Source organism: Methanobacterium spitsbergense, assembly GCF_019931065.1.
GTDB lineage: Archaea > Methanobacteriota > Methanobacteria > Methanobacteriales > Methanobacteriaceae > Methanobacterium_B > Methanobacterium_B spitsbergense.
Map to the genome: position 1 here is coordinate 1 of NZ_JAIOUQ010000003.1, position 115,343 is coordinate 115,343.

A 115,343-nucleotide genomic window follows, 5' to 3' on the forward strand; every position below is an offset into this window, starting at 1 on the left:
TTCATAGAATGATATTTTCACACTCCAGCCAACGCCAAATAAATCGTAGCACATAGTATACCACTACCCAATAGACTTGCAAAATAATTAGAAATTAATGCATATTGGATAATGAAGTACACAAAAACACATCTATAAAAAATATATGTGTAGGTAACTGTTAGTTAAGCAGAGCTTATAAACTTTTTGTCATGGATCTAAAAAAATCTTTTAATATAATATATAAATATATTTCAGTAGCAATACTTTTAATATTTGATTGGATGGACAGGACATCTGAAAATTGTATCTACAAGTTACATTCTTTTTTGTTATACTCCTTAAAAAATAGATTTGATTAATAAAATAAATGAACCATTTAGAACCATTTAAAATCATTTAAAATATATATTTGGCCCTCACTCTAACTTGGAGCTTCTATGGAATTTGATCACCTATTTAAATCTTTCGTTTACGATTAAATGACAAAATATTTTTATACTCCAAATAAATTTAAAAAAGGTGATAAATCATGAAGTTTGGTATTGAATTTGTTCCGAATGAACCAATAAGCAAGATTGTAAAGCTTGTAAAACTAGCAGAAGACGTAGGATTTGAATACACATGGATTACAGACCACTACAACAACAAAAACGTGTACGAAACACTAGCATTAATTGCAGATGGTACTGAAACCATTAAAATGGGTCCTGGTGTAACCAACCCCTATGTAAGAAGCCCAGCAATAACATCAGCAGCTGTTGCAACTTTAGATGAATTATCCAATGGAAGGGCTACCTTAGGTATTGGCCCTGGTGACAAAGCAACCTTCGATGCATTAGGTATCGAATGGACAAAACCAGTCAGCACAATTAAAGATGCCATCGCAATGATGACAACCCTTATGGCTGGCGAAAAAACAGAAACCGGAGCTCAGCTCGGTGGAGTTAAAGCAGTCCAGGAAAAAATACCTATCTATATGGGTGCTCAGGGACCAATGATGCTCAAAACCGCTGGTGGATTCTCAGACGGTGCATTAATTAACGCATCAAACCCAAAAGACTTTGAAGCAGCTGTACCTCTCATAAAAGAAGGAGCAGAAGAAGCAGGCAAATCATTATCTGATGTAGATGTAGCAGCATACACATGTTGTTCCATAGACGACGACGCAGGCAAAGCACTGGGTGCAGCCAAAATAGTTGTCGCATTTATCGCAGCAGGATCACCACCACCTGTATTCGCAAGACACGGCCTACCAACCGACACCGGCGCTAAATTCGGTGCAATGCTCGCTAAAGGAGACTTCGGCGGAGCAATCGGAGCCGTAACCGACGAATTAATGGAAGCATTCTCAGTAGTGGGAACACCAGCAGAATTCGTTCCAAAGATCGAAGCTCTCGGAAAAATGGGTGTAACACAGTACGTCGCAGGTTCACCAATTGGACCAGACAAAGAGAAATCCATAAAATTACTCGGAGAAGTTATAGACAGCTTCTAAACTCTCCATCTTTTTTTCTTTTTTTAATTAATAATTCATAAAATAAAGTAATAATATAAATTATATTATACTATTTTTAACCCCATAATGACCAGATATTTCTCCAAACTTATTTGTAAGTTCGTTCTGGTATCGTCGTGAAGGTGCAAAAGATCCCATATAGAGATTTTTGGATTTAGACACAAGATGAGGATAATTTTCATTTAAAAATTTATTGTAAAGATTCTTACAATCTTCTGGTGCATCACCAAAAAGAGTTAATCCTGCAGGCACAACATAGTCTGCACCATAATCCTTTCAGTAACTACCATGTTTTCAACGTCTTCTTCAGAGTCTGAAATGAAAGGTAAAATAGGCATGTTAATAATTCCTGTCTTGAAACCTGCTTCACTGAATTTCTTCATTATTTTGAGTCGTTTAATTGGACTAGGTGCACCAGGTTCCAATATCTTGGCAATTTTTTCATTTAATGTTGAAAAGGAAAAAGATAAAATGATACCTGAATCCAATTTATTTTCAAGTCCAGTTGGCAAAATTGCAACATCTTTAATCCCTTGGAGGATTTTTATATCCATTAATACTAATGTGGATTTAGTGAGTAGATGAAGTGGGAATCTGTAACGTCTTATCAAACCCAATATTTCACTTGTTAATTTTAGTTCTGTTTTTAGGGCAGGATAGGGATCAGAAGATGATCCAAGGACTATAAAGCCCCTTTCATTTTTCTTATACAATTTTTTAATTGTTTTTTTAGTATGGGCACAGCATTAGACTTAGCTGACACAATGGTTCCATGGTCGCCCCCATATTTACTGCCCTGTGTAGCAGTAAATGCAACCCATTGAACAGCCTGCATATGGATTGAAAGTATAATCCCCTAAAAACCAATCATCACGTTTTTTATGTTTCGTTAAGTAGTGATTTTACACTTACTTCATTCACCAATTTATTCACCTATACCCTTATCAACAACTAATTTATATTATTATAATAACCAGAATATTATTTTAAAATTATCTATTATTAAGGAAAGTGAATAAATGGAAATTCAAAATTTAATGCAAGAAATCAGAGAAAATGCTCTTGATAAAATGGAGAAAAGATCCCCTAAGGATCTTGCTGCATGCTGGTCCGGGGAAGACATTCTGTACTCTGGAAAGGGTAACGCTATTTTTATAGTTCTACCCACCCAAGGATGTGCATGGGCACTTTCAGGATCTGGAGGCTGTACAATGTGCAGTTACGTTGCAGATTCTCCTCTTGAAAATGTAGATGCTGATGAATTGATAGACATATTTAAAAATTCAATTGGACGACAAGAGATAAAGGAAAAAACAGTAGTGAAAATATTCGTTTCCGGAAGTTTCCTTAATCCTGATGAAGTACCAATAAAGGCCAGAAATGAAATTTTAAAATTTCTTAAAAATGAGGAATATGTTGAAGAGGTAGTTGTTGAATCTAGACCAGAATTTATCACTGCAGAAGTACTAAAAGAATGTTGTGAATCTCTTGGAAATAAGATATTTGAGATTGGTATTGGTCTTGAAACATCCATTGATTATACCAGGGAAGAAAAGATCAACAAAGGTTTCTCTAGGGAAGATTTTGAATGGGCTGTTAAAACTATTAGAACAACAACTTTAGATTGTAATGTAAAAGCCAAGGCATATCTCTTTGTTAAACCCATATTAACATCAGAAAAAATTGCAATAGAAGAAGCAGTTAAATCCGCAGAATATGCAGAATCTGTTGGTGTAAGTAGGATATCATTTTGCCCAGCAACTATCCACAAAGATACTTTAATGGAACTTTTATGGAAGGGCGGATCCTACCAGCCACCGTGGATATGGAGTATAATGGAAATCATAAAACAAGTCAGGACATCCTTAAATATTCCCATAATTATGGATACTGCAGGTTTTGGAAGTAGAAGAGGCCCGTATAATTGTAAAAAATGCAATTCACGTTTAAAAAGTATGATCATTGAATCGAATCTCAATCAGAGTATTCCTGAAGATTTTGAATGTGAATGTAAGGATAAATGGCGAACTGAGATTGAATTTTGTGATATTACAAGATCAACCACCAATTTGGTTCGTAAAAAATAATTACCAATATATATTTTTTTTAATCAATCCAAATTTTTGAAATTATTTTAAATAAAAATTTGTTCAATATCAAAAGATTGAAATCCTTTAAAGACTATGGTATGCCAATGGAAAATAATGATCTTAAAGTAAATGAAACTTCATCAAATGGTTTAATGGAATTTCTAACCGAATTAGGTAAGGCTTTGACAGCTTCAGGAATTTCTGTGGTGGATATTACATCAATTCTAGAAAAAATTGCACAGGCATATAATGAAAAAGCTGAAATCCTTGTGTTTCCCACCATGCTACTTCTGAAAATTGGTGAACAGGAATCAGCACCATTAAATGCTGCTATTCAAAAACCTGGACTTTTACCATTAAATCAGGTTTCAGAAATTTACGACTTGATATACAAGGCAGAAGCAGGTAAAATTTCTCCAATTGAAGGTAAAAAATGTTTAAGAAAAATACTTTCTGAAAAACATAAATTTGGACCTTTAGGTATACTATTTGGATATATTTTATTTTCAATGGGCATTGGAATGCTACTCCAACCCACACCAGAACAATTAGTAGTTTCAGGAGTTCTTGGAGCAATAGTAGGAATTTTATTAATATTTAGTCGTGGCCGAAATAGATTTTTACTTATACTCCCTGTTGTTGCAGCTCTGATTGTTACTTCCCTCTCTATTTGGGGTGTTAAATCAGGATTGGTTACAGGTTCTGTTGCAATGCTATTGCCTGCACTAGCCTATTTCCTTCCAGGTGCTACTCTAACAACAGGAATGTTCGAACTGGCTTATGGTGAGATTATATCCGGTGCAAGCAGAGTAATATACGGAACTGCAATACTATTTCTGATACTTTTTGGAGTACTTGTTGGTATACAAATTACAGGAATTTCCCAACAAAATTTTTTGGTAACCAACCCCCTAAATGCATTAGGATGGTGGGCACCATATTTAGGAGTTTTTATATTTGCAATGGGAATGTATCTTTTCATGTCAATAAAAAATAAAGACTTGCCTTGGGTCATACTAATATTGTACATAGCATTTTTTGGCCAACAAGCTGGAAATTACCTTGTAGGTGGTGTATTTGGAGCTTTTTCAGGATCGCTTTTAATGACAATTAGTGGAACTATAATTGAAAGACTGGATCATAAAACACCAAGTATTGTTTCTATAATGCCAGCATTCTGGATACTTGTACCTGGTGCACTGGGATTTATGAGCCTAGCAACTTTAGTTAGTCAAAATTATTTCACAGCCATAACAGATGGGATAATGGTCGCAATGACCATCGTGGCTATTTCACTTGGGCTTTTGATAGGTGCTGTTATAACAGAACCATTGAAAGAAATGGAAATAATATAAATACATTACTATAATTTAGAATATGCCATAAAATCAAAAAAAGAATTAATAATTGTATTTAATAATAAATATGAATAACATTGAATTAAATTCAATCCTGAGGCAAATATTATGGAAAATTATAATGTTCCAATGACCACCAAACGTATTGAAACTTTGGTAGATGGTATATTTGCCATTGCAATGACATTATTAGTTTTAAGTCTTAATGTACCACAATTAATTTATCCTGCCACAGATATTGCTGTAATACATAGTCTTTCTGCAATGCTTCAACAATTTTTTATTTATTTCATGAGTTTTATCTTATTAGCATTATTCTGGAGAATAAATCACACACAGTTTTATTTTATAAAAAAAGCTAATCAAACCATTTTATGGATAAATATCATATGGTTAAGTTTAATTGCATTGGTGCCATTTTCAACAAACTTGGTGGGTAGTTACGGCTATCTAAAAGTTCCAATAATATTTTTTGATTTAAATTTATTTTTTATCGGTGTTTTATTTAGTTTGAACTGGTATTATGCCGATAAAAAAAATTTCCTTGATAAGAATGCTGATAAAAAGATGATTAAATCTCGCAAAAAAGCCAATTTAGCTCTCCCATCATTGGCATTGATTGCAATTGGTTTGTCATTTATAAGTCCTGAATGGAGTTCTTTGGTATATTTTGCACTTTTTTTCATAAATAGCCACAAATTTTTCAATTGATTATTATTGATAAAAATTTACATATATAGATTTTTAATATATTTCATTATTTCAGTTATTTTCCAGATTGAATTTAAATACCGGATATGCTTTGTAAAAACCTAATAAATACCCTCCACATTAAATAGTCAGAAAGTAAAGTAATAGATCGCCCATATGGTGACTTATAGGTTGATGTATTGGTAAAAACCATTTTATATTAAAAAAACAAGTGAAGACAATTTAATGGTACAGGCAGAGTTATGGTACAGTTATTTCGAATTATTGAAGAATGCTTAAACATTAATGGGATAATCAATTAATAATTCTATAATAAATAATAATTAAAAAAATCTATCTTATTATTAATTTAGATATTATAATCATAATGCAAATTATCATGTACAATAAATAAAAAAGAGACGATTTAATGGATGTAACACTATGATAGGTATAAGTGCTGATTTTGACCCAGTCCATAAGGGACATGTTAAACTCATTGATAAAGCTAGAGAACTTGCTGATAAGAAAAACGATGAAGTTGTTATTTATCTAAATAAGGGATACAGTGCAAATCATGCACCTTTTTTTGCAAATTATGAGGCAAGAAGTAAAATGGCGTTAGAAGCTGGCGCCGATAGAATTGTACCTATAGAAGGACTTCATCATAGATTAACACTGGCTTATACCGTCCCAATAAGAATAGCCATGATGATAGAAGAAGGCGTTATTGATTATGTAGATGCAGCAGATGTTTCAACTGCCAGAATTAAGAAGTACGCGTCAAACTTTGCTAAAAAGGGAATTTTCAGCGGAATACCAAGAAAGTTACCTAATAGAAATGTTATAAGATGGTTTGCTGTAAACGAATTTTTATACAATAAGTACAATCAGAAGCTCAAATTTCACATAATCCCCGAGTACAAAATCTCGGGAGATAAAATATCTGGAAGAATGATACGAAGAGAAATACTTGAAAATAATATGGAAATACCTGAAAGTATTGGAATACTGCTTCCAGATTCAACTATCCAGATACTTGAAGAAGAAATAAAAAAAGGAAATGTTCCTGGTGAAAGGAACCTTAAAGATCTTTCTAAACGCCTGAATACTTATTCTCGAGCTAATCTGAATAATATAGCACATATGAATGCTGATGCTGTGAATGCTATTGTTGCAGGCCGCAGTTATAAACGTGAAGACCAAATATGGGCTTCATTCAGAATGGCAGGTTATGGGCCTGTGCTTACCCGGTTAGCTGTTAGTGCTGCTGAAGAAGATGTAACCCGTAGAGAAGTGTTTAATTTAATTAAAAAGTATGAAAATAATGGAATAATTCCACAGGACATGAGTGTGGAACAAGTAATTGAAAGGGCTTGGTATGTATCTTCTAAATCAAGTGAAGGTAACTCTTCATCTGATGCTCATAAAATGTTCAGAAATGGAGATAGGGGTTCTGATAAAGCTTTATACTCCTTTGATGCCGGGATGCATCTTCGAAGTTTTGAAGCAGAATCTCTGAAAAGTGGATTAGAAACACTGTTTTATGTTGATAAAAATGAGAGGCTTTGTTGTGAAATGCGTACTGAAGATCGTAAAATAAAAAGTCCACTTAAATTACCTGCACAACAAGTAACTTATCTTCGTCTTTTAATAGATTCCCATTTCATACCGCTTAGGGGAGAAATTATTGAAAAAGAAGAAGGATGGAGAGTTAGGATATTCGTAGGAGATGAAGGTTTAATTAATGATAATATGACCAAAAATTAATCAACTTTGTAGGAATAAAATAGATATGGTAATGATTTACACCATAAAATTCTTTATTTATTCTCCAGAAGAGATTCTACTTTTATAATTATCCTGTTTATAATAACTTCTTTTAAGACCTTTAATATATCTAGATGCCCAAAGGTATGCTATTCCACATCCGAAAGCCCCTCCTATTACTATTCCCCACCATATTCCATATACGCCTAAACCCAAAGTAAATGCCATTAAATAGGCAAATACTGAAATGAATAAAACTTCTCTGATTACAGTAAGAATTAATGAGGTTAATCCTTTTCCCATTCCCTGGAATACCGAACTTGCAGAAATTCCTAGAGGAACTACAATTAAGAAAAGGCACATAACCTGTAGAAATGCTGCTATTGATGGTGCCATGAATGCGCTTTCAGGTGAATATGCAAAGATACTAGCTATACTTGAAGCGAATACATAGATTATCAGACCGGTTATTGATGCAATTCCAATTGCCAATTTAGATGAGTAGTTAAGAGCGATGGAAATATTATCATACTTTCGTGACCCATATGCTGCACCTGCAATTGTGATTGCAGCAGTTCCTATTCCAATAGCAGGTATCATGGCTATCATTACAACTCTCCAACCTGCAGTATAAACTGCTACAGCATCTGTTCCTCCGGTCATAACCAGCATTATATTAACAAAAATTCCTAATATGGACATTACAAAGAATTCAGCACTTGCAGGTAATCCAACACCCAGAATATCTTTTATAACATTCCAGCTTGCATGGAAATCTTTTCTGGATAACGATACATATGTATCCCGTTTTAAGAGCAACCAGTAAAGAATTAAAGCCGATGAAATCGTTGCAGATATTATAGTTGCAATTGCTGCACCTGAAACTCCTAATCCAAAGTAGTATATGAAAATTGGATCAAGAATTATGTTAATAATAGCAGTGGCAGCCATTGCATACATTGGTCTCTTAACATCCCCTTCTGCCCTGAGTATACCTGAAGCAACGCTTGAAAATATCAGGAAGATTAATCCCCCAAAGACAATTTGTCCATATTGTATTGCTAGGTTGAGTGATTCGCCAGCACCCATTGCCAGAAGTATATCCTTAAGAAAGATCAATACAAATACTGTTAACATAGATGAAAGGATCAGTGTAAGGATTAAGGAGTGTATTGCAGCATTATCCGAACCTTTTTTGTTATTTGCACCTATACATCGCGATATTAATGAATTTGCACCGGCACCAAGACCGTTTCCTAACCCTATTACCATCATAAATAGTGGTGTGATAAATCCTAATGCTGCCAGAGAGTTTGGTCCAAGTCCCGCAACCCATATGCTGTCTGCCAGATTGTAAGCCATCATAAGAAGCATTGAAATTATCATTGGGATAGAAAGAGCACGTATTGCCTTTTTTGGATCTCCTGTGATCATTGATACTCGTTTATCCACGCCCCCCAGGGATATTTCATTATTAGAATTATTCATTTTTTATTTTCTCCATTTCTATTTACTTTTTCCAAGCTATTGATAGCTAGGATTTTTAAAATTTCAAATAATCTACCGTATTCCTCTTCAGAGAACTTTGAACAAATAGAATTTTCCCATTCTTGTTCAATATTTGTTATCTTGGGAACGGTCCTCTTTCCCTTATCAGTTAAATAAATAAAGTATCTTCTGCGGTTTTTTAAATCCACTTTCCTGAAAAGATAGTTTTTATCTTCAAGTTTCCTTAAAGCACGAGCAACAGTTCCTTTATCAATGTGAAAATGTGCTGCTAACTCTTCTTGAGTGATACCCTCTTCATTTGAGAGCACCATTATAAATGGGAATTGACCGGGAGTAATATCCATATCTCCCACCCTATCGTTAAGGTACATCATTCTTGTTCTATGTATCATAGACACAATAAGTCCAAGTGGAATCTTGGAATTATTAATTTTAAGTAACTTTTCAGCTTTGTACATATTAAAATACTCCTATATTAATAAAAAATTCAATACTAGATTAGAAAAGATATCAATTTTATTACATTTTTTATAAAAGTTGCATATTCAAATAATGTATAAAAAAAGTTCATTTAGACATTACTAACGATTATTTTAAAAATTTAGTATCAATTAAACTCATATTATTAGATAGTATATTACATCATATAAATGTTGCCTATGCAACAATTGTTTATGCAACGATACATTTATTTTCATAAACAACATTTAAAATAAAAATTAAAGAGTCCAAATGCTTAATAATATAATTTAAGTCAGTAAATTATTATTCAACTTCCCTATGCTCAACTTCGGGACATGTCCAATCTCTGCAGAAACTCATTACCATCCTACCCTTATCTGTGGTAATATAAAGTCTCCAACAATCACCATTATAGGGTTTGAATTTGATGTCAACTATTTTTTTACCAACCAGTTTACCAAGAGCTTCATTACACTCCTTTGTACGTTCTTCCACCTTCATGGATAGTTCCCCTCTACTTACATTAACTTTTTCAAGAGCTAATATTGTTCTATGTTTTTTCTATAATTTATAAATTCTTAAAAAATTTAAATTTGAAATAGTAAATGGATATATCCCATTAAAATAAGCCTAATCTTCAGATAAGAGATTAAATACTTCGATATAATTATCAGGTCTATTTTCATGCCTTTTAATATTTTTACTCAAATTTCTGAAGAATTCTGCAGTTGCCTTACTCATAATAGGATTCTGTTTTTCCGAAAGCATTTCAACTACTTCGATCATTTCTTCTGAACGCCTTTCAGCATGAAATGCAGCAGATATTATCCTTGAAATAGATGAATCTGTAAAATCCTGTCCTTCTGTTTCTGAAATGTAATTAAGAACTTCCTTATCTATACCCATTTTATAAGCATGATAAATTGACTCAAAAAGTAATGCAGAAACGCCCTTGGTATAGGCACTTCTAAGAAGTTTTATTCCTGAAGCTTGACCATTTTCATCCCCAACAACTGTAATATTCATCCCATAATCTTCTAATTCTGCAAAAGCCTCTGCAAAAGCACCTGAAGCTATTACCTTCACATTAATTCCATTTTTCAAAACAGAACCAATTATAGCCGCATCAACTGTTTTTCCATTTTTTATCATTCCCAAAGTCTTCCTAACAGTTTTTGGAGAAACATTGTTCATATCTACATAGATACCCTTAGAATATTTCCCAACCATCTCAGCAACATCAATAGCATTTGAAGGTACAACTGAAGATATGAGAATATCCGACCTTTCTGCCAGCATTCTATACGAGTTGTATAACTTCACTTTAGTTTTTTTGGCCATTTCCTTTGTTCTGGTACCTCTACCTAAAATACAAGTATAAACATCGGCACCATTTTCCATAAGACCCTGAGATAAGGTTGATGCAACCTCTCCAAATCCAATAAATCCAACTTTCATAATAACCACTTTTAACCATTTAATTTTGTACAATTCCTAAATTTACAATCCCAAATATCCACTTAACAGATAAACACCTGCAATTGTGATTATAATTCCTGAAAAGATTCTTATTTCATTAGAATACTTCATTATACGATTAAAAGGTAATTTAGATGCCAAAAATGCCATTAGTAACAATGATATTGAAAATCCAACTGCAAATAACAACATATTTTCTATACTGTAAATCCAGTTACCTGTAGCTGCACTGTAAGCTGCTACAGCAACTATATATGGACCATAACAAGGTGACCAAGCAAGGGAAGTTAAAATTCCAATTAAGAATGATCCTGCAGTTTCATTTTTGGGATTAGGTTTGTATGAGTAATTGAAAATATTTCTGTTCACAATAAAATATATTCCCAATACAATTATAAGAATTGCAGCAATCAACCGGAAATAATAGATGTAATGGTTTATAGCAACAGTAAAAATTGCGGTTGAAACAGTTAAAACTGCAAAAACTATGTAAAAACCTATTATAAATGCAAGAATATCCTTAGTTTTACGGTTTAAAATTGAATGACCAACTACTATTGGTATCAATGGAAGAACACATGGAGAAACAACTGATACTAGTCCGGCTGAAAATGAGAATAAAAATCCAATATACATTTAATATTCACCTCAGATTACATTTAAAAGTTCTGTAGCTGATACAAATCCTGTCTGCCTTTTAATTTCATTTCCATTTGAATCTAATATAAGAAGTGTTGGATAACCGTACACTTTGTATTTGGAGGTGATATCGGGATACATATCCCCATTTATTTTTACAAGAACATATTTCTGATCAAATTTCTCTTTAACCTTCTGGTCTGTAAATGTTTCTTTATTAAGTTCTTTGCAGTAACCACACCAGTCAGCATAAAAATCAATGAAAACTAGTTTATTTGATTTTTGAGACTCTTTTAAAGCAGAATTTAGATCAGTATTCCACTGGAGATTTATTTGATCATTTTGATTTTGTAGCTGTTTAGAATTATTCTGTCCTTGAAAACTTGAAATTGTAAATATAATACCTACACATACCACAACAACTACAAATACAAGTAATATTTTTTTCAAATAGTCCATGATCTGCTTATATAATCATAGTATAACTATTTTGCTAAAAGTTGTTAACTTTCTAATTAATCTGTATCAAAATTTAAGAATTGTTAAAGTTAAGATTTATTGCTTAACATTAAAACAATATTATCTCCAAGATCAACACCTATATCCCTTGCTACTGGCCTGCATTTAGCATTTAGTAGGCAAAAGACGGGTTTCATCTTCAGATCCATTTCACCTAAACCTTCATAATTTCCCAATCCCTTGGCTATAACCATGTCAGATTCATGGAATAATTTCATAAACTCTGCAGACACATCCTGTTCTATCACTCCAATTGAATCTGTACCTGTTGTTGTGAGTTTGGCTAAATCATTTAAACCTATTTTTAGAGCATCCTCAATACATGCGTCATTTAATATAGGTTTTTCTTTAAGGGCAACTGTAACTTCAACATCATATTCTACTAGTTTTTCTATGAGAATCTTATCAAAAACAATTTCTCCTATGTTATCTGCAAGATAAAGAACGGTTTTACATTTATTTAATTCACTTTCAAGCTCTTTTGAATGGTCTAAAGTAGGATTTTTCCCCATAGTTTTAATTATCAAAGATTCCATGTCCGTATCCAATCCAAGAGCACCAAAATCAATGACATTACCTGCTATTGCAACTTTAATACAACTTTTTAGATCTTTTTCTTCCCCTAGAATTTTTTCCACTTTTGGAAGGAAATCCATTGCAATATCATTAGATATTTCCCTTTCTTTGCTGTAAGGATCTTTATTCCCAGTTTCTTGCTTTATGGTTCTGTGAACCTCAGTGCCTATAACATTGGATACAGCCCCAATATGGAAATTTTCTGAAACAATTTTCACCACTTTTTCGGTGACTTCCATCTTTAATGAATCATTGTTGGTTGCAAGATCTAATGCTTCTCTTGTCTGTCTTAAAAAACATGCTGCACATTCATAGTGAACTTTCATATTATCTCCAAATAGTTTAACATTTTAATAAATTCATTAGTTAATTCAATAAATAAAATGATCAGGTAGAATAATTTTTATATAATTTGTGGAACTGGTGCAAGACAAAGTATGAAAATTATTAACATGACAACAGCCAGGATCTTCCTGCTTACTGTCAACTTGGAAACATTATCTAGTGCACCAGGATGTCTTCTGTTTAATACCAATATCAACATCATAAGTAAGGCCATTGGTATCCATCCAAGTAAAAATGTAACAAATACACCAACTATAGATATTATTCTGTGAATTTTTTCAGTGAACAGCGACCTTACTATATGTCCTCCATCCAAAAAGGCCACAGGCATTAGGTTAAGAAGTGTAACTATTATTCCAACCCAACCTGCAAATGCAATTGGATGAAACTGCAGTTCATATCCTGAAGGTATATTCGGTGCTAAAAAGTACATTAATATACTCATAATAGGTGGTGGATAAAAAATCATAGACCCTGATATTACAGGAGTAATTTTCGACAGGTATATTCCAATTACAAGGACGGGGACTGCTATAATAATACCTGCAAGTGGCCCACTGAATCCCAAGTCAAAAAGGGAATTTTTATTAGGTATGGGGGATTTAACATTTATTACTGCACCAAATGTCCCTATAAAAGTCGGAGCAGGTACAAAATAGGGTAATGTGGATTGTACATTGTGTTTTCTAGCTGCATAATAATGAGCTGTTTCATGTACTCCGAGTATTCCTAATAATGCTACAGCAAATGCTATTCCATCCCATATGTTACCACCAGCAACATTATAACCTGCAAATATCGTGGTTGCTACTGTTGCAATGAATAGAATTATGTTTATATGGATACGGGATTCACTCTTCTCTTTTTTACTAGCAATTCCTATTGTGTATCTTCCTTCAACACTTTCAATGAACGGAATGTAACCTACTTTATTTAGATCCTTTATTAATTTCGAAAAGTTATTGTAATCATAATTTTTAACAGTAAAAAAAGATCCTTTTGGTGTTGTATGAAATCCAGTTATTTTGAAGTACCTTGATATATATTCCTCAATTAGATCATAGTCTTTCAAAGATTTACATCCCCAATTTATAAAATTTGATCTTCTTAGTTGAATGTTTAATTTAAACTAATAACTCATCCACCATAAATAACTTGTATAACTTCTATTAAGTCCCCTTCTTCAACCAGTTCTTCATCAATTACTATACAATTATTTTTTTTAACAACAACTGTTTCTGATGCAATATCAATATCATTGAGGAGATCTTTAATAGTATTATTCTCATTAATTTCAATTAACTCTTCTCTTTCACCAATAACCAACTTTATTTGCATGAATTTTCTCCTTTATTCAAAATATTCATAAATATCTAAATATATTTTTTAGAAGCTCTCTTTTATATTAAGAATAATCTTTTAATATAAATTATATTTAATAATAAATTTATTTTTGGAAAAATTTGATTGTATTAATCTACTTCAGATTCTTCCCATGATTCTAAAAAGCTGCATACTTTACAAAGGCGTGCTGCACTTGGTTCCCCACATTTTTCACATCCCCTCACTAAGGACTCTGTAGAAAATTCCTTTTTCAAAACAGGTTTCATCTTATCAAAACCTCTTAATGTAGAGTACATTATGGTTGGATGTTCATTTGATAGTTGTTTTAAGAAACTACCAACTTCTGCGCGGAATGATTCTCCGGCATATGGGCAGCCTGCAAAGTGTACTTCAAGTTCTTTTGCAATAACATATAATCCAATCTCTTTTTCGGGTATTTCTCGAAGCGGTTTAATTTTTATTGTAAACATCTCATTTTTTGTTTCTGATTTGGGGCCAATTCTTGTTAGATTATGTATGTTCCCTTCAAGGTAACTCATGACAATTGATTGGGTTTCATCGTCAAGATTGTGTCCTGTAGCTATTTTGGTAGCACCTTCTTCTCTTGCAACTCTATTAAATATCCAGCGTCTGAAAACCCCACAATATGTACATGCGTTCCTTCTACCATCTTTAAGAGTATTTTGTGCTATTATATCATCGAGAGTCTTTCCAAAATACTCCTTAAACGTCACAACTCTATGTTCTACACTCAATTTTCTTGCATTTCTAGCAGCAATTTCAACTCCTTCTTCTCTGTAACCATGTATTCCCTCATCTATTGTAACTGCTATAATATCTATAATATTTCTTTTCCGAAGAGAGTTAAGAACATCAAGAAGCATTACGCTATCCTTGCCGCCTGAAAGGCCTAATAATACTTTGTCACCTTTTTCAATAAGCTTATATTTGCGAATATCTTTAATAACTTTATTTTGGGTTGATTTAATAAAGCAGTCTTTACATAATTTCTGACCCGATTGTTTTTTTTTAATTATGATATTGGGATTACCGCATTTATCACATGAATTCATATTTGTTCTCCTAGATTGCACTGTTAAATCAAATTTACTCTAACTTTTGTAATGAAATAATTCTTTTTAATTCATCTAATTATAAATTCTCTTGAAAAGTGGAAAGTCTTGGATATAATTCTTACCAATTTTAGATGCAATTTCCGCTTTTTCAAGCTCTGAACCTAGGTAGGTTGCATGCTCCATTCTTGAAATTAAATTCCGTTTTAATATTTCATCATATACTGCCTTTGCTGTATTTCCCTTTATTGCAATTTGAGGTTCCATTTTTAGATAGTGAATTACTTTTATCTGTTCATCCTCAATCATGATCTTAAAACTGCCTGAAGGATCATGCTTAAATTTATAGTCTTCTACAGCTTGAACAATAGGAATATTAAATTCTTCTGAGATTATATCAGATTTACGCTTGTCTTTAAATAACACGAGATTTATCCCAAGGTCTTTTGGAATAGAATTCCTGTTTTTCGATAAAAACATCATTTTTGAAGAAATTGCAAGTTCTTTAACACTGCCCATAGTTTTTCCACTCTCTTCCGGTGTGAAAAGTACACTTGCACCGAGTTCCATTGCAATACCTGAAAGAAGTGCATTTACTCCAACAGAATCTGCATCTAATAGTTCAGTTACATTACCAACTCCAAAGAATACAGGCTCTCTATTTTTTTCTTTGAATTGTCTACAAGCTAGTATAGAATCCACAATACTTCTGCTGTTAATTGGATCAAGAATAAGATCTGCTAAAACATCAATTTTACTGCATTTCATCCTCATTTCTTCAATGGATTTAACCCTTTCATCAACTGTTTCTGGCACCCAATTTTTACTGTAATCTGTTGGTAGGATAACAGCAGGAATATTCTTATCTTCAATATGGGGGAGAACTTCTTCACAATTACCATGATCCAGACTTAAAACCATATCAACACCAGCTTCAACTGCAGATTTAATCTCTACGGGATTTAAAGTATCAATGCTTATAGCAACATCCAAATGTTCCTTCAGTAGAGTTATCATTTTAGGTATACGTTCCACTTTGGTTTCACCAGCTATCATACCTAAATCAACCATATCCGCTCCGGATTTAACAAAATATTTTGCCCTTTTTAACAGTTCATAATCGCTTAATAAAGGAGCATTAGCTATTTCAGCAAGTACTCTCATAGGAAAATCTTGTCCAACCGGCATTGCACCAACAAGAATATTTTCTGGTTTTTTAAGGAGTTTTTGAATGTTCTTATCATTATTCTCAAATTCTTCAATGAATTTGAAAGCCCTTTTCCGGAGTTCATCTTCGATTAGTTTATCAGCAGGAATACTGGAGGATAGAGTGAGTTTATTGATCATCTCAATGACTATGGCGATGTCTGCTGCATCTTTAGGCCCTTTATACGTATTAATACCCATTTTATCTTTAACGTAATTAACATCTTTCCGTATTAAACCTGGAGTTAATATAATATCAAATGATTTAATGTCAAAGATTGGCTGGTTTGTATTAGAATTATCAGAATGATTTAAACCATATCTTTCAATTTCTTCAACTATCTTTTTGGGGGTTAAAAATGCTGCTATGGGTGTGTTAACTACGTGTACATGCACATCATGCTTGGATTTGGATGATTCTTTTTTTACCAACTGACTTGCTAGTTTTCCTGTGATTATAAGTATTTTCATAAAACGCCCCATTTATTTAATTAACTAAGATCATTTACTATAAGATCGTTACCAACACGTATATATATTACAATTTATAATGATTAACTATGAGGAATGGAGGTATGAGTGATGATTGAAGTTCGCTTTCACGGACGTGGAGGACAGGGTGCAGTTACAGCTGCGGAGATACTTGCAAAGGCCGCTTTTGAAGACGGTAAATACTGTCAGGCGTTCCCATTTTTCGGGGTTGAAAGAAGAGGCGCCCCAGTTATGGCATTTACCAGAATAGATGACCAGCCAATTAGAAGAAGGTATCAAGTTTACAATCCAGACTATGTCGTAGTTCTGGATGATGGGCTTTTAGAAGTCGTGGATGTATTTTCAGGGCTTAAAGATGGAGGAAAAATAATAATAAACACCAATAATGGTGTAGAAACAATTAACGGTGCAGAGATCCACAAAGTTGATGCAACAGGAATAGCACTTGACATTTTGGGTGTTCCAATCGTTAACACCATATTATTAGGAGCATTTGCAGGTGTTACTGGTGCAGTTTCAATCGAATCGATTATAAAAATTATAAAAGAAACCTTCAGCGGAGAAATAGGTGAAAAGAACGCCAAAGCCGCAAAACTAGCTTACGACGCTGCAAAAGAGGGACATTAAATAAATTAATATAATAAAGGTGATTTCATGGTATCAATAGGAGCAGCAGTTAAAGAACCGGGCAGTACCCGTCAAAATAAAACAGGTAGCTGGAGAACATTTAAACCCATTCTTGACAAGGATAAGTGCATAAAATGCGTAAACTGTATAATGTTCTGTCCTGAAGGATGTGTAAACAAGGATTATGACATTGACTACGATTTCTGTAAAGGATGCGGCATATGCGCAGAAGAATGTCCTGTAAAAGCAATAAAAATGGAGAGAGAATAAAATGGTTATTAAAGTGATGTCTGCAAACCAAGCAATTGCAGAAGCAGTCAAACTTGCAAATCCAAAGGTTATTCCAGTTTATCCCATAACACCCCAGACAACCATATCCGAATACCTTGCAAAATATGTTGCTGACGGAGAAATAGATGCAGAGTATATCAGAGTAGAATCAGAGCACAGTGCAATAAGTGCTAGTTTAGGTGCTTCTGGTACCGGTGTAAGGGTATTCACAGCAACATCATCACAGGGACTTGCTTTGATGCATGAAATAATCTTTGCTGCTGCAGGTTTAAGATTACCTGTGGTTATGGCTGATGCCAACAGAGCATTATCTGCCCCATTAAGTATTTGGAATGATCAGCAGGATTCAATATCAGAAAGGGATTCAGGCTGGATGCAAATATATGCTGAAAACGGTCAGGAAGCACTTGATTCGATATTGCTGGCCTACCGGATTTCAGAAGATAAAAATGTTCTTCTTCCAAGTATGGTATGTATTGATGGTTTTATATTAACACACACAGTTGATCCTGTTGATGTACCTGAAAAAGAGAAGGTAGAGAAGTTTTTACCCCCATATAAACCAGATCATGCATATCTTGATCCAAAAAGACCAATGTCAATTGGTACATTCACTGACCCTGGCTATTATATGGACGCACGCCACGATATGGAACTGGCAATGGAAAGGGCTCAAAAAATCATAGCCAAAGCTCACACAGAATTTTCGGAGATTTTCGGAAGGGATTACGACTTTGTTGAAAAGTACAGATCCGAAGATGCCGACCTAATAATTGTTGCAATGGGATCCATATGTAGTACAATTAAGGATGTTGTGGATGAGCTTAGAGATGCTGGAGAAAAAATTGGGCTGGTACGTGTAAGGGTTTTCAGACCATTCCCAACCAACCAAATATATGAAGCAATTAAGGGTGCTTCAAAAATCGGCGTAATCGATAAAAATGTCTCCTTCAGCGTAGGTGGGGTACTAACTACCGAAATCAGATCAAAAACAGGTTTAGATGCCTCTGGATTCATAGTGGGTCTAGGAGGAAGGGATATTAAACCTTCAGATATAAAGGAAATAATTGAAAAAACTAAAAATCCAACTAAACATACACAGTGGATAGGACTAAACAAGGAGGAGCTTTAAATGGAAATATCTGACAAAGAATTCCTTGCACCTGGACATAGAGCCTGCGCTGGATGTGGCGCAACAATAGGTGTCAGACTCGCCCTCAAAGTGTTGGGCGAAAACACAGTAGCAGTATCTGCAACTGGTTGTTTAGAAGTTATAACAACTCCTTATCCTGAAACTTCATGGGAAATACCATGGATGCATGTTGCATTCGAAAATGCTGCAGCAGTTGCATCGGGTGTTGAAGCTGCACTGAAATCACAGGGAAAAACAGATACAACGGTTGTTGTATTTGGTGGAGATGGAGGAACAGCAGATATTGGGCTTCAAGCTCTCTCAGGAGCTATGGAACGAGGACATAACCTAATTTACATATGTTACGATAATGAAGCCTACATGAATACAGGTATCCAAAGAAGTGGAGCAACGCCATACGGAGCATCAACAACTACTTCACCCCATGGTAAAGAAAGTTTTGGTGAAGACAAGCCCAAAAAGAATATGCCTATGATAATGGCTGCCCATGGAGTACCATACGTTGCGACTGCTTCAATATCATACCCTGAAGATTTCATGAAAAAGGTTAAAAAAGCCGCAGAAATCGAAGGACCTGCATACATTCATCTGCAGCAACCATGTACAACTGGATGGGGTTACAACCCTGCCAAAACCATAGAACTTGGAAGACTAGCGGTTGAAACAGGATCATGGATACTCTATGAGATAGAAGAAGGTGAATTCAAAGTCACCTACAGACCACTTCAAAGAAAAATGGTTAAAGAGTACTTGGATGCACAAAAGAGATTTAAACATTTAACTGACCTCGAAAAAGAAAGGATTCAAAGCCATGTAGATGCAATCTGCATTGAGCTTAAGATATAGGGGGATATGAACTTGGATAAGATATTGATTCAACCCGACCTCTGTGATGGCTGCGGAGATTGTGAAGAAGCTTGCAGCAAACTCTATGGAACATCAAGGATATCTGTAAGGGAGATTGACGGATCATTCTATCCAATAATCTGCCAGCAATGTGAAGATGCACCATGCAGGAGGATATGCCCCACAGATGCCATTGAAATGGATATCACCTCTGAAAAATGTATTGGCTGTGGCCTCTGTATGATGGTTTGTCCATTTGGTTCCATAACCATTCATGAGAGAAAAGCACATAAATGCCACCAATGCCCTGATAAAGAAACACCTGCCTGCATTAAAGCATGCTCCAAACGGGCCATTGCAAAGGTAGACACAGAAAGGATGAAATTTGACAAACAGAAAGAGCATATTGATAAGCTCAGTAGTCTGGGTAAAAAGAAAAGAAAAAGCACCAATATGATTGGCATTTTAACAGCAAATTCGAGAACTAAAAAAGTTCTTCACAAGGAGGTCTGAAATGAAAGAATTAATTTCAAAACCAGAGCTCTGTGATGAATGTTCACGATGTGAGCGTGAATGTCCTCAAAATGCAATAAGGGTCATAAGTGGAGTTCCAGTACACTGCCTTCATTGTGCTAAAGACAGAGCACCTTGTATGACAGTCTGTCCAGAAGATGCAATTGTTGAAATTGACGGTGCCATAGTAATTATGGAAGATGAATGCATAGGTTGTGGATTATGCAGAGATTCATGTCCAATAGGTGCTATACATATGGATGAATTTGGAATTGCTAAAAAATGCAATCTCTGTATAGATAAGGATGTACCAATTTGTGTTTCAACATGCCCTAAAGAAGCACTTAAAATGGATTCTGAAGATGTTTTAACACAGAAACGTGACAAAATTGCAGAGGAACTCCGAAAAGTCAAAATGATAATGAAATATTAAGGGATCTTTTTTTATTCCCTTTAATTATTTATTTGTAAATTTTTTATACAAGAATTATTTTTGAATACTAATTTTTTTAATTTTTGTATTATTACTTTAAATATCAAAAAACCTAATTTATTTAAGGGCTTCATTAGATAATAAGTTATATTCTCCCAAATTTACTTAATAACTAATTAATTATTTATAAACAAATATAACCCCTAGTATATATTCTTAGAGCTGATCAGATGATAACACAGAAACAAATTGAAGATACTATTTCATTTCTCTATAAAAATTCTGTTATTGAACTACCAAATGATGTGAAGAATGCTTTGAAGAAGGCCTATCTTAATGAAACAAATGAAACAGCTAGGCTTAATCTTAAGGCAGTACTTGATAATATTGATGCAGCACATACAAATGGGATCCCGATGTGTCAAGATACTGGACTACCCATAGTATTTGTAAAGCTTGGTAACGTAAAAGTTGAAAACCTATATCATGGGATAAAAAATGGAGTTGAAAAGGCCACAATTGAAGTACCATTACGTCCCAACGTTGTTGATCCTTTAACACGTGAAAACACAGGTACCAACACAGGTAAAGGTGTTCCTCTTGTGGATATTGAAATAATTGAAGGGAATTATATTGAATTAACCATTTTTCCAAAAGGATTCGGATCAGAGAACAATAATGCAATGAAAATGGCACTGCCTGGTGAGGGTATTGAAGGAATAAAAAACTTTGTTGTTGACACAGTTCTTGCTGCAGGCGGAAAACCATGTCCCCCCACTAGGATAGGTGTAGGAATTGGAGGATCATCCGATTATGCTTTAAAACTAGCCAAAAAAGCATTATTAAGGGAAATTAATTCTAAAAATCCTGATAATCGATTAGATGAACTTGAACAAGAATTACTTGAACTTGTAAATTCAACGGGAATCGGTCCAATGGGTTTGGGAGGTAATACAACAGCCCTAGATGTTAAAGTAGAACTTGTTGATACCCATACTGCGGGTCTGCCCATTGGCATTTGCATTCAATGCTGGGCTGCGAGACATGCTAGCGCCATTATAAAAGATGAATAAATCTAATTTAGAGAGTGCCAGACTTATTTCAAAATCGATAAAAAAGTTAATCATACCAAGTTAAATACAAAAACAATAAATTAAGAGAATTAGATCACTGTAATAAGAAAATCTAATAACGGGTCCAGAAAATTTTTAACTTAGATAACAGATGTTTGAATACACAATTCCAGTATTGTTAACCATAATAAAATGATTAATATAATTCATTATACTCACTTATATAAAAATTAAAAAGAGGATTTAACTATTTTTATTTTTTATCCTCAACTAATCCATCTAATTTTCCTGCTACACCCGGTTTTTCACATGTGATCATGTAAATGGTTCTGTCTCCAATATTTTCTGCCCTATCAGCAATCCTCTCAAGGAACCTTGCGACAAACAATAGATATATCAGGAAGGATATGGCATCTTTCTCCTGAAACATACTAGCAGATATATCCTGAAGTGCCTGATCAAATAGATCGTCTACCTTGTCGTCATCCCTTTTTATTTCTCTTACCAGGTTCATGTCCTCATTTAGAAATGCAGATATACTCTTACTCATCATTCCGTCAACAATATCTGCCATATGCGTGATGTCACTCATAGGTTTTTCAGGTATTTTTTCGTCCTTTATCTGTTTTGCAACGTCTGCAATATTCGAAGCTAAACCTCCCATCCTTTTTAAATGGCTTGCTACTTTTATACATGTTTCAATAAATCTTAAATCTCTTGCTACTGGTTGCTCTGAAGCTATTACACTCATTGCTTTCTGCTCTAGGTTATAATTCATTTCATATAATTTATCATTTGACTTGCTAACTTTCTTAACCAGTTCCTCATCGTAACTAATAAAAGCTTCCAATGCATTTTTGTATGCAGAAAGGCTTGTCTGCCCCATTTCTTCAACATCTTCCCTAAGATAATTCAATCTTCTTTGGAACCTCATCCTTGGATATCTTCTTTCCATTCTATCCTCCACCTATCTTTAAAATAAATGATATTATCTTATATTAAATTCATCCAAATCTTCCTGTTATATAATCTTCAGTACGTTTATCTTCTGGTTCTATGAATAGTTTGTCTGTAAGACCACTTTCAACTATTTCTCCATGAAGGAAAAATGCAGTGTACTTTGAAACCCTTGTTGCTTGTTGCATGTTATGTGTTACAATAATAATAGTGAAATCCTTTTTCAGCTTGTGTATTAAATCCTCTATTTTGGTTGTTGATATAGGATCGAGTGCTGAACAAGGTTCGTCCATTAGGATAACTTCAGGTTCGACTGCAATGGTCCGAGCAATACACAGCCGTTGTTGTTGTCCTCCTGAAAGTCCCATTGCAGATTTATCTAATTTCTCTTTAACCTCATCCCAGAGAGCAGCTTCTTTAAGACTTTCCTCAACCCTTTGTTCTATGAAATCTTTGTCTGAAATCCCATGAATTCTAAGTCCATATGCCACATTGTCAAATATGGATTTAGGAAATGGATTTGGCTTCTGAAAAACCATTCCAACCTTTTTTCTAAGATCAACTACATCTACTTTGGGATCGTAAATATTACCACCATCAAGTAGAACTGTACCTGTCATTTTAAAGCTATCTATCAAATCATTCATTCTGTTTAAAGTCCTTATGAAAGTAGATTTACCACATCCAGAAGGTCCTATGAGTGATGTGACCATATTCTTTTTTATATTAATGTTTATATCTTTTAAGATATGTGATTCGTCAAAGTAAACGTTTAAATCTTCCACTTCAATTCTATAATCCATTTTATCGCCCCATCATCTTTTTGGAGTATCTTTCAACTACGGTGTTGGTTACAACTGTTATAACAAGAATCAATAGAACAAGAACTGCAGCAGTCCCATATGCATTATCAAGGGATATACCTTCTGTTGCTAGAACATATAAATGCAGTGGTAATGGCCTTCCAGGATCAAATATTGAAAGTGGCATTGCCAGAGCCGATCCAACAACAAATAATATTGCTGCCGCTTCTGACATTGCTCTTGCCATCCCAAGTATTACACCTGTGGTGATACCCGGTATTGCAGCAGGAAGTATAACTCTATATACAGTTTGCCATTTAGATCCACCCAGTGCAAGGCTCCCTTCTGCATAAGATTTTGGTACAGCTGCTATTGAAACTTCTGAAACCTGGAGTATTGTCGGTAAAGCCATAAATGCAAGAACAAGTCCTCCTGAAAACAGGGACCATCCCATACCAAGAAATACAACAAAAAATGCCAGTCCAAATAGTCCGAAAACTATTGAAGGTATTGATGCAAGTGTTTCTGATCCAAATCTAATGAGCTTTACAAAAATATTTTCTTTTGTATACTCCTCAATAAACACCGCTGCACCTACCCCTAGTGGAGCTGCAACTAGTACTGCAATAACAGTTACAATAACAGTTGAAACTATCATAGGAGCAATACCTCCAGATTTACCTGAATCTATGGGATTCCCCAATAAAAATTCCAGATTCATAACTGGAAGTCCTTTAATAAGTATGTAACCAATTATTATTAGTAGTATGATTATAGTAACTATTCCTGAAGCCCAAAATACTCCTTTCATGATTTTCTGGGCATTTTTAGGAGATATGATCCTATTCATATTTTACCTCCTGAATTACTATGATATTGTACCTGAATTTCACAGGTATCCTCCTCCAATTGTGATTTTCTTTTTATAGTGGAAGTAGTTGGCAATCACGAGAAGTATCATGATTATGATGAACAAGACTATTGCAGTTCCAAATAATGCACTGTAGTGAATTCCTGTTGCATAACCCATTTCTATTGCTATGTTCGATGTTAACGCCCTTACCGGGTCGAAAATTGAATTTGGGAACTGTGCAACATTTCCTGCTACCATTATTACAGCTAATGTTTCACCTATTGCTCTACCCATTCCCAATATTATGGCGGTTATAATTCCAGGAATTGCTGCAGGGAAAATAACATTTTTAATTGTCTGCCAATGTGTTGCCCCTACTGCAAGTGATGCTTCCTTGTATTCCTGAGGTATAGAACGTAATGCATCCTCGGATACACTGATTATAGTTGGAAGTATCATTACAGTAAGAATTATTGATGCTGTAAGCATACTGAAACCAGTACCTCCAAATTGAACCCTCATAATAGGAACCAGTACAATCAATCCGAAAAATCCATATACTACTGATGGAATTCCTGCTAGGGTTTCTATGACTGGCTTTAAAATTTTCCTCATTGTTTTGGGGGCTATTTCTGCCATGAATATTGCACACAGCAATGATAATGGAACAGCAAAAAGTAATGCCAGACCTGTTATTCCCAGAGAGCCCACTATCATTGGTAGAACTCCATAATCACCTGATGAAGGATCCCAAGTAGTTCCAAATATGAACTTTAAGAATCCATAGCTCTCCATGGAAGGTAAACCTTCAGAGAATATGAAGATTATGATGAGTAGGATTATGATTATTGATGAAAGAGCGGTAATTAACAGACCCTTCTCTATTAAAAATTCTTCGATATTATCCTTCATTTGAGTACTCCAAAAATTCATTTAATTTAAATTTCAATTAGTTTATGTTTCAATCTTGGTTGATAATATTCTCATTTTAGTTAAGTCTTGTAATTATATAATATCTGATATTAACACAATCTACTGTTTCAGTTGATTTGCAGGCACTACTTTCTGATTTTGTATTATGGCCTGTCCTTCAGGACTCATTACATAATCGAGAAAATCTTTGGAAATACCAGTGGGTTCGCCTTTTATTAATAATTCAAATGGCCTTTGTAGTAGATATGAACCATTGGCCACACTCTGTTCTGAGGGTGTTATTCCATTTACTGTAATTGCTTTGACAGAATTATCCATGTTTACAAGGGATATAAATCCAATTGCTCCGGGATCCTGTTTCACTGCCTGTTTCACTGATTCGGTTGAACTTTGAACAATCGCATCTTTGCGTATTTTAGTACTGCCCATAATTATATCCTGGAATGATTGAAGAGTTCCTGAACCAGACTCTCTTACCACTACATGAACCTCTTCATCAGAACCTCCAATTTGATTCCAATTGGTTACTTCGCCGCTGAAAAGATTACGAATTTGTTCGGAAGTTAAGTTGCTAATTGAATTTTCATTATTTACTGCAATGATAATTCCATCCCTTCCAATAACATATTCATTTAATCCATCTTTTTCATCGGGGTTGAGAGCCTTTGAACTCATTCCCATATTAACTATTCCTTGTTCAACTGTCCTTATACCAAGACCTGAACCTCCACCTTGTACATTTATTCGTACATTGGGATGTGTCTCTTGATATTTTTCTGCAAGTTTCTCTATTACCGGTTGTACGGATGTCGATCCTGCAATTTGTAGTCTTTCGTATTGATTTCCTGGATTAAACACAAGATAAGCACTGATAATTATTATAACTGCGATTATTAGAAGAACATATTTAGAATCCATACCATCACCTTACAAATACCTTCAACCTTTGAGTATTTAAAAATGTGGTATGAAACTCGAATATGTTACCTAATGTGTTTATATCGATTAATTTAGATTAATTTAATAAATATACAATTGAAATGGTATTTTTACCATTTCAAAAGTTCTTTCTAACTATTTTGCCGGTACAACATTTGCTGATTTAATTATGGCCTGCCCTTCAGGCCCCATAACCCAATCTATAAAGTCTTTAACAGCACCCTTTGGTTCACCTTTGGTTAAGAAAATGAACGGCCTCTGGAGTTTGTAAGTACCATCTGAAACAGTCTGTTCTGAAGGTGTAACACCATTTACAGTTAATGCTTTAACAGAAGAATCCAAGTCCACAAGTGATATAAATCCAATTGCATTTGGATCACCCTTAACTGACTGTTTAACTGCTTCGGTTGAACTTTGAACAATTGCATCAGCCTTGATTTTGGCAGTTTTATTTAAAATAAGATCTTCGAAAGCTGTTCTTGTACCTGAACCATCTTCACGGGTAATTACATCTATTTTAGCGTTTGCTCCACCAACCTGATTCCAGTTGGTAACATTACCACTGAATATGTCCTTCAGCTGTGTTACTGTGAGACCATTAACAGAATTTGCAGTGTTGACTGCAATGACTATTCCATCTTTACCTATTACATTTTGATTTAAACCTGTTGATTCATTGGCACTAAGGTCCTTAGAACTGGTACCTATGTTTACAGTTCCTTCGCTTACACTTTTAATTCCAACTCCAGATCCCCCACCTTGAACATTGATCTTTACATTAGGATTTTTCTGCATGTACACTTGTGCAAGTTTTTCTGCTACAGGTTGAACCGATGTTGATCCTGCTATTGTTATCTTGTTACTATTCGATCCAGATGCAAATACCATGTATGCGCCTGCTATTATCACTATTGCTATTATTATTCCGATTATATATTTTGAGTCCACCTATTTCACCTCATTCCTAACCTTAGTGCAATTACATATAAAGGTTACTATATGTGTTTTTATTAACACATAGTGTGAACAAAATCACGGCAATATATAAATTATTTCCAATTCTTTTAAATAAGAACACATTTTGTGTTTTAATTAAGACCAAAGGGTTAAATTTAAATATTATTCATTTTATTTAATATAATATCATGATAACTGAAGAAATAATGAGAGGTATGTTAAAACCTAAAAATTCTGACTTGAGAACCTCGATAACTCAAGTAGAAACAAACATGCTGAAAACACAGGGTTTTTTTCAGGAGGAGATAATTGGCAACTTCTCTTTTGCAGAAATGGTTTATCTTCTTTTAAAGGGTGAAAAACCATCAGAAAATCATAAAAAAATGTTCGAAGCAGTATTGATATCATTTTGTGATCATGGGATAACTCCCCCTAGCACACAATCAGCAAGATTAATGGCATCTGCTGGTTCACCTGTAAATGTTTGTATTGCAGGAGGAATTCTTGCTTTTGGAGAAAACCATGCCGGAGCTATAGAAAATGCAATGAAAATTTTTCAGGAAGGAGTTAAAATATCCGATGCTTACAATAGATCCGCATCGGAAACTGCACGGTTCATAATAGAGGAATATAGAGACCAAGGTAAAAAGATACCAGGATTTGGACATCGTTATCATTCAGAAGATCCAAGAGCACGAAAACTCTTAGAAATTGCACAAAATTGTGGTTGCAATGGAAAACACTTTAAAATTGCGATTGAAATGGAAAAATTATTATTAAAAGATAAAGGAATAAAAATTAATATTGATGGAGCAAATGCAGCAATATTATCTGACATGAAATTTAATTGGCATTTAGGATGTGGTATATTTGCAATAGGTAGGATACCCGGGTTATTGGCACATATAACAGAGGAAATATTAAATGAAGATCCATTCAGGAAAATCACAGAACTAAAATCTACAGTATAAAATTACAAAAATCCATATTCCACCATAATCAAAAAAAATTTCTTAGATTAAATTTGAGATTAAAAATATAGTAAAAGACATAGACTTCAAGTGTAAAAAAGAACACATAAAGCCTAAAAATAGTGATATTATATCAAATAATTATCAAAAAATTTAGATTTTGGAGATACTGATGTTTTATGTTATGATATGGAGAAAAAATGCAATTTGATTACAGTATAATATTGACATTAATGGGTTTATCAATCATTTCAGTAATTATTTTAATTAAATTGATCTACAGGCATAATCCTTATTATAATGAACAATATGGAAATGAAATAGTCCTTTTTCACAGTTCAGATAGATATAAAAAAAGGGTTTGGAGATTCAACCTAATTGAAGATGTAAAAAATTTCAATAAAAAAAGAAAAACCGTTGATAAATTAAAACTCAAAGTTATTGTTGGGGAATTTAGTGAAGGTACACAAGAGATAATAAAACACGCGGCTAATCATCAATTTGCATCAATAATAGTAATTAGTGGACCTAAAGTATTTTGCGAGGACAAAATGGAGATTTATACTCTTCTCGATAAATATGAAAGTGTAGAATATTTAATATTGCCAAAAAGGCCTACAAAACATTTTATGATTTTTAATGATAAGGGATTATATATTGAAAAACCGCACAGACACAATGAAAGTCGTGGATCTGTTGGTATAAAAAAAGCCCAACCAGAATTGATAAAAAAATATGACCAAACATTCAATAAAATGGTGGAATTTGCAATTCCAATTACTAAAGAAGAAGTGTTAAAACAAGAATGTTATTAACAAATGGAGCTAAAATATGGATATATCTGCATTAATACCCGAATTTCTAGTTTTAAGTTTAGCAGGATCTTCATTATCAATAGCAGCCTATTCATCATTTAAAGACAAGAGTGATGATCAAAAATTACTGTTAATCATTGCCAGCTGTTTTATATTTGCATTTTTAGTGGTTTTTATTTTATCATTACTAACACTTGAAAACTTAACATTTTATCAGTACATATTAGCTTTAATCTTCTATGTCCTGATTTTCATGGCCATATTGTCCATTATAGGATTTATTATCCATCGTTTAGTAACTGATCAAAGATACAAGGATGATGAATTACAATCTGCTATAGATATAATTGAATCAAGTAAGGATGGATTGGATAGTTCAATAACCCTGTATGAATCTGAAAAATTTTGATGACAAGAATTTTTAAAATAAAAATTTTCTATATAAATTATTTTTTACTTTAATAAACATCAGTCTAATGCACAATGATTAATCATTATGAAATAAATTTATATGATATTATATTGTAAGTTATATTTTGTGAATTTAAGGAGGGATAAAAAACGAATATTAGTTTTAAGACTTTAGGGATGCCTTTGGCTATAATTGCATTTATTTTGGTCATGTTAGTCCCATTACCTGGCTTGATTTATCCCGGTCATGCTGCAATAGCTCTTTTGATTTTTGCAATTATAATGTGGGCTAGTGAAGCACAGCATCTCGCTGTCACCTCTATAATACTGTTATTTTTACAACCCCTATTGGGTATTGAAAGTTTCAGTAATGCCGTAATTGGGTTTGCTAATCCCATTATCTTCTTGATGATTGGTGGATTTATTCTCGCAGTGGCTATTGGTAAAAGTGGACTTGCTAAGCGTTTCACTTATTGGATGCTCTCTAAGGTGGGTACAAGTCCAAGCATGAGTATTTTTGCAGCTGTTTTTTCAACAGGGATTTTGTCTGCATGGATTGAAAATGTTGTTGCATTTGCTATGCTTCTTCCCATTATCAAAACAATTGTACCATTGTTCGGTGTAGATGAACCTGAGAAGGGTAACAGTAACTTTGCTAAAGCAATGGTTCTAGGTGCATCATATGGTTCATTAGCAGGTGGTTTTGGTACTGAAATAGGTACAGCACCAAACTTAATGGCTGCAGCTTACACACACCTTCCATTTGTTAATTGGATGATATTTGGATTTCCACTTGCAATTTTTATGTTGTTTGTAACTTGGAAGTTGTTAGGTTGGATTTTCCCGCCAGAAACCGATGGAATTGTGGGTGGGAAAGAAACATTGATCAAAGCTATGAGTGTTATGGGTTCTATCACCCGAACAGAGAAAATAACTGCAGCAATATTATTCTTTACTATAGGTTTGTGGGTAACAACTGGTATAACGGGTATAAATAGTTATTCTGTTGCTTTGATTGGTGCAGCTTTGTACTTTATCACTGGTGTCATAGATTGGAAAGATGCTCAGGAAGGTGTAGATTGGGGATTAATTATCTTCTTCGGAGGAGCTTTATCACTTGGTGCTGCACTGCTAAATACAGGTGCCGCAGCATGGCTTATACATGACCTAATAGGTATGATGGGTAGTAATGTTTCAACACTTGCCATAATGCTCTTGTTGATGGTTATTGCTGTGATTTTTACTCAGGTAATGTCTAACATTGCATTATCTGCTATTTTAGTGCCTCTGTCTGTTACTTTAGCTACTGCTCAGGGTCAACCTATCGGGATTTATGCTGTTCCGGTAGCTATTTCATGTTCGCTTTCGTTCATGTTCCCAATGGCAGATCCAACTGTAGCAATGGCATATGGTACGGGTTATGTGAAGATCAAAGAAATACTCAAAGCAGGAATTCCAATGGTAGTAATTGGAATTATTGCAACTATAGTGGTAATGCTGACTATAGCCAAACCTTTCCTAGGATAAACAAAACATAAGAATTGATTGCAGTAAAATTGATTCTGTAATTAATTATTTATTTTTTTTTATATAATATTTGAAATTATTAAAATTAAAAATTATATGGGGGATTGTTATGCCTAAAAAAATATTATTACCTACCGATGGATCAAAAAATGCTGAAAGAGCAGGAAAATATGCCATATCCCTTGCTGATATAAGCGGTACAGATATAATAGTTTTAAACGTGATAGATACCTATTACTTGGATTCTATACCACAACCTGATTCAGGAAAAGTGCAGATGAAGAGTTGACGTCAAGCGTGAACAATAGAACGCTTTGAAGATTAAATAGAAGAAAATAAATGCAATGGTAAATGTAAAAACATTAATTTCAAAATTCTAATCAAAGAAGGAAAACCAGCAGACGTGATACTAAAAACAATTGACAATGAAGGAATCGATCAGGTAATAATAGGAAAATCGGGCAAACATGGATTAGAAAGATTGTTACTTGGAAGAACAACAGATAACGTAATAAAAGAAGCTAAAGTACCTGTTAATGTGATTTCATAAATAGTATATTTGTCTTGACTAGAATAATATTAGGTACCTGAAAATAAATATTCTAATATTGGAGTTATGGGATGTACGTAGTAATTATGGGTGGTGGAAAAATGGGGCGGAATTTGGCCTCATTTTTGATTGCAGATGGACATGATGTTACTTTGATAGAAAGTGATCAAGAGTTGTGTAATGAAGCTTCATCTGAATTGGATGCAATGATTATCTGTGGTAGTGGTACAAATGCTAAGGTATTGAAAGAAGCAAATTTAGACGATGCTGATGTTTTTGTAGCAGCTACTGGAAATGATGAGGTCAATTTATTAGCATCCATCCTCGTAAGTGAGTTTAAGAATACAAAAATAATAGCCCGATTAAGTGATCCAAGCCATTCAAGTGCATTTAAAAAGATTGGTATTGACTCTGTTGTAAGTCCAGAAATTACCACAGCTAGCTATGTTGAAAAATTAATTATAAGACCTAAAATTGCTGATTTAGTTGTCATGGGAAAAGGAGATGCAGAATTATTGGATATAAAATTGGAAAACGAAAAATCAATAGGCAAAAAAATAGGTGATGTTAGTCCCAATGATAACTTTTTAATTGTAGCAGTCTATGAAAATGGAAATTTAATAATTCCAAAACCTGAAATGGTTTTAAAAAAAGATATGAAAATTTCTATACTAGTAAAAACTAAATATGCCCAAAATGTCATGAAAAGATTTACTAATTTGTAAAAAAAATAAAATTCTTAATTTTCCCTTTAATTATATTAATTTTATTGTTCTTCTAAATGATCGCGAGCTTGTCTCAATTCTTCTTCTAATATTTTGCGTTCGGTTATATCTTTCCAATATGATGAGATTCCATCAGCAGAGGGGTACATGCTAAAATCAAACCATTGATCAGAGTTTTTAATACCTCGAGCTTCAAAGTGTTGGATTTCATCTGATTCCATTGTATTGCGGAATAACTCTTCATATTTTGTTCCTATGAATTCTGGAAATAATTCCCATAGATTTTGTTCTATTAAGTCATCATGTTCTATTCCAAAGTATTCGGCAGCATATTGATTAATATAAATAAAATTCCAATTATGATCCAATGCAAAGAAAATGTCTTGTATACTGTCTAAAATCTCCCTCATTTGACTTTTACTGCGTGCAAGTTCTTCTTCTGCATGTTTACGTTCAGTATCTTCAAATACATATCCTTTAACCCGAATAAGTTCATTTGAATCATTAAATATCCCAACAAGGTTTGCAACTACGTGAATTCTCAAACCATCAGATCTTCTCTGCCAAGTCTGAAAACCATAAAGTTTGCGTTCCTTTTTTAACCTCGTGACCATATAAGGCCAATCAAAACGATTAAATTTTGAAATATTTGAATTAGATGCCACTCTACAGCTATTAAAACCGTAAATCTCAGCAAATGCAGGGTTACATTCTAAAATTTCACCATCAATATTTGCAATAAAATCCCCTGTTAAATCTTCATCGAAAAGACGATGATATTTTTCTTCACTTTCTTTTAAAAATTTTTCTGCTATTTTTCTTTCAGTATCATCAAAAATATAACCCTTAACCTGAATAAGTTCGTTTGAATCATTAAAAATACCTACAACATTAGCAACCACTTGAATTATATTGCCATCTGGTCTTGTATGACTACTTTGATAACCTTTGATCTTAGGCTCATTTTTGAGCTGATTGATAAGGTTAATCCAATCAATTATGTTGAATTTTGAGATATCAAATTTTAATGCACTTTCACGATTATCAAATCCATATATCTCTAAAAAGGAAGGGTTACATTCTATTAATCTACCCTCCGGGGTTGCAATAAAATCACCTGTTAGATCATCCTCAAAAAATCTATAATACTTCTCTTCACTGTAGGGAATATCGATTTTTTCTGAAGGACTTAAATTTTGAATCATCACTAAAAAACCAGAATCAACAACTGAAATAATAAATTCAATTATATCTTTACCAAAATTAGTTAAATCAATATCCCTTTCAAATTTATCATTTCCAAAATCTTTCAATGGTATTTGAAACCTAAATAATCCTTCTTTAATTAATGTTTCTTTTATTGGAACAAAATTAGAAATTCCAAATAGGTTGACCCCAAAAACATCATCTAATTTAGATATTCCTAAAATTTTAAATGAAAATGGATTAATATCAATTAATTTACCTTCTTCATTATAAAAAAGAATTCCTATTGGAGATTTATCAAATATACTCATGAATCTATCTATATCTTCCATTATAGATTCTCCCTGCTTTTATAATAAATATTATTCTGAAGATCTTCTCCTGAAACGTTCAGGTGTGGTTGTTCTAGGTATATTTCTGTAAAATTCGCCAGCAGTATCGATTATTTCTACAGATATATCTCCAATCCTTTCAAATGCTTTAACCACTCTGGATAAAGTTAAATAATAAGTTGAACGATCCTTATCCATAACATCATCCTCAGCCATTTGAATTGCGATGTTGTTAAGGGCTTTTTTCTGGAGTTCATGAATTTTCTCTTCGTAATCCATGACTTTTTCTTTTAAATCTAATTCTTCGTTTAAAAACCCTTGCATGGAATATTTAACCATTTTTCGTGATGTTAAGTACATAGAGTTAAGTACCTCTAACATCTCTGGATCGACTTCATAACAACCATTTAATACAAAATTGGCAATATGACAGGTGTGATCTGCAATACGTTCAAGATCGTAAGCAACTTCACTGAATACCATTGTTTTACTAAATTCAGAATAGGGATTTATTGATATAACTGTATCAACTGAAGATCGAACCTTTTCATGCATGTTGTTACTAATATAATCCATTTCAAGTGCTTTATTAGCCATCTCATCATTATAATTTACAAAGGATTCAAATGACATATCAAACTGTTTGCAAACATGTTCAACCATGTTCTTTAACATATCTTTAATGAGATACGCTCCAGCGTATTCTCTTGAAGTTTTTTCTTCATCAAACATTTCTGAAAATTCGTCAAACTTCTTCAAATCGAGAATATATGCTCTTCTAACAACACCACGTTTAACAAGGGGCTGTAGTAATTTAGTAACATATCTTCGAGTCAATCCAAGTTTTTCAGCTATTTCATCCTGAGTTGAGGGATTGTCATGTAATATTACATCAAGTATGGCTTTCAACGTGCTGTTAGATCGTTTCATTTTAAATCACTTTTACCTCATATCATGATCCCTTTTGGTCTCATCATCATTATTAATCTTGGGATCATTTCCCTTCTTACTATCTTTAAACCAATAATCTAACTTTTTAATATATTTAACATCCTCATCCTCAATTTTTTCATAATTCTCAAAATCAGTTTCATTTTTATCATTAATAATTGTAACTGATTCTTTTGTTATGGCTATTATAACATAGCTAAGCGCAGCAATCACCATTAATGATATAATGATTCCTAATTCTGAAAATATCACCGAATAAAAGTCAGTGATAGGGGTATTAAAGTCTGCAAAACCTCCTAAAAGTACTATGATACCCACTATTATTATTATATATCCATAAAGTTTTTTAATATTTTCTGGTTGTATTATGGGATAAAGTCCCATTATGATAAGTCCAACACCAATAGAACGGAATAAGTTGTTTTCCGTTGCATTTTCGAGTATGTAAAAGAAATTTCCAGGTTTTAAGTAAAGTAATGCAAATACGAATAATATTTCTATCGCAACTATCAAAATAAGGGGGATCGTATAGACTATTCTGGCTCCTACATTCTGAGTTCTAATTCCTTCCAATGGGGCTTTAAATAAATGAGACATTATTTGATAGAGAATAGCACCTAATACTGCCCCAATAACTGTTCCTCCAATTCCAAGTATTGATGTGGCATAAGCCACAATTCCCGCGATGATTCCTGCCATCGCTACATCCAATGTTTTTGACATGTTTTATCACTTTAAATCTTAGTTTCATTATCTTAAAATCTTGTTACCTTTTTTGTTTAAATTTATTTGAATTTCAATTATAAATTTTTGTAAAATAATTTATTTATTTTAAATTATTATACTTATTAAAAAAAATTGTATAAATTGGGCATGACTATGCCTTAAGGCAAATGAAGTGTGTTATGATTATAAGAGCTTATACTATATTCATTTCCATCTACTTCTACAGAATAGTTAGCTAATTCTTTCTTGTACCCAGTTTCTGTATTTATTAGGTTCACAAATATTCCACATTCATCTATTAAAAGTTCGTTGTATGAAGGATATGTGTGTCCCCTCAATTTTCTGGTTGTTGCAGTACCTGAATTTAGTGTTACCATCTTTTCAAGCATCCAAACGTTAGGAACATGTTTATGTCCATTCAATACAAAATCAACACCATAATCCGTGAACACTCGTAAAAGATCTCCAGAATCTAGTAAAATATTTCTTTCACGACCTGTTTGAGGGATTGGAAGTAAATGGTGGTGAAAAGTGACTATCTTGCATATATCATCCGGAATTTTATTCAGTTCATTTTTTAACCATTCCAATTGATCAACGCCAATTTGTCCATCATTTATATCTGGTTCTGATGAGTCTAACCCTATTATTGCAAATCCTCCACTTTTATCATGATGAATAAATTTGCGTTCCCCAACCTGTTTTTCAAAATGGACTAATCCAACGTTTCTAGCATCATGGTTACCTGGAATCACATGGATCTCTGTAATAGACTCTAATTCATCAAGAAAAGTGGATGCATCATTATATTCATGTACATAGCCATGAGTTGTTAAGTCACCAGACACAATGATCAGATCAGGATTTTCATCGGTAACCTGCTTTAATAAATTATTTTTGAGGTCTTGTGAAAATGTTTTTTCCCCGAAATGTATATCCGATACCTGTATTATCTTTTTTTGCAATTAATTCACCTTTAAATCCTATTTAAATAGTATTCAATTTGATACAATTTATAATTAATTAAAAAAATATAAAAAAATTTAAGCCTCAGGGGGGATTTGAACCCCCGGCCTATGCCTTACCAAGGCATCGCTCTACCCCTGAGCCACTGAGGCATTATTAAATCAGTAATAAATGTATAATTTAAAATTTTACAGATTAAGTGGTTACAAAATTGATATAAAAGTGCAGGGGATGGGATTCGAACCCACGTAGGCCTACGCCAGAGGATCTTAAGTCCACCCCCTTTGGCCAGCTCGGGCACCCCTGCATACAAACGAAGTTAGTTTACATCATATATTAAGTTAACGGTTTCACTAAAGATAAATCAATTTATTACCTTTCAAAGCCAAATTTCAGAGATTAAACTTAAAATAATATATTTTAAAATATTAAATATTAGTTCTAACCAAACAAAAAAGTGTTATTATCTATAAATATTACTTTATCCCCATATATTCTCTTTGATATCAATTTAATTGCATTAAATAAACTTAATAAGGATTTAAGATAAAAACATAAGATATATAAGAATCTTATACCAATAAATAACTATATTGAACTTATTAAAGGTGATCAGAATGGATATCTTATCAGAAAATTGTGGATATTGTGGTTGCTGTGTAGGAGTATGTCCGGAAAATGTTCTTGAATTGGAAGAAAGTAAATTGCATATTAAAGAAGGATGCGCTGAATGCGGAAACTGTGTAATTGTGTGTCCTCTTGGAGCACTGATCATTGGAGGTAGCCAATGAAAAAATTGGAATATGATGTTGTGGTAGTTGGTGGACGAGTAGGAGGTTCAACTGCATCCTTATTCGCGTCAAAATCCGATGTTGACGTCCTTATGATTGAGAAAAGGCAAGAAATTGGAAGTCCTGTACAATGTGCAGAAGGTGTAACATATAACACATTTGAAACCCTTGAAATAAAGCCATCTGAAAGATACATTCGTTCAAGAATTAAAGGTGCATACATTAATGCACCAGATGGGAGAAGGATCAAATATGATGGAGATATTGCTGAAGGGATGGTTATAGATCGTAAAATATTTGATAAAGAACTTGCAATAGAGTCTGCAAAAGCAGGAACAGACATTATGGTTAAAACAACTGCTAAAGATTTAATAATAAAAGATCAAAAGGTCTGTGGTGTTATTGCAAAACACTTGGGAGAAACAATTGAAATAAGCGCCGATGTAGTGATAGCTGCTGATGGTATTGAATCTAATATGGCCAGATTAGCAGGCATTGAAACCCATCACAACCCCGATCTGATCTGTTCTTGTGCCCAATACGAGATGGTAGGAATGGATGTTGATCCTGGAGTCTTAGAATTTTACTTTGGGGAAAAAATTGCACCAGGAGGATACTTATGGATATTTCCTAAAGGAGATGGTATTGCAAATGTTGGAGTGGGTATTCGAAGTTCAGTTGAAACTGCTATCAACTATCTTAACAAATATGTTTCTGATTTAGATGCAACTCCTGTAGAACTAAATATTGGAGGAGTACCTGTTTCAGGACCAATAGATAAAACATATACAGATGGATTTTTAGTCGTTGGTGATGCAGCAGGACAGGTAGACCCGATTACTGGCGGTGGAATCCATCCCACAATCTCATGTGCAAGGATTGCTGGAGAGATTGCAGCAGAAGCCGTACAAAATAATGACTATTCATCAGAATTCTTAAAGAGCTACCATAAAAAATGGCGAGATGAAATAGGTGAAACCCTTGATCAATCTGTTAAATATCGTAGAATGGCAGATAAACTAAATGATAATGATATGAATGCACTTGCAGAATTTATTGAAACTCAAGATCTGGAAGCTATATCTAAGATATCTGTACTAAAATTTGTTGGAAAACATCCCAATCTTATGAAGCTCTTAACAGAGCTATTATAATCCATTCTATTTCTTTTTAAAAAATTAATCCAAAATAGTTTCAATTTAAGTGGTTACTACAATAGATAAATCCTAAATTATTTATCCATAAAAGAATACATATTAAGTATAAAGAGATCATTATGAACTTTAATATCTTGAAGGATGTGAACAACACTGATGGATTCTAAAGAACAAGAGTTTAAACCTAATATAGATGATCTAGAAGCCAAAAAAGATATTAAGGGTTTAATTAAAGCCCTCAAACATGAAGATCATATTGTTAGGAAGCAAGCTGCAGTATCACTTAAAAAGGTAGGTAATGAAAGTGCAGTTGAAGCTCTTATTGAAGCACTTAACTATGAAAAATGGGAAGACAAATATACAGTATTAATAGCTGTTAGAGAAAATGCAGCAGAAGCTCTAGGAAAAATTGGAGATAAAAGAGCTATTGAACCTTTAATAAAAGCTTTATTCGAAGACACAGATGAAGAGGTAAGGTGGAAAGCTGCAGCAGCACTTGGAAAGATTGGAGACCCTCTTGCAGTGGAACCATTGATACATGCCCTTAATGATAAAAGCTGGACAGTACGAAGGAATGTTACAATATCGCTAGGAGATCTTGGTGATGAAAGAGCTTTTGATTTTATATTAAAATCCATGAATGACAAAGATTGGCATGTAAGGAAGTATGCCGCTGTTGCACTTGGAAAAATTGGGGATGAAAGAGCAATAGATCCCCTTATGAAAGCTTTAAATGATGAAGATGGTGATGTGAGATGGAAATCTATTATTGCCCTGGGAAATATAGGTACTTCTGCTGTTGAACCATTATTAAAAGCCTTTGAGACTGATAATTGGCAGACAAAATCAAGGGTTGCCGAAGTACTTGGAAAAATTGGAGATAAAAGAGCAGTAAGTCCATTAATTCAAACACTAAACAATAAAAATCAGAACAAATATGTTCGAGGCCGTATTATAGAAGCTCTTGGGAAAATAGGAGATGAAAGGGCAGTGGAACCATTGATTAAAGCTCTTGATGATAAATATATTTATGTAAGACTCAAAGCTGAAAATGCTCTTGATACAATTAAAACCAAAGGTACAGGATCATGGATTGTGCACTATGAAAATGGAGAAATTTCATTTGATTACCCTCATAGCTGGGAGATAATTGAAACAACAGATGAAAAAAAAGTTATTAAAGGAGGGGTTGCTAACAATGCAATAAACTTCTCAATTAACAGACTTGAAGAGGCAGAGGATATCAAAGTGGAAGAGTTTTCAGGTATATTGAAAAATGTATTCTTGATGCAAAACAGCAAGATCATATCAGAAATGGAATTCAAAGCCAAGGATATGGATGCTATCATATTAGTGGGTGAAAATCCACATAAGGTATCCCTTACAAAAATAATGATAATTGCTTTTAAAAAGAAGGATTTATTATTTTATTTATGGTTTGCTGGGGAACATGAAAATTTCGAACTTTTCAACGAAGACATAGATTTTATAGTTGACAGTTTCCACATACAAAATTCTTAAACATACCAAAATCATATTTATTTTATCATTAAATTAAAATGTTAAAAATTAATTATTCTCATGTAGACTTATTTATATTAATAAATTAGATGAATAATTTATTTATATACTCAATAAATGACTTAGGTCCTGATAAAATAAATAAAAAAAGTAAGAATCCCATAATAATTTCTACACACAAAAATGAAAATCTATACTTTGCTGTAGGATATTCAGAAAGAGGAAAAATAATACGAATATCACTACCCCAAAAGAGTGAAGAAGACGCAATATTTGAGATAGCAAAATATCATCCTGAATTTTTAGTTTCAGATCAATACTGCGAAACTGCAGAGATGATTTGTAAAATGTATCATGGAAGAGATGTAAAATTTGATTTAGAAATTCTTGATATTGAAGAATCAACAATTAATACTTCCTTTGAAAAGGAGGTAATTCTTGAAGTTGCAAAAATACCCGGTGGTAGCGTAAGAACTTATAAAGAAATCGCAAAATTACTGAATAGCCATGCTTACAGGGCAGTTGGAACGGCCATAGGTAAAAACCCATTCCCCATATTAATCCCTTGTCACAGAGTAATTAGATCAGATGGAAAAATCGGTGACTTCAGAGGAGGAACTCCAATGAAGGTTGAAATATTGAAAAATGAAGGAATCAAAATTCAAGATCTAAAATTATTGGATCCAAAAAAAACTTACAAAAAATAAAAAAAACAGAAAATCTATCTAAATTTTATCCTGATATGCTTTCATAGCTTGTTCAAGCACATCTGCAAATGTTGTATCATTTTTAAGATCTTCAAGATCTTCAATTGAGAATATCTTGAGAACATTATCTTTACATGCTTCAACACATGCAGGAATAATTCTATCTGTTTCCATGCATAAGGTGCACTTCTGGGTTGATTTTTTCTCTGCATCAATAACAATCATCCCCACAGGACATGCAATCATACACAGTCTGCAGAGTATACATGCTTCCTGATCCACAAATAAAGTTCCATCCTCCTCCCTTATGGCGTTAGTAGGACATATTCTAGCACAAGGTGCTTTATCAGGATGGCATTGCATGCAGAAGATTGGAACAGTGGAGGTCTTTTTTGCCCTTGAAACTCCATGCTCGTCACGACATGCTGTAATACAATCCTTGCACTCAGTGCACATTCTAGGATCAACAACCATCAGCGTCTTCATAAGATCATTCCTATCACTTTTTTATTTAGCTTCTTGTTTTTCTTTCAATTTTAAAAAGAAATCAGGTACTGCTGATGAATCTCTTGGACCAACAACAACTTCCCATCCACATTCATCCTCAATTTCCCCACTTATTGGTGCAGATAGTCCAGGTATAATTAAAGTCCTCGTTTTAACTTTATCCTCTATTCCAGATTCTTTAATAAGATCAGCAACAGATTTACCGGTTTGTTGACCTCCTGCAAGAGATACATCTACTGCTCGACCTTCAGTATCCAGAACAAGTAGATAACAGTTTGATTTACCTGATTTTAGGTCCCCCTCAACAGTATAATATGTGAGAGCGAAGTTAGTTGTCAGTAAAACAGGTGAGTTTTCATCGAGTTCTCCAAACTCGTAAATACCTGGATCAACCATTTGTGGTTTTCTTGGATCTGTGAAAATACTCTGTCTAAGAGTTAATACAGGTATGAGCTCCCATATATTGGTTCCATGGATAATTAACATATCAGCATATTTGTTCATGAGTGTTGCTGCTATGGTGGCCTCTTTTATGCCGCCTTGTACCTCATCTTTTTCATATAACCATGTTAAAGCGGGAACTCCGAGTATAGGAAATCTGAAGTCTTCATCTTTTTCTTCAATTGCCAATCTTCTGATCATAACGAAGTTATCGAGTGTGTCACCAATTCCATCATCGACATAGGTTCCAGGGTCGAGTATAATATCCTTAATTCCCTTGGATCTAAGTATCCTCGAAAGTTCTTTCATTTTTTCTAGATCATTTGGAACAAACAGTGCTAAAGGACATTCATATTCAATAGCCAGAGATGCCATATCCTCAATGTTGTTTTCTGTTGCAGCATATATGAGTGGTCTTTCGTCTCCAACTTTTTCAAGAGCAGCCTTCATTGCCTCTGGATCCATTGAACATAGAACCAGTGGTAATTTAGATGATTTGAGTTTTGATGCAGTTTCAGCAAATTTATTATTGTCTCCTGAAACATTCCTTATGGCAATACCATCAAGAACAAGTTTTTCACCTGTTCTTTCAAATTCAGATTCTTCAATGATTTTAACTCTCTCTTTTAGAGTTTCATCATCCATATTATCATTTACATCAATTACCATAGGCGTTGGGTTATAATATGTGAGTTCATATCTATAAAGAACCTCATCACCACCCATTATCATAGCTTTTGAGCCTTTTCCTATAGTTATCTCCCTCACGGCAGGTGCCAATAGGTTTTCAAGTTTTTCCAGTTCATCTGCTGCCATTTGTGTGCAAAGTTCAAGGTCTGTTTCCTTGTCTGAGAGTTTGGTGGCGAATGCCATACAAGAAGCCTCTCCACATTTGGCGCAATTGGTCTTGGGAAGTAGCCTGTAAATTTCCATTGCAGTGACTTGCAATCTAAAACCTCCTTATTCAAGTTCCGTAATCCAGTTTGTAATATCAGGGACATCAGTTGAAAGGTAATCCCTTGTAAATGTGTTTCCTATTTCCTTGAGCATCTGTACAGACGATGGATGAAGCATCATGAATATATCGACACCGCATAACATCATTGTAAGACCCGTTATAATTTCCCATATTGGTCCACGGTAAGCTGTTGGTCCCCATTCATCTTTTTTCATCCAAGCTTCACGAGAACCCCATGCATTGGTTGTACCTGATGACATTGGCATCTGAAGATCTGTGTCTCCTTTCAGTGCAGCCAGTCTAGTCCTAGTTATTACATCGATTGAGAATTCCACACCATATCCCAATGCACATGTTGTTGGGTCCATAACAATATCTTTTTGAGTTAATCCTTCCTTCATTAAGTACTTGTTAAGAGTTTTCTGCATGTTAATGTCAGTTATTGCCCATGATAATACTGCATGATTATAATCCATAGCAGCCTTTGCAACTTTTCTAAAATCAAGATCAAGGTTTGCAGAAGCAAGCAGACATCTCTCACCTTCAGCTGCAGCTGCAGCAGCTTCAAGAACAATAGGATCCTTTATTGGATCTCCTGACCCTCCTATTACCAGCGGAACTTTAACTGCCTGTAGGACTTCTTCTATATCCTGTGCAGCTTGACGTGGAGTTTTATCCATTACCTTTGGACCAGTTCCTATCAAATGTATAGTGATCATGTTTGCTCCATAGTCCTTAACAGCCTTTTTTGCCCATTCTCCAGGATGTTCCATAACATCCTCAAAATGCTCCCTTATTGGCTTAGGAAGGCCAGGCATGGGAATATCAAACACATCAAAAGTAACAACAGGAGCATTTGGTTGTGCCTCTTCAAATCTGTAAAGTGCCTTTTGACCACCCAGGAAAACCGGTTTCCTTGTACCTGCACCCAGTTGAACCTCAGCTACCTCACCGGGATAGTTGTGCACCGGCGGTGCAAATGGTTCTATAGTTGGTAATGTTTCCTTTGCAATAACAGCTTGCTTTTGAGCAACCTGCTGCACCATTTTTTGGACGGCTGGCATCAAATTAATTTCCAGCTCATCAAAGTCCATTCTAAAATCATTTATCTCTATGGTGTCTGTATTTTCCAATAGTTTAAGAAGTTGTGTCATTTTATCCATTGATACACATCCTTAATTTGAATTTAAAATCCTAGATACGATTTTTGAAACTGTAACAACAGAATTTGAATCATCTGGAAGGTTCACGAGAGGTGTTCCTTCAATATCATATTCTGCTACTTCTTCATCTTCGTAAATGGTTCCAATAATTTCAATACCAGTTTCTTTGGCTTTTTTAATTATCATATCTTTGTTATCTGGAGTAATTCTGTTAACAACAAGAAACATCTTTTTGAAGTTTATATCCAGCTCATTAGAAAGTTCTCCAATCCTTTGAGCTGTCAATATTCCTCTTTTTGATTTGTCTGTTACAACTAACATTGTGTCAACGTTTTGAGTTGTACGCCTACTTAAATGTTCAAGTCCTGCCTCTGTGTCTATAACTATATAATCATAGTTTGCAGAAAGGGTTTCGATAATCTTTCTCAGCATATTATTAACTGCACAGTAACATCCACTCCCTTCCGGTCTTCCCATTACCAAGAGATCAAATTTTGGTGTTTCAACTACAGACTCCATTATCTTGTAGTCAAGAATATCCCATTTATTCATATCCTTGGGAATGTTACCCTTCGCAGTGTCAACCTTCAACTCTTCCCTCACATCACCAACAGTTTTTATAACTTCAACTCCAAGTGCCTCTGGAAGATTAGAGTCAGGATCTGCATCAATTGCAAGAATATCCTTATTTTTCTCTGACAAAGCCTTTATTAAAAGGGAAGAAAGCAATGTTTTACCTGTTCCACCTTTCCCACTTACCGCGATTATCACTAGATACTCTCCATTTATTTTGATAGAAATATTTTCAAGATTATTCATTTATTATTGTAATTCTATTTTCTCTTAATTATCACCTTTTCAGCGTATATTTTAGCATTTCTGAAGATGATTTTAACTCCACCACTTGCTGAAGGTACTGTGAGTTCTGGTGCATATGCAACTTGTGTCATAGGTACTCCTTCAACTTCCATTTCAGGCATAGCGTCCATTTCTGTAGAAGATTCTTCTTCAACTGAACCAGATTCTTCTGCAGTTTTTGCTTTAGCTTCTTTCAACCTTTCCATGATAGGATGGTTATTTTCTCTAAGGAACTTTCTGATCTCTTTAATACTATTTGCATCTTCTTCGGTTGGTATTTTATCAGCCAGATCTTCTGGTATGAAATCTATAAGAGAATCTTTAATTGCTTTAGGAAGCCAAATAATCCTTTCATAACCACCATCTGCTTGTAAAAACTTTGGTGACCTCATGTATTCCAAACTTAAACCAGCAAATCCTTCAACTTGCTTTCCTCCAGAACATTGTCCTGCCATTGCAGAAAATGGAATTCCAAGAGGTGTTTCTCCTTTAAAGTCCCTGTCTACAATTCCTACGCCATCGAGTTCAGGTATGTAAAATGCAACCGCTTCAAAACATCCACAGGAAGTATGGGGGTATCCAAATACACTGTGTAGATAAACTCTGTCAACTGTTCCTTGAGATTTGTCTGCCATTACAGTGTTCACATTGGCATATTCTCCCCTAATTTCGTCTAATACTTCTCCTTTATCAATTTCGAATATTGGACCATCAGGATCCATTTTAGCAGCTGCTCTGCAGTCAAACCAGTTAATTGCTCCGCAAAGTGCTGTTCTATCTGGTGTTACAATACATGTATGTGTTGGTGCAAATGATTGACACATAACACAACCGTAAAATACATCTACATCCTCGTCTGAAAGTTCTCGAGCCCTTGCATCTCTTTCTTCATATTGTTTACTTGTATTTTCAAGGAAAGCTTCAACTTCTTTTTTATCAGTGTATAATGTGACGGATATTTCCTCAATTATTGGAAATTCTTCTTTAAAGAGTATAGAAAGAGATTTTCCAAGATGTTCCAGTTCAAAACCGGCATCATTAGCTTCTTTACTCACACGACACCATATTTGATCGCGCTGATTTAGATGCATGAATCCTTTTATATAATTACAAAGTTCATGCGTTCTACGTTCTATAACTCCTTCAAGTTCCTTTTCGAGTTTTTCTCCCTTTATCTCGATGAGAATACCGAATGGATATATTTCTCCTTCCTTCATCTCGCTGAGATTAGGGCCTATCACCTCTACTTTCCCGTTTTCAACTTCTTCTCTTACTTGAACCAGTTCTGCCCCTATGGATTTAGGGCCTGCAAGTTCAACGAACATGTTCGCCGATCTTATCCTTTCTCCCTCGTACATTGGGCTGACATCAACAGGTATATCCTCAAACATTGCATTCCTCCGATTTATCTATTTCTAGTTTATATATGCTATATATTCCAGTTTTTTAATTAAATTAGTCTGTTTTCATTTTTTCTAGGTATATTGACCATTCTTTATCCTTCATATTAGGGAATGATGCATCTGCATTTGAGTGGAAATATTTACAAAGTGTAAGGGTCTTAAGATGTGGTGCAAAGTGCTTTAGAGTTGAAAGACCCTGTGAAGCCATGTAATATATGCCTCCAATGAATATAACCAAATCATGTTGTCCTTCACCTTTCAAACCTTCCCATTCAGGGTCTTTTAAGAGGTTAATAATTTCAACAATTCCATATGCCTTTGTTTCTACTCTTTTGTCAAGATAAATCTTGAAGGTATCTGCGGTGGTTACAATTGGCAGATCCCATTTTTCAGCTATTTCAATTGAATGAGTAACAAGAGGTTCCTCTTTTGCAAGTGGTCCTAATACTAATAACGGCCTTTTTGCTTTTTTAACCATCATCTTAGCAGTTTCAGGTGTCACCATAAGTGCCTGTTTGGGTCCTGCTATAACAGTTGGCTGCCATGGAATAACTCTTTCATTCATCTAATCACCTTTCATATCCATTAAAGAAGGTTCTTGAGGTAATTTTCTAGGTTTCCAATTTTTTTCATCTAATATTTTCATAATATCCCTTTTATAGGTGATTGGAATATCCTTTTGAACCCTTACGAACTTGTAAATATCTTCGGGTATTGTTCCAAAGTACTTCTTGTGAAGATCTATGTAATGGTTAAGCTTTAACTGACGACCCTTTGAAGTATCGTTTGGTCTTAAACATAATTTAGCAGTCATTACAGTTGCTTCTCCAATAGTTTCGGCCGCATAAAGAAGATGTTCAGGTGCAGGTTCCCCATTTACAATTTCTCCATTTCTTAGATCGTTGACCTGCCATGATTCCTCTTTGTCTGTCCTTCCTAAGAATAAACGCCTATATTTAGAAGCATGAGGACCTACAACTACAGGTATTCCCCATCTGTTTACACCAGTTGCAATTGCAGCCGCTTTCTGAGAATATGCTCCCCACGCAACACCGCATGCTCCCACCCTGTTAAGTATATAATCTGCTATTTCCTCAAAATTACCTTCTAAAGGCTTTTTAGCAAATATATTAGCGATTTTAATAGCCACGCCAGGGATATGTGCATTTGAAACACATGACCCCATGTTTACAAGTCCTTTTGCTTCAAAAGATCCACTATAACGCTCGTATAGAGTTTTTCCTTCTTCATCCTTGTATTCCCCAAGCGTCATTGCTCCACAGCCAGTTGTGACTACTATATAATTCCTTTCAAGGAACTCTTCAGCCATTTTAGCTACTTCTTCTCCACCATCAGGGTAGTTAGTGCAGCCGACAAATGCTATAACTCCAGGAATGTCTCCCAAAACAATAGGTGCACCAACCCTTCTGACTTCAACATCTTGAACAGGCCCTCTGCCTGCCCTTATGTTATATTTCTGGTCTTGGAGGTTTATTTCACCTATTTTAGCCATCATGGATATGATTGGTATGTCCCTTGGACATTCTTGTTCGCATCTTCCACAGGAATAACAGATGTCATTGTCGTAAAGTCTCTGCATCTGGGAGAGATCTCCCTTACTAGCAGCCATTACAGCATCCATCATGGGTATGCTATTTGGACATACACGATCACACCATTCACATTCTGTACATTCTTTTGCCAGTTCAACAACTTCATCTAAATCTGGAAGTACTTTAACTTTAGAACGTCCCTCTGATGTTTTCATTGCAACTTTAGCAGCTACTTCCCCAACTTTATCAGGGTCTAATATCAATGCACCTTCGATTTGGTTGTTGACAAGTTCTGATACGATTTTATCAGAGTCTTCATCTGTTTTATTAGGAAGTCCAAGACACATCTTATCAGTGGTTGCAATTACCACTGCATTATTTTTCTTGGCTTCTTCAAGCACATCCGTTCGTATACATTGTTCATCAACAATTATAACATCAGCAACACCACTTCGTATGAATTTAAGTTGTTTTGAAATGGGACCCACAATTTTTGCATTTTTATTATAACGGGTTATATCTATTGCAGCACAACATATACCACAAACCTCTAAATCTTCTTCAAGATTCTGCTCCTCCAAGTAGTCCATTATGCCTGCTCCAGGGGCAACATTATGTCCTATGCATAGAATCACTGGTTTTTCCCTGTCAATTGTTCCTATTCCAAGTTCCACCAGTGGTGCTTCAGCATCACCTTTTGGCATGTCAAGAGCAACTATCTGTGCCAAATCTCCTATTTCTTTTCCAAGATTATCCATTAAGCCTGCGTGAAGTGCTTTTGATTCAAAATCAATACTACTACCTTCTTGCCCAGTATGACAAGCTGAAAGGAGGTGAACCATCTGTTCTTCAAGATAATCTAAAGCTTCTTTTAAATCTCCTAATTTTTTAGGTGTTTTACCTATTAATGTCCTCATAATTGGGGCTTCAATATCTATGCCCGTCCCCATATCTATTGGGAAGTCTTTGCCTTTTTTATCAATGAGATATTCCAGGAGATGTCTAGCGTGTCCTGAATGGGCTGCTGATCCAATGCAACATGCAAGAAGTACTGTTCTTGCTTGCTGTGCGGCAGCATCAATACCACACGCTCCTTTTTTCCCGAGTAGGTCACATTTACCATACGTGCATAAACAACACATATCGCAGAGTGGAGCGTAGAATGGCTCGTATCTCTCCAGTAACTTCATGTCCCAAGATCTTAAATCTGTTACATTCGGTTTTTGAGTAGGACCCATAGGCACCAATGGTTCATCAGTACTTTCAGTTCCCTCTTTCTGGATTATATCTCCTATTGATATCTTGAAATCCTTTGTTTTCCAAAAATCGTCCTTGAATTCCTTAGGTTTAGGTGCCATGCTTATCACCAATTATTAATGATTTATAATGATGTTTTTCCTATGTAACAATATATATATAAATATGTGGGTATTACGTTTTATCAAAATTCTATGTCTTTTTGATTAAAAATGATTTGATCTATTGATCAAAATTATTGATAGAGAAGTTATTATAAACAAAAAGAACACTACTGCTTGGTTCTAACAATTTTCAATATTTATTTAGAATATTATTAAAAATCTCATAAAAAAAGTATAAAAAAATTTTTCCAAAGAATTTTATTGGATTATACTTGTGGTTCCAATCTCTTAATCATGAAAGCCAAGAAACCAACAATCATCGGAAATAGGAACAAATACATTATAATAAGTAGTATAGGAGGTATTAAAGCCCCCATTACAGTTGAAGCTGCTATTAACATGATCATTGTTATAACTGGAGCAAGAATTGCAATAAACATGTATATCATTGTGAATGAATTTAGTTTCTGGGCATAATCCTTTAATTTCATCCTTAATTCATAAGCAGTATCCTCTGCAATAACGTTAAGTGTTTTTGCAAGATCTCCTCCGCTTGAAAGCGTTCTTGTTATCTGATAAACAGCCCTTCGAAGTCCTTCAGAATTTATCCTGTCGCTCATGTCAACTAACGCTTTTTCAGTTGTTTCACCATATTTTATTTCTTCAAGCGCCCTTGCAAATTCTTCTGAAAGAGCCCCATAACCTGATAGAGCAACAGACCTCATACTATCGTGCATTCCTATACCTGCACGAAGTTCTGTCGCCATTTGTCTCAATGCAAATGGTAATTCTCTTGATGCCTCATTTGAACGTGACCCCTTTTTGATGTTGGGCAAGTAAACAAGAACTACAGACATCATGAGGATTACTAATCCAAAAACTGCACCAATAACTATTCCAAATCCCAGTATGATCATGAGCATGAACACAACAACAAATGAAATTCCACCCATTACAATGATCATTCTTGGTTCTAGGCCCTGTTTCTCATCCTCTTTTAGAAGTTCTTCTAGAGATGCCTTTTGATAAACATCTTTTTTAACCTTCCCTTTCTTGGCCGGTTTCAAACCCCTATCATATTTTTTATCAATTAATTCCTTGAAAATCTCTATTTCATCCTTGTCCATACGCATTTTTTCTATGACACGAGGTGATGTTCTTTTAACAGTACTTTTACTAGATGATGTCCTTTTTAATCCTTGACCAACTTTGCCGGTTCTGGTTCTAATTTGACTCAGTTTATCAACTGGTACAGATACTCCTTCGCCAACCTTCTTAGTTGAATCTACGGTCATTCCACCTATTCTATTGAAGAAATTTTTGAGACCTTCAAAAACCATTTTATCACCAAAAAGTACCCTTAAATGTTTAATAATTAATTTAATTATCTTTTGCTAATTATAATATCTTTTCGAGAATCTCATCAGGATCTCTATAATAATTGTTAATATAATTTCCAACTTCTTCTATGGATCTTAAGTTGTTATCTGCTAGATACTCCAGTAAAAGTCTCCTTTTTTCGATCTCTTCTTCGATATCAGTAATTCCTATTCCCCTAAGTTCAGCTATGTCTCGCAGGGTTTGGCTTGCTATTCCAACATATTCCACCTTATCAGAAACATTATTCCATTCAAAAACTCTATTTAACTGAACATTGCCCTCTTCCATTCCCACTATTTCTGCTACCTCAGTTACACGTCTGATTGAGCCGCCTTCAGGTCTGTACATCCTGTTTTGCATTATAATAAAATCAAGGGCAGGAATCATGATAGTTGGTACATTCATTGGAGGGTTTACCAATCTTGTAACAGTTTCCCTCGCAGTGTTTGAGTGAACAGTTCCCATACCTGAGTGTCCTGTATTCAATGCTGTAAAAAGAGTTACAGCTTCACCACCCCTCACTTCACCAACTATTACCCTATCTGGTCTCTGTCTCAATGAATTTTTAACAAGAGTATCCATTGTTAATTCCCCCTTCCCTTCAATATTAGGTGGACGGGTTTCCATTCTCAAAACATGAGTATGAGGAAGTTGAAGCTCTAAAGTATCCTCAATTGTTATTATACGTTCTCTTGGAGGTGTGAAAGCTGTAACTGCATTTAAAGTAGTTGTTTTACCTGAACCAGTTCCTCCAGCAATTATAGCATTACAAGGTTTAACACCAAGTCCATCCGTGCAAACCCATAAAAAACCAGCCAGATGAGAGGATAAAGTTTTGAAATTGATCAAATCAACAATTGTTAATGGGTCTTTCCTGAATTTCCTAATAGTTAATGTTGCACCATCTGCAGAAACAGGAGGTATTGTTGCGTTTACCCTTGAACCATCAGGGAGCCTAGCATCAAGTATAGGCGTTTGTTGATCTATTCTACGGTTAACTTGCCTAGCAATAACATCAATTATTGCCTTGATATCTGAATCATCATCAAAAATAACATTCGTAATCATCATACCTATCTTTCGGTGGTAAACAAACACATTTCTATTTACACCTATCACCATTATCTCTTCGAGGTCGTCATCCTTTATCATTGGATCTAGCTGACCATAACCAAGCATTTCCTGTGATATTTGGGTTGCCAGTCTGTCAACATCCCTCACGCCTTTAGACCTTAAAAATTCCTTTACTTCCCCTATAAAACTTCCTTCATCTATTCGGAAATCTTCACCTTGAGCCACTGCTACCTCAACTAGTTTTTCACGAACTTCGTTGAATATCAATCGTTCATTTTCAGAAAACTTAGGAAGACTCACATTATAAGTCGGTATTAAACCTTCTTCTATAATTTCTGCCTTTAAAACATCCGAAACTTTTTTTACAGATTTTGAACGTTTAGAAGGCCGTTTCATGACTTTATCTAAATTAAATGCCGAATCTTCACTTTTATCCCGTGCCTTATGTATCGGCTCTTCTTTTTCTTCATTACTCTGCTTAAATATGTCATTTGAGTCGTTTTTGGACTCATCATCACCAGCAAATTCCCCAAGAAGATCTCTGAGGATTTCTTTACGTTTATCTTTCATAACTCTCAGATATCTATATAATTTAACCAATATTTAAGGATAACTTTTTATTATTGTATTCTTTTTCTAAAATAAGATCATGAAATTAAATGTTTTTTAATACAATCAATGCAAATGATAAACTATTTCTAATTATAAAATTTTTCAATTTTTTTCAGATAAATTAATCTAACATATTTCAGTATTATAAAATGATTATCCAGAATAATTAAATTAGAATATTATGATATAAATCAACAAAATAAGAAAGATAAAAACATTAACCCAAATAATATCCGCTGTTAATTATTTAATTTTATTTAATTTTTATGGTTACAATATTAATAATATACAAAATGTGACTGTTTGATTGGAAGTATCCATTCTTTGTGATAATTTTAAAATAGATTTTTCAACCAAAGCTATATTATTCAACTTCCAAATCCAAACATCTTATCTTACTATGCAGATCCCAAAGTTCATCATATAATCTATGATAACTTTCACTTGATGGATCATCTTTAATAAGTAATATCTCATTATATTTTGAATAGAATTCATTTTTTAATTCAAATAGTGTTTTATGTTCGTTTAATAAAACGTTAATCTCATAAATTTTACTTATATCCTCCATTATTGCTTAAACCCCCATTGTTCTATTAAAAATATTGAAAAATTTTCGTCTAAAAACATATTATTTTCAATTGGTATTTGTTACAAATAAATTTTGTTGAAACATATCAAAAAAGGTAACCAAAGACCATCAGATAAGTAAAAAAAATATGTTATTATTAAAAAAATAATAATCAAAAAGATTATTACAACATCTCTTTATTAAAATAATTACCATTACTCATGCTGCAATATTTTTTATTTTTTTTATAGTTCTTTTTATGAATTTCAAGAGTTTAGAATTGTTTTTCAATTTTTTCTCCCTTTCAAATTTGTATAATGCCATCTGTATGGAAGTATATAACCCAATATCATCGAATGGTTTTGTTATATAACCATATGGGTTTGTCATTGATGCTCTTTCTAATATCTCATCATCATAATAGGCTGTAAGATATATAAAAGGTATATCATGGAGTTTTCTTAATATCTGGGCTGTTTTTATTCCATCTAAATCCCCTTTTAATATAATATCCATTAATATTATATTAGGTTGCATTTCATTTGATTTTGATATTGCATCTTTTCCATTAGATACAATTCCAAGTACAAAATAACCCATATTTTCTAATCGTTGCTTTAAATCTTTAGCAACTATGGATTCATCTTCTACAATTAAAATTTTTGTATTATTCATTCCCTGCCCCATGTCTCACTAGAAATTTAATTAGATTCGAATAAATACAAATTTTATAAACATAGATATTAAATTATGGGATCAAATTAGTTAGAAATTAAAAAATTTTTATCAGAAAAATATGTTTATTAAAAGATATAATTAACCATATGAACATGGACTGCGTATGTGGAGCTGGGTGTGTCAAAGATTCCGCAACTATATTAAAACAAATTAAGAATAAATACCCCGCTTGTGTACATTGTAAAAATCCAAAGCTTAAAAAATTCAAACCACTTAAAGATCAAATAGAATTTAAACGATTGAATGAAAATTTTGGATTGTGTATTTGTGGAAAAAGACATTTAGATGTTGTTATGGCACATATACTAAAAATCATGATTCAAGAGGGCATAAGAGATGAAAACTCCACTTTAAGAAATACATGCACACCATTAATAACTCCAGCATATCCAACAAAATCCCCACCTTATCTTATGGAAAATTCAATGGTCATATTAACAGATAAAATAACAAAAAATTGTGCTGATAAAATAATAAATGAAATACCCGAAGTGAAAGGTATTTTATATGGAGATATACGGGAAACAGTTGGATTAAAAGATTCAGATTCTAAGCCTAATGTCTATAAACTCCTTGCAGGGTGTGATATGAGATGTGATGTGGTTTTTACACCATATGGAGAATTATGTATCTATCGAAACCAAGCTGAAATTCATGTTGAGTTTTCTAAACCAGTATCCCCCAAAGTTGAGATATTAAAAACGTTCTTAGACAAATATAAAAACCCAAGCATTCTTGATTGTACTTGTGGTCCTGGAACTCTTGGAATAACATGTTTAAAAGCAGGTGCAAAAAGAGTTGTATTTAATGATATTTGGTATCCTGCAATAAAAATGACTCTACTGAATCTCCAAGTAAATGGATATGATACTGATTCTTTTGATGTTAATACAGGTTTAATAGGATCAGGTGAAAATTTCCAAGTTTACTGTCAAGATATTAAGAAATTAGAAGAATCACTCCAAGAGAAGTTTGATATATGTATTATTGATACATTTCCTGGTGTTGATACTGAAAATTTCATTAATTCTGTAAAAGGATTTTGTAAAGAGGTTATTGTGATTAGTTAAGAGATTAATTTTATTATTTAAATTTATTTTGTTTAACTCACAATTATAAACCAGCATAAATAATAATCGCTGGAACAATTAGAACTCCCATTAGATTAGATTTGTTAACTCCAATATAATGTGGTATTAAACCCAGAGAAATTGAAGTGATATAAACAAGTAATATATACAAAAGATTTGTATGTTCAATAAATGCGAAAAAAAATACTAATACGCTCATAAAAGTAATAACTAGTTTTGAAAGTTTGCTATAGTTTATTCGATTTATATGTTTTATTAACATATCTCCCAGCTTTAAACAGAAGAAGGTTGATATTGCTACTGCAGTGAGAGAAACAAATACAAATAAGAGGAGGTAGTTCACGTCAAAATTCTCGATCATTTTATCAATAAATACTGCGATACCACTTCTTGGATTTCCAATTAAATATATTGCCATGAGCGAAAATAACGCATCGGATACATTCACTCCACTAATTGCTACCAAAAACCCCTCTCGATTATTTCCCATATCCCCTCCACCACTTAATTCTTGTGCCAAAATACTTCCCTGAGCTGGTCCCATTCCTGGTAAAAATCCAAGAATACTACCGGCTATTCCTCCAGCAATTATTCCCCTAATAACTTTTTTATTTACTTTTAAACCTAATAAAATGTCTTGAACCGGCACCATGGAGTTCTTTGATAGACTATAAATTAAAGTACTAATCCCAAAAAGTCCTGTAAACATTGTTAGAAGAGAAACATTAGAGGATATGGGTGTGTTCAGCATTATCCATCCCATAATTCCTGAAAAAATAAATAAAAATATTGACCATGCCATTGAATATGTATCTCTATTAAGCCGTATTATCATGAAAACTACGGCTAATATTAGAATTATATAGATATAAGGTTTTAATATGCCATAAAGTGGAGGTAAACACATTACAAAGAGAGGTAGTAAAATTACTGTAACAATCAACGAACCAAATCCTCCAATAGTCACTAACCTTATTGCTTCTCTACCCCTTCCATGTAGCATAAAATAATGACCAGGTAAAATTGATAGAACAGTACCCTCTTCAGGCACACCCAAAAAAATAGAAGGTAAAAAATCTATCATTGAATGTGAAATTGACATTGAAAGTAAGAACACAGCAAGAAATGTCGGTGAAAATGATTCTAATAGAAAAGTTGATGAAGCAAAAATAAAGGCACCAACTGTGTTAACATGAATCCCTGGAATGATACCAGTTATTGCACCACATATAACACCAATCAAACATGCTAATAATATATCAAAAATTTAATCACCTAAAATAATATTTGTGATTCATAATTAATAATATTAATTATTAAAAAAGTATTATTACGATTATTTAAAAAATTTGGAAAAATTAGAATTTTAGTGATATAAATAAAAAAAAATAGTTATTAGAAGGTTTACATTAACCTTCTTACATCAACAACTTCAATACTAGCTACATCTTCGAGTTTAGATAGGTTTTCTTCTATCTTTTCGGTGCCACCTTCTGCATCATCCACAACAACCGTCACATTAAGGGCAACAAGCCCAAATGCTATTGGTTCTTCTTCAATGCTATGCAGTTCTGTATTTTCAGGTATTGAATTTTTTATTCCTGCCTTAACTTTAGCCAGATCAATTTCAGGACTTTCTGGCATTAACTTGATTGTTGCTACAACTTCTCCCATTATTTCGCCTCCTTACAATCATCAATCTTAAGATTGATTTAAGGTTGAATATAAATTAATACACCTAAATTTTAGGTGTATGTTTCACTTAAAAATTAAAAAAGATCTAAGTTATTATGGTCCTTTAAAGCCACATTCACATTTGTATAAATGTCCGAATGTTCTGCATTTCTGGCATCTGTAGAGCATTTTCTCGCATTCTGGGCATGGAAACTTAACATAGTTTTCCACTGGTGATATTTCCTGTTTACAGGATGTGCATTCTATTTTCTCCATTTAATTTCCTCCAATGAGTGTATATTTCGAGCTTCGTCCTTCGATAATCGATATTACCCTATCAGGGTATTTGCCGTTAACAACGTAGCAATTAGATTTATATCTGATTAAAAGCTCGGGTAAAAATTCATCAACCGATGTTTCACCAAAATTTAGTAGTTTTTTTGCACCTATAATTTTTATAAGTTTCGCACCATCTTGGCTTGGATCATGCGTGTATATTCCATCTACATCTGTTGCTATTAATAGTTTGGCCTTCAGAAGATCTGATAAATAAAGTGCAATTGAATCTGAGCTCACTCTCCAGCTATGTTCCAAAGGATCTTGATATTCCATTATGTCTGAAGGAATAAAAATAGGTATACTGCCCTGATCAATTACACTTTCGGCCTTTTCAATAGATTTTACGGTTTCAAACCCTTTAACCTTGTCTGCAAGGAGTGTTCCTATTATGTCCATGCATAATATTGCTGATTTATGGTTGGCTGTATTTGAAAATTGTAGATTTTTGTCATAATCTCTTATTTTATTTGCAAATATTCCCCCACCACAAATTATTAATATTTTTATAGGAATTTGATTGGAATTATTTAAATCTTTAATAGCTTCACATAATTTAATTGCCCTCTCAGGAAACAAACTTCCTCCCAATTTAATTACCCAATCCATATAAACACCACTATTTCAGGAGCTTGAGATCCTTTGTAATTTTATCTATCTTCTCATCTTCATCAGGACCTATTCCAAGACAGGTTATGGTTGATCTGGGCACTTCTGTGTGACCTGCATCATATACCAAGTAGATTGGCATGTTGGTGGCTTTTACAAGTTCGTATATTTCAAATAATTCTTCAAGATCCTTTACTTTTAATACAACCTTTTTTTCACCTTCAGATTCCCATTTTTTTAATATACGGTCATCTGTTTTTTTATACGCACCCAAACAACCATGACATGCTTGAGCAGCGATTTTACCCCGGCTCATGTTTAGATCTGCTCTCATTACTATGACTTGTTTCATTCTTTCACCATTATATTTGTTAAAAAGAGAAAAATATTGTATCAAATTTATCCTTCGAATTAAATTTAAGATCTTAAAAGCCTCTTACCAACTCTGTCCACATCAACTGAGTAAAGTTCCATTCCGGGAATTAAAACCCTTACAACAGGAATTTTAATCTCTTTTCTGGTAAGATCAACGTATAAAATATCTCTAAATCCACATTTGTTCAGGAGGAGTTTAGATGTTTCAATATCATCTCCAAAGGATTTTCCAGATATATTTTTTATACTATTTAGTTCCACCGAAGTTTCTGTTTCACCAAACCAGTGACTGTTTATTCGTTTCATCCTTTCATACCCTGCTTTTCTCATGAAAACTGCACGAATAGTGTCTTCCCGTGTACCATGAATTTGTGTAGCCCTACTCTGTGCAACCTCAGTAAGAGCTCTAATCGCTGCAACTTCGGGATCAAGATGAGTTCCAACACCCAATGTTAAAAGAGCAGGATCTTTAAGAACTGTGTCATCTGAAACTGCCGCAATAGTAGTTATCTTTACATCAGCCGTTAAATCAACAAGTTTCACATTTATTCCGGCATTCTTGAACATGGCCAAAATATCCTTGATTATTGGATTCTCTGTATTTTCACAGTTAATCTCTGGTTTCGACACACGTTTAGATTCGAAAATGCTCCATGCATCCCTTTCAACTACTTCCATTATTCCATGGAATACAGCTTCCTCTAACCTATTTCCCGATGCAAGGCCATTTGTATTGGATTGAAAAAGTTTAATATTATTTTTTGGAGTATAGGGATGATAAACGGCATTTGCAGGTATTAAAACATCGGAGTCATCTTTGAGATTTGTTGATGTAACCCATTCAAGATCAACTGTTTCAGGATCAAAGAGAACTTTGGGGAGAATCAAAGATCCAGGATGTAAATAACTATCTAATCTTTCATCTGAACCTTCAAAGACACCACAAACAAAATTTTGTCTACAATTATCATGTAATTCTGCAGAGTATCTTTCAAATGATTCCATCATAGCCGATGCTTTTGCTTGAGGTTTAGTAGCACCTTTACCTGCATATATGCTAACAGCACCATCTGCTGCTCCAGGTCTTATTGCAGAATAAACTGGAATTCCAACTCTGTCAAGATGAGTAATCTCTGCTACCCTAGTTACCCCGGCTACCCTCAACTTAGATTCAACATTTTTTATAGTCTCTTCCGGAGCTATCGCCCTATGAGTGCATCCAAAATATTTTACAGGTACTTCTTTTAACATTGAAATCACTTAGAAATATTAATAATCGGAATTAATCATTTAATAACCTTTTTACATTTGTAAATCCATTATTTTATAGTATATTTTAGATGTTAAATTCTTTTTGTAATCTAATAAAATTATTAAAAATAAATAGTATTAATAAATACCGAAATATGCTTTTACAGCTAAAATTATAGCCACAACAAATGTGATTCCCCATATAATTGGATTCCATCTTAAAACCTTAGCACCGTCAAATATACCCAATGGAATGAGGTTGAAAGCTGCTAATATACTGTTTATTATGAAACCGTATACAACAATGGTTCCAAATATGAATCCCATAATATCTGTGGGATTTTTGGTTACAAATGGTGTTAAAACCAGGAATAACAGTGCCAGTGCAATATTTACCAACGGGCCGGCGATGGATATTTTACCATTCTGTTCTCTTGAAATGTACTCCCCATGAATATATACAGCACCAGGCGCCACAAAAACGAATCCTAATATAAACGCCGTGAATAAGGCAAAAATCAATCCTTCTAACCACATTTTAAATTCTGCATAAAATCCATATCTAACTGCCACAAACTTGTGAGCAAGTTCGTGTAACACGAATCCCAATCCAACTGCAACGAGTAATGAAGGTATCAATAATATCAAATTCTCATTTATATTGCGACCATTAATGAGGTATGCGAATATGACTGCAATAACCAACATTGAGATGATTATGTCCCTAACCTCACGGGCTGTGAAACTGACCATAATTTATAGACCTAGCTTTACACATATAATGATTTCCATAATAAATAATATTAAGATTCAATATAGAATAATACACTATTAATTATTTCATATTTATCATCTCATGGAAAGTAGTTATAAATTATTATGCTAGATATATGGCCTTCGTTTCAGTAAAGATGCTAATAACTAATTTTAATTAACCAAAATCTTAATTTATTTCCCAAAAACAATGTTTTTTAGAAAGCCCAATTCCCATCTCTTACAACTAGATTATTCATAATTATAAACCATGTCATTATCATATCACATGGGAATTCTATAAAAATATTATCTCAGACCATATTAAATCATAAGATCGTGAGCATATAATAATTATCATCCAATTATTGAAATGAAATTCGAATTTAAATAAAACTTGAATACAACAATGGGATTAGAAGTGATAAAATGGCATGTGAATACTGTGGAAAAGGAGGATATGGTAAACTCATATTAGAAAAACCCAATTGGAAAATTTTTCTTGCCCCAAGTCAGAGGTATATGGGAACATGTGTAATTGCAATTAAAAGACATTGTAGTAATTTATCAGAACTTAAAGATGTTGAGTGGATTGAATTTTCCAAAATAGTCAAAGAAATGGAATCTGTTTTGTATAATATCTTCAAACCAACACTTTTCAATTGGAGCTGCTTCAAAAATGCAGCATTTAGGGTAGAAAATCCTCATCCAGAAGTTCACTGGCATTTGATTCCCAGATATGAGCTTGAAACTGAATTTAATGGTATTAAATTTGAAGATCCTGACTTTGGATATATTCCCCAACCGATAATAAGGGAAATTCCTGAGGAAGTTATGGAAAAAATGGTAAATGACATAAGAACCTATCTCAAATGATAAAATTTAATTTATATTAATTTTCTAAAAAAAATGAGGAGATCTAATGAATACCAAATTGAAACAAGTTATTGAATCAATGCACAAAGAGAATATAGATTCCATGATAGTATTAAAACCGGAGAATATAAGATATTTAACCGGATTCAGACCTTCAAGTTCTTCGATCTTGATATTAAAGGATAATCCTGTTCTTCTGGCATCCAAAATTGATCGGGAAGATGCATCTGGAAGATCATTGGTTAATCTAGAAGTTTACAAAGAATTTAAGGATGTAAAGAATTATTTGGAAGGTAAAATTGGAATTGAAAATTCTATGAACGTTGAAACGTATAAAAAACTTACTGGAGATTTTGAACTTGAAACAACAGATATTGTAGAAATTTCAAGAGCTGTTAAATCTAAATGGGAAGTTGAAAATATTGAAAAAGCCCTTCAAATAGCTGAAAAATCATTATTGGAATTGGAATTTTCAGGTACTGAAGTGGAGTTAGCTGCTCAGCTTGAATATAATATGAGAATTAATGATTCTGAAAGAGCATCTTTTGAAACTATTGTGGCATCCGGATCCAGATCAAGCCTTCCACATGGTTCCCCAACAAAAAATGAAGTTGAATATCCAATATTAATAGATTGGGGTGCGGTTTACAATAATTATTCCTCAGATACAACTAGAACAATTATCGAAACAGAAAAACAGGAGGAAATATTTAACATAGTATTGGAAGCACAGCAAACTGCAATTAAATCCATAAAACCCGGAGTAAAATCTTCAGAGATAGATAATATTGCCAGAGAGGTTATAACAGAATATGGGTATGGTGATGCTTTTATCCATTCAACAGGTCATGGTGTGGGACTTGAAATTCATGAAAAACCTTCTTTATCAAAAAATGATGAAGGTATACTTGAAAAGGACATGGTGGTCACTGTTGAACCGGGTATTTATTTGGAAGGAGAATTTGGTATTCGAATAGAAGATATGATTCTAATAAAAAATCGTGCCACAGTTTTAAACAAAACTAAAGCAAAGTTAAGCTTTTAATAAATTTTAGATGATTTATATTTAATAATTTTGAAATTTTTATAACTAAATAATCAGCAACCTATATATGGATATAGTTAAAAATAGTAAATCATTATAAAAGGTGGAAAAAATGGCAATTATACCCCCGGCATTATCACCAATTTCAAGAGGCCTTGACAACGTTATACCCGAGAGATATGTTGTTTTAATACAGGAAAATCTCATAAGATCAGGAATGTATGTTAAAGCATCAGATCTTTTGACGTTGATGCTACTCGGAGGTTTATTATTTGGTGTTCTTGGACTGATTCTTTTCATTGTGATCGGAATTAATCCAATCATTGGATTAGTTGTGGGTATTGTAACACCAACTGCCATAGTTTTCGGTTGGTTATTCTTTTCAATGGAACGTAGAGTTGATGCCATTGAACAAACTACACCTGATTTTTTAAGACAAATTGCCTCCTTATTAAGGGCTGGTGTTGGTATTGAAACAGCATTAGAGGACATATCAAAACAAGGCGCAGGACCGCTGACTGATGAGCTTAAAAGAGCAGTTATTGAAATAAAAATTGGTAGTACATTCGATGACGCCCTTCTTTCAATGGGGGAAAGATTAAAATCAAAAACCCTTGATCGAACATTTAGGATGATTCTTGAAGGTAAAAGAGTCGGAGGAAGCCTATCAGATGTTATTGAAACAGTTGCAGAGGATTTAAGGTCAGTACTGGCTTTGAAACGTGAACGAAAAGCAAATGTTATGATGTCGGTTATGTTCTTGATTATATCAGCTATAGTAGCAGCACCATTTGCACTTGGTATGATAATGATATATTCTAATTTCATTGAATCCCTTGGTAAACATAATCCATTACTTGATGCAGCAACCCTATCTGCAAGTGGATATATTATTATTCACTCTATAATAGCAGGTCTTTTAATTGGTATTGTACTTTATGGTAGTGCAAGGAAGGGTGTGAAATTTGCACTTGTCCTTGTTCCTGTCGCTTATGGTATTTTCTACGTAATAAAAACCTTTGGAATGTTGATCATAGGATTTTAATAAGAGTATTGGTGGGTGGAAATATGGATATTATAAATGAGGAAGCAGCACAAAGTTCAGCAGAACTAGTCTTGTTATTTGGGGGTATTATAGTAATTGCAATTGTGGCTGCTCTTTTCTATAAGAATTACTTGTCTGGTCTTGGAAATGGAATAACTAATACAGATCTCCAGAACGTAAACAACAAAATTAACGACCTCAGTAATAAATTCAGCTGATTTAAAATTATATAATTAAATTCACATTTTCAAATCAGTAAATTATTTTTTTTAACTTTTATTTAACCAAAAACCCAAACCATTTGTTTAAACACAAAATCATCATTTTAGGAGGGTCCATTATATGAAAATGGTAATTAATGGAAAATTAATCGATAAAGACGATAAAATTGATGTAATAAACCCTGCAAACAACCAAATGGTTGATACTGTCCCCTCAGGAAGTAGTGAAGATATCAAAAATGCATTAAAGGCTGCTAATGATGCAAAAAAAGATATTAAAGAAATGTCTTCACGTAAAGTATCCAGGATCCTGTACAATATCTACGAAGATGTGTTAAAAAATTCAAATAGTCTTGCTGAACTTATAACACTTGAAACTGGTAAACCAATAAAAGATTCAAAAGATGAAATTAAAAGATCTGTAGAAACTATTTTACTATCTGCAGAAGAATCTAAAAGAATATATGGCGAAACCGTGCCAATGGATGCTTGTATTGGCGGCAGAACAACTCTAGGATTTACAATAAAAGTACCACTAGGAGTCGTATCCGCAATAACACCATTTAACTACCCTGTAAACCTTGCAATTCACAAAATAGCCCCGGCAATCGCAGCAAAGAATACTGTTATTTTAAAACCTTCGATAAAAGCCCCATTAGCTGCTTTGAAGCTCGCCCAAATTATGGCTAGTCACCTTCCAGATGGTGTTTTAAATGCTGTAACAGGATACAGTAGAATTATTGGAAATGAAATGGTGTTGAGCCCACTGGTTGACAAAATATCATTTACAGGAAGTGTTGAAACAGGCATTTCAATTTCAAATAAGGCAGGAATGAAGAAGATTAATCTCGAATTAGGTGGAAACGACCCATTAATTATTTTGGAAGATGCAAATATTAATAAAGCAGTCACAGCAGCTGTGAGCGGATCATTTCTAAATGCAGGACAGGTATGTATAGCTGTTAAACGTATAATACTACATGAAAATGTAGCAGATGAATTCATAAATAAATTAGTTTCTGAAACCAGCAAATTGAATATGGGAAATCCAATTGAAATAAAAACAGATATAGGACCCTTAATTGATGAAGATGCAGCCATAAAAGTCAGCACATTAGTTGATGATGCATTAAATAACGGTGCTGAGCTTTTATTGGGTGGAAAACGAAATGGTTTATTTTACTCACCTACAATTCTAGATCATGTTACCTCCAATATGAAAATTGTTAGAAATGAAACATTTGGACCTATAGCCCCATTAATAAGGGTTCAAAGTGTTGATGAAGCATTTGAAGTTGCAAATGATTCCAAATATGGACTCCAAGCAGGAGTATTTACTGGAAGTATTGAAAATGCACTCAAAGCAGCAAGAACAATTGAAGCAGGAAGTGTTATAATTAATAGACAACCAACGTTTAGAACTGACAATATGCCTTTTGGAGGATTTAAAATGAGCGGAATGGGTAAAGAAGGAGTTAAATATGCTGTTGAAGACATGACTAAAACAAAATTAGTAATTTTTGGATGAAATTTCTTTTTATTTTCATAATTTTTTTGATTGATGAGGATATACAACTTTTATACCATCTTCTTCAAGTACTTTGAAAAGCTCTTTGTTCTCTGTATGGATAGGATAGAGGATTTCCGGATGTACATCCCTTATCATCTCAAGTAACTCTGGCCCTGATGCATGGCCAGAAACATGCATTTTGTACACCGGACACAAATTAAAATGTTTTAACCAGTTGTTTACACGTTTTTCATCAAATTCCATTTCATCATCAAAGGGTTCTGTAACCGATTTAATATAGATGGCTTTTTCCGGTTTTACATCTATTAATTCCTTTAGTTCGAAGAAATCACATCTAAATAAATATTTTTCAGGATCTTTACGAAGATCCATGTAGTTTACAGTATTGTCCCCTTCAATAAACTCTCTTTCCCAATTCTTGAAATCAGAAGATCTCTGGGATTCATCTATCTCTGATCCACATAACCATTTACCATCCCAACAAACAAAAGAATCGTCACCAATTAACCCCCAACCTCTTTTAGGTACATATACACCTACATCTTTTAGCTCAGGATATCCCCTGCCACTGAAAAGTTTAAGCATGTATGCCTGTTTCAAATTGACAACAAGAATTCTATCTGTTTCTCTGGCCACTTTATAAAATGTTAAAAGCCTATCAAGATCTCTGACTGGAAAATTGACAATAACTAGACCATTAAAACCTGATATGAGAGTTTTAGCTTTAATTTCTATGTCTTCCTCTGTTTCTGTACTTGGGTTATCAATTCTTGTACCTTCAGATATCATTACATGGGGATTGGCTTTTTTTGATTCTTTAACAAATTTTTTTGTAATTTCCGGTTTTCTACCATGAAATCTAAGATCTCCAGTGTAAACCAATGTTTCTTTGTTATCTTCAATTATGAAACCAGTAGCTCCAGGAAGTGAATGATCAACAGGAGCGCTTTTAATTGTGAAATCACCTATTTCAAAGTTTTTATATGGTTTTACAATATTCAATTCCCTTTCAATCCTAGCATCCTTTCCAGTAAGTCTTTTAAAACCTTCTACCCGTTTTTTTGGTGTGAAATGAAAGGTTTGCTTATATTCAAGTGTTTCACCAAATGAAATAACACTAGTATCTTCTAAAACCTTAAGAATTAACTGGGACTCCTCTGTCATGTAAAGAGGTATATCATGACGCAAATGATGTATATAAGCCGAATGATCCATATGTGCATGACTTAATAAAAGCCCTTGTACTGAAGGCTTTTTCAAAGAGTTTAATCCACAATGGCGAAGATAATCATCCCTGTAGACTCCCTTTATCTTAGGTAAAAGTCCCATCTCAATAAAATCCATGATCCCATTGCCCTTACGGGGTTGAAGAAATTCTGAAAAGTAATCATTGGCTTTATTAAAGCTCATTCCAAAGTCTAAGAATATTGATGTAAAATTAGAGCCTAATAATATTTTATTTCCACCTATTTCGTCCACTCCACCATAAAAATCAATTTTAACCATGTTTCTATTTGTGGACAATCTTACATTAATTATTTTCTATTTGATAATTTTAAAAAAAAGAATCTATTTAAAAAAGGCAGAATATCTATTTTAAAAAAGTCTCAACTAAGTTTCGGGTTTCATTAAGCGAGTCTAGAGGAATTCCACGAGGCATTTCACCTAAATCTCCTTCAACTTCTTTAAGAACACCATTACCCGAGCCAAGAAACATTCCTTCACTTGCAACTCCCATAAAAACCGATGGAGGTAAAATTGCAACTCCCACCCTGTTTCCCTCTTTAACTGTCAAATCATTGGTAACAACAGTTAATGCTGTGTCTCCAAAATTAACGTTGCATACCAATAATTTATCCAACTTTTGAATACTTACTATTTCTCCTGTTTTGATGTCTATACCAATAACAGGATCATTTATGGGTCCAAGAGATAAACGCTTGTTTACAGTTGAAATGGTGTTCAAAGCAAATTTCATTTTAGCTATGGATTCTTGAAGTTTTACCTTCTCATCCTTAGTTACAAGCTTTAAAAACTGAAGGTGCCAGTGATCCCCGCCGAGAGCCTCTTTTATCTCTTTTACTTGTTGTTTCATACTCTCTATTTGTTTAGAATTTGCAAGATCTTCTGGTTCCATATATGAGAAGTACATAACTTGTATCTCGGGCAACATGGCCCTAGCAGTTGTTAAACATTTCTTTTTATTCCATATACCTTTTAAATTCGCACCTTCAGCTGTTTTTATGAATAATTCAACTGATTTTTCTAAAACACGTAATCTATAATCCTTACTTGTATCCCACATTTTTTCACCTGGTAAATATTATAATATATGAATAAAATTCTCTAAAGCTTTAGGAATTTATCCAGATAATTTTGATTTATTTTGATTTTAACCTTATTTTATTTTTATGGCATTCTCTTGATACGCAAACTAAATAAACTATAATGTTCTCTGAAATATTTAAGTAACTTGAAATGGGCGATAGAAATAGGTATAAATGATATATTCAAAAATTTTCGGTGTCAATAATGAAAGAATTCCAAGCTGATAATTACGATGATTTTATTATCATTTCATGTTCAGACAAGTGTAATTATTGTCTTTTTAAATGTGAAGTTGTTGTAGCAGATATGAAGCAAATAAACATTTCATGCAGACATCCCAAAGGTCCTGGAAATCCTATACATTGTATATATTTTAAAAATCGAAGTGAAAATTAAAATTAATTAATAAAATTAATTTGTAAACCAATTTTTTATATGAAATTCACGATTTATTAAATCTCAAATGGAATTCTGTTTTTTATTTGTTAAGTTCTGAAAATGGAGTTATTGACTTATTCGTCGTAAGGTTTAAGTATATAGAGGGATTTAAATTTATATTAGTTAATGAATTTGATTGAGACTTTGAAAAGATAAAATGGCAATCTTCTTTAGTATGTACTTGCCATAATAAAGAATAGGTGGTAGTAATGGTAGATTTATCAAGCCTGTACAATTTAGATGTATACACAACACGCGGAAAATACGTTGGAAGAATTCAGGACGTTGTATTGAACATTAAGAAAGGCAGGGTATCCATCTTAAAAACAACAGCAATGAAACCTGATAAAAAAAGTGTCGGAATAAAAGACGTAATAAAAACCAGCATAAGAATTGTTCCAGAAGGGGATGAAATTCGACCTCTCAAAGAGGAAGGAAGTATAGAAATACCATATGAACGAGTTCAAGCTGTTGGGGATATCTTATTAATAAGTCCAGAAATAGTGGAAACCCCTGTAAGTAATCCACAACTATAGGAAGACTGATATGAAGGTTGGTATCCTCGGATGTGGCGCCATAGCTAACATTATAACTAATTTTGCAGTTGAAGGCAAGCTCGGTGTTGATCTGAAATATTTTTATGATAGAGATATGGAACGGGCTGAAAACCTAGCATCACAGGTTGACGGAACTGTTGTACTTGACATAAATAATATGCTGGACAAAGTTGATCTTGTGATTGAAGCTGCTTCACCCCAAGCAGTTTCAGAAACAGTACCACAAGTGCTTGAACATGGTGTTGATATTATTATCATGAGCATTGGCGCTTTGATGGATCCGAAACTTAGGGAAAAACTTAAAACATTGGCTGCACAGAACAATGCAAAAATATATGCACCATCCGGGGCAATAGTAGGACTTGATGGTATTAAAGCTGCTTCAATCGGGAAAATACAAAGTGCAACACTGGTAACCAGAAAACCTCCTAGATCTTTAGGGGTTTCAGCAGATGAAGAAACTATTCTATACGAGGGAAAAGCTGGAGATGCTGTTTTAAAGTTTCCTATGAATATAAATGTTGCTGCAGCACTCAGTCTTGCATGTGGAAGAGAAATTGATGTTAAAATTATAGCAGATCCCTCAGTTGACAGGAATATGCATGAAGTGCATGTTGTAGGAGATTTTGGAGATATAACAACCATAACTCAAAACGTTAGATGTGCAATAAATCCTAAAACAAGTGTTATGGCTGCCTATTCTGCTATAAAGCTGTTAAAAAGTTTAAATGAAACATTAAGAATAGGAACATGATTATATATTAATATTTTAAAATAATGTTTAAATAACATTTATTATATTCTATTTTATTCTTTTCAGAATTTATTTATCATACTGATGCCATAATTTCACTGTGAATTATAAAAATTATATGAATTAAACTGGTTACAAAATGAAGGAATGTGAGATATTTTCAAATTTAAGAGTTCCCTGTGGTTCAAAAATTGTTATAAGGGCCGATGGGAGAAATTTTTCAAAACTATCTAATGATCTGAAACTTGAAAGGCCCTACGATCCTCATTTTGCAAATTTAATGGTTAATGTATGCAATGATTTTTTCATGGAATTCAGTCCTCAGTTTATATTTACCTTTTCAGATGAAATCAATATTCTGCTGTCTGAGGTTCCATTCAACGGTCGTGTTGAAAAACTCGACTCTGTGTTTGCCAGTTTTATGTCCGGATCTTTCACTAAAAATTTAATTAAATATTTCAAGGATTATCCTACTTCTGAGCAAAACATTAAACCAATATCATTTGATTCCAGAGTATTACCCCTTTCTGGCCAGGGAATCGTTGAATATTTCAAAAATAGGCAAAACGAAGCATGGCGAAACTGCTTGAATGGTTACAGTTACTGGAAACTCAGAAAAGAATTCAGTAAATCGCATACAGTTGAAATTTTGAATAAAAAAAATAGCAGTGACCTTCATGAAATTCTCTTTGAAAGAGGAGTAAATATGTCTGAAATACCCCTATGGCAGAGAAGGGGTATTGGAATATATAAAAAAGAAGTTTCAATCAATGGATACAATCCAATAAAAAATGAAAAAGTTGTATCAAAACGTCTAAAGATCTATACAGATTGGGAATTACCAATGCTTAATAAAGAATTTTTCAATCAAATTCAATGAGTTTATTATAATTCTATAATCCATGATTATATTTTCAAAATTGGAAGGGATCATAAAATGTTCGGATTAGAAAAGAAGAAATTTTCAGTAGTACACATTGACCATGAATTGATAGAAGAAATAATTGATATTGCAAAGGAATCTTATCCCAATGAATTCAGTGCAATGCTTCAGGGAAAAATTAAAGATAATATTCTAAAAATAGATGGCCTTATTTTCCTTCCAGGAGCTGCATCAGAATCTGGTGCTGTGATGGAAATATTTATGATGCCCATGTTATCGGATGCTGTAGGTTCTGTTCACAGCCACCCTGGTTACAGTGCTCAACCTTCTGAAGCAGATCTACAATTCTTCTCAAAAAGGGGTTATTTCCATATAATTATTGCTCAACCCTACAATGATGAAAGTATACGTACATATGATAGTTATGGAGATCTTGTTAACTATACAATTGTATAAATAAATCTTCTTTTTTTGGCCAAAAATAAAAATTAAAAGAATATTTTATCTTAAAGATTAACAGCCACAGCATCATGGACATCTTCAAGCTTTTTAATTTCTAATATCACAAATTCTGGAACTATTTGGTCTACTTTAAGAACCATTACCGCTTCACCGCCAAGTTCCTTTCTACCAACTTGCATTTTAGCTATGTTTATATTATGTTCACCTATTTTTGTACCGATTGAGCCTATTATTCCAGGTTTATCCTTGTACTTTGAAATCAACATGGTACCTTCAGGTTCAACATCAACCTTATAACCATTTATCATGACTATTCTTGGCTGTTGATGAGTAAATATTCCTTCCACACTTACATCGTTGTAATCCGATTTCATTTCAACCTTTATTAAGCTTTTGTAACCTTTAGCATCGTATCTTTTTCCTTCAGTTACAATTATACCTCTATTTTCAGCAACTGTGGTTGCATTCACAAGGTTAACTGGCTCGTTTAGAATTGGATTTAAAACTTCTTGAAGTATCATTCTAGTTAAAATATCATGTTTTGGGAATTCAGAAAGCTCTCCACAGTAAGTTACATCTATTTCGTTGATATTACCCTTGGCTGTTTGTATCATGAACTTTCCAATCTTTTCTATGAGCGCAAAGTATGGTTTTATTAAATTAAAGGTTTCAGGGTCAAGTACAGGCATGTTGATTACATTTTTGGGAGATATCCCTTTGAAAACTTTTTTTATCTCATTAGCTACAATTATGGCAGCATCTCTCTGAGCTTCAGATGTTGACGCTGCAATATGTGGAGTTAATACTACATTATCAAGTTCCAATAATTTACTGTTTTTTGGAGGTTCATTTTCAAATACATCAAGCCCTGCTCCCCTTATTTCATCAGTTGAAAGAGCATCGTATAGATCATCTTCGTTAATAATTCCTCCTCTTGCACAGTTAACTATAAATGCATTTTCCTTCATCATCTCAAATTGTGGTTTTGATATGAGGTATTTGGTTTCTGGTGTAAGTGGCACGTGTATTGTCATTACATCAGATTCTTTTATAAGGGTTTCAAGGTCTACTACTGTTACTCCCAATTCTGAAGCTGTTTTTTTTGTAATATATGGGTCGTAAACAATTGTATCCATTCCAAATGCCTTTGAACGTGTCACTACTTGGCTTCCAATTCTTCCCATTCCAATTACACCAAGAGTTTTTCCATTAAGCTCAATACCCATGAATCTGCCTTTCTCCCATTTCCCACTTTTAACTGAACTATCTGCAATAGCTATTTTACGTGAGAGTGCGAGTATTAAACCCATAGTATGTTCAGCAACAGTTATTGAAGTTGATTCCGGTGCATTTATAACCATTATACCCCGTTCAGTAGCTGCCTGGACATCTACATTGTCAACACCAACTCCTGCACGTGCAATTATTTTTAGCTTATCAGATGCTTCAATTACCTCACGGGTCACCTTAGTTCTGCTTCTTACTATTATGGCATCAAAATCCTTAATAACTTTTAATAGCTCTTCGTTTGATATTGTAAAGTTAGGAACTACTTCTGCAATATCTTTAAGTTCATCTATTCCTTTTTCGTTTATTTGATCAGCGATAAGTACTTTTTTATCCATCTTTTCACCTGCTCCCGTTCTCCTATATTATTATATGAAGTGGAATGAGTTTAAATTTATAGGAAAACTTCCATTTATAAAATTCTATTGTGAATAATGATTTTGAATTCAATTTAAATTTAATTTTTGAATATTATTATAGATATTTGAATCTATGATTCAGTCTTAATAAAATTTAAGAAAATTAATTAAATTCATAAAATTATTATCATTGGAAAAATATATCAACTCTTAAGAAAAATGGATGTATAATGATAGCACCGATTAAATAAAAATTTTGGAGGTATTTGTTTGGTTTCTATAGATGAATTTATAATTGTGAGCTCTAATTACGTACCAGGATATGAAATTTTAGAAACAAAAGGATTTGTATATGGATTAACTGTACGAAGTAGAGGTGTTGGAGGACAGATAGGAGCAGGAATACGTTCCGTGTTTGGAGGAGAAATAAAAGAATATGTCCAGATGATGCAACAGTCAAGAAATGAAGCCCTTGAAAGATGTATTCAACATGCCCAGGATATGGGGGCAAATGCAATAATAAGTGCACGATTCGATTCTGATGCCATAAGTGATATAATGCAGGAAATTTTAGCATATGGTACTGCTGTCGTTGCTCAGCCAGTGGAGTAAATGAATGTTTGAAGGTAAAATAAAAATATCTCAATCGGAAATTCCAAGAACACTTCTTGGAACTTCTCCTTTTATTGCAGCGGCTCAATTTGGGCACAGAGCAAGACTTTATCAGCTTGATCTATATAATAATCCTGAAAATATACTTAAAATAATCAAAAAATCGTATGAATTGGGTATAACTGGTATTCAAGTACTCCCTTACCCTCCTGTAGTGGAAGCACTTATTTGGGCTCAAGAAGCAGGGTATGATATGAATGTGATGGGTACAGTAAGACCAGGTAAGGAAAATGAAGACATAAAATTATTCTCTGATCTGAAGGCTAGTTCAATGCTTCTTCATGCAAATATTACAGATGACAAAGACTGGAATTTTATTGAAGAAAAACTACAATTAATTAAAGATGAAAAAATTGTGTCGGGTCTTGTTACCCATATGCCATTTCAAATCACAGACAGTCTACTTAAATCACCGGTGCTTGATCTATTTGAACTCTATATGGTTCCAGTTAACAAGTTAGGATATCTAATGGACTGTGATACTTATGGAATAGAAGAAAGAACCAATTTTAATAATATGATCAAAAGCATTAATAAAATTGTAATTGCAAAAAAAATTCTTGCGGCAGGAATACTTAAACCTGAAGAAGCCTTTGATTACTTAAAAACAGCTGATTTTGTGGATATTGTTACTATTGGAATTGCTTCTGAAAAAGAAGCGCAAGAAACATTCACTCTCTTGGCTTCTAAATAAAATTTTTTCAAGTTTGTATGAATCATTTCCCAATTTGATACACGATAAAATACAAATCCCCCCTCCCATTAAATAATATAAAACCAAAAATGAGTTTAATATTTACAAATTAAAGGAATAAACTAATTTCTCAATTTTTTTGTAAATCATTATTTCAAATTAATTACAAAATATTAAAAAATTATTGTTGATTAATAATAAATTTATTTATAAAAAATATAATGTTTATATATAAATTGATTGGAAACTATTCAACACAACAAAATGAGGAGGATAATAAGTGAAAATAGGAATTATAATCCATTCTCAAACTGAACATACCTATTCTGTTGCTCAGAAGCTCCAAGATAAACTATTGGACAATGGACATGAAACTAATTTAGAACGTGTTATAACTATTGGAGATACTCCACCGGGAAGTAAAGACATCCAATTCAAAAATCTTCCTGATGTGAATGCATATGATGCATTGATTTTTGGAGCACCTGTTCAAGCATTTTCACTTTCTAAGGCAATGAATGGTTATATGCAACAGATTACATCACTTCAATCTAAAAAAGTTGCATGTTTCGTAACAAAGGGGGCCCCATTTAAATGGACAGGTGGTACACGTGCAATTGGACAAATGAAAAAAATCTGTCAAACTAAGGGTGGTATTGTTATTGGAACAGGGATTGTGATCTGGAGAAAAGACCGTGAAAAACAGATTAATGATTTGATTAATAAATTTGGAATGCTGTTTGAATTATAAATTTATGATCTTCCATGAGCTCGGAAATTTATTACTTTTCAGGAACAGGTAATTCCTTACACATTGCAAAGGAATTACAGGAAAGAATTCCTGAAACAATATACAAGCCCATTGTAAATCTTCTTAATCAGGATGATCTTAAAACTACTGGAGAAATAGTTGGTTTCATATTTCCAATTCATCTTGCTATGGCCCCATATCCAATAAAAATATTCTTAAGAAGCTTGACTTGAAATCAACAAAATATATTATGTGTAGCAACCCGAAGTGGGAGTCAACACAAGGATTTATTGACCTCGAAAAAATCTTAAATAAAAAAGCTAAAGATTTGGATTCTTTTTTTAATTTAAATATGGCTAGTAATAACCCTAAATTTGAGAACTGGCATCAAGCAACAGAAAATGAAATTGCTAATTTTGAATCTGAAGTCCCAAAAAAACGGGATCATATACAAAAGATTGTTATTAATAAAGAAAAAAATAGAGAAAATGACACAAATTTTACAGCCCATATGCCTGTGTTTTCACTTTTATCTCTTTTTCTTCCAATACTTAATGGATTATACAACTTGATTTTTATAATGATTCAATGTATTAGTTGTGGCACTTGTGAAAAGGTTTGTTATCAGGTAAAATCAAAATCACAACAAAAAACCTATATGGAATAATGATATCTCCTATTTTTTCTGTCATGCCTGCCTTAACTACTGTCCAGAACAATCAATTCAAATAAAATCCACTATGTTTTTAAAATCCTTTACAGATAAAAATGGAAGATGTTTCAATCCAAATACTACTGTAGAAGATATTGCCTCACAAAAATTGATATAATTTGTTTTGAGAAGAAAGCATATAATTTGAATGAAAACCCAGTTATTATTCCAGATACTGATCATCCTAAATCAAATCCAAAGGTTATTTAAAATTATGGCATGAAGAAAATTAAACATTCTGATGCTACGGTAGAATAAATATTTCAATAATCGATAAACTTTAAAAAAACTGCAGAAAAAGTATCTGTTCTCATATGCCATAATATTCATTCTAGTCTAATAGAAGAATAAAATTTAGTTAGATAGAATTTTTTAATTTTCATATTAATAATCAAATGATAAGTATGGAATAATGTGTATGAATTAGCTCAAAAAAATCAAATGACTATAATAATGGATATTAATATTTAATTTTTCAAAATCAGTTATAGATATTTAAAACCGAATTTGGGAGAATAAATTTTTGATAGTATGAATTTGTTATGTAATAAGATTTTGTATATTAATACTTGAAAATTATTTTGGTTTATGGATTAAATTAATTATATTTAATTACAATCCCTACGTTCCCTTACAACATTTAAAAACTCTTTTGAATTTTCCATTTCTTTTATTTCCCAGTTATGTACAACTGGTATTCCTTCAATGCATTTTAAAGGTTTTTTACCTTTTAATAAAAACACCGCATCTGACCCTGTGATTTCAGAAAGATCCTTCACATTTAAAGCCATTTTTTTGAGTGCTTGTTGGTTTCTATTTTTCTCCATATTTGTTATAACTGTACTATCTTCTTTTGAAGTCTTTTTCTCAGATTTCTGTTTGGCAAGAGCATCGAATGGTGTTCTAGTTGTGGATATGATTCCAAAGCCAAGATTTGCTAAATTGGGTTGAATTTCAATATTTAACGGAGCATTGGTTTTAGAATGATCTGAAATTTGAGTTTTATCTTTATCAAAGTCTGGAGCCCTTAATAAATTAACTGAAAGTGTTATCTTCATGTTTAGAATACTTTCAAGCATCATAGCTGTTTCGGGAAATGCCCTCACCATTCCTCTCTCATATTTATAAATTGTTTCCCTCGAAACATGCGCTTTATCTGCTAAATCCTTTCTTGAAATATTTTGAGATTCCCTAACAGATTTTATGACCTCACCGTCCATTTGAACATAGTAACCGCCACGATCTGCAAATACTTCAGGATAAACTTCATCAACAATCATATTTCTAAGTGTATCTTTAGCAATAACAGGAATACCATGCCGTTCATAAACAACATCTTCCTCTAAATATTCATTTTTAGATTTAATTCCAACTATAAGAGGTGATGCAAAAAATGAGCCTGCAACTTTCTTTATTTCTTCTGCCTGGTTACCAGTGAAGCCATCAATATTTATGAGTATCTTAAGAAGTAAAAGTTCCAATTCCTTCCTAGCAACCATATCAAAACAACTTCTATCATATATATTAGAAGTTTCAAAACCATGATTGGAAAGAAGATCATTTATCTCAATGAGGATATGATCCCTTTGAGCTGGAATGTTAGCTTTCTGCAAATTAATCACCGGTGAAAATTATGAACAATATATTATTATACGTTGGAATTGATGATACAGATTCCAGTTCAGGAATGTGCACCACCTATATAACTTGTGTTATAATCTCCAAACTTAAAGATTGTGGTTTTAACATTACTGGGCATCCACGACTTATACGTTTAAACCCATTTGCAAGATTTAAAACACGAGGAAATGGTGCTACATCCTTCAAATTAGAATTAAAATCATTGAAAGAAGCAGAAGAAGTAAAAAAAATAGTTTTAGAGAATGTTCAGGAATTATCAGTACTTGAAGATGAACGAACAAATCCGGGAGTAGTGTTCTATAATAATAAAATAACTCCCGAACTTCAGGAATTTTCATTAAAAGCCATTAGAAATATAGTTTCTATAGAAGATGCAGAAAATCTTTTAAATAAAGTAGGAGCTGATTTTTATAAATTCAAAAATGGAAGGGGTATAATAGGTGCTTTAGCTGCGATAGGCTGCCCTCTTGATGATAAAACCTATGAATTACTGGCATATAGAATTTCTGAAAACTATGGTAAACCCCGACAAATAAACCATGAGTCTGTTAGAGAAATGGATAAAGATACCTATCCTAAAACGTTTGACAATTTAGATGAAGGATACATTGCAATTGAACCTCACACACCGTGTCCTGTGCTTTATGGTATACGAAGTGAAAATCCTGAAATTTTAATGAAAGCAAAATCTATTGTAAAAGTTATAGAACCCGTGGAAAGGTATTGTGTATACTTAACCAATCAACACACTGATATGCACCTACAAAAGGTCGCAAACATAGCAAATATGGAAAAATTCCAGTGTTACATAGTTGAAGGGGTTGTAAAGGATAAACCACATGTAATTGAAGGCGGACATTTGATCTTCACCCTTAAAGATGAATCTGGAGAAATAGAATGTGCAGCTTATGAACCCACTAAAAAGTTCAGGGATTTTGTGAGGGAACTTGAACCTGAAGATATTTTACGGATTTATGGAGGGGTAGGAGAAGGAATAAATAAAAAAGGGACATTAAATATTGAAAAATTTGAATTATTAGAACTAGCAATACCTTTACAGTTATTAAACCCCATTTGTGATTGTGGTAAAAGAATGAAATCTGCTGGCGCGGGGAAGGGTTATAAATGTCCAAGATGCGGTACAAAAATAAGGGATGGAAAAAAAGAAATGATTGAAATATCCCGGAATATTGAAAAGGGATTCTATGAAACACCACCCTCCGCTAGAAGACATTTAAGCAAACCAATTATAAGGGAAAAATGAAAAGATAAATTTTTTTATAATTCTTTTTACAATTTATGCCAAAAAATTTATTGTATGTATATATATTCTACCTACAATGATATCTGAGAAATTAGCTAGGATTATTGTAAATACAAATTATAACAAACTTCCTGAGAATGTGATAAACAAGTCAAAACTATGTTTCATAGATTTTTTAGCTGTTTCACTCAGAGGATCAAGAACTAAAAGTGGAAAAGCAGTTAAAAATTTGTTTGCCAATGGCGAATCATCTACTGTTTTAGGTTTTGAAAAAGCAAATTGCACAGATGCACCCTTTATTAACGGAGTTTTTGCCCATAGCCTTGATCTTGATGATGGACATCGTTTTGCACAACTACATCCCGGATGTTCTGTAATTCCCGCTTCATTAGCATTATCAGAAGCGTATGATAAGACAGGCAAAGAATTTATTAGTTCAATTGTTGCAGGTTATCAGATTTCAATCATTCTGGGTATGATCATCAATCCCAAACACAGAAATAACGGTTTTCATAGTACAGGTACTTGTGGAACCTTTGGTGCAGCAGCAGCCGCGTCTAAAATCATGTGTTTAAAACCCAAAGATATTATTAACGCATTAGGGCTTGCAGGGACCCAAGCTGCAGGATTACTAGAATCTGATCATTCCGGTAGTATGGGGAAACATTTACATGCAGGTAAAGCAGCACAAGCTGGTGTGATCTCTGCAATGCTCGCAGAAAATGAATTTACTGGTGCTAATTTAATAATTGAAGGTAATGAAGGATTTTTGAAAGCAATGGTTTCTGAAAATCATTATGAAAATTATAAAATCAAAGCAGATAACCTCTTTGATAATAAAAAATATTATATAAATGATGTTTACTTCAAAAGATATCCTGTATGTAGACATCTTCATTCATCAATCGATGCCATAATTGACATTCATAAGCAGATGATTTTAGAAGGAACAAATACCGAAGATATACAATCAATTAGAATTAAAACATATGAAATTGCTTCTGAACATGATGATTACAACCCACAGACCATTGAATCAATTAGACAAAGTTTACCAGTTACATCTGCGATTTATATTTTAAATGGTGAATTAAACTTAGAGAACATTGAACTTGATCATGAAATAATTTCAATGGCATCTAAAGTAAGCATAGATAAAGATAACGATATGAATAAACTCTACCCTTGGAAAAGGCCATCTGAGGTTACTGTCATTACAAAAGAGAAATCTTATTTTTGTAGGGTAGATTTACCACAGGGAGAACCAGAAAATCCTTTTAATCAACATGAAATAATGCATAAATTCCATAATCTAAATCCAAAGGTTGATCTAGATGTTTTAAACTTGATCAACAAACTTGAATCCTATAAAATGAATGAACTAATGGAAATATTGAACAATGCATTTAAATCTTGATAAAAAAAATTAAGAATTTAAATATATTAAAAAATTTATTTAACTTAATTATTGATAAAATCTTAAATTTAAAGGTGATTTAATGCGCACAGAAGATTTTTTAAGGGAAATTGGCATTGAAAGAATAGATCAAAATTTAAAAGCATCAAAAAAACGTTTTCCAGACGGTGCACAGTATCGTTTCGAAGTTCCTGGTATTCAAAATCCTGGTTCTATGGCTGCATTAGTTAATGCAACAGATCAGTACGGTGTTACTGTTCACAGGGTAACTCAGACAAAGGGCATTATGCTTTTAACAGATGAAGAAATTGAAGAAATGGTCAAAATTGCAATAGATGCCCGTATGGAGTTATTTTTAAGCGTTGGTCCCAGGGCAACATATGATACTAGTGCGTCTGCCAACACCCCCGAAGGAGCTAGGATAGGTTATAGATTGAGAGGATATGAAAATCTTTTATATGCAATAGAAGATGTTAAACGCGCCACAACCTTGGGGGTGAGGGGAATTGTGATCTATGACGAAGGATTGCTTTGGGTATTAAATAAAATGAGAAAAAAAGGAGAGTTGCCAAAAAATACACATTTTAAAGTTTCAGCTCATTGTGGGCATGGCAATCCTGCATCTGCAAAGTTTCTGGAAGAAACAGGCGCAGATTCTTTCAATCCGGTTAGAGATCTTCAAATTCCAATGATGGCCTCGATTAGAAAGTCAATAAATATTTCACTGGATCTTCACATGGAAAATCCTAAATCTTCCGGAGGTTTTATACGGCATTATGAAGCACCAGAAATAATAAGGAATGCATCACCCGTTTACCTTAAAACAGGAGGATCTGTTGCTGCACATCATGGATGGGAAACAACTCAAAGCCAATCCACCGAACGGGTGAGACAGGTTTTTCTAGTTCAAAGCATGATTGACCGTTATTATTCTGAAGCAAAGATTTCTAAACCTGGAACAGATGATATGGCCATACCAGAAATATAGATCAATCTGAAGTAATATCATGATATTTTATGAATTTACATTAAGAAATTTAATAGATAAATACGTATTGGAGTTTAGATAATGGTTTTAGTTGATTTGATTAAAAAAGCAGTTATAGAAGCCAGCACAACTTTCAGGAAGGACCAATTAGATTCTTATAGACATGCAATTGAAATTGAAACTAATGCTAATGCTAAATGGGTTCTTGAACTTCTTTTGGAAAATGCAAAAATTGCTAAAACAAATAAAGTTCCATTATGTGATGATACTGGAATACCACACATCCTTATCGAAGTTGGGAATGAAAGTCAGCTTCCCCAGAGTTTTTTCAAGGATATAAATAATGGAATTGCTGAGGGTTTAAGTGAACTTCCTGCTAGACCCATGGCTGTCAAGGGAGATTCCATCGAAAGAATTGAACAATCAAAGGGATTATATAATAACCCTGAAAAACTTGTAGCTCCTTCTTTTATTGTTGATAGCATGGAGGGTAAGGGGGTTAATATACATATATTGATGCTTGGTGGAGGTCCTGAAATTCGTGCACATACATATAAGGTTTTCCACAAGAGAGATCATAGAAAAGTATTTGAAGAAGTTTTAACATGGTTGAGATCAGAGATTACAATGCTTGGATGCACACCTTGTATTCCAACTATTGGCATTGGTAGAACTCATTTTGAAGCTGCATCGCTTATGCTGAAGGCAATGGCATACGGGAACCTTAATAACCAATCTGAATTAGAGAAAAACCTGACAGAATCACTTAATAATACTAATGCAGGTGCACTTGGAATTGGTGGTTCTATAACTGCACTAGGATCGTTTGTAAATATTGGACCTCAAAGGGCCAGTGGCGTGAGAATAACTTGTACACGTCCTTGTTGTTGTGTAGAACCAAGGAGATCATCCGTAAACCTGTCTTCCAAATATTTGGAGTGATTTTTATGGCAATTGGAAGAGAAACTGTGGAAAATATACTAAAATTAACTAACCCCAAGTGGAAAACCTCCATAACCCGAATTGAACCAAACAAGATAGTTACCCGGGGATATCCGCAGGAAGACCTAATAGGAAACATATCCTATCCTGAGATGGCATATTTACTTATAAAAGGAAAAATGCCATCTGAAAAGGATTCAAAAATGTTTGAATCTGTACTTGTTTCATTTTGTGACCATGGTGTTACCCCTCCGAGTACACAGGTTTCCAGACTTATGGCCTCCACTGGTTCTTCAATGAATAGCTGTGTTTCAGGAGGACTCTTATCCTTTGGAAAATATCATGCAGGAGCTCTGGAACGTTCAATGAAGATTTTACAAGAACTGGTTCAAAATGGGGTTATAGGATACAATGGACCACTTCAATCCCATCATGATATAAGAGCAGTTGCAGGTGTTGTTGTGGATGAATTTTTTAACAACAACGAAAAAATACCCGGTTTTGGTCATAGATATCATTCAGAAGATCCTCGTGCCAGTAAACTTATAAAAATTGCAGAGGAATATGGATGTAACGGTGTACACACCGAACTTGCGCTTGCAATCGAGGAGATACTGTTTGAAATTAAAGGAATCAAGATGAATATTGACGGAGCAAATGCAGGGATACTTTCAGACCTTGGCTTTGATTGGAGTCTTGGAACTGGAGTTTTTATGATGGGCCGACTTCCTGGAATTATTTCACATGTTTTTGAAGAAAAAACTATTGAACCCCCTTTCAGAAAAATATTTGACGTTGATGAAATACACTATCAAGATACAGAGGTGAAAACACGAAGTTTAGCTAAAGTGATGAATAAGAAATAATAGATAAAATTGCATTTATAAGAGTTGTTTTACTTATTGAAAATTAATTTAAAAAAATCAAATAGTAAAAGATAAATATAACTCAAAATAGATTTTCCAACATAATCATGGTGATTTAAATGACAACGATATCGGAAGCTATTACTACCATTAAAAAGGCTGAAAATGATGCTGACAAATTAATAGAAGATACAAAAGAGAAATCGTCCAAAAAAATAGAAGAGTCCCGCTTAAAATCCAAGGAAAATATTGAAAAATTCAAGGAAGAATCTCTTGGTGAAGCTGAAAACATGTTGTTTGAAGCTGAAACAAATGCCAAAAAAGAAGCTTTACACATATCCAATAAAACAGCTGAAGAAATTGAAAAAAACAAAAAAACAGCGATGGATAAAGTAGATGGGGCATCGGACATAATTGTAAAAAGTATTTTATAGTGTGAGTACCATGTTCAAGCCCGCAAAAATGAAGAAGCTTAAGATAATTACTTTGGATAAGTACACTGATCCAGTTGTGAAATCACTTCACGAATCAGGTTTAGTACAGATCCATGATATATCTGAGCGAATACAACAAGATGCAGAATGGAAACAAATTCTAAAACCTTCGCATGCAACCCCTTTTCTCGGTAAAATTTCCTCCCTTTTAATGAAAATAACTGGAACAGCAGACTTTTTAGATTCAGTTAGTAAAAAGGATGAAGGGATTTTAACAATGGCAAAAGGATTTATTAATCCTCCGTCAATTGAGAAGAAAGAAGTTGAACAAGTAGAAGTTGAAAAACTTTTATCAAATGCAAAAGACGTCCTTAACCAAGTTGAATCTAAAACCAAACCCCTGGAAGAAAAACTCAATGAACTTGAAACAAAACGTTTAAGACTAACGAATGCCTGTAATGTTGCTGAAAATTTAATTAAATTTGATGTTAATATTGGTGACTTAGCAGGAACAAAATATGTATCTGTTATAGCAGGTAAAATTGCTTTAGATTCCTATAAACAATTTAAAGATGGTATGAAAGATTTACCTGATGAAACTGTGGTTTTGGATAATGACAGTGAAGATAAAGAATATAAAATACTATTGGTAGTTACCCTTAAACAAAATGGAGACAAAATTGCCAGTCTGTTAAGGAAGCTAGAATTTGAAAGATTTGAATTAACTGATATCTCTGGTAAACCCAATGAGATTATTGTAAATTCTAAATCAGAAATAGAATCAATTGCAAAAGAAAAAGAATCAATTTTAGACAATTTAGCAGAAATATCTGCAGAATGGCATTCAGAATTATTGGTTTTAAAAGAAATGCTGGAAATTGAAAAACAACGCAGTGAAATATTCTCATCGTTTGGTGAAACTGAAAAAACAGTTATGTTTGAGGGATGGGTTACAAAGAAAAATCTTGAAAAAACCCTCAATATTATTGAAAGCAAAACAGATAGCCATTCTATAGTAGAGGTATCAGATCCTGATATTGAGAAGGACAAGATACCTGTACACTTGGATAATCCTCGGTTTGCCAAACCCTATGAACTGTTTGTTAATATGTATTCCCCTCCAGATTACAGGGAGTTTGATCCAACAATTTTCATGGCAATTATATTCCCATTCTTCTTTGGTTTTTGTCTAACCGATGCAGGATATGGAATTGTTGATGCAATTATTGGTTTTGTTATTTATAGGGGTCTGGGTAAAAACAGCAAATTAATGTCAAACATGGGTCTTATCTTAATTGCATGTGGTGTATGGGCATTCATACTAGGTATGGTTACCAATGGTTTCATTGGGAATTTCTTCCCTAAATGGATTACGGGTGTTCCTCTTCCAACAACTATAGCATCTTTAGATGCATTTGTTCATCCTGAAAATATACTCATACTCGCATTAATTGTAGGTGTTATACACGTCAATATGGGCCTGATAATAGGAGCATACAACAACATAACCCGTGGAGATATAAGGGAAGCGCTTGGAGCGCAAATTGTTTGGTTGGTTCTTGAAGCAGGCATAGTAATACTTGCTGTACTTTATTTAAATACCGGTTCAATTACTAGCGGAGCCATTTTTGGTGGTCCTGTAATCTTACTAAGCCTTATAATGCTCATCTATTTCAATGGCGCATTTGGTCTAATGGATCTTACAGGATTCCTTGGAACTCTGTTGTCATACGCTAGGCTATTGGCCCTGTGTCTTTCAACAGGAGGTATAGCCATGACAGTTAACATTTTAACAGGTCTATCAAGTGAAATGCTTCCAGTTATAGGAGTTGTACTGGCACCAATTATATTCATTGGAGGACATATAGCCAATTGTGCATTCCAGAGTTTGGGTGCATTTATAAATTCATTACGTTTGCATTATGTTGAGTATTTTGCTCAGTTTTACATAGGTGGAAGTCAAAAGTTCAAGGCCTTCCGAACAAAAAGAACACATACGGAATTAGGAGGTAAATAACATGGTAGAAATTGTATTAGGAACAGCATTAGCAGCAATCGGTGCAGGTATAGCGATCGGTATGGCGGGATTAGGATCAGGTATAGGACAAGGAATTGCAGCAGCAGGAAGTGTAGGTGCAGTAGCAGAAGACCCTGACATGTTTGCAAGAGGTATCATTTTCACGGCTCTGCCAGAAACACAAGCTATTTATGGTTTTTTAATTGCCATTTTGCTTCTGGTTTTCTCAGGAATTATGGGGACAGGAAGCTCTTTATCAGTTGCATCGGGATTAATAGCTATAGGTGCAGGATCTTCAATTGGATTTGCAGGTTTAGGTTCAGGTATGGGTCAAGGTATAACAGCATCATCTGCTGTTGGTGCAGTTGTTGAAGAACCAGATATGTTTGCAAGAGGTATTATATTTACAGCTCTGCCAGAGACACAGGCTATATACGGTTTCCTTATTGCTATATTGCTTATGGTGTTCGGTGGAATTCTTGGAGGATAAGACATGAGTTCCGGGACAGAAAAAATAGTCTCAAGTATAATGTCAGATGCTCAATTCAAAGCTGATTCTATTTTAGAAAAAGCTGAGAAGGAAAGCACCTCCATTTTAGGAGAAGGCGAAAAGATAGCTATTATTGAAAAGGAAAAGATCTTAGAAGACGGTAAAAAACAGTCCACAATGAGATATCAACAGATAATCTCAGAAGCTAAGATGAACTCTCGAAGGATGGAACTTGAGGCAAGGGAAGAAATAATAGAAAAATCCTTTAAAAAAGCTGAAGAAAAACTTGCAGAAATTGCATCTTCAACTTCTGAAGAATATAAAGTATCTCTTAAAAATATTATAACAGAAGCTGCATTGGAAATAGGAGGGGGCGATCTTATCATACTTCTCAAACAGGAAGATGTGGCTAAAATAAAAGATTCTATATCCTCAATGGAAAATGAAGTTAAAGAAAAAACAGGTACCGAAACTAAATTAGAGATAGGCGATAATATCAATACCATTGGTGGGGCTATTGTAAAAACCATAAATGGAGATATAGAAGTTAACAATACAATCGAAGCAAGGATGCTTAGATTTAAAAAATCTCTGAGATCAGAAGTTGCACATGTACTTTTCAAATAATAGGGGGATTTAAATGGTAGAAGATATTGCTACATTAGTTACTTCATTTGGATTTCCCTCGGTTGAAGCTTTTATAGGTGCAATGTTCTTAATATTAGCAGTTGTAGCAGTAATAGTGGTTGTATCAACTATAAAACCTGTTCTGAGCATGTTTCCATACACTTATCCTAATGCTAGGGTTAGGGCAAGAACTGGAAGGCTTTTCACTGAAAAAGAGTTTTCAGAGATTGTAGAATCCCAGAACATTGAAGAGGTCAAAAATTACCTCCGAAATGTACCTGATTATGCAAAGTATGTTGATCTGTACCCTTTGGAAAAAGCACTGGATACTCAACTTGCAGAAACATACGATCTAATAGCAAGGATTACACCAGATAATAGTAAGGAAGTATTCCAGTTTTTACTTAAAAAATGGGATATTAGAAATATTAAAAGTATCATAATTGCTAAAGAAGCAGGTCTAAGCTCAGAAGAAACTTTAAATCTTATTGTACCATTCGGTGCACTTACTGATAAATTAGACAGCCTTATTGAGGCACATAGTGTTTCAGAGGTACTAAATGCACTTGAAGGAACCGAATATCCACAGATATTAGAGGATGCAATTCCTATTTATAATGAAACAGGTTTATTATTACCTTTAGAAGCATCTTTAGACAAATATTTACTTGAAAATCTTTTAAGAGCATCAGCAACTCCCGAAGATGACAATACAAGTTTACTACATAATTATGTAGGCACAATGGTAGATGTTGCAAACATCAAAATTATAATCCGGGCCAAAGCAGACAATCTGAAATACGATGATATTGATTCTTACATGATATCTGACGGTTATCAAATCAGGGAATGGAAGTTAAAGGAACTTATGGAAGCTGAGGACATATCTGGTGTTGTAAGTGGCTTGGAAGGTACAGATTATGCACCTATGCTTTCAGATGCTATGACAGATTATAATAATACACATTCTATGGCTAGTTTTGAAAATGCACTTGATAGTCATATTGCTAAAACAGCAAAAACCATATCATTGAAAAATCAGTTTGGAATTGGACCTATGATAGGATTTTTAAGTAGAAAAGAAAACGAAGTCAAAAACTTAAAGATCATAGCTAGAGGCAAAAGAGAAGAAGGATTCTCCGCTTCAATGATTAAGGAGATGTTGATATGAAATCAAATATAGCTGTGATGGCTGATGAAGATACTGTCACAGGTTTTATGCTCGGAGGTATAAAAGAAGGATACCCTGTTAAAGATATAGAAACAGCTGGAGAAATTCTTGAAGACCTAGTTAAAAAAGATTTTTCAGTAATAATAACAACTGAGAAAATAGGTGACAAATTTAGAGAAACTATAGATAAATTAACAAGTGAACGCGCACTGCCTATGATAATTGAAATACCAGACAAAACAGGCTCGATTGAAAGGGAATCTGATCCTATGAGAGAGCTTATAAGAAGAGTAATTGGGGTTGAGATGGTAAAATGAATACTGGAAATATAATAAAAATAGCAGGCCCTGTTATTGTCGGAAACGGCATGAAAGGAACCCAAATGCATGAAATGGTTAAAGTCGGGAACGATAAGCTCATTGGAGAAATAATTGAACTCGAAGGTGACACAGCAACCATACAAGTTTATGAAGAAACAGCAGGTATGAAACCTGGTGAACCAATTGAAAGTACAGGAGGACCATTATCAGTTGAACTGGGCCCAGGCATAATTGGATCAATATTCGATGGAATTCAGAGACCACTTGAAAAGATCAAAGTATTGACAGGAGATTATCTACAGAGAGGAGTAAGTGTTCCATCATTGAACAAAGAAACAAAATGGATGTTCAAACCAACTATAACAGCTGGAACCGAAGTTAAAGGTGGAGATGTTATAGGAGAAGTCCAGGAAACATCTGCGATTCTCCAGAAAATAATGATACCTCCAAAAGTGGAAGGTAAACTCATAAGCATTGTGCCTGAAGGACAGTATACTGTTGAAGAAGAAATAGCAGAAGTTGAAACTTCATCAGGTATTGTAAAAGTACCAATGATGCAAAAATGGCCAGTAAGAGTTGGAAGACCATACAAAGCAAAATTAGACCCAGATATTCCGCTCGTAACTGGACAAAGAGCACAAGACACTTTTTTCCCTGTTGCTAAGGGTGGAACATCAGCTATGCCTGGACCATTTGGATCAGGAAAAACTGTTACACAGCAGCAGCTTGCAAAATGGGCAGATGCAGATATTATTGTTTATGTAGGTTGTGGAGAACGTGGTAATGAAATGACAGAGGTTCTAAAAGAGTTTCCAGAACTTGAAGACCCAAAAACAGGTAAACCACTTATGGACAGAACAGTCCTTATAGCAAACACATCTAACATGCCCGTGGCTGCAAGGGAAGCTTGTGTTTATACTGGTATAACCATAGCAGAGTATTTCCGTGATATGGGATATGATGTAGCACTTATGGCTGATTCAACCTCAAGATGGGCTGAAGCAATGAGGGAGATCTCAGGAAGACTTGAAGAAATGCCAGGTGAAGAAGGATACCCTGCATATTTAGCATCAAGACTTGCACAGTTCTATGAACGGGCCGGAAGGATAACTACAGTAGGTACAGAAGATAAAACTTCTTCAGTAACAGTTGTTGGTGCAGTATCACCGCCTGGTGGTGACCTTTCAGAACCAGTTACACAGAATACACTACGTATATCCAAAGTGTTCTGGGCTCTAGATGCATCACTTGCAGATAAACGTCACTTCCCATCAATAGATTGGCTCCAAAGCTACTCATTATATGTGGACAGTGTAGAAGACTGGTGGAATACCAATACAGGATCAGACTGGAGAGAAACAAGGGACAAAGCAATGGCTCTTCTCCAAAAAGAATCTGAACTACAGGAGATTGTACAACTTGTTGGTCCAGATGCACTTCCAGATCGTGAGAGAATTACTCTTGAAACAACCAGAATGATAAGAGAAGATTTCCTTCAACAAAATGCTTATCATGAAGTAGATACATACTGCCCTCCTAAAAAGCAGTATGAAATGCTTAAAACCATAATAATGTTCCATATGAACGCGGAAGCAGCATTAGATCGTGGAGCAGCATCCGCAGACATTATTACCATCCCTGTAAAGGATGAGATTGGTAGGATGAAATATCTGCCTGAATCTGAATTTTTTGTGAAGGTGAAGGAAATTCAGGATAATGTAGTTAAACAATGCAGTGAGGTATGAAGATGAAGATAGATATCAAAACAAGGGAATATACAACTGTTTCCGAAGTTTCCGGTCCTCTAATGATTGTTGAAGGTGTCGAAGGTGTGGCATACAACGAAATCGTTGAGATCGAAACACCTGCAGGTGATAAAAGGAGAGGGCAGGTTCTTGAAGTCCGAGGAGACCTTGCTGTTGTGCAAGTTTTTGAAGGAACTAGCGACCTCAATACATCAACAACCAAAGTCAGGTTTACAGGAGAAACAGCAAAACTCGGTGTTTCACCAGATATGTTAGGAAGGGTGTTCAATGGAACTGGTCAACCTATCGATGGTGGTCCAGAAATCATTCCAGATAAAGAGCTTGATATTAGTGGTAACCCAATGAACCCTTCAGCAAGGGAATTCCCCGCTGAGTTCATTGAGACAGGTATATCGACTATAGACGGTATGAACACACTGGTACGAGGTCAGAAACTACCTATATTTTCAGGTTCTGGTCTTCCACACAACGAACTTGCTGCACAGATTGCAAGACAGGCCAAGGTTATAGGTGAAGAAACAGAATTTGCAGTTGTATTTGCTGCAATGGGAATTACTCACGAGGAAGCAAACTATTTCATGAGAGATTTCGAAAGAACAGGAGCTCTTGAAAGAGTTACAGTTTTCATGAATCTTGCAGACGACCCAGCTATAGAAAGGATCATCACTCCCAAAATGGCTCTTACTACTGCAGAGTACTTTGCATTTGAACTCAATATGCACGTGCTTGTTATACTTACTGACCTTACCAACTACTGTGAAGCTCTTCGTGAGATATCAGCAGCAAGGGATGAAGTTCCTGGAAGAAGAGGATATCCCGGTTACATGTACACCGATTTAGCTACCATGTATGAACGTGCAGGAAGAATTGTAGGCAAAGAAGGTTCAATCACACAAATGCCTATATTAGTTATGCCCCAAGATGATATAACCCACCCAATTCCAGATCTAACCGGTTACATTACAGAAGGACAGATTGTGCTAAGCAGAGATCTGCACAGGAAAGGTATATACCCTCCTGTAGATGTTCTACCATCACTTTCAAGATTGATGAGTGGTGGAATTGGTGAAGGTCAAACAAGAGAAGATCACAGTGGTGTTTCAGACCAACTATACTCAGCATATGCTGAAGGAAGAGATCTGAGAGATCTGATGGCAGTTGTGGGTGAAGAAGCACTTACAGAACGTGACAGGAAATTCCTGAGTTTTGCAGATGAATTTGAAAAACAGTTTATAACTCAGACAAAGGATGAGGACAGATCTATTGAAGAAACACTCAACCTAGGTTGGGAATTATTAAGCCTTTTACCAGAAGCAGAACTGAAACGTGTAAGGGCAGAACACATCCCAAAATATCATCCAGCATACAAATAAACCCCCTTAAAATCTATTTAAATTTTTAAAATTTTTTAAGAGGACAAGAGGGATAAAATGGCACAGGAAATGATAGAAGGAATCAATCCAACAAGGATGGAACTTCTAAAACTTAAAGATAGGGAAAAACTTGCAGTAAAGGGTCACAGCCTCCTTAAAGAGAAGAGAAATGCCCTTATCATGGAGTTTTTCAACATACTTGAGCGTGTTAAGGGTTCAAGGGAAGATGTTGAAAAAACACTCAAACAAGCCTATAAAGATCTTACAGCTGCACAGATTGTGATGGGCGATTTAGCAGTCAAAAAGTCAGCTATGTCTGTTAAAGAATCTGTTGAGGTAGATATTGACTCCAGAAGTATAATGGGTGTTGTTGTGCCGGTGATCGATTCAGATATCCGCCAACGAACAATGGTTGAAAGGGGATATGGATTCCTTGACACTTCTGTTAAACTTGATGAAGCCGCAAGTAAGTTTGAAGAATCTATTAAACTCATAATAGAGCTTGGAGAAATAGAAAAAACTATAAAACTCCTTGCAGGCGAGATCGAATCAACTAAAAGAAGGGTTAATGCACTGGAACATATCATCATACCAAAACTTGAAAATACTGTTAAGTATATCGAGATGAGGCTTGAAGAAATGGAAAGGGAAAACTTTGTAAGGTTGAAGATGATCAAAAAAACCATGGAGATGGAATAATTGGTTAGGATTATAACAAGATTAGATGCAGTTAAAAAGGAACTTGCAGAATCTAAATCAAAACATCTTGACTTCCAAATAGGAACCATCTCAGGTAATCTTAGGGCAATAATTGCTGATGAAGATCTGATGTTCAAATCTGGAAATATAAAATCCATTAAAATCAAGAAAATCCCCATACCTGCAAATTATTTGAGTTTCCTTAGTGGATACGGTTCAAATAGTTATGGACATGCAATTGCAGTTGATGAGGATGTTCCCCTACCTGTTAGCATGAAACGTATGGCTGATCATGCAATGTTTGCAGCAGCAGAAACATGTAAAATAAAAAAGGATGATTTATTGGGTGTTTTGATACTATTACCTGTACATCTAACACACTAATTGAATCCTATTTTTTTCTATTTTTTTCTTTTCATGAGTTTATTTAAATTTTTTTTAAAAAGTAAAGATCAATAAAAATGATTTAACAAAAAAAACCTTATATATCTGGAAAATTTTCAATTTCCAAATCTTGCCTTGATTGATTTGTTTAATGGCTCTCTCATAGAATTGAACTGTAATAATAGATCGTCTATAATATATTTTATTTCTTTTAAATCATCAATATTTTTATTTGATTTGGATTCTAACTTTTTGAGTTCCTTTATCAATCTACTTTTTGATGAACCTCTTATTATATTGGTAATACCATTTTTTTGGTTCATATCATATTTTTTTCTGAGAAAAGCCTTTCTTTTAATATAATCCGCCTCAGCAGTACGTATGTCCTTTACAATACCTTCTTTAAGTTTTAGGAGAATGACTTCTCTCTCATTTATTTCAACAAGTAAACGTCTAGAATCCGCTATAGAAGATATTTCAGTATCTATATCTATTATTTCTACAAGTAATTTGTGATAATCTTCAGCAAGCATTTATTACTCCTTTAAACTGTTCTTCATCTAATTTACAATATTATAAATGATGCCTATAAAAATCTATCCATCCATTACCTTGATCCGAATCTGTAGCATACCATCTACTACATTACTCTTAGTTTCAATATCACTATTTTCCTTTTCCATTTCTTTTATTCTGAATAGAATATTGGTAAGGGATATGGTGTTAAAATTTCCTTTTTTGTTGTCTGGTTTTGACGAAATAAGAAGGATTTTAACTAGACCATTCTCTATAGTAACATTATAATTAATTGCGTTGATGTATATGGCATCAGAAATTCTAAGTAAAAGCTTTATATATTTTATTGGAAGGCCACTTTTACTTATAACATCTTTAATCTTATCGTTTTCCCTACATTGTTCCACATTTATTTGCATTTTTACACTCCAAATATATTATATAAAATTAGATCATAAACTAAAATTAATATATAATCCCAATCAGATATAATTTACAAATGAGACAGGATAACCGCGGAGATAGATTAGTAAAAAAACAGATATTAAGCCTCAACAAACATTTACCTCGCAAACGAAAGTTCCTTGATGAACTTCTCCTAGAGGAAAGACCACATGTTGTTGGAGGAGATAATAGCAGACATAGATTTAAAATGGATGAACTTAGAAGATTATCTGAAATTATCGAAGAATCAGAATACCATCTACTGAGATTACCAATATACATTGAGATTGATTCAAATGCTTCGGGTTCCAAAATATTTGGAAGACTCGAAAACAAAGTTATATGCAATATACTTAAGATTAAAGACTGTAGTTCAGAGATATATTTGTACAGAAAAGACATCAAATTACTACGAAAAGAGCTTCCAACTACAACACAGTACGTATTTCTAGTGAGGTAAAATAATGACTCGAGACCCATTAAACGAATTATTTAAGGATATAAAAGATCCTGATAACCGTGCAAAGCTGTTCCTTCTATTTGCTGGGGCAATGATAATGTCAACCATTTTAATAGTGATTGGGACCATAATATTCATTCTTAGATTACTACATATATTTTGAACACATCTAAAAAATTGAAATTTAAGATATTGGATTTAAATCTTGGTATACATTGGAAACAATCTTTTTTGCTGAAAAAATAGTATTTTCAAGTAATTTTCCTGAGGTTAACACAGTAGCTACAGGTTCTCCCTTTTCAATAATTACTTCTGAACCCGGTATATCATTCAAATCTTTTAAATCAAGATTTCCTACCAAAGAACGATACTTTGCATGAATTATCATCTTTGTAGCAAATTTTTGAGGCCTAGGAATATTATTTAGATCTCCCTCACATGCATGTATATGGGCTTCTGCCATGTTTATCCCCAAAGATAGTTCCGCTACTTCAAAAGTTCCTTGTGGTCTAGGATTAACTTCTATAAGGTAGATATTTCCATTATTTATTTTCAAATCTACACCATTGGAACCTATTAGTTTCAAATCCTTTACAACATCTTCAGCAACTTCTTTAAAATCTTTTTGCATATTTATATTTTTATTTGCATCGAATTTTTCTGTGTATGGGGCAATGTTACCACAGTACCCATATATTTCCCTTTGTCCCAACCAACTTTTTCCTATTAATTGCTGGCTTGTTAAAATTGTTGTTGTCTCATCTCCACTCGAGAGCACTGATGCACTAATATCATCGCCTTCAACAATTTCCTGCAATACTACGTCATGGATCTCAACATCTTGATCAGTTGGATCAAAGTTCCGGATACCTAACCCTCCCGATCCTACAAGTGGTTTCAAAAGAAAATTTTTATTGCTTGCTGCATCTATTTCAATTGCCTCTTGAAGATCAGTTACCAAGTAAGTTTCAGGCAATTCAAATATACCTTCAAATTTCTTTGAAAGGCGTTTATAAAGTTTATATTTATTTTCGATATCAGTTACATCTCTATTTCCAATTAATTTATTCTTGGGAAATTTTAATGGAGAGACACCAGAACAGCAAACAATGAAATCTACAAGCTCAATATATTCTTCAGCCATATTAACAAGTTTTTGTGAATCGAATTGTTGAGAAAAATAGCCACACGAATTAAATGGTTTTTGTGATAAAAAAGATTTTTTATCTGTAACACATTGATTGATATCTTGACATCCAAAATAATCTACAGAATAAACATTATATCTCATATTTTTAAGAGAACATGCCATAGGTCGGGTATTTGCACCTATAACTAGAACATTTTCCATATAATTACCTTTGAAAATTTAAATAGTCCCGAGCGGAGTCGAACCGCCGTCGCCGGTTCCAAAGACCAGCAGGATTACCACTACCCCACGGGACTAATATAGAATAGACTGCATTGCAGTAATCTGTTTTTCGCTTTGCTTATATTTAAAGGTATCGGCATGGATTAATGGCCTTAAAAATCCATTTTCCTTTCACATATAGTGTTAAACCTGCAGCTTCTACATTTATTAGGATTATCGGTTGCTTTGAATTCTATTTCACCTTCCAATAATCTATGCATGCGATTAATAAGGTTAATAATATCTTTTTCAGCCTTTTCATCAAAGTAAGATGCCCAGTAAATATTTTCTGTACCTCTTTGCTTAAGAGATGCAACAATCCTTCTTTTTTCGGGTATCATTTCCTTAAACGCAAGACAATATCCAAAAACTTGATTAATACTTGAAGAGTAAGCCCTTGTACCGGGTTTATCATCAATGATAACAAATTCATCTGGTGTCATCCATACTTCATCAATAAATCCCCTGATACCATGTTGTTTGGACATTACAGGTAATTCTCTTGAAAGAATTTCACCTGTTTTGGATGTTTCTAACATCTCATCAAATGTTGTTGGTTCTGCATCCTCCCTGAAATTCGCTTCAAGAGTTGCATGTACCTTTGTTCCTTCCACCATAGATTTAGTTGGTTTGATCTCGATTCCTTTGACATTTTCGAGATAGATCCCATATTCACAGAAACCTTGTTTGTTAAGCCAGCTAATTGGAAAATTATTCCTTTCTTCAATTATTTTAACCTGACTTATGGTTGGATGTGGAGCGGTATTGAATTTTTTTTTCATTATTCTCCTTCACCATCCTTTTTACTACCTAAGCGACTTTTTAAACTCGTCCAAATGTCCTTATCCTTTTGAATATTCAACTCATCTTCAAGAACTTTATTCTTTTCAGATTCAAGTTCATAATTTGTTTTCAGGGTTTTATATGCTCCACTAACTTCCTCTAATTTATTCATGAGCTTTCTTTTATCTTCTTCTAAAGATTTGAGACGCTCATCCTCAAGTCTTAACTTTTTGTTGGTTTTAGTATGTTTGCTGACGAGTTCTTTGTATGATTTTGATAGTTCGTTGTGTTTCCATTCCAATTCAGCAAGTTCCCGTTCATATACCTCAATGTTGCTATCTTTAACCCCTAGGTTTTTGAGGTATTCTTCTGCCATAGAGATATCCTCCCCAACTAACTCTTCAATTTGCCTCTGGGGTATAATGAAAACTTCCTCACTGCACTCAAATTTATCAGATCTTTTTAAAGGCACCAGATATTGATTGTACTCGTATATCTTCCTTTTACCACCAACAGTCTTCTTGGTCTTCTTTTTATAGCATTTAACAGCTGATTTTATTACTTTTACCATTAACACTGCTCCAGTTGCAATTATCAATCCAAAAAATCTATATGATTATTATTAACTTTTTATTATTCATCTTATTCTAATGTAGAACAGAATTATATTGATTGAACCTTCTTTTATCCTTTTTGAAATAAAAATTTAGAAATGGTTCAATTCAAGAAAAAATGAAAAATTATATTAAAATATTCTTTTACTATTTGACAGTTTAAAAAACAATAATACATAGTATTAGAATTGCAGGCCAAAACATAAATTCAAAATCAGCAATTGAACCTAATTTAACCCATAACTTATCATCATAAGCTGATTTTGCTTTTATAAGATAATATAAGCTGTAAAAATAGAAAACAATTAATGAAATAGTGAAAATGGGAATTATTTTAAGATAAACTCCAATTATCAATGGAAAAAATGCAGCGATGTTTAACAAATGTAATAATTTTATTGCTCTATCTTTACCAATTATAACCGGAAGTGTCTTTAATCCCTCCTTTGAATCTGTTAGATAATCCTTTAAATCAAAAAATATTGCGTTTATCATACCTTTCATATATATAAAAATAAAAACAATTATAATTGGAAAAGAAAAGGTTAAAGAGTAATGTAATGGTACAAAAAAAGTCCCCCCCATTGACCAGGTCAAAACAGTGTAAATATTTTTAAATATGGGAATTTTCTTTGTTATACCCTTAAATGCTGTTGCATAAAAAAACCCGCCTAACATCATTAAAATTATAAAAATAATAAGTTTAAAGTTAGTAAAAATTATTAGAAGAACCATAAGCAATAAAACGTAAAGAACTAGAATTATTGGATAATATTTTTTCTTCTTTTGCAAATGTTTGTATCTATCTGAATTGGTTTCATGATCTTTATCCAAATCACTCATATAATCATAGCTGTAGATAATTAATGGAATTAAATAAGATATAATTAATAAAGGAATATTAATTCCAGAATTAATAATTATTGAGGTTGATAAAACTAGTGCTGGGGCCCCCAAAGCTGTTAAATATCCCCCATGAACGATTTCCTTAAAAATCATGCTAAAGTGACGGGAATAATCATTTTTTGAATAGATATTTAAAACCATGTGCCTCCACATTAAATTAAAATGGAATATATCCAATATATTTTATAATTAAGAGTAATTATTAATTAATAATTGTTTTTAGACAATAATATGGATTATGTAATTAATAAATATATTTATTGCCAAATTTATTCAAATACTTGAAATAATTTATTAAAGAAAAAGATTTATTTGTAGATCTACAAATAATTGATTACGATCTGGAGTAAAAAAATATGAACATATTTTCATATATATCACTGATAGCATTTTTACTATGTTTTTTTCTAGGCAATTTCATTTATCATAAGAATTCAAAAAGTCAGTTAAATTTAATGATAGCTCTGTTATGCATATTAGTTGGGTTTTTAGCCTTTGCAGAGTTTCAATACAGACAAACAACAGATTTTCAAACAGCTTATATATGGCTTAAAATTAGTGGATTATGGCCAATTGTACCCGCTATTCTCTTGCATATCTCACTGATATTCACTGGGAAAACAGATATTCTCAAAAACAAATTCACTTACCTACTGATTTATATTCCTGCAATTATTATTTCTTTCTATGCTGTAGACAGTAATTTAATGTTAATGGGAATATTAAAAGAATATTGGGGTTGGACATATGTATTTCCGGAAAATTCCTTACTTTTTGATATTATGAGTGTTTGGACTATTTTCTGTGTGTTTTTAGCCGGGAGTCTTTGTTTAATATATTATTTAAAAAACAAGAATATTAAAAAGCTCCAGGCAAAATATCTTTTAATTGGCCTTTATTTCCCGCTTTTAATAACTATGGCAACGGATCTTATACTTCCAACAATGTCAATTAGAATTCCTGAAACTACCATGGCCATGTCCACAGTTGGTATTGGATTCATCAGTTATGGTGTATGGAAATATAGATTCCCTGCATTAACAGCCGCAGTTGCTGCAGATGAGATAGTTTCAACAATGTCTAACTTTTTAATTATGTTAGATCATGACAAAAACATTGTAACCATCAATGATGCAACAATAGAACTTTTAGGATATGATAAAAAAGATATTATAGGAAAGTCTGTGAAATATTTATTTTCAGACAATAGTCTGGAAAATGCAGGAAAACTTTTTGATTCAAATTCTAATTCAATTATTAATTTTGAAACTCGTTTAAAGTCCAAACATGGCGAAATTATACCTGTTTTACTTTCTAAATCTGTAATTAAAAATGATGATGGTAACACTATGGGTATTGTATGTATAGGCAGTAACATAGTGGAAATTAAACATGCAGAAGATAAAATTAAAGCTTCTCTAGAAGAAAAAGATATTTTACTTAGGGAATTACATCATCGTGTTAAAAATAATCTTCAAATAATTTTGAGCCTTATAAATCTCCAATCAAATGGGATTAAAAACCAGGAAGATCTCGAGATTTTTAGAGAAAGCCAAAGCAGAGTTAAATCCCTTGCGATTATACATGAAAAGTTATATCAATCTGCGGATTTCGCAAATATTAATTTTGAAGAATATATTGAGAGTTTGGTAAATTATCTTCTTTCATATTATTCTGCAGATTCGATAGAAGTTATAATTGATGTTAAGAAAGATATTATCTTGAATATGGATACAGCAGTGCCTTGTGGACTTATAATAAATGAATTGGTTACCAATGCAATAAAACATGCTTTCAATGGAAATAAATCGGGTCAGATCTACATTACTCTTCAATCAGATAATGGTTGTTTTACCCTTATCGTGAGTGATAATGGTAAAGGCATTCCCCCAGAAGTAGATTTAGACAATCCTCAAAAATTAGGATTACAATTAGTAAAATCATTAACTGATCAACTGGAAGGTAAAATTGAATACAATGGATCAAAAAATACAAAATACAAAATACAATTCAGAGAACTGATCTACAAAGATAGAATGTAATTCAATTAGATATCCTATTCGTACTTACTATCTAATTTATCTGCTATTTCATTCCATTTTTTAACCCTATCCTCTAAATTATCTTCTTTTTGTGGAATTTGGTTCTCCATCATCTTTTCTAGATTTTTAAGGAAATCTGGATCATCTTTAATTTTTAAACATGTGGTTATTTCTGTAATGGCCTTTTGAACCACAAATTCAATTGCATATTTACAGAAATGGTTCGGTGTAAACACATATTCATTTTCATTTTTAATCAATATTGGAAATGCTCTACACACAGCAGGTCTCTGATCGTATATATCACATTTTTTTGTTTTCCTAATGAAATGTTCACACGGACGATCCTCTGTAAACCTGTAACCCTCTTTATAAGGCTTAATATCTGCAGTTATAACTTTATCCGAACTTTTATAACCCTCATATTCTTTTTCTGTAATATATATTGGTGAACAATTTTCACAACACCATCCACATCTTTGACAATAATCCAAACGTAACGCAGCAACAAGCGATCCTTCTGTGAATGCTATGGAAGAGAAATGTATAATTTCTTTAATATCCTTTTTTTCAACATCTTTTAATTGGCCAGACTTCTTTAATATTTTTTTAACCCTTTTATAAACCATTCTCTCAAATATGAATAGCTCAGATTCCATGTCCGGTTGTTTTTTAACTAATTCTTCATACTGATTAAACACAGAATCGATATACTCTCTCTTGTGTAGTTCTTCTAATAACATTTGTTCACCATGAATTCCAATAAAATATTCTTTAATATATTAATTTGATTATCAGTTATAAACAATTAGATTATAAATTGATGTATTTAAAATAAAAATAGTTTTTTAATTTAAACAACCCTCTATTTTATCCCCGTTCCCTTAAAAAAATTATAAAAAAACACTCCATCATTTTCTGTAGTTTTATACAGATCTTTTATTCCTTTTTCCCATGATTCAATGGAAATCATTCCCGAATCAATTGCCTGATCTTTAACTCCTTCTACCATAGCAATAATTGTCTTTTCATTAAATCCTTCTACTAATTTGGGGTTACTTGAATCTACATAAACAATTTTGGGCAATACTTGAATATTTTTAAATCCTGAATTTTTGAGTAGGGGATAAATTTCCCTTCCAATCATAGGGTTACAATTAAGTGTTTTTTGACATTCAATAAGACATTCCCATGTTTTTAAGGCTTCCTTAGACTCTGGATAAAAATAACATGACCCATGATCCCCTTCTATTACAGTTATCGAACCCTCTTTTTTAAGAACTCTTTTTAAACTTTTTAGTGCGCTTATTGGGTCTTCAAGATGTTCTAGTACAAAACAAACAAAAATATGATCGTATGTTTCATGTTCAAAAGGTAGATTAAAAAGGTCAGCTACTTGAAATTCCACATTTGAAATGAACTCTTTCTTCAAAAGAGATTTTGCCATGTTTATTGAAGTTTCAGAAATATCTATAGATGTAATTTTTGAATCTGGACTATTTTTGGCTAGTATTAGTGTCTGTGCACCTACTCCACATCCTACTTCTAATACTTTGCTTCCCTTTGGGTAAGTTGTGTTGTTGTGGAGAATATCTGCAAGTATATTTGCTTGATCAACCAATCTATCCGATTCTTCCTTTGAATATCCATGTACATATCTCTCTTTCATAAATCTATCCTCACTATAACTATTTTTTTGATAATTAATTTCAATTCAATTATATTTAATTTTCATAGATATATTCATGTAATTATTTAATTTTAACAGAAAGATAATTAATAAATCAGTTTACGATAAATATATTTTTAAATTTGGTTAATATTGATTGAAAAGCTTTGAGAGGTATTGTTTCTAATTAATCTTAAAAAAAAATTAAAAAAAATTAGATTTAATCTTACATTAAATTTTGTTCCCTCTTACTGAACAATACAGCTGATAATATTATGGTTAATAATGCAAAACCAACAACAACCAATGAACTAACATAAAGTGGAAGTGCACCATGACCTAAAATCACTTGACGCAGTGCATCAACACCATAGGTAAGAGGATCCAAATATACTGCTACTTGAAGAAAAGAGGGTAGTCCAGTTACCGGGAACAATGCTCCGCTTAAAAGGAACATAGGCAGCACAATAAAACTCATTATTAAGTTGAAACCTTCCATACTGTCAGTAAATGTGGCAATTAATAAACCCACACCCGCAAGTCCTACAGATATTGGAATCATTAGGAGGAAGCATGCTATAAAGATTATTGGCGTCATTTGAACGCCTACTACAAAGGATAATGCAAGAAGGATTACACCCTGAATTATTGAAGCCGTTGCAATACCTAAAGCTTTACCAAAGACTATTGAAGGACGACTAACTGGAGCAACCATGATTTCCTTTAGGAAACCATATTGTCTGTCCATGATAACTGAAACCCCTGAAAATATTGCAGTAAATAATATGGTTTGACCTATAATCCCCGGATATATAAATGCTTGGTAACCACCAGGAACACCACTAAATCTTATTGCAGAACCTAAACCTGTACCAAAGATCAGAAGCCATAATAATGGGGTTACAACAGATGAAATTATACGAGAACGATATCTGACGTATCTTTTAGCCTCTCTAAACCATATCGTATATATTCCTTCCCATTCAGCCATATTATGCCCCCTCAATAATTCGTTTTCCTGTGTAATTTATGAAAACATCTTCCAAGTTGGGATGTTCCAGTTCTATTGAGTTTACAATGATATTGTTTTTATTTGCAAAATTGACGAGAGTTGCAACTAAATTTTCACCGCTTTCCACCATCATTTTAATCTCATCATCAATTTTAACTATACTTTTGATAAAATCTAATTTTTCAGCTTCTTTGATGAACTTTTCTTCATCATCAACTCTCATGGTTATGACATCTGCTTTCAGCTCACGTTTAAGATTTTTAGGTGAATCTGATGTGATAATATGTCCTCTGTTTATGATAGCAATTTCATCACATAGTTTATCAGCCTCTTCCATATAATGGGTAGACATTAATACAGTAATATCTTCTTTTTTGTTTAATTCCTGTATATAATGCCATATATTCTCTCTTGTTTGAGGATCTAATCCCAGTGTGGGCTCGTCAAGGAAAAGGACTTTGGGATGATGTATCAAACCCCTTCCAATTTCTAGCCTTCGTTTCATACCGCCAGAATATGTCTTAGTATACTCATCAGCTTTATCTCCGAGCGCTATTAAATCCAAAACTTCTTCTATTCGTTGTTTTCTTAATTCGCTTGGAACACCATATAATGCTGCATGCATTTCTAAATGTTCTCTGCCAGTTAAAATATCATCAAGGGCTCGAGATTGAAAAACTACTCCAATTGATCTTCTGACCTCTTTTGAGTTTTTCATAACATCATATCCATTAACAGTTGCATTTCCTGAGGATGGATGAAGAATTGTACAAAGCATCGATATTAGGGTAGTTTTTCCCGCACCATTTGGGCCTAAAATACCATAAACACTGTTTCTGGGTACTTTAAGATTTATTGAATCAACTGCTTTAAAATCTCCATATATTTTACTAATATTATGAGTCTCAATTATGTAGTCCATAAGGGCACCTTCAAAATAGTTTTTTTAATTACATTCTATATTTTTAGTATTCTTGTGCATAAATTATTTTTGATTAGAAAAAGATATATAATTACACACAATCCAAATAAAAATCGACCCCAAAACAGTATTAAACTGAAATAGTAACTGAATTTATTTAAAAGTAGAAGTCTGTATGAAATGTCTTTATAATTATTCAGAAGGTGATAATTGTGATGTTTGAAATGGTGAAGTCTAATGGAATTGCCCATAAATCCTATTTTTTAGGTTCTAATGGAATTGCTGCGGTTATAGATCCTCGTAGAGATTGTGATATCTATATTGACATTGCTGAAAGAAATGACATGAAAATTGAATATATTTTTGAGACCCATAGAAATGAAGATTTTACAATTGGATCCATAGAACTTAGGGAAATTGTTGGTGCAGATATTTTCCATGGAGCGGGTATTGATTTTGATTATGGAAATTCTGTAAACGAAGGAGATAAATTTCAGATAGGATCTCTGGTTTTGGAGATTATTGAAACACCGGGACATACAGATGAAAGTATTTCAATAACTGTTAAAGATAGGGATGTTTCTGATGATGTTTACATGATATTAACTGGAGATAGCCTTTTTGCAGGGGAAACTGGAAGATGTGACCTTTACGGTGAAGAAAACAAAAGGAAAATGTCTGAAGCATTGTACAACAGTATTTTCAAAAAAATACTTCCTCTAGGTGATAATGTTATTATATGCCCTGCACATGGCTCAGGATCCATATGCGGCGCAGAGATTCGTGAACAAGAATTAACCACTATAGGGTATGAGAAAAAAACCAATAAAATACTTAAATATGATAAAAAAGGGTTTGTAAATGCCAAAATTAAAGAAAAGTTATACAAACCTCCTTATTTCCAAAAAATGGAGAAGAATAATTTAGAAGGTCCTGATCTAATATGTAAACTTCCTTACTTGAAACCCTTGAGCATGCATGAGGTTAAAGAATTAATGGCAAGGGAAGCCCAAGTTATTGATGTTAGAGATCCAACAGCTTTTAGTGGAGGTCATATACCTAATACGCTCAATATATGGAATGATGGCCTTCCCGCATATGCCGGATGGTTTTTGAACTATGAACAACCAGTGATAATTATTGATGACGATAACAGCCGCATTGATGAAATTAAAAGATATTTGACAAGACTGGGATACGACAACATATACGGATACCTATCAGGAGGATTCAAAGTATGGTTTGAGGGATCTGGAGATTTTGAATCTGTTCAAACATGGTCTGTTCATGATTTACTTCCAAACATGGGTAAAAAATCTTTATTTTTACTGGACGTAAGAAAAGAGAATGACTGGATAAAAGAACATATTGATGGATCCCATAATGTATATGTTGGACTATTGAAGGATAACCTGGATAAAATACCGCAAGATAAGCATGTGGTTGTTTCCTGTGATACAGGATATAAAGCGAGTATAGGAGCATCAATTTTGCAAATGAATGGTTACAAAAATGTTACAAATGTCCTCGGCAGTATGGCAGCATGGAAAAAAGCAGGTTATCCCGTTGCAATGGGTAATTTAAATAACATTTCTTAATAACTGCTGAAGAGATTATTATTGTGCATATTTCTAAAACTAATTTATTTAAAAAATCATGAATGAAAATAAAAAATGAGGCGGTAAAAGATGGTTAATTACAAATTAAGTACAGTTCCTAAGTTTTTTATATCTATATTTATTCCATTGATAATTGGATATTTAGGATCAATAATAACAATTTCAGAAATTTCTACATGGTATGCTTCACTTTCCAAACCATCATGGGCACCTCCAAATTGGTTATTTGGACCTATTTGGACCACATTATATGTTTTAATGGGAATATCTTTATTTTTAGTTTGGCGTGAAGGTTTCAACAGAAGAGACGTTAGATTTGCACTTTTAATATTTGGAGTACAATTAGTTTTAAATCTACTATGGTCAATTGCATTTTTCAGTTTCCATTCATTATTTGGTAGTTTTATTTTAATAATGATACTCTGGATTGCAATACTTGCAAACATCATCGCTTTTTACGTGATTTCAAGACCCGCTGGTTTACTATTAGTACCATATATAATATGGGTGAGTATAGCAAGTTATTTGAACTACAGTGTTTATTTATTGAATCATTAATAAATTTAAGGGTTTTAAACCCTATTTTTTTTAAATAGTTCTATTTCGAAATTAATAAAACTTTTCAATAACTCTATGAATTTTTTATTTAACTAAAACAATACTGATTATTTATTTAATCGTTTTTGCACCTTTTCACTTTTTAATACTCTTAATGCATCTTTTGCAATCCATTTAGCGCTTTTAGAATTTATTTCATGAATCTCTTCAGCAATGATTATAGCTTTTTTATTTAGATAAATATTTTTCTTCCCTATATGTCTTAAGGCCCAATTCACCGCTTTTTTAACATAATTACGATCATCAGTAGATTCTCTTTTGATTATTGAAAAAAATTGCTCAAATTTATCATCTACAGCTTGTTTATCATGCACTGCTAAAACAGCTATTAAAGTAAAAGCAGCTCTTTTAACAAATTCTTCTTCTCTATTACTCCATTCAAAAATCTTTTTGTAAGCAAATGAAGTTTTTCTAAATAGGTTCATACAACATTGGTCACAAATCTCCCAATAATCAAATTCTACAACCCAACTATCCATTTGTGCTTCAGAAACCAATTCAGGATCATCAATAATACAAGCCAATATTTTTGTTTCCCTATAATCTGCTTTCCAAAGTTTATGTGCTAGATCATGATCCTTACCAACTTTATTTGCTATTCTTCTTAATTCGGGTATTCTTACTGCATATGTTTTTTTAGGGGAGATACCAAAACTTGCCATACCATCTATATCTTCAGGATTAGACAAAGCTTCAAGTTCATTTATTATTTCTTCAAATTTCAAAGTAAGCACCATTAATGTTTAGAATTCCATCAATACCCTAATATTTCCTAAATTTCTATTACGATATTATTCGATTATTAAAATTAATAAAATGTTTATTTACTTTTGTTCTATTGGCTGTCTGATCACTGTTTTAAGCCTTTCTGGTTTGGTTCTACGCATATCGCTTATGTAAATCTCATGATGTTTATCTCGTATTTTGTATCCGCTTTTATAGATAAAATCATGGAGCTTTTCTACTGTTAGAGCTTCAGCTGCCCCATATGGTCCTATATGCATTATTTGTGCAGCTAATCTCTCACTAAATTTTTCAAATCTTACTTTTGATATTGAAGCAAGATTCTTTTTACTTTCCACATCTTCTATGGCCATACTTATAAGTTCTTGGGTAATGAATTCTGGTTGCATTATCATAACTGTCCATTTCCATGATCCTTTATCCTCAATACTGAACTCTTCCATGTTTTCAGCCCACCAGAGTCCTTCAAGCGGCATTACAACATAATCTTGGTTATTTTGTTTCTTGGATAAGAATTTTGTTTTGTAGGACACAGGAAACAACGTTTCCATTGCATCTTGATATTCTTGGGATGTATTGGGATCACCTTGACCATCGATCATCAAGAAGTTCATCCTTGGAACATCTACAACAGAAACTAGTTTCTCTGAAGGATAGTATAAGTTCTTTTTTTCCTTTTTAAAGTCATATTTTACCATTTAAACACCTTTTTACGATTTTTCAAGCGATGCGATCTTATGATTTCAATTTAAATCTGTTTCTTCAGTTATTAACAAACCCATAAACTCTTGAACCCATTCTTTCTCTGCTTTCAAAAGCACAATGGGATGTGAAAACAGAGCCATTACACCGGGTGATGAATTATTGCTTTTATGATTCAAAATAGAGTTTTCAAGCAATTAATACAAGCATCTGTTGATTTCAATAGCTTCCAGACATTCAATTATCTCATTATGGTTTAAAATCTGGATATTTGCCATTGCAAGGTCAAATGATGAAATTTGCTTTTGATTTACAGATAAAATATGTTTAATCTTTTCTTCCATTGCTAATTTACCATTATCTGTTATATAATAAACTTTTCTCGAAGTTTTACCTTCCATTTTTCTAAGTTTGGCTTCAACTAATTTTTTTTCTTCCAGCCTTTTTAAACGTAATATATTGATGAAAACTCAATTTTTATAAAATTACGCATCCCTCTCTTTTCAATTATTTGTTCAAGTCTATATGCATAATGATGATGTTCGTAAAGCCGTCCTAGTATAGCAACATATTGGTCGGATAATCTAGTCATAGTATACTCTAAGAACTAAAAAATATATAAAACTAATTTTAAAATTATGTTAATTATCTGTAATTTTTGACAGTAATTCATTAAATATTATAAAAAAGGGATTATTTTATTATCCTGAGTTATGAAAATATTAATGTGCAAAGAAATAATAAATAAATTGATAACAAATTATCAACATTAAAATTGAATGAAAGGAGATTCAATTGAAATTTATAAAATCTAAAAAAGGATTTATCCTAATAATTATATTTGTACTGCTTATTGGAAGTTTAACTGCCTTTTCAATCTACGTTTCCGATTATTATCCTTCAGATAGCACTGCTTTAGCAGCATTGTCCTCCTCAGGATCATATACTGTATCGGACACAACAAATTCCATTACATTTACCCCCAATTCAAACAAAAGTAAAACAGGAATAATATTTTATCCTGGAGCTAAAGTTCAGCCGGAATCTTACTCTGTTTTGGCTTCTAAATTAGCACAAAATGGCTATACCACTATAATTGTAAAAATGCCTTTTAATTTAGCATTTTTCGGTGCAAATAAAGCTAATGAAATTATTGATCAACATAATGATGTTACCACTTGGGTAATAGGTGGGCATTCACTTGGAGGTGTTTTTGCTTCCGATTATGCTGTAAACCATCAGGATAAAATTAAAGGAGTTATATATTTAGCTGCTTATCCAAATATCAATGCTTCAAATGCCTCTTTTAAAGCATTGTCAATTAGAGGCTCACAAGATGGACTTACAACAAGTGGAGATATTTCTAAAAATCTAAATAAATATCCGATAAATACTACTTTTATCACCATAGAAGGCGGCAATCATTATAATTTTGGTGATTATGGAATACAAGCTGGAGATAATAACAGTACCATCAGCAGACAAGAACAACAAAACATGACAATTAACCACATATTAATCTTTTTAAAAGATCTTAATCCATAAAATTATCTTTTTTTTATTTTAATTAATTATGACTCTTTATTTCTTAAATCAATTCCAAAATCATTGAAAAATTTTTTCATAAATCTGCTATTATTTGATTTCTTTAATTATAAATCCATTTTATATTTTTTTTATAGATCCATTGGATTAGAAAAACATATAATTCTCATAAAACAAAAGTATTAACAGAAAAAAATCTGGAGGTTACACATGGATAGAAATCAATACTTATTATCTGGAATAATAATTCTGGTAGTTCTTGTAGTAGCGGTGATTGCCTTTGCTTTCTCAGGAAATAGCACTTTCAACTCAGGAACTGTATCTTTTGAATACCCAAAAGCATGGTCACAAAATTCTATGGTAGGAAATTTTAATAGTAGCTCACTGTATTCAGAAGTCACTTTTACAACAAATTATCCAGATGCAAATGGGCAGAATCAACCAGCATATATTATAATTCAGATGCAACAAAAAGCTAAAGGTACCTTGAACCTTCCAAGCACTAATTCCATAGTTATGAATACCTCTAATTCTTCAGTGTCATCTACATCAGTAAATAATGTATCAGCAGCCCAAATTGGGAATTTTGGAAGTAATTTGGCATCTAAATATACAGTAATAGATAAAAACAATTTCTACTATGTTTTAACGTACATTTGTCCAATATATGCTGTTAATCAAACAGAACAATCGTACAATAACATTTTAAAAACTCTGAAAATCAGTTAATCCCATATCTATTACTTTTTTTTTCATTAAGAAAATAGATAAAAATATTATTTTTAATTTAAATAATTTAGGTTATGTAAAGCTAAAATACATAACTCCGTATTTTTAAGTATTCTGGTTGGTATTTGTCACTATGCAATAGACATAATCTAAGCAGAAATTATTAATAAGAAGAAATGTGGATGAACATTCATCTTTATCTTTTTATTCCAAAATCAAGTTCTTTCTATCATTTTGATAAACTACTTATTGATGAAAAATATTCATTTTATTATGGTCTTAATAACAGACATGGCCCTTGTTTTTGTGATGAGTATTTTTGAATTATGGATAGGAATACCATTAGGGTTATTTCTAGATTTAAACCCAATATTAGTTGCAATATCTGCAGCAGCAGGTTCAATTTTATCTGCTTTCATAATTGTAGTCCTTGGTGAGGGTTTAAGAAAAAAGTTTTTGAAATGGCGATACCGAGGAAAATCCCCAAATGAAGGTAGAATATATGATATCTGGAAAAAATATGGTATAGTAGGTCTAGGGTTATTATCTCCGCTCCTTTTTGGAGCACCACTTGGAGCTGCTCTAGGTATTGGTCTAGGATCCCCAAGAAACAAGTTATTAGTGTGGATGATTATTGGAATTATTATTTGGAGTATTTTTATAACTGTGGCTTTATCTTTAGGTTTGATTCTGCTTTGAAATCTATTATTCAATGAAGAACCTATTAACTCAAGATTTCATTTCATAGGAAAATTTTTACTATTAAAATAAAAGAAATAACATATACTTCATTCAATTAAAAATTGAAGTTAATTAATCATTAATGGTATAAACCACTAATAACCAGTTTCTTTATCCTCAATGAATTTATATGATTTGATCGAAACATTTAATAGTATAATAAGCAAACTTTCTTTAAAGAGATAGAAGGTCATGAATTGAATTATGTATTGATTTTAGAATAAATTAACATGGCACAATTAACGTTATATAACGGTGTTTTAGAAGGTGTTGTAATTGAAGAAGATAAAAGTAGCGATAATCGGTATTGGTAATTGTGCAAGCTCACTAATACAAGGAATACATTATTATAAAGATAAAAATCCAGAAGAAGCCATTGGATTAATGCACTGGAGCATTGGAGGCTATACTCCTTCAGATATAGAAGTAGTGGCAGCCTTTGATATTGACGAAAGAAAGGTTGGTAGCGACGTAAGCGATGCAATTTTTGCAAAACCCAACTGTACCCAGGTTTTCTGCAGTGATATCCCTGATATGGGTGTTGAAGTAAGAATGGGCCAAGTATTAGATGGTGTTGCACCACACATGGCAGATCACAAAAACGATTACACATTTCTTGTGTCTAATGAAGAAGAAAATGATCAAACTGAAATTGTCAAGATATTGAAGGAAAGTAAGACAGATGTTCTTCTGAATTATCTTCCAGTAGGTTCTGAAAAAGCAACTAAGTTTTATGCCCAATGCGCACTTGATGCGGGAGTGGCATTTATAAACAATATGCCAGTTTTTATTGTAAGCAACCCCGAATGGGCAGCTAAATTTGAAGAAAAAGGAATACCAATTGTTGGGGATGATATTAAGGCCCAAATTGGTGCAACTATTACTCACAGGACCCTTGCAAATCTGTTTCGTGAAAGGGGAGTGAAACTTGACCGTACATACCAACTCAATACGGGAGGTAATACCGACTTCCTCAACATGCTAAACCGCAGCAGATTGGATTCAAAGAAAGAATCCAAAACAGAAGCTGTTCAGTCTGTGCTTGCTGAAAGGCTTGACGATGAGAATATCCATATTGGACCTAGTGATTATGTCACATGGCAAAAAGATAATAAAATATGTTTCTTAAGAATGGAAGGTAAGACCTTTGGAGATGTTCCAATGAACATTGAGTTGAGGTTAAGCGTTGAAGACTCTCCAAACTCAGCAGGTTGTGTTATTGATGCAATTAGATGCTGTAAAGTGGCACTTGAACGTGGAATTGGCGGACAATTAGAATCTATTTCAGCATACACAATGAAACATCCACCAAAACAATACACAGATGATATTGCAAGGGGAATGGTTGATGAGTTCATAGCAGGAAAAAGGGAACGGTAATTTTCAAAATTAAAAATTATTTCTAATTTATTTTTTCTAAATTAATTTTTATTTTTTTAGTGTTGTGAACTAATAGAATGAATAAGATTTATGTGATCAAATGTATTTGTCTAAAACACATCAAAAATTGTTTCTAATTCTGCCTGCGATTTCAATATTTTTAATTACATTGATCCCAACATTAACACATAACTGGCCATTGAGTTGGGATGTCATATATCATGTGTTATATGCAAAAGTTTATAGCCAAAATGGATTTGTTCTTGTTAATCCTCTTTTAAATTCTCCAATAGGTCAAAAAATTGGATATCCTCCTTTATTCCACTTTTTAATTGCTGCCTTAGGCAAAGTATTGGACATTGATTATATGGAAATTGCAAGAGCAATCCAGCCTATTATTGCATTTTTCGTTGTCTTATCTGTTACTTACGTTGCAAAGCGGTTTTATGGCACAATAACTGGGATTAGTGCGGGTTTTTTAATGGTATCCAGTACTATAATCTACAGAATCATGCTACCTGTACCTGAAAACCTTGCTCTTATATTTTTACCAGTTGCTGTTTATCTATACTATGCATCTATAAAAGAAAAAAGTGTAAAATATGCATTTATATCCGGGATATTACTGGTTTTAATCGCTGCAACACATCAAGCAGCACTCTTATGTTTAATTTTAATAATAACCACATTCACAGTTGTAGAACTAGTAATATATAAAAACAAGGGTGTTTTAAAAAATTATGGAGCTTTCTTACTTTCTCTAATTGTTATACTAGTTATTACTTTGTTAGCAATCATAATTTTCAAACCCGCTTTGATACAGAATTTAATTAACCAAGGGATAACAGCAACATTAGGTTTTGGAACTTCGTTGAACTACAATCAACCATTAAGTCTTCTTAAATATCTTCGTAACTTTGGTTTATTACTTACAGTATTTTCTGTGATAGGAGCCATTATCGCAGTGAAAATGAGACGAAAGAAGGATGTTTACATTTTTGCTTGGATAATTATCATGTTTTTATTAAGCAAAGCTTACTGGATTGGAATCAATGTGATATCAGCACGAGTTCTCATATATATGGTCATTCCTCTTTCAATACTTGGAGGATTTGGTGTGAGCCAAATTTACTACAGACTCAAAGATTATAATAGATTTTCATCAAAAAGATTTAGATCTGCATTTTTAATATGTGTTTTTTTATTGTCCACGTTATTTGGAGTTTTAAATGCTTCTGATCCAAATATGGGTTCATATTTTGCAAAAACCGTATTTGGGTCTGTGCAAATAGCACCTCCTACCTCTTCAGAAACAGATCTATCAAACTGGTTTAAAATAAATGGGGATAAAAATAAGTCAATATCAATATCAAATCTTTATACTGGTGTTTTCATAGCTGCAGAAACAGGAATGCCAATTAATTATGGATTTGCAAATATTAATAATTTAACTCCCAAAGCATATTTTGAGAGTAATAATATAGGATACATTGTATATGATAAACGTCTAACACTTCCACCAGACTATAATACTTTAAATAGATACCAAGCCAATTCTGAAATGTTTCCATTGTATTATTATAATAAAATACTTTACCAAAATATTGATAAATTAAAACCAAACTTCACACAAGTAGTATACGAAAACAATGATTTTATTGTCTGTAAAATAGAAGATTAGAATATTTTACTCGTCAATAATCAAATTTAAATCTAATATCTAAATTCATTTAATTATTTTTTTCATATAATTTTAAAAAAATTAAAATTGTATATTGTTCAATTAAAAATGATATCATAATTTTTATCTAAATTTCAATGATATAATTGCGAAATATATAAGGAAGTTAGGACTATTTATATAAAGACATTTGAACTTAATCCAAGCTTACTGTGAGGGTCAAAATGAAAAAGATAAAGATCATTGAAACAGCATTTCGAGATGCACACCAATCTCTCCTTGCCACAAGGATGAGGACAAGGGATATGTTACCCATTGCCGAGAAAATGGACAATGTGGGATTTTTCTCATTGGAGGCATGGGGAGGTGCTACATTTGATACCTGTATAAGGTACCTAAACGAAGATCCCTGGGAACGCCTAGTAGAACTCAAAGATGTAGTAAAGAAAACTCCATTACAAATGTTACTGCGAGGACAGAACCTTGTGGGATATAAACACTACCCAGACGATGTCGTAAGAAATTTTGTTGAGAAATCATATGAAAATGGGATAGATGTTTTTAGAATATTTGATGCACTTAACGACATAAGAAATATGGAACTTTCCATTAAAGTAGCAAAAGAACAGGGCGCGCATGTTCAAGGAACTATAAGTTACACAACTAGCCCAGTACATACATTAGAGAAATATGTAGAATTTGCAAAGGAACTTGAAGCACTTGGATGTGATTCTGTTGCGATAAAGGATATGGCCGGACTTATATCTCCCCATGATACCTATGAAATTGTAACAACTTTAAAAGAAGAAACTGACCTGCTCATAAACTTACATTGTCATTGTACCAGCGGTATGACACCAATGAGTTATTATGCTGCTTGTCAAGCGGGAGTTGACCTCCTTGATACAGCTATATCGCCCCTTTCATGGGGAGCATCACAACCTCCTACAGAAAGTATGGTTGCAGCACTTGAAAGTACGCCCTACTCAACAGAACTTGATTTAATACTTTTAAGTGAGATTAAAAAATATTTCGAAGGTATAAGAAAGAAATATAGTAGTCTTATAGATCCAATATCTGAGAAGGTAGACACAGATGTATTGCTCTATCAGATACCAGGAGGAATGCTTTCGAATTTTGTTTCTCAACTCAAAGAACAGAATGCACTTGATCGTTACGAAGAAGTGCTTGAAGAAGTGCCTAAAGTACGTGCAGAACTAGGATATCCTCCATTAGTAACACCTACCAGCCAAATAGTAGGTATACAAGCTGTTATGAATGTACTCGGTGGTGAAAGATATAAAAATGTTTCAAAAGAGGTTAAAGATTATATCAAAGGATATTATGGACGACCTCCTGCACCAGTAAACAGTACCGTTGCAAAAAAAATCATAGGAGATGCCGAGATAATAGATTCTAGACCTGCAGATCTTTTAGAACCTGAACTAGAAAAGTTCCGATCCGAAGGCGAAAAAATGGGAATAATCAAAAAGGACGAAGACATTCTAACATATGCTCTTTATCCAGCAGTTGCACCCAAATTTCTAAGAGGTGAAGTTATAGAAGAACCCCTTGAAAAACCCAAAGTAGTTGAAAGTACCAGTTCGGGTGCGCTTCCAACAGAATATAATGTTGAGGTCGATGGTGAACTTTTCGATGTCAAAGTTGTTCCAACAGGATACATGGAAATTGAATCTGGTGGTATAAAAGCTCCAAGTGGTCCTGTTGAGGGTGGTGTTACATCTAGCATGCAGGGTATGATACTGAAGTTGAAGGTTGCACAGGATGATAAAGTGAATGAAGGTGACATTGTTGCTGTTTTAGAAGCCATGAAAATGGAAAATGATATACATGCCCCCAATTCAGGAGTTGTTCGGGATATATTTATTGAAGAAGGGGATACTGTTAGTACAGGCGAAACCCTGATGATTATTAAGTGAACTACTCCTCTATTTTGGAAGGGGTTTCTTCCTTCATTGAATCCACTTTTGTGGTTTTCTTAGAGACGCTTTAATTTCTGTAGTTCCTACGGTATGATTATATTTTGTTTATCTAGTGCAAAATCACGTATATTAACTGCTGCATTAACATCACGATCATGTCTCTTTTCACAATTTGGACAAATCCATTCACGATGATGTAATTTTAAATTACCATTATGGTATCCACAATTGCTGCATATTTTATTTGATGGTTCAAACTGTCCTATTTGGATTAATGTTTTACCATACCATTCACTTTTATATTTTAATTTATCTATGAACCCTGCCCAGCCAACATCACTTATACTTTGTGCGAGGTTATGGTTTCGTAACATGCCTTTAATATTTAATTTCTCTATTGCTACATAATATTATTTATTATTAAATTATTATTAATATGTTGTGGTTGGATTCACCCCACCCTCATAGGTGAGGTATTCTCCAACATTAGGATAAAAAATATCTAATTCTTTTTCTTTGTCGCGATAATTTACATTGTTAATGGGAGTGTAGAAATGGCCAAAACCAAGAAAGAAATGTTAGATGACATCCTTACAAGTATATTACAAGTTGGACAAATCAAGGCTTGCGGCATAGTCTCCTCTGAAGGCCAAATTATTGATTCAAGAGCGCCATCAGATGTTGATGAAGGTATATTTTCAGCATTATGTTCAACTATTATGGGAACTGTAGAAGCAGCTTCAGGGCAGCTTAAGACAGGTCTTGTAGGACAAATATCTGTAAAAACTGAAAAAGGAATAATAGTTTTGATACCTGCCGGTTCCAAGGCCATATTTACCGCACTAACAGAACTTGATGCCCAATTAGGACTTATATTATCTGAAATTGAATCTCGAGCTGAGCAAGTAAATACAATACTCAACAATATTAAATAAAGATTAATACTTATTTTTTTTAGTGTTTAACATAAAATGGGTAATATTAACCCTATTCACACTTAAACTAATCTATTAATACATTTTATTAAATTTAAACAACGTTTAAATACCTTTTTTTGAAAAATAGTGATGTTACAATATATTGGCAAATCCCCATATTTTATAAACCAATATATGAATATCAACAAATTTTTTTAAATTACTATTTTAAAAGAAAATTAATTTAATGTTTAGAATAAACGGTTTTATCCTCTACTTCAGCCCTTTCAAATGCCCTTATACGCCTCATACAAGATTCACAAACACCACAATGAGATTCAAAACCTTTATAACATGAATAACTTAAATTTAGTGGCGCCCCTACATCTTTTCCCAATTTAACAATGCTTTCTTTATCCATATCAATCAGTGGCGCTTTAATTTTTATTTTATCGAACGAACCTACATCTATAACATTATTAAATGCATATAAAAACTCTTTAGAGTTATCAGGAAACGTTACTGCTTCCTCATGGTCCCATCCAACAATGATGATACTTGCTCCTTCTGACTCTGCAAATGAATTTGCTATGGATGTGAAGACTATATTACGCCCTGGAACCCACACACTGTGAGCAGTTTCAATTGAAACATCTTTATCATCCAGATCTTCTGCAGTTGGTTCGGGAATATCTCTGTCCGATGTTAATGCAGATTTCCCAAGTTCTGCAAGCCATGGTAAATCTATCACCGTATGTTCGGCACCAATTTCTTTACAAACTGCATGCGCAGATTTTAGTTCCATTTCAGCACTTTTTTGACCGTAGTTGAATGTTAAAGCATGTATATGATGAGTATCTTTAAATGTAGCAGTAGCAACTGTGGAGTCTAACCCCCCAGAAAGTACAGATATTGCAATTTTTTTCTTTGATTCCATTTCAAGCACCATTATTTATTAAATTATTAAATAAAAAGTATCATTTATAAATTTCATTAAATACTTGATTTGCACGATCCATAACCTCTTTAAGAGGCATATCTCTCTCATATGATACTTTTCGTACATCTTCGTATTCAGGTTTTACACTTATTATATCCTTTCCAATCATCCCTACCTTTATCCTAATTTCAACTTCAATTCCATTGATATGAAACTGAACTGGAACAATTTTTCTTGATGCAATATTTCTGTGAACAAAAGGAATAACTCTGACTCCAAGAGTACCTGTTTCTCTTATGATCAGTTCCGAAAGCACGTCACAATCTACAGGCTTTGCTATAACCCTCAAAAGATATCCTGGCCTATTTTTTTTGGTTAATGTAGGTATTATACTCACATCCCTTGCTCCTTTGTTCATCAATATATTGAATATATTTCCCATTAACTCTCCTGTTACATTATCAAGGTTGGTTTCAAGAATAGATACACGATCGCTTTC

At 33.4% G+C, this 115,343-nt stretch carries 128 protein-coding genes, 3 tRNA genes and 1 pseudogene (1 of these 132 running past the window's edge); 65 read left to right on the top strand and 67 right to left on the bottom strand.

Features of this window, described 5'->3' with window-relative positions:
* Positions 1-511 precede the first annotated feature (511 nt).
* A complete protein-coding gene (mer, locus tag K8N75_RS01025; protein WP_223790321.1) occupies positions 512-1,477 on the top strand; it encodes a 5,10-methylenetetrahydromethanopterin reductase in 966 nt (321 codons plus the stop codon).
* A gap of 60 nt (positions 1,478-1,537) precedes the next feature.
* Here mer and K8N75_RS01030 read toward each other — a convergent pair whose 3' ends face one another.
* Genes K8N75_RS01030 through K8N75_RS01040 form a run of 3 tightly spaced genes read right to left on the bottom strand, consistent with a single transcriptional unit; the run spans position 1,538 to position 2,333 of the window.
* Positions 1,538-1,750: a hypothetical protein gene (locus K8N75_RS01030; RefSeq protein ID WP_223790322.1), complete on the bottom strand. Its 213-nt coding sequence runs from the start codon at positions 1,748-1,750 to the stop codon at positions 1,538-1,540.
* Positions 1,735-2,211 carry an SPL family radical SAM protein gene (locus K8N75_RS01035; protein ID WP_223790323.1) on the bottom strand — a complete coding sequence of 159 codons (477 nt, stop codon included), beginning with the start codon at positions 2,209-2,211 and terminating at the stop codon, positions 1,735-1,737. Before K8N75_RS01035 ends, K8N75_RS01030 begins: the two co-directional genes overlap by 16 nt.
* Complete coding sequence (locus K8N75_RS01040) at positions 2,181-2,333, bottom strand: hypothetical protein (RefSeq protein ID WP_223790324.1); 153 nt, start codon at positions 2,331-2,333, stop codon at positions 2,181-2,183. Before K8N75_RS01040 ends, K8N75_RS01035 begins: the two co-directional genes overlap by 31 nt.
* Before the next feature lie 184 nt (positions 2,334-2,517).
* Between K8N75_RS01040 and K8N75_RS01045 the strand changes: the two genes are divergently transcribed.
* The 4 genes from K8N75_RS01045 (at position 2,518) to K8N75_RS01060 (ending at position 7,406) form a co-directional block, all read left to right on the top strand.
* On the top strand, positions 2,518-3,585 hold the full coding sequence (locus K8N75_RS01045) for an archaeosine biosynthesis radical SAM protein RaSEA (RefSeq protein ID WP_223790325.1): 1,068 nt from the start codon (positions 2,518-2,520) through the stop codon (positions 3,583-3,585).
* Positions 3,586-3,692: 107 nt separating this feature from the next.
* On the top strand, positions 3,693-4,943 hold the full coding sequence (locus tag K8N75_RS01050; protein ID WP_223790326.1) for a threonine/serine exporter family protein: 1,251 nt from the start codon (positions 3,693-3,695) through the stop codon (positions 4,941-4,943).
* 111 nt (positions 4,944-5,054) lie between these two features.
* Positions 5,055-5,657, top strand: a complete 603-nt coding sequence (locus K8N75_RS01055; protein WP_223790327.1) for a TMEM175 family protein — start codon at positions 5,055-5,057, stop codon at positions 5,655-5,657.
* Positions 5,658-6,080: 423 nt separating this feature from the next.
* Positions 6,081-7,406, top strand: a complete 1,326-nt coding sequence (locus tag K8N75_RS01060) for an adenylyltransferase/cytidyltransferase family protein (RefSeq protein WP_223790328.1) — start codon at positions 6,081-6,083, stop codon at positions 7,404-7,406.
* 57 nt (positions 7,407-7,463) lie between these two features.
* Here the strand turns inward: K8N75_RS01060 and K8N75_RS01065 are convergent, their stop codons facing one another.
* From K8N75_RS01065 to K8N75_RS01115, 11 genes are all read right to left on the bottom strand, one after another.
* Positions 7,464-8,894 (bottom strand): MATE family efflux transporter, encoded by a 1,431-nt coding sequence (locus K8N75_RS01065; protein ID WP_223790329.1) that lies wholly within the window; start codon positions 8,892-8,894, stop codon positions 7,464-7,466.
* The gene (locus K8N75_RS01070; protein WP_223790330.1) at positions 8,891-9,373 is read right to left on the bottom strand and encodes a MarR family winged helix-turn-helix transcriptional regulator; all 483 of its coding nucleotides are present in this window, start codon (positions 9,371-9,373) and stop codon (positions 8,891-8,893) included. Before K8N75_RS01070 ends, K8N75_RS01065 begins: the two co-directional genes overlap by 4 nt.
* 307 nt (positions 9,374-9,680) lie before the next feature.
* On the bottom strand, positions 9,681-9,878 hold the full coding sequence (locus tag K8N75_RS01075) for a hypothetical protein (RefSeq protein ID WP_223790331.1): 198 nt from the start codon (positions 9,876-9,878) through the stop codon (positions 9,681-9,683).
* 129 nt (positions 9,879-10,007) lie between these two features.
* Positions 10,008-10,835, bottom strand: coding sequence for an NAD(P)-dependent oxidoreductase (locus tag K8N75_RS01080; protein WP_223790332.1), 828 nt, complete (start codon positions 10,833-10,835; stop codon positions 10,008-10,010).
* 42 nt (positions 10,836-10,877) lie between these two features.
* Positions 10,878-11,492 (bottom strand): cytochrome c biogenesis CcdA family protein, encoded by a 615-nt coding sequence (locus tag K8N75_RS01085; RefSeq protein WP_223790333.1) that lies wholly within the window; start codon positions 11,490-11,492, stop codon positions 10,878-10,880.
* A gap of 12 nt (positions 11,493-11,504) precedes the next feature.
* Positions 11,505-11,945 carry a thioredoxin family protein gene (locus K8N75_RS01090; RefSeq protein WP_223790334.1) on the bottom strand — a complete coding sequence of 147 codons (441 nt, stop codon included), beginning with the start codon at positions 11,943-11,945 and terminating at the stop codon, positions 11,505-11,507.
* 98 nt (positions 11,946-12,043) lie between these two features.
* Complete coding sequence (locus K8N75_RS01095) at positions 12,044-12,916, bottom strand: damage-control phosphatase ARMT1 family protein (RefSeq protein ID WP_223790335.1); 873 nt, start codon at positions 12,914-12,916, stop codon at positions 12,044-12,046.
* A 77-nt stretch (positions 12,917-12,993) separates the two neighbouring features.
* Positions 12,994-14,007 carry a site-2 protease family protein gene (locus K8N75_RS01100; protein WP_223790336.1) on the bottom strand — a complete coding sequence of 338 codons (1,014 nt, stop codon included), beginning with the start codon at positions 14,005-14,007 and terminating at the stop codon, positions 12,994-12,996.
* A 65-nt stretch (positions 14,008-14,072) separates the two neighbouring features.
* Positions 14,073-14,273 carry a MoaD/ThiS family protein gene (locus K8N75_RS01105; protein ID WP_223790337.1) on the bottom strand — a complete coding sequence of 67 codons (201 nt, stop codon included), beginning with the start codon at positions 14,271-14,273 and terminating at the stop codon, positions 14,073-14,075.
* A 134-nt stretch (positions 14,274-14,407) separates the two neighbouring features.
* Positions 14,408-15,352: a TIGR00269 family protein gene (locus tag K8N75_RS01110; protein ID WP_223790338.1), complete on the bottom strand. Its 945-nt coding sequence runs from the start codon at positions 15,350-15,352 to the stop codon at positions 14,408-14,410.
* A 75-nt stretch (positions 15,353-15,427) separates the two neighbouring features.
* The gene (locus K8N75_RS01115) at positions 15,428-17,029 is read right to left on the bottom strand and encodes a dihydropteroate synthase-like protein (RefSeq protein ID WP_223790339.1); all 1,602 of its coding nucleotides are present in this window, start codon (positions 17,027-17,029) and stop codon (positions 15,428-15,430) included.
* Between the two features lie 111 nt (positions 17,030-17,140).
* Here K8N75_RS01115 and porC point away from each other — a divergent pair, with 111 nt between their 5' ends.
* From porC to K8N75_RS01150, 7 genes are all read left to right on the top strand, one after another.
* Positions 17,141-17,677, top strand: coding sequence for a pyruvate synthase subunit PorC (gene porC, locus K8N75_RS01120; RefSeq protein ID WP_223790340.1), 537 nt, complete (start codon positions 17,141-17,143; stop codon positions 17,675-17,677).
* Positions 17,678-17,704: 27 nt separating this feature from the next.
* Entirely contained in the window at positions 17,705-17,947 is a 243-nt protein-coding gene (gene porD, locus K8N75_RS01125; RefSeq protein WP_223790341.1) for a pyruvate synthase subunit PorD, read from the top strand.
* A 1-nt stretch (position 17,948) separates the two neighbouring features.
* Entirely contained in the window at positions 17,949-19,100 is a 1,152-nt protein-coding gene (gene porA / locus K8N75_RS01130) for a pyruvate synthase subunit PorA (RefSeq protein WP_223790342.1), read from the top strand.
* The gene (porB, locus tag K8N75_RS01135) at positions 19,101-19,967 is read left to right on the top strand and encodes a pyruvate synthase subunit PorB (protein ID WP_048191402.1); all 867 of its coding nucleotides are present in this window, start codon (positions 19,101-19,103) and stop codon (positions 19,965-19,967) included.
* Between the two features lie 6 nt (positions 19,968-19,973).
* A complete protein-coding gene (locus tag K8N75_RS01140) occupies positions 19,974-20,480 on the top strand; it encodes a 4Fe-4S dicluster domain-containing protein (protein ID WP_420830708.1) in 507 nt (168 codons plus the stop codon).
* Between the two features lies 1 nt (position 20,481).
* Entirely contained in the window at positions 20,482-20,913 is a 432-nt protein-coding gene (locus tag K8N75_RS01145; protein ID WP_223790344.1) for a 4Fe-4S dicluster domain-containing protein, read from the top strand.
* 230 nt (positions 20,914-21,143) lie between these two features.
* Entirely contained in the window at positions 21,144-21,986 is an 843-nt protein-coding gene (locus K8N75_RS01150; RefSeq protein WP_223790345.1) for a fumarate hydratase, read from the top strand.
* Between the two features lie 253 nt (positions 21,987-22,239).
* On the opposite strand, the gene phoU is transcribed toward K8N75_RS01150, so the two are convergent.
* The 6 genes from phoU to K8N75_RS01180 all read right to left on the bottom strand — a co-directional run bounded on the left by phoU (position 22,240) and on the right by K8N75_RS01180 (position 27,419).
* A complete protein-coding gene (gene phoU / locus K8N75_RS01155; RefSeq protein WP_048191408.1) occupies positions 22,240-22,941 on the bottom strand; it encodes a phosphate signaling complex protein PhoU in 702 nt (233 codons plus the stop codon).
* A 49-nt stretch (positions 22,942-22,990) separates the two neighbouring features.
* Positions 22,991-23,746 (bottom strand): phosphate ABC transporter ATP-binding protein PstB, encoded by a 756-nt coding sequence (gene pstB, locus K8N75_RS01160; protein ID WP_223790346.1) that lies wholly within the window; start codon positions 23,744-23,746, stop codon positions 22,991-22,993.
* A 1-nt stretch (position 23,747) separates the two neighbouring features.
* Positions 23,748-24,596: a phosphate ABC transporter permease PstA gene (gene pstA, locus K8N75_RS01165; RefSeq protein WP_223790347.1), complete on the bottom strand. Its 849-nt coding sequence runs from the start codon at positions 24,594-24,596 to the stop codon at positions 23,748-23,750.
* Between the two features lie 39 nt (positions 24,597-24,635).
* Positions 24,636-25,511 carry a phosphate ABC transporter permease subunit PstC gene (gene pstC / locus K8N75_RS01170; RefSeq protein ID WP_223790348.1) on the bottom strand — a complete coding sequence of 292 codons (876 nt, stop codon included), beginning with the start codon at positions 25,509-25,511 and terminating at the stop codon, positions 24,636-24,638.
* Positions 25,512-25,631: 120 nt separating this feature from the next.
* Positions 25,632-26,450, bottom strand: coding sequence for a phosphate ABC transporter substrate-binding protein (locus tag K8N75_RS01175; RefSeq protein WP_223790349.1), 819 nt, complete (start codon positions 26,448-26,450; stop codon positions 25,632-25,634).
* 156 nt (positions 26,451-26,606) lie between these two features.
* On the bottom strand, positions 26,607-27,419 hold the full coding sequence (locus K8N75_RS01180; protein WP_223790350.1) for a phosphate ABC transporter substrate-binding protein: 813 nt from the start codon (positions 27,417-27,419) through the stop codon (positions 26,607-26,609).
* Positions 27,420-27,616: 197 nt separating this feature from the next.
* On the opposite strand from K8N75_RS01180, the gene K8N75_RS01185 reads away from it, so the two are divergent.
* The 6 genes and pseudogenes from K8N75_RS01185 (at position 27,617) to K8N75_RS01210 (ending at position 32,427) form a co-directional block, all read left to right on the top strand.
* A complete protein-coding gene (locus K8N75_RS01185) occupies positions 27,617-28,399 on the top strand; it encodes a citryl-CoA lyase (RefSeq protein ID WP_223790351.1) in 783 nt (260 codons plus the stop codon).
* A 200-nt stretch (positions 28,400-28,599) separates the two neighbouring features.
* Entirely contained in the window at positions 28,600-29,214 is a 615-nt protein-coding gene (locus K8N75_RS01190; RefSeq protein WP_223790352.1) for a hypothetical protein, read from the top strand.
* Positions 29,215-29,230: 16 nt separating this feature from the next.
* Positions 29,231-29,623: a hypothetical protein gene (locus tag K8N75_RS01195; protein WP_048191417.1), complete on the top strand. Its 393-nt coding sequence runs from the start codon at positions 29,231-29,233 to the stop codon at positions 29,621-29,623.
* 179 nt (positions 29,624-29,802) lie between these two features.
* Positions 29,803-31,152, top strand: a complete 1,350-nt coding sequence (locus tag K8N75_RS01200) for a DASS family sodium-coupled anion symporter (protein ID WP_223790353.1) — start codon at positions 29,803-29,805, stop codon at positions 31,150-31,152.
* A 109-nt stretch (positions 31,153-31,261) separates the two neighbouring features.
* Positions 31,262-31,702 (top strand): annotated as a pseudogene (locus tag K8N75_RS01205) (universal stress protein).
* 71 nt (positions 31,703-31,773) lie between these two features.
* A complete protein-coding gene (locus K8N75_RS01210; protein WP_223790354.1) occupies positions 31,774-32,427 on the top strand; it encodes a potassium channel family protein in 654 nt (217 codons plus the stop codon).
* 41 nt (positions 32,428-32,468) lie between these two features.
* Here K8N75_RS01210 and K8N75_RS01215 read toward each other — a convergent pair whose 3' ends face one another.
* The 6 genes from K8N75_RS01215 to K8N75_RS01240 all read right to left on the bottom strand — a co-directional run bounded on the left by K8N75_RS01215 (position 32,469) and on the right by K8N75_RS01240 (position 36,915).
* Positions 32,469-33,965, bottom strand: a complete 1,497-nt coding sequence (locus K8N75_RS01215) for a PAS domain-containing protein (RefSeq protein ID WP_223790355.1) — start codon at positions 33,963-33,965, stop codon at positions 32,469-32,471.
* A gap of 30 nt (positions 33,966-33,995) precedes the next feature.
* On the bottom strand, positions 33,996-34,895 hold the full coding sequence (locus K8N75_RS01220; RefSeq protein ID WP_223790356.1) for a PhoU domain-containing protein: 900 nt from the start codon (positions 34,893-34,895) through the stop codon (positions 33,996-33,998).
* A gap of 12 nt (positions 34,896-34,907) precedes the next feature.
* The gene (locus K8N75_RS01225; protein WP_223790357.1) at positions 34,908-35,639 is read right to left on the bottom strand and encodes a hypothetical protein; all 732 of its coding nucleotides are present in this window, start codon (positions 35,637-35,639) and stop codon (positions 34,908-34,910) included.
* Positions 35,640-35,800: 161 nt separating this feature from the next.
* A complete protein-coding gene (locus K8N75_RS01230) occupies positions 35,801-36,607 on the bottom strand; it encodes a metallophosphoesterase family protein (protein ID WP_223790358.1) in 807 nt (268 codons plus the stop codon).
* A gap of 81 nt (positions 36,608-36,688) precedes the next feature.
* A tRNA-Thr gene (locus K8N75_RS01235) sits at positions 36,689-36,760 on the bottom strand.
* A 71-nt stretch (positions 36,761-36,831) separates the two neighbouring features.
* Positions 36,832-36,915, bottom strand: a tRNA-Leu gene (locus tag K8N75_RS01240).
* A gap of 310 nt (positions 36,916-37,225) precedes the next feature.
* On the opposite strand from K8N75_RS01240, the gene K8N75_RS01245 reads away from it, so the two are divergent.
* The 4 genes from K8N75_RS01245 (at position 37,226) to K8N75_RS01260 (ending at position 40,784) form a co-directional block, all read left to right on the top strand.
* Positions 37,226-37,399 (top strand): 4Fe-4S binding protein, encoded by a 174-nt coding sequence (locus K8N75_RS01245; RefSeq protein ID WP_223790359.1) that lies wholly within the window; start codon positions 37,226-37,228, stop codon positions 37,397-37,399.
* Positions 37,396-38,553 (top strand): NAD(P)/FAD-dependent oxidoreductase, encoded by a 1,158-nt coding sequence (locus tag K8N75_RS01250; protein WP_223790360.1) that lies wholly within the window; start codon positions 37,396-37,398, stop codon positions 38,551-38,553. Before K8N75_RS01245 ends, K8N75_RS01250 begins: the two co-directional genes overlap by 4 nt.
* A 159-nt stretch (positions 38,554-38,712) precedes the next feature.
* Positions 38,713-40,077 (top strand): HEAT repeat domain-containing protein, encoded by a 1,365-nt coding sequence (locus K8N75_RS01255; protein WP_223790361.1) that lies wholly within the window; start codon positions 38,713-38,715, stop codon positions 40,075-40,077.
* 89 nt (positions 40,078-40,166) lie between these two features.
* On the top strand, positions 40,167-40,784 hold the full coding sequence (locus K8N75_RS01260) for a methylated-DNA--[protein]-cysteine S-methyltransferase (protein ID WP_223790362.1): 618 nt from the start codon (positions 40,167-40,169) through the stop codon (positions 40,782-40,784).
* 18 nt (positions 40,785-40,802) lie between these two features.
* Here K8N75_RS01260 and K8N75_RS01265 read toward each other — a convergent pair whose 3' ends face one another.
* The 11 genes from K8N75_RS01265 to K8N75_RS01315 form a co-directional block, all read right to left on the bottom strand.
* Positions 40,803-41,270, bottom strand: a complete 468-nt coding sequence (locus K8N75_RS01265) for a 4Fe-4S dicluster domain-containing protein (RefSeq protein ID WP_223790363.1) — start codon at positions 41,268-41,270, stop codon at positions 40,803-40,805.
* A 21-nt stretch (positions 41,271-41,291) separates the two neighbouring features.
* Positions 41,292-42,680: an acetyl-CoA decarbonylase/synthase complex subunit gamma gene (gene acsC, locus K8N75_RS01270; protein ID WP_223790364.1), complete on the bottom strand. Its 1,389-nt coding sequence runs from the start codon at positions 42,678-42,680 to the stop codon at positions 41,292-41,294.
* A gap of 12 nt (positions 42,681-42,692) precedes the next feature.
* A complete protein-coding gene (gene cdhD, locus K8N75_RS01275; RefSeq protein WP_048191444.1) occupies positions 42,693-43,853 on the bottom strand; it encodes a CO dehydrogenase/acetyl-CoA synthase subunit delta in 1,161 nt (386 codons plus the stop codon).
* A gap of 12 nt (positions 43,854-43,865) precedes the next feature.
* Complete coding sequence (locus tag K8N75_RS01280; RefSeq protein ID WP_048191446.1) at positions 43,866-44,624, bottom strand: ATP-binding protein; 759 nt, start codon at positions 44,622-44,624, stop codon at positions 43,866-43,868.
* A gap of 62 nt (positions 44,625-44,686) precedes the next feature.
* Entirely contained in the window at positions 44,687-46,102 is a 1,416-nt protein-coding gene (gene cdhC / locus K8N75_RS01285; RefSeq protein WP_223790365.1) for a CO dehydrogenase/CO-methylating acetyl-CoA synthase complex subunit beta, read from the bottom strand.
* A 64-nt stretch (positions 46,103-46,166) separates the two neighbouring features.
* Entirely contained in the window at positions 46,167-46,679 is a 513-nt protein-coding gene (gene cdhB, locus K8N75_RS01290) for a CO dehydrogenase/acetyl-CoA synthase complex subunit epsilon (protein ID WP_048191450.1), read from the bottom strand.
* Positions 46,680-49,025, bottom strand: a complete 2,346-nt coding sequence (gene cdhA, locus K8N75_RS01295; RefSeq protein ID WP_223790366.1) for a CO dehydrogenase/acetyl-CoA synthase complex subunit alpha — start codon at positions 49,023-49,025, stop codon at positions 46,680-46,682. It lies immediately after the preceding gene.
* Between the two features lie 269 nt (positions 49,026-49,294).
* Positions 49,295-50,368 carry a type II secretion system F family protein gene (locus K8N75_RS01300; protein ID WP_223790367.1) on the bottom strand — a complete coding sequence of 358 codons (1,074 nt, stop codon included), beginning with the start codon at positions 50,366-50,368 and terminating at the stop codon, positions 49,295-49,297.
* A gap of 58 nt (positions 50,369-50,426) precedes the next feature.
* Positions 50,427-52,052, bottom strand: a complete 1,626-nt coding sequence (locus K8N75_RS01305; protein WP_223790368.1) for a TadA family conjugal transfer-associated ATPase — start codon at positions 52,050-52,052, stop codon at positions 50,427-50,429.
* 406 nt (positions 52,053-52,458) lie between these two features.
* Positions 52,459-52,665 carry a hypothetical protein gene (locus K8N75_RS01310; RefSeq protein ID WP_223790369.1) on the bottom strand — a complete coding sequence of 69 codons (207 nt, stop codon included), beginning with the start codon at positions 52,663-52,665 and terminating at the stop codon, positions 52,459-52,461.
* A gap of 219 nt (positions 52,666-52,884) precedes the next feature.
* Complete coding sequence (locus tag K8N75_RS01315) at positions 52,885-53,340, bottom strand: response regulator (RefSeq protein WP_223790370.1); 456 nt, start codon at positions 53,338-53,340, stop codon at positions 52,885-52,887.
* Between the two features lie 149 nt (positions 53,341-53,489).
* Here K8N75_RS01315 and K8N75_RS01320 point away from each other — a divergent pair, with 149 nt between their 5' ends.
* Positions 53,490-54,473: a 50S ribosomal protein L11 methyltransferase gene (locus tag K8N75_RS01320; protein WP_223790371.1), complete on the top strand. Its 984-nt coding sequence runs from the start codon at positions 53,490-53,492 to the stop codon at positions 54,471-54,473.
* A gap of 43 nt (positions 54,474-54,516) precedes the next feature.
* Here the strand turns inward: K8N75_RS01320 and K8N75_RS01325 are convergent, their stop codons facing one another.
* The 7 genes from K8N75_RS01325 to K8N75_RS01355 form a co-directional block, all read right to left on the bottom strand.
* Positions 54,517-55,761, bottom strand: a complete 1,245-nt coding sequence (locus tag K8N75_RS01325) for a tripartite tricarboxylate transporter permease (RefSeq protein WP_223790953.1) — start codon at positions 55,759-55,761, stop codon at positions 54,517-54,519.
* A gap of 137 nt (positions 55,762-55,898) precedes the next feature.
* Positions 55,899-56,168, bottom strand: coding sequence for an elongation factor 1-beta (locus K8N75_RS01330; protein ID WP_223790372.1), 270 nt, complete (start codon positions 56,166-56,168; stop codon positions 55,899-55,901).
* Positions 56,169-56,282: 114 nt separating this feature from the next.
* Positions 56,283-56,444, bottom strand: a complete 162-nt coding sequence (locus tag K8N75_RS01335) for a zinc finger domain-containing protein (protein WP_048191461.1) — start codon at positions 56,442-56,444, stop codon at positions 56,283-56,285.
* Positions 56,445-57,113, bottom strand: a complete 669-nt coding sequence (locus K8N75_RS01340) for an amino acid kinase family protein (RefSeq protein WP_223790373.1) — start codon at positions 57,111-57,113, stop codon at positions 56,445-56,447. It lies immediately after the preceding gene.
* Positions 57,114-57,123: 10 nt separating this feature from the next.
* Positions 57,124-57,465: a peptidyl-tRNA hydrolase Pth2 gene (gene pth2 / locus K8N75_RS01345; RefSeq protein WP_223790374.1), complete on the bottom strand. Its 342-nt coding sequence runs from the start codon at positions 57,463-57,465 to the stop codon at positions 57,124-57,126.
* 65 nt (positions 57,466-57,530) lie between these two features.
* A complete protein-coding gene (locus tag K8N75_RS01350) occupies positions 57,531-58,739 on the bottom strand; it encodes a YcaO-related McrA-glycine thioamidation protein (RefSeq protein WP_223790375.1) in 1,209 nt (402 codons plus the stop codon).
* Between the two features lie 138 nt (positions 58,740-58,877).
* Positions 58,878-59,492 carry a zinc metalloprotease gene (locus K8N75_RS01355; RefSeq protein WP_048191468.1) on the bottom strand — a complete coding sequence of 205 codons (615 nt, stop codon included), beginning with the start codon at positions 59,490-59,492 and terminating at the stop codon, positions 58,878-58,880.
* Positions 59,493-59,921: 429 nt separating this feature from the next.
* Between K8N75_RS01355 and K8N75_RS01360 the strand changes: the two genes are divergently transcribed.
* From K8N75_RS01360 to K8N75_RS01380, 5 genes are all read left to right on the top strand, one after another.
* Positions 59,922-60,368 (top strand): HIT family protein, encoded by a 447-nt coding sequence (locus K8N75_RS01360; protein ID WP_223790376.1) that lies wholly within the window; start codon positions 59,922-59,924, stop codon positions 60,366-60,368.
* A 46-nt stretch (positions 60,369-60,414) separates the two neighbouring features.
* Complete coding sequence (locus tag K8N75_RS01365) at positions 60,415-61,413, top strand: M24 family metallopeptidase (RefSeq protein WP_223790377.1); 999 nt, start codon at positions 60,415-60,417, stop codon at positions 61,411-61,413.
* 112 nt (positions 61,414-61,525) lie between these two features.
* Complete coding sequence (locus tag K8N75_RS01370; RefSeq protein ID WP_223790378.1) at positions 61,526-62,458, top strand: type II secretion system F family protein; 933 nt, start codon at positions 61,526-61,528, stop codon at positions 62,456-62,458.
* Between the two features lie 23 nt (positions 62,459-62,481).
* Positions 62,482-62,676 (top strand): class III signal peptide-containing protein, encoded by a 195-nt coding sequence (locus K8N75_RS01375; protein ID WP_223790379.1) that lies wholly within the window; start codon positions 62,482-62,484, stop codon positions 62,674-62,676.
* 124 nt (positions 62,677-62,800) lie between these two features.
* On the top strand, positions 62,801-64,207 hold the full coding sequence (locus K8N75_RS01380) for a lactaldehyde dehydrogenase (protein ID WP_223790380.1): 1,407 nt from the start codon (positions 62,801-62,803) through the stop codon (positions 64,205-64,207).
* 15 nt (positions 64,208-64,222) lie between these two features.
* On the opposite strand, the gene K8N75_RS01385 is transcribed toward K8N75_RS01380, so the two are convergent.
* Both K8N75_RS01385 and K8N75_RS01390 read right to left on the bottom strand, forming a co-directional pair.
* Complete coding sequence (locus K8N75_RS01385) at positions 64,223-65,689, bottom strand: MBL fold metallo-hydrolase (protein ID WP_223790381.1); 1,467 nt, start codon at positions 65,687-65,689, stop codon at positions 64,223-64,225.
* Positions 65,690-65,801: 112 nt separating this feature from the next.
* Positions 65,802-66,515, bottom strand: a complete 714-nt coding sequence (locus K8N75_RS01390) for a tRNA-binding protein (RefSeq protein ID WP_223790382.1) — start codon at positions 66,513-66,515, stop codon at positions 65,802-65,804.
* 227 nt (positions 66,516-66,742) lie between these two features.
* On the opposite strand from K8N75_RS01390, the gene K8N75_RS01395 reads away from it, so the two are divergent.
* From K8N75_RS01395 to K8N75_RS01415, 5 genes are all read left to right on the top strand, one after another.
* Complete coding sequence (locus K8N75_RS01395) at positions 66,743-66,934, top strand: hypothetical protein (protein WP_223790383.1); 192 nt, start codon at positions 66,743-66,745, stop codon at positions 66,932-66,934.
* Positions 66,935-67,185: 251 nt separating this feature from the next.
* Positions 67,186-67,512, top strand: coding sequence for a PRC-barrel domain-containing protein (locus K8N75_RS01400; RefSeq protein ID WP_048191485.1), 327 nt, complete (start codon positions 67,186-67,188; stop codon positions 67,510-67,512).
* Positions 67,513-67,522: 10 nt separating this feature from the next.
* On the top strand, positions 67,523-68,287 hold the full coding sequence (locus K8N75_RS01405; RefSeq protein WP_048191488.1) for an aspartate dehydrogenase: 765 nt from the start codon (positions 67,523-67,525) through the stop codon (positions 68,285-68,287).
* 139 nt (positions 68,288-68,426) lie between these two features.
* A complete protein-coding gene (locus K8N75_RS01410) occupies positions 68,427-69,167 on the top strand; it encodes a tRNA(His) guanylyltransferase Thg1 family protein (RefSeq protein ID WP_223790384.1) in 741 nt (246 codons plus the stop codon).
* 57 nt (positions 69,168-69,224) lie between these two features.
* Positions 69,225-69,626: a Mov34/MPN/PAD-1 family protein gene (locus K8N75_RS01415; protein ID WP_223790385.1), complete on the top strand. Its 402-nt coding sequence runs from the start codon at positions 69,225-69,227 to the stop codon at positions 69,624-69,626.
* A 50-nt stretch (positions 69,627-69,676) separates the two neighbouring features.
* Here the strand turns inward: K8N75_RS01415 and serA are convergent, their stop codons facing one another.
* Complete coding sequence (gene serA, locus K8N75_RS01420) at positions 69,677-71,257, bottom strand: phosphoglycerate dehydrogenase (protein ID WP_223790386.1); 1,581 nt, start codon at positions 71,255-71,257, stop codon at positions 69,677-69,679.
* Between the two features lie 291 nt (positions 71,258-71,548).
* Here serA and K8N75_RS01425 point away from each other — a divergent pair, with 291 nt between their 5' ends.
* From K8N75_RS01425 to K8N75_RS01445, 5 genes are all read left to right on the top strand, one after another.
* Entirely contained in the window at positions 71,549-71,890 is a 342-nt protein-coding gene (locus K8N75_RS01425) for a heavy metal-binding domain-containing protein (protein WP_223790387.1), read from the top strand.
* A 4-nt stretch (positions 71,891-71,894) separates the two neighbouring features.
* Positions 71,895-72,644, top strand: coding sequence for a hypothetical protein (locus K8N75_RS01430; RefSeq protein ID WP_223790388.1), 750 nt, complete (start codon positions 71,895-71,897; stop codon positions 72,642-72,644).
* Between the two features lie 280 nt (positions 72,645-72,924).
* The gene (locus K8N75_RS01435; RefSeq protein WP_223790389.1) at positions 72,925-73,395 is read left to right on the top strand and encodes an NAD(P)H-dependent oxidoreductase; all 471 of its coding nucleotides are present in this window, start codon (positions 72,925-72,927) and stop codon (positions 73,393-73,395) included.
* A 14-nt stretch (positions 73,396-73,409) separates the two neighbouring features.
* Positions 73,410-73,628 (top strand): hypothetical protein, encoded by a 219-nt coding sequence (locus K8N75_RS01440; RefSeq protein WP_223790390.1) that lies wholly within the window; start codon positions 73,410-73,412, stop codon positions 73,626-73,628.
* A complete protein-coding gene (locus K8N75_RS01445; RefSeq protein WP_223790391.1) occupies positions 73,625-74,062 on the top strand; it encodes a hypothetical protein in 438 nt (145 codons plus the stop codon). The genes K8N75_RS01440 and K8N75_RS01445 overlap by 4 nt, the downstream gene beginning before the upstream one ends.
* A 653-nt stretch (positions 74,063-74,715) precedes the next feature.
* Here K8N75_RS01445 and K8N75_RS01450 read toward each other — a convergent pair.
* A complete protein-coding gene (locus K8N75_RS01450) occupies positions 74,716-75,720 on the bottom strand; it encodes a transcriptional regulator (RefSeq protein WP_223790392.1) in 1,005 nt (334 codons plus the stop codon).
* A gap of 20 nt (positions 75,721-75,740) precedes the next feature.
* Here K8N75_RS01450 and K8N75_RS01455 point away from each other — a divergent pair, with 20 nt between their 5' ends.
* From K8N75_RS01455 to K8N75_RS01525, 15 genes are all read left to right on the top strand, one after another.
* Positions 75,741-77,012 (top strand): tRNA(Ile)(2)-agmatinylcytidine synthase, encoded by a 1,272-nt coding sequence (locus K8N75_RS01455; RefSeq protein ID WP_223790393.1) that lies wholly within the window; start codon positions 75,741-75,743, stop codon positions 77,010-77,012.
* Between the two features lie 76 nt (positions 77,013-77,088).
* The gene (locus K8N75_RS01460; RefSeq protein WP_223790394.1) at positions 77,089-78,429 is read left to right on the top strand and encodes an MmgE/PrpD family protein; all 1,341 of its coding nucleotides are present in this window, start codon (positions 77,089-77,091) and stop codon (positions 78,427-78,429) included.
* An 82-nt stretch (positions 78,430-78,511) separates the two neighbouring features.
* Entirely contained in the window at positions 78,512-79,417 is a 906-nt protein-coding gene (locus tag K8N75_RS01465; protein ID WP_223790395.1) for a peptidase, read from the top strand.
* Between the two features lie 81 nt (positions 79,418-79,498).
* Positions 79,499-80,359, top strand: coding sequence for a fumarate hydratase (locus K8N75_RS01470; RefSeq protein ID WP_223790396.1), 861 nt, complete (start codon positions 79,499-79,501; stop codon positions 80,357-80,359).
* Between the two features lie 5 nt (positions 80,360-80,364).
* A complete protein-coding gene (locus K8N75_RS01475; RefSeq protein ID WP_223790397.1) occupies positions 80,365-81,225 on the top strand; it encodes a citryl-CoA lyase in 861 nt (286 codons plus the stop codon).
* Positions 81,226-81,344: 119 nt separating this feature from the next.
* Positions 81,345-81,659 (top strand): ATP synthase archaeal subunit H, encoded by a 315-nt coding sequence (gene ahaH / locus K8N75_RS01480; protein ID WP_223790398.1) that lies wholly within the window; start codon positions 81,345-81,347, stop codon positions 81,657-81,659.
* 10 nt (positions 81,660-81,669) lie between these two features.
* Positions 81,670-83,676 carry a V-type ATP synthase subunit I gene (locus K8N75_RS01485; RefSeq protein ID WP_223790399.1) on the top strand — a complete coding sequence of 669 codons (2,007 nt, stop codon included), beginning with the start codon at positions 81,670-81,672 and terminating at the stop codon, positions 83,674-83,676.
* Position 83,677: 1 nt separating this feature from the next.
* Positions 83,678-84,166 carry a V-type ATP synthase subunit K gene (locus tag K8N75_RS01490; RefSeq protein WP_223790400.1) on the top strand — a complete coding sequence of 163 codons (489 nt, stop codon included), beginning with the start codon at positions 83,678-83,680 and terminating at the stop codon, positions 84,164-84,166.
* Positions 84,167-84,169: 3 nt separating this feature from the next.
* Entirely contained in the window at positions 84,170-84,793 is a 624-nt protein-coding gene (locus tag K8N75_RS01495) for a V-type proton ATPase subunit E (RefSeq protein WP_223790401.1), read from the top strand.
* 13 nt (positions 84,794-84,806) lie between these two features.
* Positions 84,807-85,964, top strand: a complete 1,158-nt coding sequence (locus K8N75_RS01500; protein WP_223790402.1) for a V-type ATP synthase subunit C — start codon at positions 84,807-84,809, stop codon at positions 85,962-85,964.
* Positions 85,961-86,281, top strand: coding sequence for a V-type ATP synthase subunit F (locus K8N75_RS01505; protein ID WP_223790403.1), 321 nt, complete (start codon positions 85,961-85,963; stop codon positions 86,279-86,281). The genes K8N75_RS01500 and K8N75_RS01505 overlap by 4 nt, the downstream gene beginning before the upstream one ends.
* Entirely contained in the window at positions 86,278-88,029 is a 1,752-nt protein-coding gene (locus K8N75_RS01510) for an ATP synthase subunit A (RefSeq protein WP_223790404.1), read from the top strand. The genes K8N75_RS01505 and K8N75_RS01510 overlap by 4 nt, the downstream gene beginning before the upstream one ends.
* 2 nt (positions 88,030-88,031) lie before the next feature.
* Positions 88,032-89,423, top strand: coding sequence for an ATP synthase subunit B (locus tag K8N75_RS01515; protein WP_048191521.1), 1,392 nt, complete (start codon positions 88,032-88,034; stop codon positions 89,421-89,423).
* A gap of 57 nt (positions 89,424-89,480) precedes the next feature.
* Positions 89,481-90,122, top strand: coding sequence for a V-type ATP synthase subunit D (locus K8N75_RS01520; protein ID WP_223790405.1), 642 nt, complete (start codon positions 89,481-89,483; stop codon positions 90,120-90,122).
* Positions 90,123-90,506, top strand: coding sequence for a DUF22 domain-containing protein (locus tag K8N75_RS01525; protein WP_223790406.1), 384 nt, complete (start codon positions 90,123-90,125; stop codon positions 90,504-90,506).
* A 116-nt stretch (positions 90,507-90,622) separates the two neighbouring features.
* On the opposite strand, the gene K8N75_RS01530 is transcribed toward K8N75_RS01525, so the two are convergent.
* Together K8N75_RS01530 and K8N75_RS01535 are read right to left on the bottom strand one after the other, a co-directional pair.
* Positions 90,623-91,039, bottom strand: a complete 417-nt coding sequence (locus K8N75_RS01530; RefSeq protein WP_223790407.1) for a hypothetical protein — start codon at positions 91,037-91,039, stop codon at positions 90,623-90,625.
* Between the two features lie 63 nt (positions 91,040-91,102).
* Positions 91,103-91,441, bottom strand: a complete 339-nt coding sequence (locus K8N75_RS01535; protein WP_223790408.1) for a hypothetical protein — start codon at positions 91,439-91,441, stop codon at positions 91,103-91,105.
* An 80-nt stretch (positions 91,442-91,521) separates the two neighbouring features.
* On the opposite strand from K8N75_RS01535, the gene K8N75_RS01540 reads away from it, so the two are divergent.
* Together K8N75_RS01540 and K8N75_RS01545 are read left to right on the top strand one after the other, a co-directional pair.
* Positions 91,522-91,926 carry a DUF61 family protein gene (locus K8N75_RS01540; RefSeq protein WP_223790409.1) on the top strand — a complete coding sequence of 135 codons (405 nt, stop codon included), beginning with the start codon at positions 91,522-91,524 and terminating at the stop codon, positions 91,924-91,926.
* 4 nt (positions 91,927-91,930) lie between these two features.
* Positions 91,931-92,089 carry a hypothetical protein gene (locus K8N75_RS01545; protein ID WP_223790410.1) on the top strand — a complete coding sequence of 53 codons (159 nt, stop codon included), beginning with the start codon at positions 91,931-91,933 and terminating at the stop codon, positions 92,087-92,089.
* Positions 92,090-92,110: 21 nt separating this feature from the next.
* On the opposite strand, the gene K8N75_RS01550 is transcribed toward K8N75_RS01545, so the two are convergent.
* From K8N75_RS01550 to K8N75_RS01570, 5 genes are all read right to left on the bottom strand, one after another.
* Positions 92,111-93,277 carry an ATP-grasp domain-containing protein gene (locus K8N75_RS01550; protein ID WP_223790411.1) on the bottom strand — a complete coding sequence of 389 codons (1,167 nt, stop codon included), beginning with the start codon at positions 93,275-93,277 and terminating at the stop codon, positions 92,111-92,113.
* Positions 93,278-93,300: 23 nt separating this feature from the next.
* Positions 93,301-93,372, bottom strand: a tRNA-Gln gene (locus K8N75_RS01555).
* 78 nt (positions 93,373-93,450) lie between these two features.
* Positions 93,451-94,119, bottom strand: a complete 669-nt coding sequence (gene cas4 / locus K8N75_RS01560) for a CRISPR-associated protein Cas4 (protein ID WP_223790412.1) — start codon at positions 94,117-94,119, stop codon at positions 93,451-93,453.
* A complete protein-coding gene (locus tag K8N75_RS01565; RefSeq protein WP_223790413.1) occupies positions 94,119-94,691 on the bottom strand; it encodes a hypothetical protein in 573 nt (190 codons plus the stop codon). The genes cas4 and K8N75_RS01565 overlap by 1 nt, the downstream gene beginning before the upstream one ends.
* A 202-nt stretch (positions 94,692-94,893) precedes the next feature.
* The gene (locus K8N75_RS01570; RefSeq protein WP_223790414.1) at positions 94,894-95,781 is read right to left on the bottom strand and encodes a UbiA family prenyltransferase; all 888 of its coding nucleotides are present in this window, start codon (positions 95,779-95,781) and stop codon (positions 94,894-94,896) included.
* A gap of 215 nt (positions 95,782-95,996) precedes the next feature.
* Here K8N75_RS01570 and K8N75_RS01575 point away from each other — a divergent pair, with 215 nt between their 5' ends.
* Entirely contained in the window at positions 95,997-97,682 is a 1,686-nt protein-coding gene (locus K8N75_RS01575; protein WP_223790415.1) for a sensor histidine kinase, read from the top strand.
* Between the two features lie 14 nt (positions 97,683-97,696).
* On the opposite strand, the gene K8N75_RS01580 is transcribed toward K8N75_RS01575, so the two are convergent.
* From K8N75_RS01580 to K8N75_RS01595, 4 genes are all read right to left on the bottom strand, one after another.
* Complete coding sequence (locus K8N75_RS01580; RefSeq protein ID WP_223790416.1) at positions 97,697-98,425, bottom strand: YkgJ family cysteine cluster protein; 729 nt, start codon at positions 98,423-98,425, stop codon at positions 97,697-97,699.
* 122 nt (positions 98,426-98,547) lie between these two features.
* Entirely contained in the window at positions 98,548-99,396 is an 849-nt protein-coding gene (locus K8N75_RS01585) for a class I SAM-dependent methyltransferase (protein WP_338038022.1), read from the bottom strand.
* 181 nt (positions 99,397-99,577) lie between these two features.
* Positions 99,578-100,342: an ABC transporter permease gene (locus K8N75_RS01590; RefSeq protein WP_223790417.1), complete on the bottom strand. Its 765-nt coding sequence runs from the start codon at positions 100,340-100,342 to the stop codon at positions 99,578-99,580.
* 1 nt (position 100,343) lies between these two features.
* Positions 100,344-101,285, bottom strand: coding sequence for an ATP-binding cassette domain-containing protein (locus K8N75_RS01595; RefSeq protein ID WP_223790418.1), 942 nt, complete (start codon positions 101,283-101,285; stop codon positions 100,344-100,346).
* 215 nt (positions 101,286-101,500) lie between these two features.
* On the opposite strand from K8N75_RS01595, the gene K8N75_RS01600 reads away from it, so the two are divergent.
* Entirely contained in the window at positions 101,501-102,883 is a 1,383-nt protein-coding gene (locus tag K8N75_RS01600; RefSeq protein ID WP_223790419.1) for an MBL fold metallo-hydrolase, read from the top strand.
* Between the two features lie 90 nt (positions 102,884-102,973).
* Positions 102,974-103,462, top strand: a complete 489-nt coding sequence (locus tag K8N75_RS01605) for a TspO/MBR family protein (RefSeq protein WP_223790420.1) — start codon at positions 102,974-102,976, stop codon at positions 103,460-103,462.
* A gap of 107 nt (positions 103,463-103,569) precedes the next feature.
* Here K8N75_RS01605 and K8N75_RS01610 read toward each other — a convergent pair whose 3' ends face one another.
* From K8N75_RS01610 to K8N75_RS01630, 5 genes are all read right to left on the bottom strand, one after another.
* Positions 103,570-104,256 (bottom strand): DNA alkylation repair protein, encoded by a 687-nt coding sequence (locus K8N75_RS01610; protein ID WP_223790955.1) that lies wholly within the window; start codon positions 104,254-104,256, stop codon positions 103,570-103,572.
* A 90-nt stretch (positions 104,257-104,346) separates the two neighbouring features.
* Positions 104,347-104,964, bottom strand: coding sequence for a GyrI-like domain-containing protein (locus K8N75_RS01615; protein WP_223790421.1), 618 nt, complete (start codon positions 104,962-104,964; stop codon positions 104,347-104,349).
* A 45-nt stretch (positions 104,965-105,009) separates the two neighbouring features.
* On the bottom strand, positions 105,010-105,165 hold the full coding sequence (locus tag K8N75_RS01620; RefSeq protein ID WP_223790422.1) for a hypothetical protein: 156 nt from the start codon (positions 105,163-105,165) through the stop codon (positions 105,010-105,012).
* Positions 105,166-105,369 carry a hypothetical protein gene (locus K8N75_RS01625; RefSeq protein ID WP_223790423.1) on the bottom strand — a complete coding sequence of 68 codons (204 nt, stop codon included), beginning with the start codon at positions 105,367-105,369 and terminating at the stop codon, positions 105,166-105,168.
* Between the two features lie 44 nt (positions 105,370-105,413).
* Positions 105,414-105,560: a hypothetical protein gene (locus tag K8N75_RS01630; RefSeq protein ID WP_223790424.1), complete on the bottom strand. Its 147-nt coding sequence runs from the start codon at positions 105,558-105,560 to the stop codon at positions 105,414-105,416.
* A 203-nt stretch (positions 105,561-105,763) separates the two neighbouring features.
* Here K8N75_RS01630 and K8N75_RS01635 point away from each other — a divergent pair, with 203 nt between their 5' ends.
* The 6 genes from K8N75_RS01635 (at position 105,764) to oadA (ending at position 112,984) form a co-directional block, all read left to right on the top strand.
* Positions 105,764-106,513, top strand: coding sequence for an alpha/beta hydrolase (locus tag K8N75_RS01635; protein WP_223790425.1), 750 nt, complete (start codon positions 105,764-105,766; stop codon positions 106,511-106,513).
* Between the two features lie 210 nt (positions 106,514-106,723).
* Positions 106,724-107,242, top strand: a complete 519-nt coding sequence (locus K8N75_RS01640; RefSeq protein ID WP_223790426.1) for a hypothetical protein — start codon at positions 106,724-106,726, stop codon at positions 107,240-107,242.
* Positions 107,243-107,515: 273 nt separating this feature from the next.
* The gene (locus K8N75_RS01645) at positions 107,516-107,941 is read left to right on the top strand and encodes a small multi-drug export protein (RefSeq protein WP_223790427.1); all 426 of its coding nucleotides are present in this window, start codon (positions 107,516-107,518) and stop codon (positions 107,939-107,941) included.
* A gap of 318 nt (positions 107,942-108,259) precedes the next feature.
* On the top strand, positions 108,260-109,363 hold the full coding sequence (locus K8N75_RS01650) for an inositol-3-phosphate synthase (RefSeq protein ID WP_223790428.1): 1,104 nt from the start codon (positions 108,260-108,262) through the stop codon (positions 109,361-109,363).
* Between the two features lie 223 nt (positions 109,364-109,586).
* Positions 109,587-111,044 carry an STT3 domain-containing protein gene (locus K8N75_RS01655; RefSeq protein ID WP_223790429.1) on the top strand — a complete coding sequence of 486 codons (1,458 nt, stop codon included), beginning with the start codon at positions 109,587-109,589 and terminating at the stop codon, positions 111,042-111,044.
* A 224-nt stretch (positions 111,045-111,268) separates the two neighbouring features.
* A complete protein-coding gene (gene oadA / locus K8N75_RS01660; RefSeq protein ID WP_223790430.1) occupies positions 111,269-112,984 on the top strand; it encodes a sodium-extruding oxaloacetate decarboxylase subunit alpha in 1,716 nt (571 codons plus the stop codon).
* Between the two features lie 86 nt (positions 112,985-113,070).
* Here the strand turns inward: oadA and K8N75_RS01665 are convergent, their stop codons facing one another.
* Positions 113,071-113,385, bottom strand: coding sequence for an RNA-guided endonuclease TnpB family protein (locus tag K8N75_RS01665; RefSeq protein WP_338038023.1), 315 nt, complete (start codon positions 113,383-113,385; stop codon positions 113,071-113,073).
* A 156-nt stretch (positions 113,386-113,541) separates the two neighbouring features.
* On the opposite strand from K8N75_RS01665, the gene K8N75_RS01670 reads away from it, so the two are divergent.
* Positions 113,542-113,922: a roadblock/LC7 domain-containing protein gene (locus K8N75_RS01670; RefSeq protein WP_223790432.1), complete on the top strand. Its 381-nt coding sequence runs from the start codon at positions 113,542-113,544 to the stop codon at positions 113,920-113,922.
* Positions 113,923-114,148: 226 nt separating this feature from the next.
* Here the strand turns inward: K8N75_RS01670 and queC are convergent, their stop codons facing one another.
* Positions 114,149-114,841 (bottom strand): 7-cyano-7-deazaguanine synthase QueC, encoded by a 693-nt coding sequence (queC, locus tag K8N75_RS01675; RefSeq protein ID WP_223790433.1) that lies wholly within the window; start codon positions 114,839-114,841, stop codon positions 114,149-114,151.
* Between the two features lie 40 nt (positions 114,842-114,881).
* Positions 114,882-115,343, bottom strand: partial view of a nickel pincer cofactor biosynthesis protein LarC gene (gene larC / locus K8N75_RS01680; protein ID WP_223790434.1) — the 3' portion only. 738 nt of this gene lie beyond the right edge of the window; the window shows 462 of its 1,200 coding nt (coding positions 739-1,200); its start codon lies beyond the right edge, outside the window — the gene reads right to left on this strand; the stop codon is at positions 114,882-114,884.

Excerpts from the sequence above, each read along its gene's own strand:
- K8N75_RS01505 (WP_223790403.1), top strand. The coding sequence starts at position 85,961 with ATGAAATCAAATATAGCTGTGATGGCTGATGAAGATACTGTCACAGGT.
- K8N75_RS01410 (WP_223790384.1), top strand. The coding sequence starts at position 68,427 with ATGAAGGAATGTGAGATATTTTCAAATTTAAGAGTTCCCTGTGGTTCA.
- K8N75_RS01495 (WP_223790401.1), top strand. The coding sequence starts at position 84,170 with ATGAGTTCCGGGACAGAAAAAATAGTCTCAAGTATAATGTCAGATGCT.
- K8N75_RS01515 (WP_048191521.1), top strand. The coding sequence starts at position 88,032 with ATGAAGATAGATATCAAAACAAGGGAATATACAACTGTTTCCGAAGTT.
- K8N75_RS01185 (WP_223790351.1), top strand. The coding sequence starts at position 27,617 with ATGATAACTGAAGAAATAATGAGAGGTATGTTAAAACCTAAAAATTCT.
- K8N75_RS01545 (WP_223790410.1), top strand. The coding sequence starts at position 91,931 with ATGACTCGAGACCCATTAAACGAATTATTTAAGGATATAAAAGATCCT.
- K8N75_RS01570 (WP_223790414.1), bottom strand. The coding sequence starts at position 95,781 with ATGGTTTTAAATATCTATTCAAAAAATGATTATTCCCGTCACTTTAGC.
- K8N75_RS01405 (WP_048191488.1), top strand. The coding sequence starts at position 67,523 with ATGAAGGTTGGTATCCTCGGATGTGGCGCCATAGCTAACATTATAACT.
- oadA (WP_223790430.1), top strand. The coding sequence starts at position 111,269 with ATGAAAAAGATAAAGATCATTGAAACAGCATTTCGAGATGCACACCAA.
- K8N75_RS01320 (WP_223790371.1), top strand. The coding sequence starts at position 53,490 with ATGAACATGGACTGCGTATGTGGAGCTGGGTGTGTCAAAGATTCCGCA.
- K8N75_RS01220 (WP_223790356.1), bottom strand. The coding sequence starts at position 34,895 with ATGAAACGATCTAACAGCACGTTGAAAGCCATACTTGATGTAATATTA.
- cdhC (WP_223790365.1), bottom strand. The coding sequence starts at position 46,102 with ATGTTTGAGGATATACCTGTTGATGTCAGCCCAATGTACGAGGGAGAA.
- K8N75_RS01400 (WP_048191485.1), top strand. The coding sequence starts at position 67,186 with ATGGTAGATTTATCAAGCCTGTACAATTTAGATGTATACACAACACGC.
- K8N75_RS01490 (WP_223790400.1), top strand. The coding sequence starts at position 83,678 with ATGGTAGAAATTGTATTAGGAACAGCATTAGCAGCAATCGGTGCAGGT.
- K8N75_RS01245 (WP_223790359.1), top strand. The coding sequence starts at position 37,226 with ATGGATATCTTATCAGAAAATTGTGGATATTGTGGTTGCTGTGTAGGA.
- K8N75_RS01440 (WP_223790390.1), top strand. The coding sequence starts at position 73,410 with ATGAGCTCGGAAATTTATTACTTTTCAGGAACAGGTAATTCCTTACAC.
- K8N75_RS01210 (WP_223790354.1), top strand. The coding sequence starts at position 31,774 with ATGTACGTAGTAATTATGGGTGGTGGAAAAATGGGGCGGAATTTGGCC.
- K8N75_RS01060 (WP_223790328.1), top strand. The coding sequence starts at position 6,081 with ATGATAGGTATAAGTGCTGATTTTGACCCAGTCCATAAGGGACATGTT.
- K8N75_RS01140 (WP_420830708.1), top strand. The coding sequence starts at position 19,974 with ATGAACTTGGATAAGATATTGATTCAACCCGACCTCTGTGATGGCTGC.
- K8N75_RS01080 (WP_223790332.1), bottom strand. The coding sequence starts at position 10,835 with ATGAAAGTTGGATTTATTGGATTTGGAGAGGTTGCATCAACCTTATCT.
- K8N75_RS01470 (WP_223790396.1), top strand. The coding sequence starts at position 79,499 with ATGGTTTTAGTTGATTTGATTAAAAAAGCAGTTATAGAAGCCAGCACA.
- K8N75_RS01305 (WP_223790368.1), bottom strand. The coding sequence starts at position 52,052 with ATGAAAGATAAACGTAAAGAAATCCTCAGAGATCTTCTTGGGGAATTT.
- K8N75_RS01535 (WP_223790408.1), bottom strand. The coding sequence starts at position 91,441 with ATGCAAATAAATGTGGAACAATGTAGGGAAAACGATAAGATTAAAGAT.
- K8N75_RS01050 (WP_223790326.1), top strand. The coding sequence starts at position 3,693 with ATGGAAAATAATGATCTTAAAGTAAATGAAACTTCATCAAATGGTTTA.
- queC (WP_223790433.1), bottom strand. The coding sequence starts at position 114,841 with ATGGAATCAAAGAAAAAAATTGCAATATCTGTACTTTCTGGGGGGTTA.
- K8N75_RS01595 (WP_223790418.1), bottom strand. The coding sequence starts at position 101,285 with ATGGACTACATAATTGAGACTCATAATATTAGTAAAATATATGGAGAT.
- K8N75_RS01640 (WP_223790426.1), top strand. The coding sequence starts at position 106,724 with ATGGATAGAAATCAATACTTATTATCTGGAATAATAATTCTGGTAGTT.
- porA (WP_223790342.1), top strand. The coding sequence starts at position 17,949 with ATGGTTATTAAAGTGATGTCTGCAAACCAAGCAATTGCAGAAGCAGTC.
- K8N75_RS01070 (WP_223790330.1), bottom strand. The coding sequence starts at position 9,373 with ATGTACAAAGCTGAAAAGTTACTTAAAATTAATAATTCCAAGATTCCA.
- K8N75_RS01380 (WP_223790380.1), top strand. The coding sequence starts at position 62,801 with ATGAAAATGGTAATTAATGGAAAATTAATCGATAAAGACGATAAAATT.
- K8N75_RS01395 (WP_223790383.1), top strand. The coding sequence starts at position 66,743 with ATGAAAGAATTCCAAGCTGATAATTACGATGATTTTATTATCATTTCA.
- K8N75_RS01355 (WP_048191468.1), bottom strand. The coding sequence starts at position 59,492 with ATGGTCAGTTTCACAGCCCGTGAGGTTAGGGACATAATCATCTCAATG.
- K8N75_RS01145 (WP_223790344.1), top strand. The coding sequence starts at position 20,482 with ATGAAAGAATTAATTTCAAAACCAGAGCTCTGTGATGAATGTTCACGA.
- K8N75_RS01430 (WP_223790388.1), top strand. The coding sequence starts at position 71,895 with ATGTTTGAAGGTAAAATAAAAATATCTCAATCGGAAATTCCAAGAACA.
- K8N75_RS01510 (WP_223790404.1), top strand. The coding sequence starts at position 86,278 with ATGAATACTGGAAATATAATAAAAATAGCAGGCCCTGTTATTGTCGGA.
- K8N75_RS01580 (WP_223790416.1), bottom strand. The coding sequence starts at position 98,425 with ATGTTATTAGAAGAACTACACAAGAGAGAGTATATCGATTCTGTGTTT.
- K8N75_RS01590 (WP_223790417.1), bottom strand. The coding sequence starts at position 100,342 with ATGGCTGAATGGGAAGGAATATATACGATATGGTTTAGAGAGGCTAAA.
- K8N75_RS01540 (WP_223790409.1), top strand. The coding sequence starts at position 91,522 with ATGAGACAGGATAACCGCGGAGATAGATTAGTAAAAAAACAGATATTA.
- K8N75_RS01615 (WP_223790421.1), bottom strand. The coding sequence starts at position 104,964 with ATGGTAAAATATGACTTTAAAAAGGAAAAAAAGAACTTATACTATCCT.
- pstA (WP_223790347.1), bottom strand. The coding sequence starts at position 24,596 with ATGAATAGGATCATATCTCCTAAAAATGCCCAGAAAATCATGAAAGGA.
- K8N75_RS01645 (WP_223790427.1), top strand. The coding sequence starts at position 107,516 with ATGGTCTTAATAACAGACATGGCCCTTGTTTTTGTGATGAGTATTTTT.
- K8N75_RS01465 (WP_223790395.1), top strand. The coding sequence starts at position 78,512 with ATGCGCACAGAAGATTTTTTAAGGGAAATTGGCATTGAAAGAATAGAT.
- K8N75_RS01055 (WP_223790327.1), top strand. The coding sequence starts at position 5,055 with ATGGAAAATTATAATGTTCCAATGACCACCAAACGTATTGAAACTTTG.
- pth2 (WP_223790374.1), bottom strand. The coding sequence starts at position 57,465 with ATGAAACAAGTCATAGTAATGAGAGCAGATCTAAACATGAGCCGGGGT.
- K8N75_RS01225 (WP_223790357.1), bottom strand. The coding sequence starts at position 35,639 with ATGTCAAAAACATTGGATGTAGCGATGGCAGGAATCATCGCGGGAATT.
- K8N75_RS01265 (WP_223790363.1), bottom strand. The coding sequence starts at position 41,270 with ATGAAGACGCTGATGGTTGTTGATCCTAGAATGTGCACTGAGTGCAAG.
- K8N75_RS01550 (WP_223790411.1), bottom strand. The coding sequence starts at position 93,277 with ATGGAAAATGTTCTAGTTATAGGTGCAAATACCCGACCTATGGCATGT.
- serA (WP_223790386.1), bottom strand. The coding sequence starts at position 71,257 with ATGGATAAAAAAGTACTTATCGCTGATCAAATAAACGAAAAAGGAATA.
- K8N75_RS01150 (WP_223790345.1), top strand. The coding sequence starts at position 21,144 with ATGATAACACAGAAACAAATTGAAGATACTATTTCATTTCTCTATAAA.
- K8N75_RS01315 (WP_223790370.1), bottom strand. The coding sequence starts at position 53,340 with ATGAATAATACAAAAATTTTAATTGTAGAAGATGAATCCATAGTTGCT.
- porD (WP_223790341.1), top strand. The coding sequence starts at position 17,705 with ATGGTATCAATAGGAGCAGCAGTTAAAGAACCGGGCAGTACCCGTCAA.
- K8N75_RS01045 (WP_223790325.1), top strand. The coding sequence starts at position 2,518 with ATGGAAATTCAAAATTTAATGCAAGAAATCAGAGAAAATGCTCTTGAT.
- K8N75_RS01630 (WP_223790424.1), bottom strand. The coding sequence starts at position 105,560 with ATGACTAGATTATCCGACCAATATGTTGCTATACTAGGACGGCTTTAC.
- porC (WP_223790340.1), top strand. The coding sequence starts at position 17,141 with ATGATTGAAGTTCGCTTTCACGGACGTGGAGGACAGGGTGCAGTTACA.
- K8N75_RS01360 (WP_223790376.1), top strand. The coding sequence starts at position 59,922 with ATGGCATGTGAATACTGTGGAAAAGGAGGATATGGTAAACTCATATTA.
- K8N75_RS01200 (WP_223790353.1), top strand. The coding sequence starts at position 29,803 with ATGCCTTTGGCTATAATTGCATTTATTTTGGTCATGTTAGTCCCATTA.
- K8N75_RS01065 (WP_223790329.1), bottom strand. The coding sequence starts at position 8,894 with ATGAATAATTCTAATAATGAAATATCCCTGGGGGGCGTGGATAAACGA.
- K8N75_RS01575 (WP_223790415.1), top strand. The coding sequence starts at position 95,997 with ATGAACATATTTTCATATATATCACTGATAGCATTTTTACTATGTTTT.
- K8N75_RS01115 (WP_223790339.1), bottom strand. The coding sequence starts at position 17,029 with ATGAAAATACTTATAATCACAGGAAAACTAGCAAGTCAGTTGGTAAAA.
- porB (WP_048191402.1), top strand. The coding sequence starts at position 19,101 with ATGGAAATATCTGACAAAGAATTCCTTGCACCTGGACATAGAGCCTGC.
- K8N75_RS01175 (WP_223790349.1), bottom strand. The coding sequence starts at position 26,450 with ATGGATTCTAAATATGTTCTTCTAATAATCGCAGTTATAATAATTATC.
- K8N75_RS01365 (WP_223790377.1), top strand. The coding sequence starts at position 60,415 with ATGAATACCAAATTGAAACAAGTTATTGAATCAATGCACAAAGAGAAT.
- K8N75_RS01105 (WP_223790337.1), bottom strand. The coding sequence starts at position 14,273 with ATGCAAATAAAGTTGGTTATTGGTGAAAGAGAAGAGTTAATTGAAATT.
- K8N75_RS01520 (WP_223790405.1), top strand. The coding sequence starts at position 89,481 with ATGGCACAGGAAATGATAGAAGGAATCAATCCAACAAGGATGGAACTT.
- K8N75_RS01300 (WP_223790367.1), bottom strand. The coding sequence starts at position 50,368 with ATGGTTTTTGAAGGTCTCAAAAATTTCTTCAATAGAATAGGTGGAATG.
- K8N75_RS01500 (WP_223790402.1), top strand. The coding sequence starts at position 84,807 with ATGGTAGAAGATATTGCTACATTAGTTACTTCATTTGGATTTCCCTCG.
- K8N75_RS01330 (WP_223790372.1), bottom strand. The coding sequence starts at position 56,168 with ATGGGAGAAGTTGTAGCAACAATCAAGTTAATGCCAGAAAGTCCTGAA.
- K8N75_RS01255 (WP_223790361.1), top strand. The coding sequence starts at position 38,713 with ATGGATTCTAAAGAACAAGAGTTTAAACCTAATATAGATGATCTAGAA.
- K8N75_RS01460 (WP_223790394.1), top strand. The coding sequence starts at position 77,089 with ATGATATCTGAGAAATTAGCTAGGATTATTGTAAATACAAATTATAAC.
- K8N75_RS01530 (WP_223790407.1), bottom strand. The coding sequence starts at position 91,039 with ATGCTTGCTGAAGATTATCACAAATTACTTGTAGAAATAATAGATATA.
- K8N75_RS01040 (WP_223790324.1), bottom strand. The coding sequence starts at position 2,333 with ATGCAGGCTGTTCAATGGGTTGCATTTACTGCTACACAGGGCAGTAAA.
- K8N75_RS01335 (WP_048191461.1), bottom strand. The coding sequence starts at position 56,444 with ATGGAGAAAATAGAATGCACATCCTGTAAACAGGAAATATCACCAGTG.
- cdhA (WP_223790366.1), bottom strand. The coding sequence starts at position 49,025 with ATGGCACCTAAACCTAAGGAATTCAAGGACGATTTTTGGAAAACAAAG.
- K8N75_RS01340 (WP_223790373.1), bottom strand. The coding sequence starts at position 57,113 with ATGGATTGGGTAATTAAATTGGGAGGAAGTTTGTTTCCTGAGAGGGCA.
- K8N75_RS01390 (WP_223790382.1), bottom strand. The coding sequence starts at position 66,515 with ATGTGGGATACAAGTAAGGATTATAGATTACGTGTTTTAGAAAAATCA.
- phoU (WP_048191408.1), bottom strand. The coding sequence starts at position 22,941 with ATGGAAAGAAGATATCCAAGGATGAGGTTCCAAAGAAGATTGAATTAT.
- K8N75_RS01195 (WP_048191417.1), top strand. The coding sequence starts at position 29,231 with ATGGATATATCTGCATTAATACCCGAATTTCTAGTTTTAAGTTTAGCA.
- K8N75_RS01215 (WP_223790355.1), bottom strand. The coding sequence starts at position 33,965 with ATGGAAGATATAGATAGATTCATGAGTATATTTGATAAATCTCCAATA.
- pstB (WP_223790346.1), bottom strand. The coding sequence starts at position 23,746 with ATGGATTATAGAATTGAAGTGGAAGATTTAAACGTTTACTTTGACGAA.
- K8N75_RS01625 (WP_223790423.1), bottom strand. The coding sequence starts at position 105,369 with ATGGAAGGTAAAACTTCGAGAAAAGTTTATTATATAACAGATAATGGT.
- K8N75_RS01350 (WP_223790375.1), bottom strand. The coding sequence starts at position 58,739 with ATGTTAAAAGAAGTACCTGTAAAATATTTTGGATGCACTCATAGGGCG.
- mer (WP_223790321.1), top strand. The coding sequence starts at position 512 with ATGAAGTTTGGTATTGAATTTGTTCCGAATGAACCAATAAGCAAGATT.
- K8N75_RS01485 (WP_223790399.1), top strand. The coding sequence starts at position 81,670 with ATGTTCAAGCCCGCAAAAATGAAGAAGCTTAAGATAATTACTTTGGAT.
- cdhD (WP_048191444.1), bottom strand. The coding sequence starts at position 43,853 with ATGGATAAAATGACACAACTTCTTAAACTATTGGAAAATACAGACACC.
- pstC (WP_223790348.1), bottom strand. The coding sequence starts at position 25,511 with ATGAAGGATAATATCGAAGAATTTTTAATAGAGAAGGGTCTGTTAATT.
- K8N75_RS01370 (WP_223790378.1), top strand. The coding sequence starts at position 61,526 with ATGGCAATTATACCCCCGGCATTATCACCAATTTCAAGAGGCCTTGAC.
- K8N75_RS01605 (WP_223790420.1), top strand. The coding sequence starts at position 102,974 with ATGGTTAATTACAAATTAAGTACAGTTCCTAAGTTTTTTATATCTATA.
- K8N75_RS01375 (WP_223790379.1), top strand. The coding sequence starts at position 62,482 with ATGGATATTATAAATGAGGAAGCAGCACAAAGTTCAGCAGAACTAGTC.
- K8N75_RS01455 (WP_223790393.1), top strand. The coding sequence starts at position 75,741 with ATGAACAATATATTATTATACGTTGGAATTGATGATACAGATTCCAGT.
- K8N75_RS01095 (WP_223790335.1), bottom strand. The coding sequence starts at position 12,916 with ATGAAAGTTCACTATGAATGTGCAGCATGTTTTTTAAGACAGACAAGA.
- cas4 (WP_223790412.1), bottom strand. The coding sequence starts at position 94,119 with ATGAAAAAAAAATTCAATACCGCTCCACATCCAACCATAAGTCAGGTT.
- K8N75_RS01565 (WP_223790413.1), bottom strand. The coding sequence starts at position 94,691 with ATGGTAAAAGTAATAAAATCAGCTGTTAAATGCTATAAAAAGAAGACC.
- K8N75_RS01110 (WP_223790338.1), bottom strand. The coding sequence starts at position 15,352 with ATGAATTCATGTGATAAATGCGGTAATCCCAATATCATAATTAAAAAA.
- K8N75_RS01085 (WP_223790333.1), bottom strand. The coding sequence starts at position 11,492 with ATGTATATTGGATTTTTATTCTCATTTTCAGCCGGACTAGTATCAGTT.
- K8N75_RS01260 (WP_223790362.1), top strand. The coding sequence starts at position 40,167 with ATGAATAATTTATTTATATACTCAATAAATGACTTAGGTCCTGATAAA.
- K8N75_RS01600 (WP_223790419.1), top strand. The coding sequence starts at position 101,501 with ATGTTTGAAATGGTGAAGTCTAATGGAATTGCCCATAAATCCTATTTT.
- K8N75_RS01250 (WP_223790360.1), top strand. The coding sequence starts at position 37,396 with ATGAAAAAATTGGAATATGATGTTGTGGTAGTTGGTGGACGAGTAGGA.
- K8N75_RS01190 (WP_223790352.1), top strand. The coding sequence starts at position 28,600 with ATGCAATTTGATTACAGTATAATATTGACATTAATGGGTTTATCAATC.
- cdhB (WP_048191450.1), bottom strand. The coding sequence starts at position 46,679 with ATGAATGAAAGAGTTATTCCATGGCAGCCAACTGTTATAGCAGGACCC.
- K8N75_RS01670 (WP_223790432.1), top strand. The coding sequence starts at position 113,542 with ATGGCCAAAACCAAGAAAGAAATGTTAGATGACATCCTTACAAGTATA.
- K8N75_RS01310 (WP_223790369.1), bottom strand. The coding sequence starts at position 52,665 with ATGGAGGATATAAGTAAAATTTATGAGATTAACGTTTTATTAAACGAA.
- K8N75_RS01075 (WP_223790331.1), bottom strand. The coding sequence starts at position 9,878 with ATGAAGGTGGAAGAACGTACAAAGGAGTGTAATGAAGCTCTTGGTAAA.
- K8N75_RS01475 (WP_223790397.1), top strand. The coding sequence starts at position 80,365 with ATGGCAATTGGAAGAGAAACTGTGGAAAATATACTAAAATTAACTAAC.
- ahaH (WP_223790398.1), top strand. The coding sequence starts at position 81,345 with ATGACAACGATATCGGAAGCTATTACTACCATTAAAAAGGCTGAAAAT.
- K8N75_RS01415 (WP_223790385.1), top strand. The coding sequence starts at position 69,225 with ATGTTCGGATTAGAAAAGAAGAAATTTTCAGTAGTACACATTGACCAT.